Origin of the sequence: Helicobacter sp. NHP19-012, from assembly GCF_019703325.1 — a bacterium.
GTDB lineage: Bacteria > Campylobacterota > Campylobacteria > Campylobacterales > Helicobacteraceae > Helicobacter > Helicobacter gastrofelis.
Genome location: NZ_AP024819.1, coordinates 343,067 through 454,921, shown reverse-complemented (window position 1 = coordinate 454,921; position 111,855 = coordinate 343,067). Strand labels below are relative to the sequence as shown.

Annotated in this window: 114 protein-coding genes, 9 tRNA genes and 8 pseudogenes (1 of these 131 running past the window's edge); 77 read left to right on the top strand and 54 right to left on the bottom strand. The window is 47.4% G+C overall.

Annotated features, from left to right (window positions below; all coding sequences use genetic code 11):
• Positions 1-351, top strand: partial view of a transcription antitermination factor NusB gene (nusB, locus tag K6J74_RS02335; protein WP_221272291.1) — the 3' portion only. The gene continues 51 nt to the left of window position 1, outside the view; 351 of the gene's 402 nt are visible here — the last part of the coding sequence; the start codon falls outside the window, past its left edge; it ends in the stop codon at positions 349-351.
• Here the strand turns inward: nusB and K6J74_RS02330 are convergent.
• From K6J74_RS02330 to K6J74_RS08405, 9 genes are all read right to left on the bottom strand, one after another.
• A complete protein-coding gene (locus tag K6J74_RS02330) occupies positions 348-1,163 on the bottom strand; it encodes a YihY family inner membrane protein (protein ID WP_430886788.1) in 816 nt (271 codons plus the stop codon). The two genes, nusB and K6J74_RS02330, sit on opposite strands and share 4 nt — an antisense overlap.
• Before the next feature lie 16 nt (positions 1,164-1,179).
• Positions 1,180-2,022 carry a biotin synthase gene (locus tag K6J74_RS02325; RefSeq protein WP_221272289.1) on the bottom strand — a complete coding sequence of 281 codons (843 nt, stop codon included), beginning with the start codon at positions 2,020-2,022 and terminating at the stop codon, positions 1,180-1,182.
• Positions 2,023-2,037: 15 nt separating this feature from the next.
• Positions 2,038-2,136: transfer RNA gene (locus K6J74_RS02320), tRNA-Sec, on the bottom strand.
• A 55-nt stretch (positions 2,137-2,191) separates the two neighbouring features.
• Positions 2,192-3,169, bottom strand: a complete 978-nt coding sequence (locus tag K6J74_RS02315; protein WP_221272288.1) for an outer membrane protein — start codon at positions 3,167-3,169, stop codon at positions 2,192-2,194.
• A 152-nt stretch (positions 3,170-3,321) separates the two neighbouring features.
• Positions 3,322-3,672 carry a 50S ribosomal protein L20 gene (gene rplT, locus K6J74_RS02310; RefSeq protein WP_221272287.1) on the bottom strand — a complete coding sequence of 117 codons (351 nt, stop codon included), beginning with the start codon at positions 3,670-3,672 and terminating at the stop codon, positions 3,322-3,324.
• Positions 3,673-3,746: 74 nt separating this feature from the next.
• A complete protein-coding gene (gene rpmI, locus K6J74_RS02305) occupies positions 3,747-3,938 on the bottom strand; it encodes a 50S ribosomal protein L35 (RefSeq protein WP_221272286.1) in 192 nt (63 codons plus the stop codon).
• A 19-nt stretch (positions 3,939-3,957) separates the two neighbouring features.
• Positions 3,958-4,470 carry a translation initiation factor IF-3 gene (gene infC / locus K6J74_RS02300; RefSeq protein WP_221272285.1) on the bottom strand — a complete coding sequence of 171 codons (513 nt, stop codon included), beginning with the start codon at positions 4,468-4,470 and terminating at the stop codon, positions 3,958-3,960.
• Positions 4,467-6,272, bottom strand: coding sequence for a threonine--tRNA ligase (gene thrS, locus K6J74_RS02295; RefSeq protein WP_221272284.1), 1,806 nt, complete (start codon positions 6,270-6,272; stop codon positions 4,467-4,469). Before thrS ends, infC begins: the two co-directional genes overlap by 4 nt.
• Before the next feature lie 12 nt (positions 6,273-6,284).
• Entirely contained in the window at positions 6,285-6,410 is a 126-nt protein-coding gene (locus tag K6J74_RS08405; RefSeq protein WP_260321658.1) for a hypothetical protein, read from the bottom strand.
• 162 nt (positions 6,411-6,572) lie between these two features.
• Here K6J74_RS08405 and recA point away from each other — a divergent pair, with 162 nt between their 5' ends.
• Genes recA through K6J74_RS02270 form a run of 5 tightly spaced genes read left to right on the top strand, consistent with a single transcriptional unit; the run spans position 6,573 to position 11,001 of the window.
• The gene (recA, locus tag K6J74_RS02290; protein WP_221272283.1) at positions 6,573-7,625 is read left to right on the top strand and encodes a recombinase RecA; all 1,053 of its coding nucleotides are present in this window, start codon (positions 6,573-6,575) and stop codon (positions 7,623-7,625) included.
• An 8-nt stretch (positions 7,626-7,633) separates the two neighbouring features.
• Entirely contained in the window at positions 7,634-7,885 is a 252-nt protein-coding gene (locus K6J74_RS02285) for a hypothetical protein (protein WP_221272282.1), read from the top strand.
• Positions 7,885-8,469, top strand: coding sequence for an AMIN domain-containing protein (locus K6J74_RS02280; RefSeq protein WP_221272281.1), 585 nt, complete (start codon positions 7,885-7,887; stop codon positions 8,467-8,469). The genes K6J74_RS02285 and K6J74_RS02280 overlap by 1 nt, the downstream gene beginning before the upstream one ends.
• A 19-nt stretch (positions 8,470-8,488) precedes the next feature.
• Positions 8,489-10,123, top strand: a complete 1,635-nt coding sequence (pyrG, locus tag K6J74_RS02275) for a CTP synthase (RefSeq protein ID WP_221272280.1) — start codon at positions 8,489-8,491, stop codon at positions 10,121-10,123.
• Positions 10,123-11,001, top strand: coding sequence for a pseudouridine synthase family protein (locus tag K6J74_RS02270; RefSeq protein WP_221272279.1), 879 nt, complete (start codon positions 10,123-10,125; stop codon positions 10,999-11,001). The genes pyrG and K6J74_RS02270 overlap by 1 nt, the downstream gene beginning before the upstream one ends.
• On the opposite strand, the pseudogene K6J74_RS02265 reads toward K6J74_RS02270, so the two are convergent.
• Positions 10,998-11,715, bottom strand: a pseudogene (locus K6J74_RS02265) (HoxN/HupN/NixA family nickel/cobalt transporter). The gene K6J74_RS02270 and the pseudogene K6J74_RS02265 overlap by 4 nt on opposite strands.
• 119 nt (positions 11,716-11,834) lie before the next feature.
• On the opposite strand from K6J74_RS02265, the gene K6J74_RS02260 reads away from it, so the two are divergent.
• Together K6J74_RS02260 and K6J74_RS02255 are read left to right on the top strand one after the other, a co-directional pair.
• A tRNA-Ile gene (locus K6J74_RS02260) sits at positions 11,835-11,911 on the top strand.
• A gap of 17 nt (positions 11,912-11,928) precedes the next feature.
• Positions 11,929-12,004, top strand: a tRNA-Ala gene (locus K6J74_RS02255).
• An 18-nt stretch (positions 12,005-12,022) separates the two neighbouring features.
• Here the strand turns inward: K6J74_RS02255 and ruvB are convergent.
• Together ruvB and panB are read right to left on the bottom strand one after the other, a co-directional pair.
• On the bottom strand, positions 12,023-13,030 hold the full coding sequence (ruvB, locus tag K6J74_RS02250; protein WP_221272278.1) for a Holliday junction branch migration DNA helicase RuvB: 1,008 nt from the start codon (positions 13,028-13,030) through the stop codon (positions 12,023-12,025).
• Between the two features lies 1 nt (position 13,031).
• Complete coding sequence (gene panB, locus K6J74_RS02245; RefSeq protein WP_221272277.1) at positions 13,032-13,838, bottom strand: 3-methyl-2-oxobutanoate hydroxymethyltransferase; 807 nt, start codon at positions 13,836-13,838, stop codon at positions 13,032-13,034.
• A 97-nt stretch (positions 13,839-13,935) separates the two neighbouring features.
• On the opposite strand from panB, the gene K6J74_RS02240 reads away from it, so the two are divergent.
• From K6J74_RS02240 to K6J74_RS02185, 12 genes and pseudogenes are all read left to right on the top strand, one after another.
• Positions 13,936-14,634 (top strand): hypothetical protein, encoded by a 699-nt coding sequence (locus tag K6J74_RS02240; protein ID WP_430886787.1) that lies wholly within the window; start codon positions 13,936-13,938, stop codon positions 14,632-14,634.
• Positions 14,609-15,289, top strand: coding sequence for an outer membrane protein (locus tag K6J74_RS02235; RefSeq protein ID WP_260321657.1), 681 nt, complete (start codon positions 14,609-14,611; stop codon positions 15,287-15,289). The genes K6J74_RS02240 and K6J74_RS02235 overlap by 26 nt, the downstream gene beginning before the upstream one ends.
• 8 nt (positions 15,290-15,297) lie before the next feature.
• Positions 15,298-16,473, top strand: a complete 1,176-nt coding sequence (locus tag K6J74_RS02230) for an outer membrane beta-barrel protein (protein WP_260321656.1) — start codon at positions 15,298-15,300, stop codon at positions 16,471-16,473.
• 9 nt (positions 16,474-16,482) lie between these two features.
• On the top strand, positions 16,483-17,820 hold the full coding sequence (locus K6J74_RS02225; RefSeq protein ID WP_221272275.1) for a M23 family metallopeptidase: 1,338 nt from the start codon (positions 16,483-16,485) through the stop codon (positions 17,818-17,820).
• A gap of 4 nt (positions 17,821-17,824) precedes the next feature.
• Positions 17,825-18,415: a septum site-determining protein MinC gene (locus tag K6J74_RS02220; protein WP_221272274.1), complete on the top strand. Its 591-nt coding sequence runs from the start codon at positions 17,825-17,827 to the stop codon at positions 18,413-18,415.
• Positions 18,412-19,320 carry a UDP-3-O-acyl-N-acetylglucosamine deacetylase gene (gene lpxC, locus K6J74_RS02215; RefSeq protein ID WP_221272273.1) on the top strand — a complete coding sequence of 303 codons (909 nt, stop codon included), beginning with the start codon at positions 18,412-18,414 and terminating at the stop codon, positions 19,318-19,320. Before K6J74_RS02220 ends, lpxC begins: the two co-directional genes overlap by 4 nt.
• Positions 19,321-19,366: 46 nt before the next feature.
• Positions 19,367-19,813 carry a hypothetical protein gene (locus tag K6J74_RS02210; protein ID WP_221272272.1) on the top strand — a complete coding sequence of 149 codons (447 nt, stop codon included), beginning with the start codon at positions 19,367-19,369 and terminating at the stop codon, positions 19,811-19,813.
• Between the two features lie 48 nt (positions 19,814-19,861).
• On the top strand, positions 19,862-20,752 hold the full coding sequence (thrB, locus tag K6J74_RS02205; RefSeq protein WP_221272271.1) for a homoserine kinase: 891 nt from the start codon (positions 19,862-19,864) through the stop codon (positions 20,750-20,752).
• Positions 20,742-21,002 carry a DUF448 domain-containing protein gene (locus tag K6J74_RS02200; protein ID WP_221272270.1) on the top strand — a complete coding sequence of 87 codons (261 nt, stop codon included), beginning with the start codon at positions 20,742-20,744 and terminating at the stop codon, positions 21,000-21,002. The genes thrB and K6J74_RS02200 overlap by 11 nt, the downstream gene beginning before the upstream one ends.
• Positions 20,999-23,672 (top strand): annotated as a pseudogene (gene infB / locus K6J74_RS02195) (translation initiation factor IF-2). The gene K6J74_RS02200 and the pseudogene infB overlap by 4 nt, the downstream one beginning before the upstream one ends.
• Positions 23,672-24,019 carry a 30S ribosome-binding factor RbfA gene (gene rbfA / locus K6J74_RS02190; protein WP_221272269.1) on the top strand — a complete coding sequence of 116 codons (348 nt, stop codon included), beginning with the start codon at positions 23,672-23,674 and terminating at the stop codon, positions 24,017-24,019. Before infB ends, rbfA begins: the two are co-directional and overlap by 1 nt.
• Complete coding sequence (locus tag K6J74_RS02185; protein ID WP_221272268.1) at positions 24,019-24,486, top strand: ribosome maturation factor RimP; 468 nt, start codon at positions 24,019-24,021, stop codon at positions 24,484-24,486. The genes rbfA and K6J74_RS02185 overlap by 1 nt, the downstream gene beginning before the upstream one ends.
• A gap of 31 nt (positions 24,487-24,517) precedes the next feature.
• Here the strand turns inward: K6J74_RS02185 and K6J74_RS02180 are convergent, their stop codons facing one another.
• Entirely contained in the window at positions 24,518-24,730 is a 213-nt protein-coding gene (locus K6J74_RS02180; protein WP_221272267.1) for a tautomerase family protein, read from the bottom strand.
• A 101-nt stretch (positions 24,731-24,831) separates the two neighbouring features.
• Between K6J74_RS02180 and rpmE the strand changes: the two genes are divergently transcribed.
• The 7 genes from rpmE to K6J74_RS02150 all read left to right on the top strand — a co-directional run bounded on the left by rpmE (position 24,832) and on the right by K6J74_RS02150 (position 30,335).
• Positions 24,832-25,035, top strand: coding sequence for a 50S ribosomal protein L31 (gene rpmE / locus K6J74_RS02175; protein WP_221272266.1), 204 nt, complete (start codon positions 24,832-24,834; stop codon positions 25,033-25,035).
• A 3-nt stretch (positions 25,036-25,038) separates the two neighbouring features.
• The gene (gene rsmI / locus K6J74_RS02170; RefSeq protein WP_221272265.1) at positions 25,039-25,878 is read left to right on the top strand and encodes a 16S rRNA (cytidine(1402)-2'-O)-methyltransferase; all 840 of its coding nucleotides are present in this window, start codon (positions 25,039-25,041) and stop codon (positions 25,876-25,878) included.
• Positions 25,879-26,553, top strand: a complete 675-nt coding sequence (locus K6J74_RS02165) for a TrmH family RNA methyltransferase (RefSeq protein ID WP_221272264.1) — start codon at positions 25,879-25,881, stop codon at positions 26,551-26,553.
• Positions 26,550-27,683 carry a hypothetical protein gene (locus K6J74_RS02160; protein ID WP_221272263.1) on the top strand — a complete coding sequence of 378 codons (1,134 nt, stop codon included), beginning with the start codon at positions 26,550-26,552 and terminating at the stop codon, positions 27,681-27,683. Before K6J74_RS02165 ends, K6J74_RS02160 begins: the two co-directional genes overlap by 4 nt.
• Positions 27,684-27,838: 155 nt before the next feature.
• The gene (locus K6J74_RS02155) at positions 27,839-28,501 is read left to right on the top strand and encodes a hypothetical protein (protein ID WP_260321706.1); all 663 of its coding nucleotides are present in this window, start codon (positions 27,839-27,841) and stop codon (positions 28,499-28,501) included.
• The gene (locus K6J74_RS08400) at positions 28,498-28,914 is read left to right on the top strand and encodes a GTP-binding protein (RefSeq protein ID WP_260321655.1); all 417 of its coding nucleotides are present in this window, start codon (positions 28,498-28,500) and stop codon (positions 28,912-28,914) included. Before K6J74_RS02155 ends, K6J74_RS08400 begins: the two co-directional genes overlap by 4 nt.
• Positions 28,887-30,335, top strand: a complete 1,449-nt coding sequence (locus tag K6J74_RS02150; protein WP_260321654.1) for a selenocysteine-specific translation elongation factor — start codon at positions 28,887-28,889, stop codon at positions 30,333-30,335. Before K6J74_RS08400 ends, K6J74_RS02150 begins: the two co-directional genes overlap by 28 nt.
• Here the strand turns inward: K6J74_RS02150 and K6J74_RS02145 are convergent.
• A complete protein-coding gene (locus tag K6J74_RS02145; protein ID WP_221272261.1) occupies positions 30,313-31,314 on the bottom strand; it encodes an SMP-30/gluconolactonase/LRE family protein in 1,002 nt (333 codons plus the stop codon). The two genes, K6J74_RS02150 and K6J74_RS02145, sit on opposite strands and share 23 nt — an antisense overlap.
• Before the next feature lie 136 nt (positions 31,315-31,450).
• Here K6J74_RS02145 and K6J74_RS08395 point away from each other — a divergent pair, with 136 nt between their 5' ends.
• The 5 genes from K6J74_RS08395 to K6J74_RS02125 all read left to right on the top strand — a co-directional run bounded on the left by K6J74_RS08395 (position 31,451) and on the right by K6J74_RS02125 (position 34,618).
• The gene (locus tag K6J74_RS08395) at positions 31,451-31,627 is read left to right on the top strand and encodes a hypothetical protein (RefSeq protein WP_260321653.1); all 177 of its coding nucleotides are present in this window, start codon (positions 31,451-31,453) and stop codon (positions 31,625-31,627) included.
• Positions 31,618-33,486 (top strand): HsdM family class I SAM-dependent methyltransferase, encoded by a 1,869-nt coding sequence (locus tag K6J74_RS02140; protein ID WP_260321652.1) that lies wholly within the window; start codon positions 31,618-31,620, stop codon positions 33,484-33,486. The genes K6J74_RS08395 and K6J74_RS02140 overlap by 10 nt, the downstream gene beginning before the upstream one ends.
• A gap of 38 nt (positions 33,487-33,524) precedes the next feature.
• A complete protein-coding gene (locus K6J74_RS02135; RefSeq protein WP_221272260.1) occupies positions 33,525-33,863 on the top strand; it encodes a hypothetical protein in 339 nt (112 codons plus the stop codon).
• A gap of 120 nt (positions 33,864-33,983) precedes the next feature.
• A complete protein-coding gene (locus tag K6J74_RS02130) occupies positions 33,984-34,220 on the top strand; it encodes a hypothetical protein (RefSeq protein WP_221272259.1) in 237 nt (78 codons plus the stop codon).
• On the top strand, positions 34,217-34,618 hold the full coding sequence (locus K6J74_RS02125; RefSeq protein ID WP_221272258.1) for a restriction endonuclease subunit S: 402 nt from the start codon (positions 34,217-34,219) through the stop codon (positions 34,616-34,618). Before K6J74_RS02130 ends, K6J74_RS02125 begins: the two co-directional genes overlap by 4 nt.
• Positions 34,619-34,675: 57 nt before the next feature.
• Here K6J74_RS02125 and K6J74_RS02120 read toward each other — a convergent pair whose 3' ends face one another.
• The 6 genes from K6J74_RS02120 to flgB all read right to left on the bottom strand — a co-directional run bounded on the left by K6J74_RS02120 (position 34,676) and on the right by flgB (position 41,027).
• Complete coding sequence (locus tag K6J74_RS02120) at positions 34,676-36,640, bottom strand: FUSC family protein (RefSeq protein ID WP_260321651.1); 1,965 nt, start codon at positions 36,638-36,640, stop codon at positions 34,676-34,678.
• Positions 36,641-37,738, bottom strand: coding sequence for an Mrp/NBP35 family ATP-binding protein (locus tag K6J74_RS02115; RefSeq protein WP_221272257.1), 1,098 nt, complete (start codon positions 37,736-37,738; stop codon positions 36,641-36,643). It lies immediately after the preceding gene.
• A 77-nt stretch (positions 37,739-37,815) separates the two neighbouring features.
• Entirely contained in the window at positions 37,816-39,564 is a 1,749-nt protein-coding gene (locus K6J74_RS02110) for a peptidoglycan D,D-transpeptidase FtsI family protein (protein WP_260321705.1), read from the bottom strand.
• 150 nt (positions 39,565-39,714) lie between these two features.
• Positions 39,715-40,017 (bottom strand): flagellar hook-basal body complex protein FliE, encoded by a 303-nt coding sequence (fliE, locus tag K6J74_RS02105; RefSeq protein WP_015107557.1) that lies wholly within the window; start codon positions 40,015-40,017, stop codon positions 39,715-39,717.
• Between the two features lie 86 nt (positions 40,018-40,103).
• Positions 40,104-40,595 carry a flagellar basal body rod protein FlgC gene (gene flgC, locus K6J74_RS02100; RefSeq protein ID WP_053827290.1) on the bottom strand — a complete coding sequence of 164 codons (492 nt, stop codon included), beginning with the start codon at positions 40,593-40,595 and terminating at the stop codon, positions 40,104-40,106.
• Positions 40,596-40,604: 9 nt separating this feature from the next.
• Positions 40,605-41,027 (bottom strand): flagellar basal body rod protein FlgB, encoded by a 423-nt coding sequence (gene flgB, locus K6J74_RS02095; protein ID WP_221272255.1) that lies wholly within the window; start codon positions 41,025-41,027, stop codon positions 40,605-40,607.
• A 146-nt stretch (positions 41,028-41,173) separates the two neighbouring features.
• Here flgB and K6J74_RS02090 point away from each other — a divergent pair, with 146 nt between their 5' ends.
• Positions 41,174-42,331 (top strand): FtsW/RodA/SpoVE family cell cycle protein, encoded by a 1,158-nt coding sequence (locus K6J74_RS02090; RefSeq protein WP_221272254.1) that lies wholly within the window; start codon positions 41,174-41,176, stop codon positions 42,329-42,331.
• Here K6J74_RS02090 and folE read toward each other — a convergent pair.
• Together folE and K6J74_RS02080 are read right to left on the bottom strand one after the other, a co-directional pair.
• The gene (gene folE / locus K6J74_RS02085) at positions 42,315-42,860 is read right to left on the bottom strand and encodes a GTP cyclohydrolase I FolE (RefSeq protein WP_221272253.1); all 546 of its coding nucleotides are present in this window, start codon (positions 42,858-42,860) and stop codon (positions 42,315-42,317) included. The genes K6J74_RS02090 and folE overlap by 17 nt on opposite strands.
• The gene (locus K6J74_RS02080; RefSeq protein ID WP_221272252.1) at positions 42,853-43,983 is read right to left on the bottom strand and encodes a tRNA pseudouridine(13) synthase TruD; all 1,131 of its coding nucleotides are present in this window, start codon (positions 43,981-43,983) and stop codon (positions 42,853-42,855) included. Before K6J74_RS02080 ends, folE begins: the two co-directional genes overlap by 8 nt.
• A gap of 41 nt (positions 43,984-44,024) precedes the next feature.
• On the opposite strand from K6J74_RS02080, the gene K6J74_RS02075 reads away from it, so the two are divergent.
• The 3 genes from K6J74_RS02075 to K6J74_RS02065 all read left to right on the top strand — a co-directional run bounded on the left by K6J74_RS02075 (position 44,025) and on the right by K6J74_RS02065 (position 45,247).
• Positions 44,025-44,492 carry an HP1233 family protein gene (locus K6J74_RS02075; RefSeq protein WP_221272251.1) on the top strand — a complete coding sequence of 156 codons (468 nt, stop codon included), beginning with the start codon at positions 44,025-44,027 and terminating at the stop codon, positions 44,490-44,492.
• A 43-nt stretch (positions 44,493-44,535) separates the two neighbouring features.
• Positions 44,536-44,612, top strand: a tRNA-Met gene (locus tag K6J74_RS02070).
• A gap of 47 nt (positions 44,613-44,659) precedes the next feature.
• A complete protein-coding gene (locus K6J74_RS02065; protein ID WP_221272250.1) occupies positions 44,660-45,247 on the top strand; it encodes an NAD(P)H-dependent oxidoreductase in 588 nt (195 codons plus the stop codon).
• Between the two features lie 143 nt (positions 45,248-45,390).
• Here K6J74_RS02065 and K6J74_RS02060 read toward each other — a convergent pair whose 3' ends face one another.
• Positions 45,391-45,726: a hypothetical protein gene (locus K6J74_RS02060; protein ID WP_221272249.1), complete on the bottom strand. Its 336-nt coding sequence runs from the start codon at positions 45,724-45,726 to the stop codon at positions 45,391-45,393.
• A 613-nt stretch (positions 45,727-46,339) separates the two neighbouring features.
• On the opposite strand from K6J74_RS02060, the gene K6J74_RS02055 reads away from it, so the two are divergent.
• The 8 genes from K6J74_RS02055 to fusA all read left to right on the top strand — a co-directional run bounded on the left by K6J74_RS02055 (position 46,340) and on the right by fusA (position 52,504).
• Positions 46,340-46,891, top strand: coding sequence for a hypothetical protein (locus tag K6J74_RS02055; RefSeq protein WP_221272248.1), 552 nt, complete (start codon positions 46,340-46,342; stop codon positions 46,889-46,891).
• Between the two features lie 58 nt (positions 46,892-46,949).
• Positions 46,950-47,363: a DUF535 family protein gene (locus K6J74_RS02050; protein ID WP_260321650.1), complete on the top strand. Its 414-nt coding sequence runs from the start codon at positions 46,950-46,952 to the stop codon at positions 47,361-47,363.
• Between the two features lie 281 nt (positions 47,364-47,644).
• Positions 47,645-47,953 (top strand): hypothetical protein, encoded by a 309-nt coding sequence (locus K6J74_RS08390; protein ID WP_260321649.1) that lies wholly within the window; start codon positions 47,645-47,647, stop codon positions 47,951-47,953.
• 188 nt (positions 47,954-48,141) lie between these two features.
• Positions 48,142-48,825 carry a glycosyltransferase family 4 protein gene (locus tag K6J74_RS08385; RefSeq protein ID WP_260321648.1) on the top strand — a complete coding sequence of 228 codons (684 nt, stop codon included), beginning with the start codon at positions 48,142-48,144 and terminating at the stop codon, positions 48,823-48,825.
• A 345-nt stretch (positions 48,826-49,170) separates the two neighbouring features.
• Positions 49,171-49,356: a hypothetical protein gene (locus K6J74_RS02040; protein ID WP_221272247.1), complete on the top strand. Its 186-nt coding sequence runs from the start codon at positions 49,171-49,173 to the stop codon at positions 49,354-49,356.
• A 175-nt stretch (positions 49,357-49,531) separates the two neighbouring features.
• Entirely contained in the window at positions 49,532-49,939 is a 408-nt protein-coding gene (gene rpsL, locus K6J74_RS02035; RefSeq protein WP_015106395.1) for a 30S ribosomal protein S12, read from the top strand.
• A gap of 9 nt (positions 49,940-49,948) precedes the next feature.
• Positions 49,949-50,416, top strand: coding sequence for a 30S ribosomal protein S7 (rpsG, locus tag K6J74_RS02030; protein ID WP_221272246.1), 468 nt, complete (start codon positions 49,949-49,951; stop codon positions 50,414-50,416).
• Between the two features lie 9 nt (positions 50,417-50,425).
• On the top strand, positions 50,426-52,504 hold the full coding sequence (fusA, locus tag K6J74_RS02025) for an elongation factor G (protein WP_221272245.1): 2,079 nt from the start codon (positions 50,426-50,428) through the stop codon (positions 52,502-52,504).
• Between the two features lie 217 nt (positions 52,505-52,721).
• Here the strand turns inward: fusA and K6J74_RS08380 are convergent.
• Positions 52,722-52,829, bottom strand: a pseudogene (locus K6J74_RS08380) (Cj0069 family protein); the annotation flags it as partial.
• Positions 52,830-52,976: 147 nt separating this feature from the next.
• Between K6J74_RS08380 and K6J74_RS02020 the strand changes: the two are divergent.
• Genes K6J74_RS02020 through K6J74_RS02010 form a run of 3 tightly spaced genes read left to right on the top strand, consistent with a single transcriptional unit; the run spans position 52,977 to position 55,508 of the window.
• A complete protein-coding gene (locus K6J74_RS02020) occupies positions 52,977-53,897 on the top strand; it encodes a PLP-dependent cysteine synthase family protein (RefSeq protein WP_221272244.1) in 921 nt (306 codons plus the stop codon).
• 9 nt (positions 53,898-53,906) lie between these two features.
• The gene (locus K6J74_RS02015; protein ID WP_221272243.1) at positions 53,907-55,043 is read left to right on the top strand and encodes a cystathionine gamma-synthase; all 1,137 of its coding nucleotides are present in this window, start codon (positions 53,907-53,909) and stop codon (positions 55,041-55,043) included.
• A 3-nt stretch (positions 55,044-55,046) separates the two neighbouring features.
• Entirely contained in the window at positions 55,047-55,508 is a 462-nt protein-coding gene (locus K6J74_RS02010) for an S-ribosylhomocysteine lyase (protein WP_221272242.1), read from the top strand.
• 352 nt (positions 55,509-55,860) lie between these two features.
• On the opposite strand, the gene K6J74_RS02005 is transcribed toward K6J74_RS02010, so the two are convergent.
• The 7 genes from K6J74_RS02005 to topA form a co-directional block, all read right to left on the bottom strand.
• Positions 55,861-57,252: a tetratricopeptide repeat protein gene (locus tag K6J74_RS02005; RefSeq protein WP_221272241.1), complete on the bottom strand. Its 1,392-nt coding sequence runs from the start codon at positions 57,250-57,252 to the stop codon at positions 55,861-55,863.
• A 123-nt stretch (positions 57,253-57,375) separates the two neighbouring features.
• Positions 57,376-57,618 (bottom strand): hypothetical protein, encoded by a 243-nt coding sequence (locus K6J74_RS02000; protein WP_221272240.1) that lies wholly within the window; start codon positions 57,616-57,618, stop codon positions 57,376-57,378.
• A gap of 166 nt (positions 57,619-57,784) precedes the next feature.
• Positions 57,785-58,102, bottom strand: a complete 318-nt coding sequence (locus K6J74_RS08375; protein WP_260321647.1) for a hypothetical protein — start codon at positions 58,100-58,102, stop codon at positions 57,785-57,787.
• 121 nt (positions 58,103-58,223) lie between these two features.
• Positions 58,224-58,634 (bottom strand): U1 small nuclear ribonucleoprotein, encoded by a 411-nt coding sequence (locus K6J74_RS01990; protein WP_260321646.1) that lies wholly within the window; start codon positions 58,632-58,634, stop codon positions 58,224-58,226.
• 32 nt (positions 58,635-58,666) lie between these two features.
• Positions 58,667-59,263, bottom strand: a complete 597-nt coding sequence (locus tag K6J74_RS01985) for a nitrate reductase cytochrome c-type subunit (RefSeq protein ID WP_221272238.1) — start codon at positions 59,261-59,263, stop codon at positions 58,667-58,669.
• Positions 59,264-59,308: 45 nt separating this feature from the next.
• Positions 59,309-60,217, bottom strand: coding sequence for a radical SAM protein (locus tag K6J74_RS01980; RefSeq protein ID WP_221272237.1), 909 nt, complete (start codon positions 60,215-60,217; stop codon positions 59,309-59,311).
• Positions 60,210-62,483 (bottom strand): type I DNA topoisomerase, encoded by a 2,274-nt coding sequence (gene topA / locus K6J74_RS01975; RefSeq protein WP_221272236.1) that lies wholly within the window; start codon positions 62,481-62,483, stop codon positions 60,210-60,212. The genes K6J74_RS01980 and topA overlap by 8 nt, the downstream gene beginning before the upstream one ends.
• 142 nt (positions 62,484-62,625) lie before the next feature.
• Here topA and K6J74_RS01970 point away from each other — a divergent pair, with 142 nt between their 5' ends.
• Positions 62,626-64,170 carry a flagellin B gene (locus K6J74_RS01970; RefSeq protein WP_221272235.1) on the top strand — a complete coding sequence of 515 codons (1,545 nt, stop codon included), beginning with the start codon at positions 62,626-62,628 and terminating at the stop codon, positions 64,168-64,170.
• Positions 64,170-66,089, top strand: a complete 1,920-nt coding sequence (locus tag K6J74_RS01965; RefSeq protein ID WP_221272234.1) for a motility associated factor glycosyltransferase family protein — start codon at positions 64,170-64,172, stop codon at positions 66,087-66,089. The genes K6J74_RS01970 and K6J74_RS01965 overlap by 1 nt, the downstream gene beginning before the upstream one ends.
• Here the strand turns inward: K6J74_RS01965 and rseP are convergent.
• From rseP to K6J74_RS01920, 9 genes are read right to left on the bottom strand one after another with little or no spacing between them, the layout of a single operon-like run.
• Positions 66,052-67,077 carry an RIP metalloprotease RseP gene (rseP, locus tag K6J74_RS01960; protein ID WP_221272233.1) on the bottom strand — a complete coding sequence of 342 codons (1,026 nt, stop codon included), beginning with the start codon at positions 67,075-67,077 and terminating at the stop codon, positions 66,052-66,054. The genes K6J74_RS01965 and rseP overlap by 38 nt on opposite strands.
• On the bottom strand, positions 67,064-67,633 hold the full coding sequence (pgsA, locus tag K6J74_RS01955) for a CDP-diacylglycerol--glycerol-3-phosphate 3-phosphatidyltransferase (RefSeq protein WP_221272232.1): 570 nt from the start codon (positions 67,631-67,633) through the stop codon (positions 67,064-67,066). Before pgsA ends, rseP begins: the two co-directional genes overlap by 14 nt.
• Complete coding sequence (locus tag K6J74_RS01950; RefSeq protein ID WP_221272231.1) at positions 67,630-68,241, bottom strand: phosphatidylglycerophosphate synthase; 612 nt, start codon at positions 68,239-68,241, stop codon at positions 67,630-67,632. Before K6J74_RS01950 ends, pgsA begins: the two co-directional genes overlap by 4 nt.
• A 6-nt stretch (positions 68,242-68,247) precedes the next feature.
• Entirely contained in the window at positions 68,248-69,018 is a 771-nt protein-coding gene (locus K6J74_RS01945) for an enoyl-ACP reductase (RefSeq protein ID WP_053829737.1), read from the bottom strand.
• A 2-nt stretch (positions 69,019-69,020) separates the two neighbouring features.
• On the bottom strand, positions 69,021-69,899 hold the full coding sequence (dapA, locus tag K6J74_RS01940) for a 4-hydroxy-tetrahydrodipicolinate synthase (RefSeq protein WP_221272230.1): 879 nt from the start codon (positions 69,897-69,899) through the stop codon (positions 69,021-69,023).
• Position 69,900: 1 nt separating this feature from the next.
• The gene (locus K6J74_RS01935; protein ID WP_260321645.1) at positions 69,901-71,193 is read right to left on the bottom strand and encodes a M16 family metallopeptidase; all 1,293 of its coding nucleotides are present in this window, start codon (positions 71,191-71,193) and stop codon (positions 69,901-69,903) included.
• 47 nt (positions 71,194-71,240) lie between these two features.
• A complete protein-coding gene (gene pyrD / locus K6J74_RS01930; RefSeq protein WP_221272228.1) occupies positions 71,241-72,266 on the bottom strand; it encodes a dihydroorotate dehydrogenase (quinone) in 1,026 nt (341 codons plus the stop codon).
• A complete protein-coding gene (ppk1, locus tag K6J74_RS01925) occupies positions 72,256-74,265 on the bottom strand; it encodes a polyphosphate kinase 1 (protein ID WP_221272227.1) in 2,010 nt (669 codons plus the stop codon). The genes pyrD and ppk1 overlap by 11 nt, the downstream gene beginning before the upstream one ends.
• A 42-nt stretch (positions 74,266-74,307) precedes the next feature.
• Positions 74,308-74,745, bottom strand: coding sequence for an RDD family protein (locus tag K6J74_RS01920; protein ID WP_260321644.1), 438 nt, complete (start codon positions 74,743-74,745; stop codon positions 74,308-74,310).
• Positions 74,746-75,115: 370 nt separating this feature from the next.
• Here K6J74_RS01920 and K6J74_RS01915 point away from each other — a divergent pair.
• From K6J74_RS01915 to K6J74_RS01855, 15 genes and pseudogenes are all read left to right on the top strand, one after another.
• Positions 75,116-75,609 (top strand): annotated as a pseudogene (locus tag K6J74_RS01915) (PLP-dependent transferase); the annotation flags it as partial.
• A 462-nt stretch (positions 75,610-76,071) separates the two neighbouring features.
• The gene (gene thiS, locus K6J74_RS01910) at positions 76,072-76,272 is read left to right on the top strand and encodes a sulfur carrier protein ThiS (protein ID WP_221272226.1); all 201 of its coding nucleotides are present in this window, start codon (positions 76,072-76,074) and stop codon (positions 76,270-76,272) included.
• An 81-nt stretch (positions 76,273-76,353) separates the two neighbouring features.
• Positions 76,354-77,016 carry a metallophosphoesterase family protein gene (locus K6J74_RS01905; protein WP_260321643.1) on the top strand — a complete coding sequence of 221 codons (663 nt, stop codon included), beginning with the start codon at positions 76,354-76,356 and terminating at the stop codon, positions 77,014-77,016.
• Positions 77,017-77,084: 68 nt separating this feature from the next.
• Positions 77,085-78,013 (top strand): annotated as a pseudogene (locus tag K6J74_RS01900) (chemotaxis protein CheW).
• A gap of 39 nt (positions 78,014-78,052) precedes the next feature.
• A pseudogene (locus K6J74_RS08970) lies at positions 78,053-78,277 on the top strand (Hpt domain-containing protein); the annotation flags it as partial.
• Positions 78,278-78,553: 276 nt separating this feature from the next.
• Positions 78,554-80,443, top strand: a pseudogene (locus K6J74_RS01895) (hybrid sensor histidine kinase/response regulator); the annotation flags it as partial.
• 24 nt (positions 80,444-80,467) lie between these two features.
• Positions 80,468-80,959: a chemotaxis protein CheW gene (locus tag K6J74_RS01890; protein WP_221272553.1), complete on the top strand. Its 492-nt coding sequence runs from the start codon at positions 80,468-80,470 to the stop codon at positions 80,957-80,959.
• 36 nt (positions 80,960-80,995) lie between these two features.
• Positions 80,996-81,832: pseudogene (locus K6J74_RS09065) on the top strand (methyl-accepting chemotaxis protein); the annotation flags it as partial.
• A 90-nt stretch (positions 81,833-81,922) separates the two neighbouring features.
• Positions 81,923-83,032: a methyl-accepting chemotaxis protein gene (locus K6J74_RS09060; protein ID WP_488592936.1), complete on the top strand. Its 1,110-nt coding sequence runs from the start codon at positions 81,923-81,925 to the stop codon at positions 83,030-83,032.
• Entirely contained in the window at positions 83,032-84,978 is a 1,947-nt protein-coding gene (locus tag K6J74_RS01880; protein ID WP_221272222.1) for a transglycosylase domain-containing protein, read from the top strand. Before K6J74_RS09060 ends, K6J74_RS01880 begins: the two co-directional genes overlap by 1 nt.
• A gap of 54 nt (positions 84,979-85,032) precedes the next feature.
• Positions 85,033-85,108 (top strand) — tRNA-Lys (locus K6J74_RS01875).
• A 1-nt stretch (position 85,109) separates the two neighbouring features.
• Positions 85,110-85,184, top strand: a tRNA-Glu gene (locus K6J74_RS01870).
• A gap of 3 nt (positions 85,185-85,187) precedes the next feature.
• Positions 85,188-85,263: transfer RNA gene (locus tag K6J74_RS01865), tRNA-Val, on the top strand.
• Position 85,264: 1 nt separating this feature from the next.
• Positions 85,265-85,341, top strand: a tRNA-Asp gene (locus tag K6J74_RS01860).
• A gap of 24 nt (positions 85,342-85,365) precedes the next feature.
• Positions 85,366-85,441, top strand: a tRNA-Glu gene (locus tag K6J74_RS01855).
• Here K6J74_RS01855 and K6J74_RS01850 read toward each other — a convergent pair.
• The gene (locus K6J74_RS01850) at positions 85,442-86,149 is read right to left on the bottom strand and encodes a cell surface protein (RefSeq protein WP_104707581.1); all 708 of its coding nucleotides are present in this window, start codon (positions 86,147-86,149) and stop codon (positions 85,442-85,444) included.
• 211 nt (positions 86,150-86,360) lie between these two features.
• Between K6J74_RS01850 and der the strand changes: the two genes are divergently transcribed.
• From der to K6J74_RS08365, 5 genes are all read left to right on the top strand, one after another.
• On the top strand, positions 86,361-87,653 hold the full coding sequence (gene der / locus K6J74_RS01845; RefSeq protein ID WP_260321704.1) for a ribosome biogenesis GTPase Der: 1,293 nt from the start codon (positions 86,361-86,363) through the stop codon (positions 87,651-87,653).
• Positions 87,650-89,395, top strand: a complete 1,746-nt coding sequence (locus K6J74_RS01840; protein WP_221272220.1) for an AAA family ATPase — start codon at positions 87,650-87,652, stop codon at positions 89,393-89,395. Before der ends, K6J74_RS01840 begins: the two co-directional genes overlap by 4 nt.
• A complete protein-coding gene (locus K6J74_RS01835; RefSeq protein WP_221272219.1) occupies positions 89,392-90,861 on the top strand; it encodes a DNA repair protein RecN in 1,470 nt (489 codons plus the stop codon). The genes K6J74_RS01840 and K6J74_RS01835 overlap by 4 nt, the downstream gene beginning before the upstream one ends.
• On the top strand, positions 90,858-91,298 hold the full coding sequence (locus K6J74_RS08370; RefSeq protein ID WP_260321642.1) for an NFACT family protein: 441 nt from the start codon (positions 90,858-90,860) through the stop codon (positions 91,296-91,298). Before K6J74_RS01835 ends, K6J74_RS08370 begins: the two co-directional genes overlap by 4 nt.
• Before the next feature lie 69 nt (positions 91,299-91,367).
• Complete coding sequence (locus tag K6J74_RS08365) at positions 91,368-92,183, top strand: putative RqcH family protein (RefSeq protein WP_260321641.1); 816 nt, start codon at positions 91,368-91,370, stop codon at positions 92,181-92,183.
• Here the strand turns inward: K6J74_RS08365 and dnaN are convergent.
• Genes dnaN through K6J74_RS01805 form a run of 5 tightly spaced genes read right to left on the bottom strand, consistent with a single transcriptional unit; the run spans position 92,180 to position 96,268 of the window.
• Positions 92,180-93,262 carry a DNA polymerase III subunit beta gene (dnaN, locus tag K6J74_RS01825; RefSeq protein WP_221272218.1) on the bottom strand — a complete coding sequence of 361 codons (1,083 nt, stop codon included), beginning with the start codon at positions 93,260-93,262 and terminating at the stop codon, positions 92,180-92,182. The genes K6J74_RS08365 and dnaN overlap by 4 nt on opposite strands.
• Positions 93,263-93,305: 43 nt before the next feature.
• Positions 93,306-93,602 carry a hypothetical protein gene (locus K6J74_RS01820; protein WP_221272217.1) on the bottom strand — a complete coding sequence of 99 codons (297 nt, stop codon included), beginning with the start codon at positions 93,600-93,602 and terminating at the stop codon, positions 93,306-93,308.
• 14 nt (positions 93,603-93,616) lie between these two features.
• Positions 93,617-94,372 carry a hypothetical protein gene (locus K6J74_RS01815; protein ID WP_221272216.1) on the bottom strand — a complete coding sequence of 252 codons (756 nt, stop codon included), beginning with the start codon at positions 94,370-94,372 and terminating at the stop codon, positions 93,617-93,619.
• A complete protein-coding gene (locus tag K6J74_RS01810) occupies positions 94,365-95,051 on the bottom strand; it encodes an ABC transporter ATP-binding protein (RefSeq protein WP_221272215.1) in 687 nt (228 codons plus the stop codon). Before K6J74_RS01810 ends, K6J74_RS01815 begins: the two co-directional genes overlap by 8 nt.
• A complete protein-coding gene (locus tag K6J74_RS01805) occupies positions 95,051-96,268 on the bottom strand; it encodes an outer membrane family protein (protein ID WP_260321640.1) in 1,218 nt (405 codons plus the stop codon). Before K6J74_RS01805 ends, K6J74_RS01810 begins: the two co-directional genes overlap by 1 nt.
• A gap of 90 nt (positions 96,269-96,358) precedes the next feature.
• Between K6J74_RS01805 and K6J74_RS01800 the strand changes: the two genes are divergently transcribed.
• The gene (locus K6J74_RS01800; RefSeq protein ID WP_221272214.1) at positions 96,359-97,261 is read left to right on the top strand and encodes a hypothetical protein; all 903 of its coding nucleotides are present in this window, start codon (positions 96,359-96,361) and stop codon (positions 97,259-97,261) included.
• Here the strand turns inward: K6J74_RS01800 and cysS are convergent.
• The gene (gene cysS / locus K6J74_RS01795) at positions 97,254-98,672 is read right to left on the bottom strand and encodes a cysteine--tRNA ligase (protein WP_221272551.1); all 1,419 of its coding nucleotides are present in this window, start codon (positions 98,670-98,672) and stop codon (positions 97,254-97,256) included. The genes K6J74_RS01800 and cysS overlap by 8 nt on opposite strands.
• A gap of 18 nt (positions 98,673-98,690) precedes the next feature.
• A complete protein-coding gene (murJ, locus tag K6J74_RS01790; RefSeq protein WP_221272213.1) occupies positions 98,691-100,139 on the bottom strand; it encodes a murein biosynthesis integral membrane protein MurJ in 1,449 nt (482 codons plus the stop codon).
• Between the two features lie 212 nt (positions 100,140-100,351).
• Between murJ and K6J74_RS01785 the strand changes: the two genes are divergently transcribed.
• The 3 genes from K6J74_RS01785 to K6J74_RS01775 are packed head-to-tail and all read left to right on the top strand — an operon-like array spanning position 100,352 to position 104,076.
• Entirely contained in the window at positions 100,352-102,175 is a 1,824-nt protein-coding gene (locus tag K6J74_RS01785) for a DUF342 domain-containing protein (protein WP_221272212.1), read from the top strand.
• On the top strand, positions 102,175-102,732 hold the full coding sequence (gene ruvA, locus K6J74_RS01780; protein ID WP_221272211.1) for a Holliday junction branch migration protein RuvA: 558 nt from the start codon (positions 102,175-102,177) through the stop codon (positions 102,730-102,732). Before K6J74_RS01785 ends, ruvA begins: the two co-directional genes overlap by 1 nt.
• Before the next feature lie 9 nt (positions 102,733-102,741).
• The gene (locus tag K6J74_RS01775) at positions 102,742-104,076 is read left to right on the top strand and encodes a class II 3-deoxy-7-phosphoheptulonate synthase (protein WP_221272210.1); all 1,335 of its coding nucleotides are present in this window, start codon (positions 102,742-102,744) and stop codon (positions 104,074-104,076) included.
• Here K6J74_RS01775 and K6J74_RS01770 read toward each other — a convergent pair.
• Positions 104,073-104,585 (bottom strand): acyl-CoA thioesterase, encoded by a 513-nt coding sequence (locus K6J74_RS01770; protein ID WP_221272209.1) that lies wholly within the window; start codon positions 104,583-104,585, stop codon positions 104,073-104,075. The two genes, K6J74_RS01775 and K6J74_RS01770, sit on opposite strands and share 4 nt — an antisense overlap.
• A 196-nt stretch (positions 104,586-104,781) precedes the next feature.
• On the opposite strand from K6J74_RS01770, the gene gabT reads away from it, so the two are divergent.
• Together gabT and K6J74_RS01760 are read left to right on the top strand one after the other, a co-directional pair.
• Positions 104,782-106,050, top strand: coding sequence for a 4-aminobutyrate--2-oxoglutarate transaminase (gene gabT, locus K6J74_RS01765; RefSeq protein ID WP_221272208.1), 1,269 nt, complete (start codon positions 104,782-104,784; stop codon positions 106,048-106,050).
• Positions 106,047-107,474 carry an NAD-dependent succinate-semialdehyde dehydrogenase gene (locus K6J74_RS01760; protein ID WP_221272207.1) on the top strand — a complete coding sequence of 476 codons (1,428 nt, stop codon included), beginning with the start codon at positions 106,047-106,049 and terminating at the stop codon, positions 107,472-107,474. The genes gabT and K6J74_RS01760 overlap by 4 nt, the downstream gene beginning before the upstream one ends.
• Before the next feature lie 34 nt (positions 107,475-107,508).
• On the opposite strand, the gene K6J74_RS01755 is transcribed toward K6J74_RS01760, so the two are convergent.
• Positions 107,509-108,324, bottom strand: a complete 816-nt coding sequence (locus tag K6J74_RS01755) for an outer membrane protein (RefSeq protein WP_221272206.1) — start codon at positions 108,322-108,324, stop codon at positions 107,509-107,511.
• 229 nt (positions 108,325-108,553) lie between these two features.
• On the opposite strand from K6J74_RS01755, the gene glaH reads away from it, so the two are divergent.
• Both glaH and lhgO read left to right on the top strand, forming a co-directional pair.
• Positions 108,554-109,513, top strand: a complete 960-nt coding sequence (gene glaH, locus K6J74_RS01750; protein ID WP_221272205.1) for a glutarate dioxygenase GlaH — start codon at positions 108,554-108,556, stop codon at positions 109,511-109,513.
• Positions 109,513-110,709, top strand: coding sequence for an L-2-hydroxyglutarate oxidase (lhgO, locus tag K6J74_RS01745; protein ID WP_260321639.1), 1,197 nt, complete (start codon positions 109,513-109,515; stop codon positions 110,707-110,709). Before glaH ends, lhgO begins: the two co-directional genes overlap by 1 nt.
• Before the next feature lie 99 nt (positions 110,710-110,808).
• On the opposite strand, the gene K6J74_RS08965 is transcribed toward lhgO, so the two are convergent.
• From K6J74_RS08965 to K6J74_RS01730, 4 genes are read right to left on the bottom strand one after another with little or no spacing between them, the layout of a single operon-like run.
• Entirely contained in the window at positions 110,809-110,883 is a 75-nt protein-coding gene (locus tag K6J74_RS08965; RefSeq protein WP_430886786.1) for a hypothetical protein, read from the bottom strand.
• Between the two features lie 58 nt (positions 110,884-110,941).
• Complete coding sequence (locus K6J74_RS01740; protein ID WP_221272204.1) at positions 110,942-111,133, bottom strand: glycine zipper domain-containing protein; 192 nt, start codon at positions 111,131-111,133, stop codon at positions 110,942-110,944.
• Positions 111,134-111,141: 8 nt separating this feature from the next.
• Positions 111,142-111,528: a molecular chaperone DnaJ gene (locus K6J74_RS01735; protein ID WP_221272203.1), complete on the bottom strand. Its 387-nt coding sequence runs from the start codon at positions 111,526-111,528 to the stop codon at positions 111,142-111,144.
• A gap of 23 nt (positions 111,529-111,551) precedes the next feature.
• A complete protein-coding gene (locus K6J74_RS01730) occupies positions 111,552-111,851 on the bottom strand; it encodes a hypothetical protein (protein WP_221272202.1) in 300 nt (99 codons plus the stop codon).
• Positions 111,852-111,855: the final 4 nt, after the last annotated feature.

Genomic DNA, 111,855 nt, shown 5'->3' with positions numbered 1-111,855 from the left:
TATGATAGCGGCAATACAGAGATATTTAAAGTCGCCCCCACGCTCTTAGAAGAAAAGAAAATTAGAAACGCCCAACAGCGCTTTGCCCTAGAGCTTTTAGGTGGGGTTTTAGAGCAGATGCACGCCCTAGATGCCGCCTTGCAGCCACTTTTAAAGGATTGGGATTTAAAGCGCATCGGGCGTATGGAGCGTGCGATCTTGCGTTTGGGGGCTTACGAGATTTTACACACCCAAACCAAGCCGGCGGTGGTGATCAATGAGGCGGTTGAGCTTGCCAAAGCCTATGGGGAGGACAACGCCCCCAGATTGGTGAATGCCGTGTTGGATCATTTGGCTAAAAGACAAAGCTAACTTGTTTCATCGCTCACAGCACAAGCATACATGCCAAAGAGCAAAAGTAACCACGACACATAAATGTAGGACATTAAAAACCACAGAATCGACACCGAGCCATACAACTCGTGGTAGGTGCGGTTAAATAAAACATAGTAGACAAAGCCCCATTTCATTAAATTCCAACAAAGGCTGGTAACTAGACTCCAAAATAGGGGAGTTAAAGGGTGTTTAAAAGTCTTGTTTGTGGGGATGATGAAGAGCAGGTAAAAAAAAAGATAAGTGCCTAGCCAGTGCAACAAAGAGAGCAACCAGCCCCTAGTGAGATTTTGCACTTGTAAATCGTAGAATAAAATTAAGGGTAGGACAAGGATAAAGACAATGCCTGTCCCAAAGCCCCAAAAGACAAAAATACGCCTGCCTTTAAAGTTGAAGTAATCCCTAGGTTCGGCGTTGAAAATCTTAGAGGCGATGTAGCGGTAGTTCTCGCAGAATAAAAAGAAAGCAATCGCAATGGAGGCAATTTCTATAAAGCCCAAAGTGCGGTTATTTTGTGTGAAGGATTTTAAAAACGAGCGGGTCATTTTCATAAAGTCGGGGCTGTCGGGTAAAAAGAGCCTTTCGACTGAAAAAGTTTCGGCAAAGGGGCTCACAAAGACTAGAGCGATAAATAATAAAATGGGCGAGAGGGATAAAATCGTGTAAAAGCTAAGAGAGGAGGCGTAGTAAAAGACGATGGGCATTTCTTCAAAATGGCGTTTCAGGCGTGCGCTTAAAAGGTGGTTGCACGCATAGACACAACCTAAAATCCCCCCCCACATGTGTATCAAAAACTCTAAAAACCTCTTACCCATCGCAACTTGTGGCGATGGCAAACCCGTAGTTGGCAAGCATTTCTAAGTCTTTTTTAGGCGCGTCCCCCTTAGCGGTTAGATAGTCGCCAAGCACAATCGCATCCACCCCGCAATCAAAGATTTCTCTTTGATTTGCGCCAAAGACCACTTCCCTACCCCCAGCGACCATAAGCTTGGTTTTGGGTAAAAACTCTTTGGCTAGAGCCAAGCACTCTAGGGCTTCTTCTGCCCCCATGATTTTTTCTTTAATGGGTAAAGAGGGGCTTGGGATAAAAAAGTTAATGGGCGTGGTGGCAGGCGTGAGTGATTGCAAAGTGCGTAGCAGCTCAATGCGATCGTTAAAACTCTCGCCCAGCCCAAAAATCCCGCCTGAGCACAAGAGCAAGCCCGCTCTTAGGGCATTCTCGCAGGTTTCAAAGCGCTCTTCCCATGTGTGGGTGGTGCAAATGTTAGGAAAGAAGTTTTGCGCGGTTTCTAAATTGTGGTTGTAGCTATCCACGCCATGCTTTTTGAGGTGCTTTAGGCTCTGTATGTCTGCGCGCCCACAGCAGGCGATGAGGTGCAAATGGGGCACTTCCTTTTTAATGCTTTGGGCAAGATTAGCGATGTATGCGCATTTTTGATCATCAAGCCCACGCCCAGAGGTTACCAAACAAAAGCCCAGAGCCCCCAAAGAGTGCAAATACTTCGCCTCTTCTAGGACCTCTTCGGGCTTTTTGTATTTGTAGCGGCGGATTTTGCCTTGGTGGTGTGCGCTTTGCGTGCAGTAGGCGCAATCTTCAGGGCAGTCCCCACTGCTGACATTTGATATAGAACATAAAAAAATTTCTCGCATAGATGACCTTTATAGTGGCGAGAGAGCCAAAGAATCGAACTTTGCAGCGCCTAGAACACCTAAACGCTCTGTGGGTTTGAAGCCCAAGGCACACACCAGTGTCGCATGCTCCCCACCGACCCCCAAGGGGGACCCCACTAGGGGCTTTGCTGAAAAAAAGGGAGTAAGCTTAGAAGCTGACGATATAACGCCAGTAGAAGACAAAGTTACGCTGCAAATTAGCCCTGTAAGGCGTGCCAGGCTTAACGGAAGAGCGGTAATTTAGAGCGTAGTAGTTTGTGGGGATTGTGGGGATTTTAATCCCGACCTCAAAGCCATTGTGTTTCGTGCCAAAGCGGATCCCACCATTGACAAAAAAGTTAAAGCTCGACTCCCTGATATGCCCACCGTATTCTCCCGCCAAGTGGTAATAATCCAAGTTTTTGGGTCCCCAAGAAGTTCCACCGATCGCCACGCCCGCAAAAAAGCCAAAGTGGAAGTTCTCTTTATTGAACCTTTTGGGGTTGAAAAGCATATCCGTGCCGACCCCATAGGCAAAAATATTGGTTTGGTGGTAATTATTTTGTTCCCAACCACTAGGACCGATCTTGTTAAAGTAGTGGTATTCCGAATCCGCATAGTCAAAAAAGCCGTAGTAGCGCAAGCCAAATTCGGGCAACTTTTTAAAGAAGTGCTTGTAACCAAGCACAATGCCAAACCCATTGGTTACATGGGAGAGGCTATTTAAAGTCCCCCTAAAATTTGTGCTACCCATGTTGCCCCATTTGCCGGTGGTAAGCCCATCCCCCGAAGAACATTGCGCACTAGTTGCACAAGCCTGTTCAGTGGAGGTCATCATGCCTAGCTGGTAGTCCGCCCCCACAAAAAAGGCGTTTCTTTCGCCGCGTTGGGTTGTGCCTACACGCACCTTAGCAGGGACTGACTTTTGCGCCTCTTGCTTAGGGGCAGGTGTTAGGGGCTTTTGCACTTGCACCGCCTGGCTAGGTGCAGGCGTTGGGTTTTGCGTTGTAGGGGTGGGTGCTGGAGGTTTTTGCGTCTGCACCGCTTGATCGGGCGTAGGCGTTGGGGCACTCTGCACCGGTTTGGGCTCATCTGCTGCGCTCAGTAAAGCCGCCGCTAAGGGGATAGCTATAATCGTCCTTCTCATTTAAAGTTCCTTATAATTTAATAGACCTATGGACCACTATTCTAGCATAATGGCGTTAATAAAAAATATAAAAACACAAAAAAACCATTAGAAAAACATAATGTTACAAAAACAATTTTTATAGCAATGGCGTAAAACCATTGCCATATTTTCTAAAGATGGGCTTTAATTTGCTCAACTAAAGCGTCAAAGGCGGCGGCATCGTTCATCGCCATGTCGGCTAAGATTTTGCGATCCAGCTCAATGTGCGCCCTTTTTAAAGCGTGCATGAAACGCGCATAACTCGTGTTGCGCATGCGGCAAGCGGCGTTGATACGCACGATCCAAAGGCTTCTAAATGCGCGTTTTTTCTGTTTGCGATCCCTAAAGGCGTAGCATAAACTGCGCTCTAATTGCTCTTTGGCTTTTCTAAAATGCTTTCTACGCCCGCTGTAAAATCCACGGGCGAGCTTTAAAACTTTCTTGTGGCGGCGGCGGCGCACCACACCGGTTTTGACTCTCATATTTTTCCTTTACCTTTGAGGTGTTGATTCAACTTGCCCTTTTTGGCTTTTGCCTGAAGGGGGAAACTTAAGGCTTACTGACATAAAAGCCCAGCCACAGAGCGCAAGTTTGTAGAGTGCACATAGTGGGGGGCGTTTAAATTCGCTTTTCTCTGGGGGCTTTTTTTGGTTAAAATATGGCTTTTAAACGCACTGCCCCGCTTGATGAGATTTTTTTTCACCTTGAAGCGTTTAGCCGCTCCACGGTTGGTTTTCATCTTTGGCATGTTTCTCCTTTCTTAAAATTTACTTCTTTTGGGGGACAAAAAGCCACATAACAAAACGCCCTTCCATCTTGGGCTCTTTATCAGCGTTGGCGATGTCGCTCATCATTTCGCCCACTTTTTGCAACACGGCTAGCCCGGCTTTGGGGTCGTTGTTCTCGCGCCCCCTTAACACCACCTTAAACTTAACATGCTTGCCCGCCTCAATGAACTCTCTGGCGTGCTTGACTTTGTAGTTGATGTCGTTTTGGGCGATCTGGGTGGAGAGTTTGATCTCTTTGATCTCGATTTGCTTCTGTTTTTTCTTGGCTTCTTTTTGCTTTTTCTCGCTTTGGTAGCAAAACTTGCCATAATCCATGACTTTACACACGGGGGGTTTGGCACTGGCTGAAATCAGCACCAAGTCCAAACCTTGGCTGTGGGCGATTTTTAACGCCTCGACTGAAGAAATGATTCCAAATTGTTCGCCTCCATCGCCCACACAGCGCACCTCCTTAAAGTGGATCGCATCGTTTAACAGCACATCCTTACTCAAAAACTGACCTCTTGCATTTTAGCCTCCATTTGTTGTTTAAATTCTACCTTGCTTAAGCTGTATTGTTGCCCTAGGGCGCGATCGCGCACCGCTACGCTCTCTTGCGCCACCTCTTGTTGCCCTAGCACCGCAATAAAGGGGATTTTCTGCTTTTCAAGGGTGCGGATACGCTTATTCAGGGTTTCGTTTTTATCTGCTAATTGCACAAAAAGCCCCAGCTCCACCAACTCGGCTTTTAGGGCTTTGGCGTACTCTAGCTGATCGGGCGATACAGGCACTAAAGCGATTTGCACAGGGGCGATAAAAAAGGGGTAATTGCCCCCGTAGTGTTCGGTTAAAATCGCAATGAAGCGTTCAAACGAGCCTAAGATCGCTCTGTGGATCATCACGGGTCTTTCCTCTTGGTCTTGCTCATTGGCGTAGCTCAGGTTAAACCTCTCGGGCAAATTCATATCCACTTGCACCGTGCCACATTGCCATTTGCGCTTGATCGCATCGGTGATTTTAATGTCGATCTTTGGTCCATAAAACGCCCCTCCGCCCTCATCGATGCCAAAGGGGATGTGTTGTTCCTCTAGGGCTTCTTTTAGGGCTTTGGTGGCTTGCTCCCAAATGTGCGCCTCGCCGATGTGTTTTGTAGGCTTGGTGGAAAGCTCCATTTCATAGCTAAAGCCAAAGACTCCCATGACTTTTTTAGTGAACTCCAAAATCGCCAACACTTCGGCTTTAATTTGGTTAAAACGGCAAAAGATATGCGCATCATCTTGGGTAAATTCCCTTACCCTTAAAAGCCCGTGCAAGACTCCGCTTTTTTCATGCCGGTGCACCACGCCATACTCGTAAAAGCGCAGGGGCAAATCTTTATAAGAATGCAGGGCGTGCTCGTAGACTTTAATGTGTCCTACGCAGTTCATGGGCTTAATGCCGTATTCGACCTCATCAATGGTCGTAAAATACATGTTCTCTTTGTAGTTTTGGTAATGTCCGCTTGTTTGCCACAAAGAGCTCTTTAAAATCTCGGGTCCACGTACGGGTTCGTAGCCATACTTTAAAAGGGCTTTGCTTAGTAAATTTTCAATCCGCTGGCGCAAACGCATGCCACTAGGTAGCCAAATAGGCAGCCCCGCCCCTAAATCCTCGTTAAAGCAAAACAGCCCTAATTCTTGCCCTAATTTGCGGTGATCCCTCTTTTTGGCTTCCTCTAGCTGAAACAAATACTCTTTTAATGCCTCTTTTGTGGCAAAGGCAATCCCATAAATCCTCTGCAACATTTCCGCGTTTTCATCGCCCCCTAGATACGCCCCGGCTAATTTGGTGAGTTTAAAATGCTGAAGTAATCCCGTGTGGGGTAAGTGTGGACCTCGACACAAGTCCTCAAACTCCCCTTGAGAATACACGCTAAAAGAATCCCCCTCAATCCTTGACATCACAGCGTGCTTTAAGGGGTCATTTTTAAACTTCTCCAACGCCTTTTTACGGGTCATGGTGCTCTTGGTGATGGGGTGTTTATTTTTGGCAATGGTGCGCATGCGCTCTTCAATGCGCCCTAAATCCTCTTCGCTGATTTTAGTAGAAGTCTTAAAATCGTAGTAAAAGCCCTCAGCCACCACAGGACCCACAAAAAACTGCGCATCGGGGTAAAGTTGCTTAATGGCTTGCGCCAGCAAGTGGGCGCATGAGTGGCGGATGATCTCTAGGGCTGGATCGTTGTCGCCAAAATAAACCGCCTCACCCTCGTGGACTGCCAAAGTCTGTAAATCATAAATCTCCCCCTCTTTCTTAACGCCTATCTGTTCTGCCAAACCAATCCTTAACTAGCACCCACTCGAGCCAAACCCGCATTGCACTTGGCGATCCACTTTCTCGGCTTGTGGACCATCCATAGGCTGCAAGCACCCACATAAACACAACGCAAAAACAAGGCTAAAGTAAGCGCGCATATCTGCCTAAAATTTTACAAAAAAACTGCCCCAATTCTGCCACATGAAAGTTAAACCTTTGTTTAAAGCCAGTGTCCATTCTAAGTTGATTTTAGCCATTGTAAGTTGATTTTAGTCATTGTTTTGTTAGAATCTAGGCTAAATTTTTGTTGAAGGGGTGTTATGGACGAGCAAAAACAAAAGGCGATTGAATCTGCCATTAGGCAGATCGATAAAGCCTTTGGCAAGGGGGCTTTAATGCGTTTGGGCGATCGCGAGGTCGAGCACATTGAGGGCATTTCTACGGGGTCTTTGGGGCTGGATGTGGCTTTAGGCATTGGGGGCGTGCCTAGGGGGCGGATTGTCGAAATCTATGGACCTGAGTCGAGCGGGAAAACGACCTTGACCTTGCATGTCGTGGCGCAAGCGCAAAAAAACGGGGGGGCATGTGCTTTTATTGATGCTGAGCATGCGCTAGATGTCAAATACGCTAAAAGTCTTGGAGTGGATACAGATAACCTACTCATCTCTCAGCCCGACACGGGCGAGGAAGCCCTAGAAATTTTAGAAACCTTAGCGCGCACGGGGGCAGTGGATGTGATTGTGGTCGACTCAGTGGCGGCACTCACGCCCAGAGCCGAGATCGAGGGGGATATGGGCGATCAGCATGTGGGCTTGCAAGCCCGCTTGATGAGCCAAGCTCTGCGTAAAATCACGGGCATTTTGCACAAGATGAACACCACTTTGATTTTCATCAACCAAATCCGCATGAAAATCGGGACAATGGGCTATGGCAGCCCGGAAACCACCACGGGGGGTAATGCCTTAAAATTCTATGCGAGTGTGCGCATCGACATCCGCCGTATCGCCACGCTCAAACAAAACGAGCAACCCATCGGTAATCGGGTGCGCGTCAAGGTGGTGAAAAACAAGGTCGCCCCACCCTTCAAAGAAGCCGAGTTTGATGTGATGTATGGCAGTGGGATCAGCTTTGAGGGGGAGCTCATCGACTACGGCGTGAAGTTGGACTTTGTGGAAAAATCCGGGGCGTGGTTTAGCTACCAAGATCGAAAACTAGGGCAGGGCAGAGAGGCGGCCAAACTCACGCTCAAAAACGAGCCCGAGCTCGCCCACGAGATCGCCGAAAAGATCCGAGGTAAGTTCTTTGAACGCCCCGCTTTGGCAGAACCTAGTGCACCAGAAAGTCCCGAGCCTAGCCATACAGAACTAGACTAAGGACTTTAGTGTGGCAAGTGTGGCAGTGGCTCTACGCTTATCGGGGGCTTTTTATTGTTTTTGGGCTTGTTGTAGCTCTAGGAGTGTATGTGGGCTGTTTGTTCTTCGGGGATAATTCGCTGGAAGTGCTTATGGGTCTCAAGCGCAAGCAAGTTACCTTGTATGAAAAGGTGCAGAATTTGCAATACGAAAACGCCAAATTGCAAAAAAAACTCTTTGAGCTTAAGGAATTAGAACCCCCGAAAAATAGGCGGTTTTAATGTCTAAGTGGTGGGTGTCTTTATTACTCATGGCTTTGGTTGCTAGAGAAAACCCTTTTGAGCCATCTAAAAATGTGGGGCAGACGGCACTGGGCGATGAAGTCCCCGACTACTTCCGCTATGTCAATGTCAATTTGCCTAGCACCGCTCGGATTTTAACCAAAGTTACTTTGACCTACAAGACTTTGGACGCTTCCACACACACTGAAAGCGTGGATGTGAATCAGCGCATCGATTGGCACTACCCCATTAAGGTGACCCAACAAGCCGCGATCTTAGGCAAGCAAGGCAAGATATTTCGGGTGGGCGCGTTTGATTTTTGGATACACGAGAACAAGCTCTATCTACACACGGCGCATAAAATCCAACGCTCTTTTGTGCTGATTAACCCTTACCGCATTGTGTTAGACACCGACCGCGATGAACAGGATTTTAGACAAAAAGTGCAGGTGGATGAAGAATATGTTAACAACATTGCCATAGAAACCCACGACAATTTTTACCGCTTTTCTATCGTGCTAGATGGGCAATACCAATACAAGATCGAGCAGAAAAACGACTACTTAGTGATCGATCTGCACTAATTTTACAAGGATTACACCAATGTCTGTTGCGACTAAATTTATTTTTATTACGGGTGGGGTGCTAAGTTCTCTTGGCAAGGGTGTGGCTTCCAGCTCTTTAGCGCATTTATTGAAACTTTGCCATTTTAAAGTGGATATGTTGAAGATCGACCCCTACATCAACATCGACCCGGGCACGCTTAGCCCCTTTGAGCATGGCGAGGTTTTTGTTACTGCCGATGGGAGCGAAACAGACCTTGACATCGGGCACTACGAACGCTTTTTAAACAAAGACTTCTCCAAAGAAAACAACTTCACCACGGGGCAGATTTATTTAAGTGTGATTGAAAAAGAGCGCGAGGGCAAATATTTAGGCAAAACGATTCAGGTGATCCCGCACATTGTGGAGGAAATTAAAGAGCGGATTTTAAAACTTGGGCAAGGCAAGGACTTTTTGATCGTAGAAGTGGGCGGCACGGTGGGCGACATTGAGGGCATGGTCTACTTAGAAGCCATTAGGGAGCTTAAAAGCGCGCTAGGCTCTAAACAAGTCGCCAATATCCACGTAACTTTAGTCCCCTTCATTGCCACCAGTCAAGAGCTCAAAACCAAGCCCACGCAACACTCTATCATTGAGTTGCGCCGTTTGGGCGTGAGCGCAAACATCATTTTAGCCCGTTGTAGCCAAGATTTGGGGACAGATTTAAAAGCCAAAATCGCTAGTAGTTGCGATGTGCCTGTGTCTAATGTGATCCAAGCCAAAGATGCGCCCACCATCTACGCCTGCCCCACCAACTACCTACAAGAGGGGCTTTTAGAGGCGTTGTTTAAATATTTTGGCATCCAAGCCACGCTAGACAAACGGCAACTAGAGCTGTGGGCGGAGCTCGTGCATAATATTTTAAACCCCCAACGAACTTTAAAAATTGCCTTTGTGGGTAAGTATGTGCATTTGAGCGAATCTTACAAAAGCTTTTTAGAGAGCATGGTTTGTGTGGGGGCGCATTTAAAAGTCAAGGTAGAACCTGTCTTTGTCAATAGCGAGGGATTGGAGCTTAAAACGGGAGAGAGCCGCGCACAGCTCAAAGAGCGCGTGGCAAACGCTTTGCAAGGTGTGGATGGCATTTTAGTCCCCGGAGGCTTTGGTTCTAGGGGGGTTGAGGGGATGATCAATGCCATTACCTATGCCAGAGAACATAAAAAACCTTTCTTTGGGGTGTGCTTGGGGGCGCAGTTGATGGTTGTGGAGTTTGCCCGCCATGTGTTGGGCTTAAAGGGGGCACATTCCAGCGAATTTGATCAAGATGCCCCCCATAAAGTCATTGACCTACTAGAAAGCCAAGCGCACACCACGCACAAGGGCTCAAGCATGCGCCTAGGCACACATAAAATCACACTCAAAGAGGGCTCGCCCATTGCCAAAGCCTACAACGCCCTAGAGGTGTTCGAGCGCCACCGCCACCGCTACACCATTAACCCCGCCTATTTAGAGGACTACGCCAAACACGGCTTAGAGGTCGTGGGGCAAAGCTTTGATCACAGCCAAAATTTAACGGAGGCGATGGCATTAAAAGGTGCTCGCTTCTTTTTGGGCGTGCAATACCACCCCGAGTTTACTTCAAGGCTCATCGCCCCCAACCCACTCTTTAAAGCGTTCGTGCAAGCCTGCATGTAATGCCCTTTGTCGCTGAAGTTTTCACGCCCAAAGCCCCCATTAAGGCGGCAAAGTTTGTCGCCGAAGTTTTAGCCTGCAATCCCAAACAAGCCCAAAGCTACATAGACCGGGGGCGTTTAACCACCCTAAGCGGTCAAAGGCTTAAAAAAGCGCAAATCTTAAACGAACCCGTGCGCTTGCTCTTTTTTAAGCCCACTGCTTGCCCCGAATTTGCCCCCATTTTCACCACCCCCTATTTTGCCCTTTACCACAAGCCCAAAAACCTTTACAGCCACCCTAAAAACTACACCACGCATAGCCTGTATGAAAGCATTTACGCCAACAACCCCCACGCCCGCCTGATCCACCGCCTAGATTATGAAACTAGCGGATTGATTTTAGCCAGCCAAGCCAAGGCGCACGAAAAGCCTTTGAGGGAGCTGTTTAGCTCTAGGCGCGTCCAAAAGACCTACTACGCTAGCGTTGTGGGGGATTTGCATAAGTATGCCAAAGGGGCATTTAGTGTGCTCTTGCCTATTTTAGAGCCCTCGAGCATACGGGGGGATTTAGGCGTGCGCTCTAAAATCGATCCACAAGGCAAATTCAGCGCCACCACCATAGAAATCCAAAGCTACGACTCCAAGACCGACCAAACCCACTTAAAAGTTACCCCCCTAACCGGGCGCACCCACCAAATCCGCTTGCATCTAAGCGCACTTGGTTACCCCCTTGTGGGCGAACCACTTTACATTGATGATAGCCACGCAAGGGCGTATTTAGACGCGAAAAAGGCGGACTTTTTGGGCGCATTTGGGCGTTATAAAACTGAGTTAGCCCTAGAAGCGGTGGGTTTAAATTTTAGCCTGTATGGCTTGCACTACCACTTGCGCCTAAACTAGGCGTTTTGGGCTGCCTTTTCTAACCCGCTTAAATGCCAAATTGCAAACGAAATCCCCCACACCGGCACAAACAAACCCACCAAGTAAAAGCCTAAATCCCCAAAGTCCAAATGCTGGAGGTAGCCTAAAAACCAGCTAAGCTCCCAATGCAACTTTTTGCTTAGCACTTGAAACAGCTCAATCAAGCCAATGAGTAGAGCCACTAGCACGCCCAAACTTGTGATGGTGCGGTTTAAGAGTCTGCGCTCTTGCAAAAGCTTTTCTAGGGCTTCTTGATCGTGATGGGTGTTGTGGCGGGTGTGTTTAAAGACTTTAAACAGGTCGATTAAAATCACGCCATTTAGCACCCCCACCACGAGTAAGAAAAAGCCCGAAACCAAAGTCCCCACCACCCCGCCAATCTGTGCGAGCATGGGGGTGTGCTCTTTTGCCCAGTGCAGGGCTAAAGCTGTAATAATTGTCATCACAATCACCACGCTAGAGTGCCCCATTGAGAAGTAAAAGCCCACACCCATAGGGTTTTGCTTTTGTTGCGAGAGTTTGCGGATGGTGTTGTCGATACAGGTGATGTGGTCGGCATCAAAGGCGTGCTTTGTGCCTAAGTAAGCCGTGATGGCCACGCCGTAACACGGGGTTGTGTGCCAAAACCAGCAACACCAGCCCCAAAATGTGTAAAAATAAAACCGCTAATACATAGGGTAGCCATAAACGCATTTTAAACCTTATTCTTCTAAAATTTTAGTGGTATTGCCATTGTAGCTTAGCCATGTATATTTCAGCTAAATTTTAGAAAAGCTAGGATAAGGTATACCCTTTTAGGTTGAAAGACTTAAGGGCTTATAGCTCAGGTGGTTAGAGCGCACCCCTGATAAGGGTGAGGTCAGAGGTTCAAGTCCTCTTAAGCCCACCATCTTTAAAACTCTGTTTGGGGGATTAGCTCAGCTGGGAGAGCGCCTGCTTTGCACGCAGGAGGCCAGCGGTTCGAGCCCGCTATCCTCCACCATTTCCGCTTAATTAAAACTCAATCGAATAGAAAATGCCTAATAGGTTTTAACTTCAAGGCTTCATAGGTCTTAGGCGTGGCGATACGCCCTTTAGCGGTGCGCTCCAAGTAGCCATTAGCCAGCAAAAAGGGCTCAATGACCTCTTCAAGCGTGCTTTCATCCTCGTGCATGCTCGCCGCTAGGGTGTTTAGCCCCAAAGCTCGCCCTTTTGCCCCCACAAGCAAATTTAAATAGCGCAAATCTAGGTTATCTAGCCCATGCATATCCACGCCCAAAGCCTCTAGGGCATGCTGTGTGGTCTTTAAATTGATTTGCGCTTCGTTGAAGCTATCCGCAAAGTCGCGCACCCGTTTTAAAAGGCGTAGGGCAATTCGAGGCGTACCCCGACAGCGTTTAGCGATCTCTAAACTTGCGGGCGGTTCAATGGGTTTTTTGAGTTTTAAACTCGCCTGCGTGATGATGGCTTGCAACTCTTCTATGCTGTAAAACTCCATACGAAAATGCATGCCAAAGCGATCCCTTAGGGGGTTGCTTAACATGCCCGCCCTTGTGGTCGCCCCGATGAGCGTAAAGGGGGCTAAATCGATCTTGATCGTCTGTGCCGCTGCCTTAGAGCCGATGATGATGTCTAGCCTAAAATCTTCCATCGCCGGATAAAGCACCTCTTCAATCGCCGGACTTAGGCGGTGGATTTCATCGATGAATAAAATTTCTTGGGGCTTAAGGTTGGTGAGCAGGGCGGCTAAATCCCCCGTTTTTTCAATCATGGGGGCGGTGGTGACCTTAATCGGGATGTTGAGTTCCTTAGCGATGATGTGGCTTAAAGTGGTTTTACCCAGACCGGGGGGTCCAAAAAATAAGATGTGATCCAGTGTGTCGCCCCGTTTTTTTGTGGCGTTGATGGACACTTGCAAGAGCTTTTTTAAGGGTTCTTGCCCGATGTATTCTTGCCATAAATGCGGTCTTAAGCTCGTGTTCTCTTGCTCTTCAAACTCCAGCTTTTCTAAATTGACAACCCGATCCATTTTAGTAGCTCTCTTCAGGGCTGGGGAAGTTGCCCGTTTGGATGTCGCCCACATAGCGTTTTAGGGCTTCTTGGATTAAGTTTGCCCCCTCTAGGTAGGTGCGCACAAACTTAGGTTTAAAGGCGCTAAAGAGTCCTAGCATGTCGCTAAAGACTAAAATCTGCCCATCGCAGCCCGCCCCGCTGCCGATGCCAATGGTGGGGATGTCTAATTTCGCGCTAATTTCTTGGGCTACGCTAGAAACCACGCCCTCTAAGACAACTAAGCTAGCCCCTGCCTCTTGCACTGCCAAAGCGTCCTCTAAAACTTGCTGTGCGCTCTCTTGGTTTTTACCCACAATCTTATACCCCCCCACACCCCGTACACTTTGGGGCAAGAGCCCCACATGCCCCACCACCGCCACGCCCTCACGCACTAAAGCCTTGATGATGGGGGCTTTTTGCACCCCGCCCTCTAGTTTGATCGCATCGGCCAGGCTTTCTTGGTAAAAACGCAAGGCGTTTTTAACGGCTTGTTGTTCGGTGGTGTAGCTACCATAGGGCATGTCTGCCACCACAAACGCCCGTTTCGCCCCTTGACACACCGCCTTAGTGTGATAAAGCATTAAATCCATGTTTGCGCTCAGGGTGTCTGGCTTGCCATTAAAGCTCATATTCAAGCTATCACCCACTAAGATTAAATCAACAATGGGGTCAAAAATGGAAGCAAAGAGGGTATCGTAAGCGGTGATCGCGCTGATTTTGGTAGCTTGGTTGCCCTCTTTGGGGTGCTTTTTGGCATAGAGGGTGTTTAGGGTGATTTTTTTCATAGACAGCCTAGTTTTTAGGACATTTTACCTTTAAAATGCTATGATAGGGCTAAAAATGCATGCACGCACTTTAAGCTGTTTGGAGTGATGATTGAGAATAAATAGTGGGGCTTTTGCCCCCTTTTTGCTTTTGCCGCTTTTTTTATGGGGGGCGGATCAAATTGATTACGAACACTTAGACCCCAAGTATTATAAATACATTAAGTTCTACGAAGCTTACAGCGATAAACAAGTGAAACAACTCATCACCGATATCCAAGATGCCGAGAAAAAAACAGGTTTGATGATCGGGCTTAGCACGGGTTTTTTTTACAACAACCAAATTAGGGAGCGCACAGGCAGTGCCACTATCACGGGCAATAACCTCAACTACCTATGGGCGATTGGGGTGCGCTTTGGTTACCAAACCTTCCGCCCTTCCTTATTTGCTAAGACTTTTCGCCCTAATGTCGTTGGCAGGCGTATTTATATCGAATACATTGGGGGCGTGCCCAAGCAATCACATTTTGGACGCATCGCCTACCAAAGCACCATGTTGAATGCGGATTTGATGATCGACCCTGTATTGCCCTATGTGGGGCGGTATCTGTCTGTGGGTTTCATCATCGGTGTGGGCGTGGGTGTGGTCGCGCAGGGGATCAGCACCAACTCGTTTTTTGGGATGATGGCAAACACGGGGGTGGCTTTTACGGTGTTTGGGCATAACCGCGTGGAGTTAGAGTTTAAATTGCTCGCCAATAGGGACATTTCGTGGTGGGGGGGGATTGTGCATGTCGGTTACCAATATGTTTTTTAAGCCCCTCATTTTATGCGCTTGTGTGTTGTGTGTGCTTAGTGCAAGGTCAGCCGTGCAAGAAAAACAATTCACGATCTACATGCTCAAAGGGCAGCTTTACGAAGCCAAACAAGCCAAGTTAGATCAAGAAATGGCTAGGAAAAAGAGCGGTGTGTTCTTGGGTTTTGTGCTCGCAGAGACGAGTCTAAAGGTCAATGGGATCACCAATAAGGGCTTTCCCTTGCTCTATGGCGTGCGCGTGGGTTATCAAAAGTATTTGGGGCGTAGTGAAGTGGCGGGGCTACGCTTTTATGGAGAGTATTTAGGCGGGGTGGCGGGGAGTGTGTTGCAAGCGGGCCAAACCAGCACTTACCAAGTCGCAACCATGGATTTGGACTTAGTGATGGACAAACCCATAGACAAGCATAAAAGATACGCCGTGGGGGTTTTTGGCGGGTTGGGGGTGGGTTGGAATGGCTATAAGGACTACCCCAACGCTAAGAACAACCCTAATGGCTTTGGCTTACTTATCAATTTAGGGGTGGCACTCACTCTAAACACCCGCCACAGAATCGAACTTGCGCTGAAAATCCCACCACTCAAATACAGCCACGCCTTCGCGTATTCCTTTGCGGGCGGAAACATCTACTACATCAGCTATAACTTTCTACTCTAAGGGATTTGATGAGAACTTTTTTGGCAATGGGTCTTGTGTGGACTTGGGCGCAAGCACATTTCTTGCCCACCCCAGTGCTTGCCTTTGACATGCTCGAAGAATCCCCGAATATAGACATGCCTAAGTACAACTTACAGCCCTATTTATTCCCCGAGGGCGAGTTGCAAGAAACTAAGCAAGCCACGCAACCAGAACAACCTTCAAAAGCCAAGCAAATCCCCAAACCCCCAGTGAGCGCAGAAAAGACCATGTCTTCCAAACAGCCCCAAGAAACCCAAGAAAATGTTTTGCATGTTGTGCCTCTCCCTACGCTAGGCAATGCCAAAACAGAAGACCCTACCCACTTGCATGAGCTCGATGAAAAAATCAAAGTTCTAAAAAACAAGATAAAAGGCATGGGTGGCACGCCTCAAACTAAGTTTGGATACGCTAAAAAGGGTACACGCGCTAAGAAGGTGGCTAACCATAAAATTGCCAAAGAAAAAAGCGGGTTTTTCTTAGGCGGAGGCTATGGTTTTGGCACAATCAATGAATCTTACAACAGCCAACAAGCCAAAAGCGTGGCGCTAGGAATCCCCGAACAACAAGAGATTTTTAGCGTTTTGCCCAAATTGAGCGGGGCGGCGAATATGGCTAATGTGGAGTTGGGCTATCAGCAATATTTTAACCCCTATTTTGGCGCCCGCATTTATGGGGATTTGCTTTTTATTCCCGGGTTTGCTAACTACACCACCCTTAATGACAACACGACTTCTAGGGGTTTTGGAGGGTTTTTTTATGGCTTAGGCTCTTTAAACATGGACTTACTCTTTGATGCACCCCTAGAAAAGCAAAAAAAACACTTCATTGGAGCGTACGCAGGCTTTGGGGTGGGGCTTATGGTGTTAAAAGATAGGTGCTACAATGCCTTTAGACAAGTGTTGCAAGAGGGTTACAATAGCCCAAACACGCTGTGGAAAACCCTTATACAAGTGGATTACACCATCAATTTAGGCGTGGCTTTTACCTACAACCGCCACTTGCGTTTTGAAGTGGGAACAAAAATCCCGCTCACCTACTTGCGCTTAGGCTTTGAAACCCCAGCCACTTACATCAATAAGAACAACAGCCAACAGCTCATCAGCGAGGATACAGGTTTTAAGCGTAGCAGCTTGCTTGTGATGAATGTATTATATGCTTTCTAAGGAGATTTAATGTTATGGCGCGCAAGTGTAATGGCTTTGTTGGTGGCGGGGGGGTATTTGAGCTACAACTATGCGATCACCAAGAAGAACACAGCTAATATTTCTCTCACCATGCGCGTGGCTGCCCCACAGCCCAGCGTCGTAGAAAACCCCACACATTGGAATTTAAAATCCAATATCCAAGTGAATTTAGCCACACCGGCAAAAATCCGCTCCTATCACATCAAAACCACGACCAGCGACCACTTAGTCGTGTATGAAAAAAATCAAATTGTCTTGGATGAGCCCACAAATTTAAGCTTTGAATTGCCAAAGCCCACAATCCAACTAAACGACCAAACCCGTTTACACTATGAGATTAAGGTCATGGATTGGAGCTATGCGAACTTTTTTAACGGCAATGTCAGCACAAAGGCTTTTGATTTGGTGTTAGACACCACGCCCCCTAAAATCCAAACCATCGCCCAGTCGCGCCACATCACTTATGGTGGGAGTGCTTTAGCGATCTTTAGGGTGCAAGAGGGCGCACTCGATCGGGTGTGGTTTAACAACGGGTTTGAGGACTTTAAAGTATTTTCTTTCATGAAAGATGGCTACTACATTGTGATCTTCCCTTGGTCTTTGCGCCACCGCACCTTTGATGGGAGAATTTTTGCTAGGGATAAAGCCTATAACCTAACCAGTTTGCCCCTAAGATTAATTAAAAACACGAAAATCCCCATCCGTGAACGCACTATAGACCTAAGCAAGGACTATAAAAATAAACAATCTGCCTTCGAAAGTCTAAAACACTTGCCCGGGTTAAACCGCTTAGATGCGCGTCTAGGCATCCAGCAAACCATCCAAAAGGATTTAAAGAAAGTCACAGCTTACGAGCACACCGCCTTTAAACCCTTTAGACCATTGGGCAATAAACCTAGGGTTTTAGCCACTTTTGGCACACATAAAATCTACACTTTTGGCCGAGAAACAATAGGCGAATTTACACACTATGGCGTGGATTTCTTTGGTAGACACTCTAAAGTCTTGGCGAGCAATGTCGGGCGTGTAGTTTTAGAAGAAGAGATTGAAAGCTATGGCAAAAGTGCGCTCGTCTCGCACGGTCTAGGGGTGTATGCGATGTATGGGAGCTTGTCGAAGTTTTTAGCCAAAAAAGAGGACACTTTAGAGCCTAACAGCGTGTTAGGCTTTAGTGGTAGAAATAAAACGAGTAAATACGACCATGTGCATTTTAATATCTTGATCCAAGGGGTGCCCGTCTACCCCAACGAGTGGATGAATACTCGCTTCATCAACAACTTGAACGACATCATCCAAGAGGCGCAATACAAGATCCGGGAGAAGTGAGGCGATGCTAAGAGCAAGACAAAAACAAATCCGCTGTTTTGAGCTAGAGGGGGCTGAAAGTCAAGAGTATTTAAACTTCATTGACAAGAACGCCCCCCTACTCAAAAATTATTTGCTCTTGTTTAAAAGTCCCATCCCCACCGAAGTGCAACAAAGTCTGCAAAGATACGAGCTTGCCTATAGCTTTAGCTCTAATGAGTTGCGGGGCAAGGTGGACGATCAAGTCGTGTTGTATGGGGCACTAGAAAAAGAGCCCGAACCCCCTAAAGCCCCAGAAAGCCCCCAAGTGCAAATCTACGAGCGGCACATCCGCAGCGGAGAAGAGATCAACAGCCCTTGTAGTTTAGTGATCCTTGGCAATGTCAACCACGGGGCAAAGATCCACACCGAGCAGAACATCAATGTTTATGGTAGATGTGAGGGGATCATCATTTGCATGGGGGTGTACATGGTGCTTCAAAATGTCTACTCTCCCCACCTTGTTTTTCAAGGTGAAATCCTAAGCCAAGCGCACTTAGGGCGCATCAACGAAAATACAAAATTAAAACTGATTACCAAAAATGGCGATATAATTAGCATAAAGGACATTGCATGAAACAACGAACAATTGCTCAACAAGTAGAGTTAGTCGGCATCGGTTTACATAAAGGCGTGCCGGTCAAAATGGTTTTAGAACCCATGCCAGCGGGCAGTGGGATTGTTTTTAGACGATCGGATTTGGGCGTGGACATCCCTTTAGAGCCCACGAATGTGATCGACACCACGATGGCGACCACTCTAGGCAACCGGACCAGCCCGCAAGCCAAGATCTCCACGGTCGAACACTTACTTTCTGCCATCAGTGCCTATGGGATCGACAATTTAAAAATCTCTATAGATAATGAGGAAATCCCCATCATGGACGGCTCTGCCATCGCCCATTGCATGCTCTTAGATGAAGCCGGCATTGCTGAACTAGAAGCTCCCAAGCCCTTTATGCGCATCACAAAAGAGGTCAAGGTGCAAGAGGGTCCCAAGTTTGTTAAAATCAGTCCCGCCCCCCTGCTCTCTTTTGATTTTAGCATTGACTTTGCCCACCCAGCGATTGGCAAACAGCATTACAACTTTGCCTTCTCCAAACACGCCTACAAGGAACAAATCGCGAAGGCTAGGACCTTTGGCTTTTTGCAAGAGGTGAACTACCTACGCTCCATTGGTCTAGCCAAGGGGGGCAATTTGAATAATTGCATTGTCTTGGATGAGCATGGCATTGTGAATAAAGAGGGTTTGCGCTATGAAGAGGAGTTTGTGCGCCATAAAATTTTAGATGCGATGGGCGATCTCACCTTTTTAGGCATGAGCATGGTCGGGGCTTACCAAGCTTGCATGGGTAGCCACAAGCTCAACGCCCAAGTCGTGCAAAAGGTGCTCGAAACCAAGTCTTACGAGGTTGTCCACTTAAACTTAACCCCAAGCCCACAACAAGCCAAATCTTTGGAAATGGTGCACGCCTACCATTAAACCGCCCAGCAACGCGCCTCAAGGTTGCCAAATTCTTATCCTTTCTTTGCAAGAGCCCACCCAAGTCGGGGTTTATGCTTTAGATGGGCAGTTCTTGCACGCCTTCAGCTCAAACGAGCGCACAAACACCGCCCTGATCCAAATCTTTAAAATCTTGCTCAAGTGGCTTGAGGCACGACACTTAAACATCCAAGCCCTTTACTATGTAAGGGGGCCGGGCAGTTTTATGGCGATGAAACTCACGCACATTTTCGTGCATGCGTGGGTGCTTCTAAACCCCGTCCCCCTGCATTCTGCCCTAGGCTTTGCTTTCAATGAAAACAGCCCCATTAAAGCCTTTGGCAAGTCTTTTTATGTGTGTGAGGACGATCAAGTGGCACTAAAAACCTTTGAAAGCCCGCCTGCATGCCAAGAAATGCGCTTGCCTCCCACTTTAGACCCACTTTTATTCGCCGCAGACAACGAACCGCTGTATTTTTTACCCCCCGTTTAAGGAATTGTAGATATAATGGAAGGCGTATATTGAAAATCAGGAAGTGGATTGGTCGTCAGTGTACCTGCTACGAGCGCAAATTTAGGTCCGGGTTTTGATTGTTTGGGCTTGAGTCTGTCGCTTAGAAACCGCTTTAGCGTGATCCCCGCCACCTTTACTAGCATTAGAATCCAAGGTGAGGGCGAGGGGTTTTCTAAATTTTTGGTGGATAATATTTTCGTCAAAATTTTTAAGGAATCCCTAGCCAAGCAGGGGATCAACGAGAATTTTGAGTTTTCTTTTTACAATTCTATCCCCATTTCTCGGGGGCTTGGGAGTAGTTCGGCGATCATTGTGGGGGCTTTGGGGGCTCTTAGCCATTATTTGCACGACCAGCTGGACAAAGAGGCGATTTTAGAGGAAAGTTTGGTGTATGAGAACCACCCCGACAATGTTACACCAGCCGTCTTTGGGGGGTTTAATGTGGCGATGGTGGAGAAAGTCAATGGGCAGCTCAAAGCCCACCACCTACGCACAGAAATCCCCGACTATTTAAAGGCGGTTGTGGTGATCCCCACGCACTCGATCTCTACGAAATTTGCTCGCCAAGCTCTGCCTAAACGCTACAGCAACACCGATGCGATCTACAATCTCTCCCGCTCTAGTCTCATGGCGATGGTTTTTGCCCAAGAAAAATGGGAGCTGTTGCGCGTGGCTTCAAAAGATCGCTTGCACCAAGATCGGCGCATGCGCCTTTATCCCGTGCTCTATGGGGTGCAAAAGCTCGCTTTAGAGAGCGGAGCCTTGATGAGCACGCTCTCGGGCAGCGGGTCGTCTTTTTTTAACCTTTGTTATACGGAGGACGCGCCTAATTTGCAAGCAAGGTTACAAAAAAAGTATTATAATTTTAGGGTCGTGGTTTTAGATTTTGACAATGAAGGAGTGCAAGTTGAGGGTTAATGCCTTTTGTTCTAAAAATGCCATGCGCACATGCGTGTGTTGCCGCCAAAGTTTTTCGCAGGCGGTGTTGTTGCGTTTTAGCGTGCAGGGGGGGCGCATTGTGCCCTTTAGCGGTGTGGGGCGTAGTTTTTATCTATGCCATGCGTGCTTAGATGACAAAAACCTTTTAAAGCAAGTGCTGAAAACCAAGAACACCCCCAAAGACAAACAATATTTGCAAAGCTGGCTAGAGGAGATTAGGACAAAATGAGCGACATCACTTTAAAAGACTTTGCCCTGGAGTTGGGGCGCACAGATGTGAAAATGGTGATTGAAGAGGCGAAAGAAATGGGCCTTAGCCTGAAAGCCAATTCCAAATTAGACGCAGAAACCGCTGGCAAGCTTTATGACTTCATCACTAACAAGAACGCCCCCCGCGCACCCAAAGCTCCGCCTAAAGCCACCGCCCCCAAAGCTCCGCCTAAAAAGGAGCCTGCTGAGGTCCAAGAGAACAAACAAGTCAAAGAGCCAGCCCCGAAAGCCGCCCCCAAAAGCCCCAAGTGCAAAAAAGCGTAGCATTGAGATCATCAGCACCGGCGAAAAGCCCAAAGCCGCCCCCAAAGCCACCACTCCCAAACCCACCCCTAAAAGGCGGAAAACAAAGAAAGACAAGCGAGCAAGGTAGGGAAGGTAGAGAAAGTAGAAAGAGAGAAGGCAGAGCCCAAAGCCGCCCCCACGCCCCCACCCCCCACCCACCACAGAACCGCTCTTAAGGCGCACGAGGGGCATTAGGATTGTCAAGCGCACCGATCAAGAGGAGGCGGCTTTAGCAAGGGCAGCAGCGCGTACGAGTGTTCTAGGTGAGCCCAAAGAACAGCCCAAGCCCAAAAAATCCACCAAGCCCGTTAAAAGCACCGCCAAGCCGGGGGCAAAGAGCCGCGCCCAAAAGCTAGACTTCTCCCAAGAGAGAGGCTTTAACGACTTGTATGAGGACGAGCAAGATGAGGTCATGCTCTTTGATTTTCATGTCAAGGACCTTGAGGAAGAAGCCCCCGAAGAGAGTGCGCCCAAGCCTTTAGCCGATCGTGTCAAAATCCAGCGTAAAAACCCGTGGATGAGCGAGGGGGGGATTCGCCGCTCCACGAAAAAAAGGCGTGTTTATCGCCCCGATAGCACCCAAAAGAGCGTGCAAGGGAGCATCACCATTGCCGAGGAAGTGCGGGTTTATGAATTTGCCGAGAGCGCAAACCTTAACTTAGTCGATGTGATTAAAACCCTTTTTAATTTGGGCATGATGGTGACGAAAAACGACTTTTTGGACAAGGATGCCATTGAGATTTTGGCGGCAGAATTTGGCTTAGAAGTGGCGGTAGAAAGCGCGCAGGTCTTTGTAGAGGAGAGCGCCACTGAAGAAGGCGGAGAGGATTTGAGCGAACGCGCCCCGGTTGTAACCATTATGGGGCATGTGGATCACGGCAAGACTTCTTTGCTCGATAAAATCCGCAACCAACGCGTGGCGGGCAGTGAGGCAGGGGGGATCACCCAACACATTGGGGCTTATATGGTGCAAAAAGGGGGCAAAGAGATCGCCTTTATCGACACCCCCGGGCACGAAGCCTTTAGTCAAATGCGTAAGAGGGGGGCGCAGGTTACGGACATTGCGATCATTGTGATCGCCGCTGACGATGGGGTTAAACCCCAAACCATCGAGGCGTTTAAACAAGCCAAAGAGGCGGGCGTACAAATCATCGTGGCGATGAATAAAATTGATAAAGAAAACGCCAATGTGGATAAGCTCAAGGCGGAGTGTGCCGAGCTGGGCTTTAACCCTAGAGATTGGGGTGGAGATCATGAGTTCATCCCCATTTCAGCCAAAACGGGCGAGGGCATCGACAATCTCTTGGAAACGATCTTGATCCAAGCCGAGATCATGGAGCTTAAAGCTTCGCCTAGTGCCACGGCTAAGGCGGTGGTCTTAGAGGGCAGCGTGGAGAAGGGGCGTGGGGCGGTGGCGACCGTGATCGTGCAAAATGGGACGTTCAAAGTGGGCGATCCTGTGGTGGCGGACATTGCCTTTGGCAAGGTGCGGACCATGACAGACGATCAGGGCAAGAGCATTAAAGCCCTAGGGCCTTCTCAAGTGGCGGTGATCACAGGGCTTAGCGAAGTGCCGATGGCAGGCTCTGTCTTGGTGGAGGTGGATAGCGAGAACACCGCTAGAAGTTTGGCACACAAGAAGGCGACTTATTTACGCCAAAAAGCCCTAAGCAAAAGCACAAAGGTGCATTTAGACGAGCTGGCTTCTATGGTGGCAAATAAAGAATTGCAAAATATCCCCATTGTGCTTAAAGCCGACACACAGGGCAGCCTAGAGGCGATCAAGCATAGCCTGCTTGCCCTAAACAATGAGGAAGTGAGCTTGCAAGTCATTAGTGCGGGGGTGGGCTCGATCAGCGAGAACGATTTAAGCCTAGTGGCAAACAACCCCCACGCTTTGGTGCTGGGCTTTAATATCCGCCCTACGGGCAATGTCCGCATTAAAGCCAAAGAGCTAAGGGTGGAGATCAAAACCTACAGCGTGATTTACGCCCTACTTGATGATATGAAAGCCCTTATAGGCGGACTGATGAGCCCCGTTGTGGAGGAAGAGGACACAGGGCAGGCTGAGGTGCGCGAAACCTTTGTGATCCCCAAAGTCGGCACGATCGCCGGCTGTATGGTGGTCGATGGGGTGATCAACAAGGGCATAAAAGTCCGCTTGATCCGCGATGGCGTGGTGGTGCATGTGGGTAAAATCGTGTCCTTAAAACGTTTCAAAGACGATGTGAGCGAAGTGTCTAAGGGCTATGAATGCGGGATCATGCTCGATCATTACAACGATGTCAAAGTGGGCGATGTCTTTGAGAGCTTTAAAGAAATCCACAAAACAAGGGTGCTTTAATGGAGAACATACATGCCAAACGCCTAGACGCGGGGCTTTTAGAGTATTTACAAGAGGCATTAAGTGCCTTAGACGATCCCCGCTTAAGTGGGCTCACCTTAAGCAAAGTGCATTGCTCGAAGGGCAAATACCACGCCCAAGCCTACATAGATGGGGCGTTTTTGAGTGCTGAAGAGAGGGCGGAGTGCTTAAAAGCCTTGAAAAAAGCAACCCCCCTACTCAAAAGCCATGTCTTGCAAGTGAGTGGGTGGTTTAAATGCCCGAACTTTGTCTTTATGATCGATGAGAGTTTAGAAGAACAGCAAAGACTAGACGCACTTTTTGCACGCATTGCCAAGGCGGATTAATGGATACCCTAGAGCTAGAAAAACTCTTAGAAAAGACCCTAGAGGGCATGAATTGCACCCTTTACGATATGGCGTTTTTAAAAGAAAACCAAACCGATATTTTGCGTATCAGCATTAAAGCCCTAGATCGCCCCACAAGCCTAGATGTGTGCCAAGAGGCAAGCTTGCTTATCTCCCCCCTTTTAGATGTGCACATGCCCAGTTTAAAAGACTACATCCTAGAGATAAGCTCAATGGGGCTAGAGCGTACCCTTAGCAAACCTAGACATTTTACCCTGTCTATCGGCGACTTGCTTGAGTGCAAACTTACGGACAACACCCGCATAAGGGGCGTGCTAGAAAAGGCAGAAGGGCAAGAAATCATCCTAAACATGGAGGGCACTTCAACCCCCTTCAAGCTAGAGCAAATCAAAAAAGCCAAAACAATCTTTGAATTTAGCAAGGCGAAAAACCCCAAGAAAGCATGATTTTATTGAGCCCCACTTTGGGGCTTCGGCTTCACTTCTTGGCGTTTTGGCGGATTTCACACACACTTTGCCCGCCTATGCCCCAGCTATCGGGCGTAACTTCTTCAATGATGACCACGGTTGAAGCCCTATTTTTGTTTAAGACTTTCACCAATAAATCTGTCGCCCCTTCAATGAGGGCCTTCTTTTGCTCAGCCGTTACGGGAGTGTCTTCTTTGGCAAGTTTGATATTTATAAGAGGCATGAGAGTCCTTTATTTTGATTTACCCGCCTATTTTAGCAAAAATCACGCCTAAAAACTAAGCAAAGATTGGCTATAATCGGCGAAAACTTTGAGGAGATTTAGTGAAAAAAGGCATTCACCCTGAATATGTACCCTGCAAGGTTACTTGCGTAACCAGCGGTAAAGAAATTGAAGTGATGAGCACCAAGAGCGAGCTACGCATCGACATTTCTAGCTTTTGCCACCCTTTTTACACCGGTAGCGACAAAATCGCCGACACCACCGGGCGTGTTGAGCGCTTTAAACAAAAATATAAAATGCAATAAATTTTGCTTACACTCAGTGCAACCCCTATTGGCAACCTCAAGGACACCACTTGGCGGGCGTTAGAAACCCTTGCCGGCTGTGATGTGTGCTTGTGCGAGGATGTGCGTGTGGGTAAAAGACTCTTTTTTTTGCTTAAAGAACAAGAGTGGGCGACTCCTTTAAAAAACACCGCCCCCAAGCAGTTTTTGCCCTTCCACTCCCACAACCAAGACGCTTTTTTACGCCAAACCCCCCCGAGCTTTTTTACCGAGCAAGAAGTCGTGTTTATCAGCGATGCGGGCATGCCCTGTGTGAGCGACCCAGGGGCTAAATTAGTCGCCTTCGCCCAAGAAAATGGCATTGCTTACGAAGTCTTGCCCGGGGCGAGTGCGTGCGTGGGGGCTTATAGTGCGAGCGGGTTTGAGAGTGCGGGCTTTAACTTCGTGGGCTTTTTGCCCCCAAAGACACAAGAGCGGCGGGCGTGTTTGGCGAAATTGAAGGGGCAGGGGGGGGTGTTTGTCCTTTATGAAAGCCCTAGACGACTCTTAGACACCCTAGGGGATTTAAGCGTGCTTTTTAGCCACTCTAGCTTGTTTGCCATAAAAGAGGTGAGTAAATTACACGAACAACGCTTTAAAGGCTCTGTGCTTAAGGTCGCCACAGAGTTAAAAGCCCTGCAGGGCTCTAAGACGCTCTTAGGCGAGTGGGTGCTGGTGCTAGACTGCCAAGAGGAGGTGGAGTTAAGCTTGTCTTACACGCAAATTAGCCAAATGTCCCTGCCCCCTAAAATCAAGGCAAAGCTCTTAGCCCAGCTCACAAACACCGCCCCCAAAGCCCTTTACGCCCAAATTTTAGAGGGTTAAATGGTTGTTTTTGGCAAACAAGTGGTTTTACACATGCTTAAAAACCATCCCGACAAACTCCAAGAACTCTATTTAGCCAAGGACATAGACCCCAAAACCTTTAGCTTACTAAGGAGTGCAAAAGCCCCCATTCTGCGCCTAGACTTTAAAAAAGCCCAAGCTCTCGCTAAGGGGGGCAACCACCAAGGCTTTTTGGCTAAAGTTGCCCCCCCCACTTTGAGCGATTTAGCCACGCTAAAAACCTACGATCGCTTGCTCGTGCTGTGCGGGCTTAGTGACATGGGCAATGTGGGGGCGTTGTTTCGCAGTGTGGCGGCTTTGGGTTTTGAGGGCGTGGTGATCGATCGCCCTCTACCTTTTGAGGGTTTGGTGCGGGCGAGTTTGGGGGCGATTTATGGCGTGCCTTTTTGCGTGTGCTCCAACCTTTTAGACGCCATTTGTGAGCTTAAAGGGGCTGGGGTGGTGTGCTGTGGGGCGCATTTAGAGGGCGAGGATGTGCGCTTTGTGGACTTTGCACCCCGTTTGGCGCTGTTTCTAGGGGCTGAGGGGGAGGGCTTGAGCGCAAAAATCATTAAAAAAATGGATGGCTTGTTGCACATTACGATGCAAGGGGCTAAAAATTCTTTAAATGTAAGTGTAGCGGGGGCGATCATCATGGATAGGGCAAGGAAATGAACGAAGAAGAAAAAAGCAAACAATTAGACGAAACTTTAGCGTTTTTAGCCCAAAAGGGCATTAAAACGATTGTGCAAGAAACAAAGCTTGCAAATCCCAAAATTAAGGCTATTCTGGCAAAAGACTTTGATTCTATGCAGAGGGTGCACGCTGTGGGCTTTTTGCAGATTTTAGAAAAAGAGTATGGTGTAGACTTGAGTCAGTGGCTTGTGGAGTATGACCAAAATCTCTTTGCTGCTAAGGAAGGAAGTAAGCTTGCTAAAGACCCCAAAAAAGAAAAGCCAGAGAATCCCAAACAACAAGAACCACAAGAAGTTAAAGGGACAGAGGAGCAAGAGAACCTAGCGCAAATTAGAAATATAGAGCAAGTAGAAAGTGGGCTAGGAACACAGGAAAAACCAAAAGAACAACTAAAAGAGTCTAAGAAAATAAAAGAGCTTGGATTTGAGCACTCCTCCCCCTTTTTATACACCAAAAGAGTGGGCGAGCCAATAGTCCCAACTCCCAAGCCAAAAACGCCTAAATTATATTTTGTGTTGCCGTCTGTGCTTGTTGTGGGGCTTGTGGCCTTCTTTTATCTAAGCCATAACAGATCATCAGGTGATACGCAAAGCCAAGAAGACACAGCAACTAAAGTCGAAAGTCTAAAGCCAAACAAAAATATAGAAAATCAAGCCAAAGAACCCGACAAAGACCCAATGGCAAGTGCGCATAAAAATGATGACAAAGTGCAAGAAACCTCCACAACCTCAACAACACCAAGTGTTGCTAGCACAGATATGATTAAAGACACTGCATTAAAAACCCCAAAAACGGCACAAACGGCAGATAACTCTAACAAAGAAGAAGCAAAGTACCCCACAATTCTCATCACGCCAAAAGGGGATTTATGGATGGAAAAAATTGATTTACAAACAAAACAAAAGAGTCAAGCTATCCTAAAAGAGCCTTTGACCATTGACACACAAGGGCACAGCTGGCTTCTAGCTTTTGGCAACGGGCATTTATCCGTTGAAGCAGAGGGTAAACGCCTAGACTTTAACCGCAATCGTCCCGTGCGTCTACTCTATACCCCAAAAAAGGGCTTTAAACGCTTGAGCCTGATCCACTATCAAGAACGCAGCCAGTGAGAAAACTTTTATTCAGTACACTTTTGTGTGCCCTCTTAAATGCTGATGCACTCGAAGCTAAGATTAAAAATTTAATGGACCAAGAATTCTACCAAGTCAACCGAAATTTTATCCATAGGGTTTTTCAAGATCGAGCAAGCTTTTACAATCAAGGAGTGTTGCAAATTGGAAAAGTCTTAGCGACTCTTAAAGACAATGGTCTTTTACCCTTAAAGTTTAATCGCCCTGCTTTGTTACAGGTGCGTTTTGTTGCTAAAACTTCCCCCCTACTCTTGCTTAAAACAATCCAAAGTGTGCTCTCTTCTATGGGGTACACCTATTTCAGCGTGTTACAAGTGCAATACAAAGAGGACATAAGTAGTGCCACTTTTGGCTTAAATACCGAATATGCCCTAGACCCCACACTCGCGGTAAGGCTCTTTGCCAAATACGGCTTTAATCTCGTGGATTTAGAACGCAAGAGCCTAAAGGATTGGGATTACTCTTTTATGGTGCAAACCCCACGCCTAGCCTACACGACGCCCCTAATCCCCACAGGACATGCCCTAGATCTTAAAGAGATCAGCGGAGAGTATTGGCTAGACATCACCAGCCCGGGGCATTTGGTGGTCTTTGCCCACAGTGCTGAGTGGCAGCCGCAAGTGAGCTTGTTCGACTCGTCTTTACACATCTTAAAATACATGGCGGCTGAGAACCCCACCGAGAAAATCAGCCTACACCTTGGTGATAAAGTCCGCTTTGTGCGTGTGAGCGATGTGAATAACCCCCTCGTGCTTAAAGGGGGGATTAAAGTTTTGCTGCAACCCACACAGCATTGAACCCCTCTTATTTCCTCTTAGGCACTTGTGGGCATGTCGACCATGGCAAAAGCGCGCTCATCAAGGCACTGACGGGTTTTGAGGGCGATACCAGTGTGCACGAAAAGGCTAGAGGGATCACCATTGATCTAAGCTTTAGCCATTTGAAGATAGCAGGGCGCACTCTAGGCTTTATTGATGTCCCCGGGCATAAAAGCCTAGTTTCTACCATGGTGGGGGGCAGTTTTGGCTTTGATGCGGGGTTGTTTGTGGTGGACGCCAACGAGGGCGTAAAAGAGCAGAGTTTAGAGCACGCTTTGGTGCTCTCGTTATTAAAAATTCCTTGTATTTTAGTGCTTTCTAAGGCGGATAAATGCCAGGACATTGAAGCGAGCAAAGAGGCCATTTGCGCCGCCCTAAAGCCCTACCCCTAGACATTTTGGGGGTGCTCTCTTGTAGTGTTTACGATTTAGAGAGTATCCAAGCCCTAAAAGACTTCTTAAGCACCTACCCCTTTGACAAACGCCAAATGGGCTCAGATTTGGAACAGCTCTTTAGGCTGTATGTGGATCGGGTGTTTGTGTTGCCCGGGCGGGGAGTGGCTGTGAGCGGGAGCGTGTGGGGTGGGGTAGTGCAAAAGGGCGATCAAGTCTTCATCGCCCCCTTAAACCAAGTGGCGGGGGTAAAGACTTTGCACCAACACGGCCAAGAGGTGCAAAAAGTCGGCCTACACGAGCGTGTGGCGTTGCAGCTGCAAGGAGTCAAGGCACAGGATTTAAAAGTGGGCATGCTTTTAACCGCTAAGGGCTATTTGCGTGGCTTTGATCGGCTGGATGTCCAGCTTAGCACCTATGATAAAGACCCTTTAAGGCACAACCAAAGCCTAGGCGTGCAAATTGGCACGCATAAACTCAATGCCAGACTGCTCATTTTAGAATATCCTTTTGCCACTTTGGTGCTAGACGCGCCCGTTTTTGCCTGCTATTTGGACACCGCTATCATCAGCGTGAACCAGCGGGTGTGGGGGGCGGCAAAAATATTAAACCCCATTGTGGACATGTTAAAAAAGCCTGTAAAACTGCCCTTACTCAAAGCCCTAGCTCAAGGGGATTTAAAGAGTGCCTTTAGCCTGCTTGTGAGGGCGCATAAAAAGGGCTTTGGCCTGCTCTCCTCCATGCAACGCTTTGGCTGCACCCACCAAAGAGCCCTAGAGATTGCCAACACCCTAGAGGGCGTGCTGGTCGATTCAAAAGACTTTGTGCTTTACCCCAGCGAAACCCTAAAAAATGTGATCTACACGCTTAAAAACATCTATGCCCAAAACCCCCAAGCCCTCTTAAGCCCCAAAAGCCTTAGTTTCAAACACAGCTACATCAGCCCCCACCTAGCCAACTTAGCCTTTGACACTTTGGCCAAAGAGGGGTTTTTAAAGCAAGAGCGGGGGCTATGGCTCTTAGCCCACCAACAATTAGACAAGCTCCAAGACAAACTCCAAGACAAACTCTATCAACTGCTCTTAGAGGGGCAACTCACCCCCAAAGCCCCCTACAACCTTTACGACTCATTAGACATTGACCGCCAAGTGGGCGATAATGCCCTTAAAGCCCTATGCCAGCAAAAGAAAGTGATTAGGCTTTGCCATAATGTTTTTGTGGCTAAAAGCGCGCTGGACAAAATCCTAAGTGTGATGTTAGAGATTTTGCACCTAAGCGGTTACTTAGATGTCCAGCTCATCAAAGACAAATTAAGCCTTTCGCGCAAATACGCCATCGCCTACTTAGAACACCTAGACAAGCTCGGCTACACGTACAACCAAGAAGGCAGGCGCACCCTTAAAAATCCTCCCCAAGCTTAAAAAGATACAAATTAGAGGCGGAGGTTACAAACAACAAGGCGGGGCTATCCTCAGCAGCAAAGACCTTATGTTGTTGCAGGATTTGCAGGGCTTTTGGGCTCAGGCTAAAGGCTAAATTGCTCACCACTTGGGGTAAAATGATTTCGCCCAGCATTTTGCCCTTAGGGCTAAACACAGAAATCCCATGCCCATTGCTCACCCACAAATTGCCGTGCGGATCGACCTTAATGCCATCAGGAAAGCCTGGCTCGATTGTGGCAAAGATGCGTGGGTTAGACAAATCCCCATTACCATCGATGTTGTAGGCAAGGATTTGGTGTTTGAGGTCTTTATTTTTAGGGTCGTGGGCTAGCTCGCTATCAGCGACATATAAAGTTTGGTTGTCTGGGCTTAAAGCGATCCCATTAGGGATTTTTAAAAGTGGGGTGTTGAGGCGTTTGATCTCGTGTGTGGCGGGGTCGTAGCGGTAGACATACTCACCCCCCTTTTCTTGTGTGTTGTGCCAAAATTTGGGATCGGTGAAGTAAATATGCCCCTTGCGATCGACACATAAATCGTTGGGACTGTTGAACTTCTGCCCATTGTAGCTGTCCACGAGCACCTTCCAGTGCCCCTTTTCTAAGCGTTCAATCCCCCTTTTGCCATAATTTGTGGCAAGCAGTCGCCCCTGCCAATCTAGGGCATGCCCGTTTTGCGGACCTGATGGGGTGAACCACGGATGGACTTGAAAATGCGTGCCGTTTCTTTGCACAAGCAGGGCTTCATTGGCGTTTACATCGCTCACCGCCACATCGCCATTTGCCAAGACCTGCGGACCTTCTAGCCATTTGCCATTGTTGTAGAGCAGTTGGGGCTGTTCCTTGGTGTTGATAAGCCCACTAAAGACCTTGTTGTAAACTTTATAGGTCGCCTCTTGCGCTTGTAACAACCCACACAATAACCCCGCAAGGGCTAAAAATCGCCATTTTTTGAACGCCATGTCCATCCTTTCATTTAAAGCTCCCATGATAACACAGATTGCATAAAGACACCTCCTGCTTTCAGGCGATTTGTGGGCTTAACCCCCTTTTTGGGCGAAATACATTAAAATACCCCCTTTTATACAAGAGGAAACCATGCCAAGTGTTGAAGAAACCATAGAATACGAAATCAAAAAAGAGCTAGAAAATCTCAATATCCGCTCCTTTGCTAAGACAGACTCTATCAATGACGAAATCAAAAGGGCGTTAGAAAAAGCCCCTTCAAAAAGTGGGGGAGTGGCAAGAATTACCCCGATCTCAAATTGTTTTTAAACACGCCCAGCGCGCGCAAACTGCCTGTGATGATCGAGGTCAAGGGACTTAAGGGGCGTTTGTATAAATACGATGAAAAAACCAATAGCCTAGACTTACGCACCAATGCCATTAAAAATTACGCCCTCAATGGGGCGTTGCACTACGCCAATGTGGTTTTAGACTACAGCTACAGCTACAACGAGGCGATCGCGATCGGGATCAATGGCTATGAAGAGGCGGGCAAGATTCATAAAAAATATGCCCTTTACTACCTCAACACCAAGCATTTAGCCGTGCCCCAAAAAATCGGGGACTTTAAAAATTTGGGGATTTTGGCGGATTTAGAGAGGCTAGATAAAGCCCTAGACAACCTCACCCTAAGCGAAGCAGAACGCAATAAAGTCCTTGAAAAATTAGAAGAAGAAACAGAGGATCAGCTCAAAAAGATAAACCAGTTTTTAGAAGATGGCATTTTAGACTTTGATGAAGATAAGCGGGTACCCCTGCTTGTGGGGATAATTATGGCGGCTACGGGCGTGCCTTATAAAATCTCTGCCTTGACTTTAGAGGATTTAAAAAGCGAGCAGGACAAGGACACCCACGATGGAAAAGAGTTTATCCAAAAAATCAAAGCCTTTTTAAACGCCAAGAAGTTACCCCAAGAAAAAAACGAACTGATCCTCAATAAACTCGAGACCGTTTTTATCCATTCTAAGCTGTGGTCGTTTGACGGTTACACCACTGCCAGCACCGCCGAAAGCCCCTTAAAAAATATTTATGGGCGGTTTTTAGAGGGGGTGCATCCGCTTGTTAAAAAGCTCACCAGCACGGCAGACATTGCGGGCAAGCTGTTTAATGTGCTCACTGGGTGGCTCAAGGTCCCCGATAACAAAAAAAATGATGTGGTGCTGACCCCCTCTGAGGCGGTGGATTTAATGGTGGAACTCGCCCAAGCCAATCAAGATTCTTTCGTATGGGATTATGCCGCTGGCTCGGGGGCGTTTTTGATCTCTAGCATGAATAAAATGATCAAAGATTGCAGAGAAAAGATCACAAACCCCAAAGATAGAGAAGACAAAATCATCAAGATCAAAAACGAACAACTGCTAGGCATTGAGAAGAACACTGACATTTACTTAATGGGGATTTTAAACATGCTCTTGCTAGGCGATGGGAGTGCGAATTTTTTACACCAAAACAGCCTAAAGGACTTTAAGGGCAACTACGGGCAGGGGGCAAAAGAGGGCAAACCTTTTAACGCCACCGTGTTTTTACTCAACCCCCCCTATAGTGTTGATGGTAAGGGCTTTATTTTTGTAGAGCGGGCATTAGAGCGGATGACTAGCGGACGGGCGGTGGTGATCATCCAAGAGAATGCGGGCAGTGGCAATGGTTACCCTTACACCAAGAGGATTTTAGAACACAGCACTTTAGTGGCGAGCATTAAAATGCCCTTAGATTTGTTTGTGGGTAAGTCCAGCGTGCAGACGGCGATTTATGTTTTTGATGTGGGAGAAGCACACCGCAAAAGTAAAAAGGTGAAATTCATAGACTTTAGCCATGATGGCTACACAAGGGCGGCACGCAAAAAGGCATGGGCGAGCACAAATTTAAGGGATACCGACCATGCCAAAGAACGCTATGCCGAGTTGGTCGCTTTAGTTTTGGGCGATGCATGCAAAACCGACTTTTATAAAGATTGCTACATTGAGGACACGATCAACACTGAGGGCAAAGACTGGACTTACGCCCAACACCAACAAATCGACACCACGCCTAAAATGGGCGACTTTAGCGGGAGTGTGGCGGAGTTTTTAGCCTATGAAGTGTCCTTAGTGCTGAAAGGCACGGAGGAAAAGCCCTTCACCCACGCCTAGCGAGTTGGGAGGCTCTAAATGCCTTGAGCTGGCGTGGGGTGCAATTAGATGCAATTTTTGAGGTGTTTAAGCCCACCAAACACGGATACCAAAAACGCTTTTTACCCATAGAACCCACAGAGGGATATATCCCCGCCATCACCTGCACCACGCAAAATAATGGTATAGCGTGCTATATGCCAAGAGAGGGGGCTGAGGTCTTAGAAAACATGGTTTCTGTAGGGGCAAATGGGGATGCACCTGCTTTTTATCAGCTTAGAGAGTTTGCGCTATTGCAAGATTGCTACGCCCTAAAATTTAAGGGCAGAGAATTAAACCGCTTACAATATTTGTTTTTGGTTGTGTGCTTGAATAAGGTCTTGGCTAAGTTTGATTGAAACAACAAATCCGGCTGGGCTAAAGTTAGTCAAGAGCAAATCTTGTTGCCCCACACCCCCACCGGAGAAATCGCCTTTGAGGCTATGGAAGCTTTTATGAGGGAACTTCAAGCAGAGCGTTTGAGGGAACTTCAAGCGTATCTAAAAGTAACCAATTTAGATAACACCGCCCTAACCCCTTTAGAGCAAGAGGCGTTGGATTTGTTTAGCCATTATTTCACAACTTTACCCGGCACAACTGGGGGAACTTGGAAGGAATTTAGCTTTAGCAAGGTTTTTTGTTATGAGAGGGGAGGCGCTATAAAAAGGGGGATCACATACAAGGAGAAACCGCCTATATCTCATCAAGTGCCTTGAATAATGGCGTGGATGGCTATGTCGCTCCGCCCGACTACATGAAAATCTATCAAAACAAAATCACCATAGCCAACAGCGGGAGCGTGGGCAGTTGCTTTTACCATCCCTACCCCTTTGTCACCTCGGATCATTGCATGGTGGTGTGGCTGAAAGATAGAGAACTTAACCGCCATTTGGCCCTCTTTTGCACCACGATTTTACGCCATGGCGTGCAACACAAGTACGGCTTTAACCGCGAAATCAACAAAGAGAGGCTTTTAGAGGAGCGCTTTAAACTGCCGGTGATGGGTGGGGGTATTGCTTATGATGTGATGGAGAATTTTATACGCGCTCTAGAAAAGCAACAAATCGAAAGAGTTAAAGCGTTGTGGGAGGATAAATCAAGTGCCTACGAGTAAGTTTTAAGCACGCCTTTAAAGCCCGTTTAGGCTCTTTAAGCTAGCCCCCCAAATCGCCTAATACTTAAACACATACATGAGCTCTTCAAAGAGCTTATTTTGGGCGAAAAAGATGGTCTCTAGCAGGTTGTCTAGCTCGCTGTCAACTTTTAAGAGCCGTCCACCCTCTTTAGCTTTGAAGTAGTGGGGTTTGTTGTGAAGGTAGTTGGACATTTGGGTGTAGCGGTTTAAGAGTAGTTGGGTGTTGTTGTCGAGCAAGAGCTGCTTTTCTTCGGGCAGAGACACATTGAGGCAGTAATCGTAGAGGCGGTAGCTACAGGTGTCGAGCATGTCTATGGACTGCAAGCCCCTTAAGAGCGCGTTTAGGGTATTGGCATCTGAGGTTTCCGCCCTTGCGCTCTTTAGGCACAGCCTAAACGCGTCTAATTGCTTTAAAAAGGTGTTTTGGGTGCTTAGGGCGTGGGTTTTATGCTGACTCGCATCCTCTAGCAAACAGCGCAAGGTGGCGACCAAGTGGCGCATGTGCTGGATAAACTCATCCCGATCATATTTGGGCCACACAAACAAAAACACCACATACACGATCCCAATCCCCAACGCCAAATCCGCCACCCGAAAAGCAACCATATCCACGAAATCCTGCCTAAGCAGAGAAAAACACAGCACGAAGGCAAACATGAGCGAAGCCGCCCATATGGCGTAAGAATACACCCTAAGGTAAATGAATAAAAACACGCTCACCACCAAAAAGCCGTCAAACACTACGCTTTTAGCAAAGAGCCACACCACCGCCAGCCCCACCGCCAGCCCCACCGCCGAGCCTAGCACCAACTCCACTTGCACTTCTTTGGTGCTGCCTAAGCTAAAACGCGACACTAAAAGGGTTGCCATGGCAATCCACATGCCATGGTTAAAGCCAAAGTAGCGGGCGATGAAAACCGCAATCCCCATGGCCAAAGCGTATTTAGAGGCGTATTGGAAAATGGGGTTTTTGGTGTTTAGCGCGTCTAGGATGTGCCTTAGTGAGGGCTTATGCACGGGGTCGGTTTGCTTGGCTTGCTCCTCACCTCCCATGATAAAAACCTCCATTTTATTGTAAATAATGGCAATGGAGTGCTGCAAAACTTTGTCAAAATTCGGGTCTAGGGCATTTAAAGCCTGCTTGTCAAGCTGCAAGTCTTGCTTGGTGAAAATATTAGAGAGGGTTTGGAGGTTTTTGCGGATTTCTTGGCGCACTGCGTCTAAAGAGCCCAGCTCTCCATAAATGGAGTGGATGGAATGGTAAATCTCTTCTAAGGCATGTAGCTGGAAGAGGGCGCGTTGTAGGTTACGCACGGCTAGGGGGTCTTTAATGCGCCCCGAGCGGGAGGTTAGAATTAATTTAGTGTTGTGGATTTGGGCGAGCACTTGGGTTTTGATGTGGGTGTAGTCGGCGGGGCTGTTGATGTATTGCAGCATTAAATCCATGCTAGAGAGCAGGGTAGAAAAGCGTTTTTTGATGAAGTAGCTGTATTTAGACACCACCACAAAGGATTGCAACAAAATGCTTAGAGTGCCCAGCATTAGAATCATAAACAAGGTTTGTTGCAAGTCTAAGGAGGCGTGGGCATCAATATACAAACAGGTTACCAAGCCATTAGACAGGGCGGCGTTGCAAACCTTGTGCAAATCTAGGCTGTAAGCAGTGGACATGCCCACCAAAAAAGTCATGACAAAAATAGGCACGCACAACCACACCCCAAAATGCGCCATGGGGTAGAACAAGAGCACATTGACACAACTGATGGCAATGAACACCACGAAGTAATAGATTTCGTGCTCTTTATCGCTGATCACAAGACTTAAGGCGTAGATGAAGACGGTTTGAAAGCCCGCCCAAATCACAATCGCATGCCCAAAGAAAAACGCCCCTAGCCCGGCACAAAGGAAAGTGGTTAAAGTGGTCTTTAGGGCAAAAATGAGACTAAAGTAGCCCGGGTCGTAGAGGTGAATCGTCCGTTTGAGCTGAGCTAAGAGGGGCATTTAGTGGATAGTGGGCTGGATGCTCTTGTTATCCGCAAGGTTTTGCGCCTTCACTTGGGCTAAAAAGTCTAGTAGCTTGCTGGCGGCTTGGCTGTAAGCTTGGCTGATGACGGATTTGGGGTTAGACACGCTAATGGGCATGCCGCTATCACCCCCCTCTCTCACCTGCACCTCTAGGGGGATTTGCGCGAGCACTTGGGTTTTATACTGCTTGGCAAGTGCGTTTAAAGTGTCCTTGCCAAAAATATGGCTCTCATGCGCACATTTAGGGCAAATGAACCCGCTCATATTTTCCACAATCCCGGCAATGGGGATTTGCAGCCTTGAGAACATATCCAAACTGCGGCTGGCATCATCTAGGCTCACGGTTTGGGGTGTGGTGACGGTGATACCGGCACCGATAGGCACGGCTTGGGCGAGGGTGAGCTGGGCATCGCCTGTGCCCGGGGGCATGTCCACGACCAACACATCTAGCTCGCCCCAAATGATGTCGGTCAGCATTTGCTCAATAGCACGCATGAGCATGGGTCCGCGCCAAATGAGGCTTTGGCCCTCTTCATACAACAGCCCCATGCTCATCACCCGCACCCCAAAGGCTTCTAGGGGGATGAGCTTTTTACCGCTGGGATCAGTGGTGGGGTTGGTTTGCATGAGCCCTAGCATTCTGGGCACATTGGGGCCATAGACATCCGCATCTAAAAGCCCGACTTTTTGCTTTAAGCCCGCCAAAGCGATGGCTAAGTTCACACTCGTGGTGCTCTTGCCCACGCCTCCCTTGCCCGAGCTTATCATCACCACATGCTTGATGTTAGGGGCTAAATTTTTCGTGGCCTGCTCGGCTTGCTGCGTCCTATCCCTTTTAGCGGGGGTTTTGATATCGATGCGGCAGGTTAGCCCCAGCTCTTGCATTTTGCTTGTGATCTCTGCCCTTAGCGTGTCTGCCACCTGTGGGGAGCTTGAGGGAATGTCGAGCAAAAGGGCGAGCTTGTTTTCGTGCAAAGTGATGTTTTTCACAAAGCCAAAGCTCACAATGTCCTTTTCAAAATTGGGGTAAATGACCTTTTTTAAGACATCTAAAACGCCTTCCTGTGTAACCATTGCTATCCTTAAAACAAAATTCGTACAAACACCACTTATACCTAGTTTTTCTTAATTTTGCCACAATATGGCAACGGCTAGGGCTTGGCTAAGGCTTTGGTGGGGGTGAGGTATTGGTTTTTCACCAACATTTGCACCACCTGCTTAAAAATGGGCGCGGCGGTCTGCGCAGCGTAGTACTCGGTGCTGCCCAAAGACCCAAAGATCACCACCCCGATCACAAAGGTGTTTTCTTTGTCCTTAGCAAAGCCAAAAAACGAGCTGTTGTAGGCATCGGTGTACCTGCCCTTTTTGGCGGTGTGCGCCGTGCCCGTTTTGCCCCCAATGGTGAGTCCTGCCACCTGCGCGCTCTTGCCCGTGCCTTTGGTAACGACTTTTACTAGCAAATTTTGCATTTCTTGCGCGCTCTTGGGGGCGATGACCTGCCTTATAGGGGGGTATTTTGTGGTGTACATTTCTCCATTTGGATAGGTGATTTCTCTTTGGACTAAATGGGGTGTGGCGAGCTTGCCTCCATTGACAAAGACCCCATAAGCCCTTAAGAGCTGTAAAAAAGTGGCGCGCATGCCATAGCCATAAGACACCGTGCCCTTATAGACATCGCCATTAAGTTTTCTGACATCGGGCAACAAGCCCGTTTTTTCATAGGGCAAGTCAATGCCTGTTTCTTCAGCAAACCCAAAACTCTTAAGCCCCGTGTAGAGTTCTTGTCCGCTTAGGCGTTTGGAGAGTTTAATCATCCCTATGTTGCTTGAGCGGATCAACACATCTTCTATGGTGGTGTGCTTGGTGGGGATGAAGTCATCTCTCACAATGTATTTGCCAAGCTTATAAGAGCCATGCCCTAGGTTAATGGGTCGGCTTGGGTCAATGCGCTTTTTATCCACAAGTAGGCTATAGACAATAGGCTTAATCGTGCTGCCCGGCTCGAAAGAAAGTTCAATGGCATCCACATTGAGGGAGGGGTAGTCGCTCTTTTGGATGTTGTTGGGGTTGAAGCGGTTGGTGGTGGCAAGGCTTAGAATCTCACCATTTTGGGGGAGATAAATCCCTGCGATGATTTGGTGCGCGCCGTAGCGGGCTTTGGCAGTGTCTAGGATTTGCTCTAGCTCTCTTTGGATTTTTAAAGGGATGCTAAGAACAATGTCCGAGCCATCGATTCTGGGGACATTTTTAAAACTGCGGTTTTCAATGAGATTAAAACCCAAATCCCGCCTGCCCGTCATCCTGCCATCGTTCTTGGGGGCTAGGGTGGTGTTTTTGGAGTCTTCAATGCCCTTCACGCCCCTAATAGAGGTGATTCTGCCCGTATCCACCTTTTGGATGTAGCCCACAAGCGGCTCAAAGTTGTCCTTGTAAAGGTAGTTGCGGGCAATCCCGCTCACTTCAATGCTTAGGCCAATTTTGGGCATGACTTTTTTATTTGCGTCTTCATACTCTTTAAAGACATTGTAGGCTAAGAATTTGGCGTTTAATTGCCTTAAGCTCGCGGCGGTGTTGGCGTTGATGTTGTAAGAGAGCGTCACAAACCCGCTTTGCTTGAACTTCTCGGCGATGACGCTTTTGGGGATGTTCGTGTAAATGGAGAGCAAGTCTATGAAAAACTCTTGCTTGTGCGGGTCAATGGATAGGGTGTTGAAGCTCACTTTAAAGAGCTTTTGGCTGTTGGCAAGACTAAAGCCGTCTTGGCTGTAAATTTGCCCCCTTGTGGCGATGTCGGTCCTGGTAACGACTAGGGCGGGCATTTTGCGCGGCAACACGGCTTTAAAAAACATCACCACCAAGAACAACAAAAAACACCCCCCCACCACAATAAAAATCATCATTAGGCGCTCGGTGCGCCTAGGGTCGCTATCGGGTCTATCGGTTGGGGGACTTTTGGGGGGGGTGGCTACAGGGTGATCCACAAGCCCCCCTAAACTAAAACTTTTCTATAAGGAGACTAAGAGAGAAACCAAACACAAGCTCAAAAAACCCTAGATTTGCGTCCTTAACAATTCCTTGTAGGCACTAATCGCCTTGTTGCGCACTTCTAGCATGAGCTTCATGCTCGTCTCTGCCTTGCCGATGGCGATGGCGGCTTGGTGTAGGTCTTTGATTTGCCCGGTTGCCATGTCAGCCAAAGCCCGGTCGGACTCCATCTGGGTGTTGTTGAGTTCATCGATAGAGTGCTTGAGCATCTGAGAGAACTCCCCCTTCTCCATTAGATTCTCATGCGACTTTGAATCTAAAGGAGTGCTTGTTTTATTCAACCCTATATCAGTGTATAAAGTCTTCATGTTGACTCCTTGCATCGTGTTCACCTATATCGCCTCTTTTAGATAATCTTTTAGTCTAAAGAAACAACCCTTTCTTTTAAATCTTTTTATGCTTGTAACATGCTGATGGCATTTGCTGCCATATTTTTCGTGCTTTGAAACGCCGCCACATTGGCTTGGTACGCCCTTGTGGCTTCAATCAAATCCGCCATTTCTACAACAGGGTTGACATTGGGGTAGGACACATACCCGTTCGCATCCGCATCGGGGTGGGTGGGGTCGTATTTTAACAGCGGGGCTTTGTCATCTCTTACGATTTTATCCACATATACGCCCATAATAGGGGGATTTGGCTTTTCAATGTCATCGCTCTCGTCTAAGGGGTCTTCATAATCTAATAAATTATTGTCTTGAGCGAGTTTTTCGTTTAAAATCTTGTTGAAGTCAAAGGACTTGAACACCGCCTCTTGACGGCGGTAGGGTCCACCCTCATCGGTGCGGGTGGTGTTGGCGTTGGCAATGTTAGACGAGATTAGATTGGCGCGCACTCTTTGGGCGGACAACCCGTAACCGCTAATGTCAAAACTGGATAAAAACATGCACGCTCCTTAAATGTTTTTCGCTGCGTCTATGGCGTAATTGATGATGCCTCTATGCTTTTTTAGGGCGGTGGTGAGGGCGAGATACATTGTGGAGTTTTTCCCCATTTCAGAGGTTTCAATGTCTAAATCCACGCTGTTGCCATCGTTTTTTGCCAAATGCCCATCCCTAAAAAAGATCGTTGCCTTCTTGCTCTCATCCAAACTAGGCTCTAAATGCCTAGGGTCTGTAACCGCCAACGCCAACACCTTGTCCTCTTTGTGGTCGAAAACCTCAGCCTTCTTTTGGGCCAACACCGATTCAAAGTCCACATCTTTTGGGCGGTAAAAGGGGGTGTCCACATTCGCCACATTGCTTGCGATCAAATCCTGCCGCAAAGAGCGGTAGTCCATCGCCTTGTACACGAGCGGATACGCTTTTGACAAATCCATGTCTGCCCCTTTTCCTTGCACCTTGCAAGACTCTAAGCAATGAGTATTCCAAAACACCCAAGCCCACAAGCCCAAAATCGCAAGTGCTGCGCTTGATAAATGAGTTATAATTATAGCACATTTTTAACACACTTTGGGCGGTTTTTATGGCTTACCGGTATCTCTTCACCCTATCTAGTTTTTTAATGATTTTTAGCGTGCTTTTAAGCTACTCCCTCTCCACCTACACCACGCTCATTTACCACTACAGCGAGTTCCATTTTTTCATCCGTCAGCTAGTCGCCGCCCTTGTGGGGATTTCTCTCATGTGGGGGCTTTCATGGCTTGATCCGGACAAATGGTTTAGCAAAATCGGCTTTGCCATCTTGCTAGGCTCTGCTTTGTTAATTGTGCTCATGAACTTCTTGCCCGAGAGCATGTCTAGCAGCGCAGGGGGGGCAAAGCGCTGGATTCGCCTGCCCTTTTTCTCCCTAGCCCCCACCGAGTTTTTTAAAGTGGGCTTTGTGTTTTTTTTATCGTGGAGCTTGTCAAGGACTTTTTTTAATAAAGAAAAATCCGGCGTGCGCGAAGAGCTTGCCATCCTCATCCCCTATTTGGTCGTGTTCTTGGCGGTGGCGTTTTTAATCGGGGTCTTGCAAAACGACTTGGGGCAGGTGATTTTACTCGCCATTGTGCTAGGCTTCTTGCTCATCTTTTCAGGGGGGAGCTTTAAACTCTTTCGCATTTTCTTAGGCATTGCGATCGTCATCGGGGTCGTGGCGATCAGCACCAGTGCCCATCGCATTTTGCGCATGAAACTTTGGTGGGCAAATTTGCAAAGCTCCATCCTCTCCATCTTGCCCCAAAAGCTTGCCAGCAGTCTAAAAATCGAGCATTTGCCCGAGCCTTACCAAATCTACCATGCTGGCAATGCCATTAAACACGGCGGCATTTTCGGGCAGGGCTTGGGAGACGGCTTGGTCAAGCTCGGCTTTTTAAGCGAGGTGCATACGGACATGGTCTTGGCTGGGCTTGCTGAAGAATTGGGCTTTGTAGCGGTGGCGGTGTGCGTAGGCGTGATTTTAATCATCTTGCACGCCCTGTTTAAAATCACCAACCGCCTAGACAACCCCAAACACATGCTCTTTTGCCTAGGCGTAGCTTTACTCATCGCCTTTTCTTTCATCATCAACGCCTTTGGAGTGAGCGGGATCATCCCCATTAAAGGCATCGCTGTGCCCTTTTTAAGCTATGGGGGCAGCTCGCTTTTGGCTAACTCTGTGGCTTTAGGGCTGGTGTTAAGCCTATCTAAACAGGCACACTGAGGCTTTGTAAAAACTCCGCATACACGCTAGGCTCTTCAAATGCGCCGAGCCGACAACTGGTTTTGAGCACGCTCTCTTGCTTTTGCACCCCCTGCATGGCGACACATAAATGCTTTGCCACACAAAACACCCCCACCCCCCTAGGCTCTAAGCACTCTTGCAAACTTTTGGCGATCTGTGCGCCTAAGCGCTCTTGGATTTGCAACCGCCGAGAAAAGCACTCCACAAGACGCACAATCGCCCCCAGCCCCACGATTTTGACATTTGGCAAATACCCTACACTCACCCGCCCAAAGAAAGGCAGCAAATGGTGCTCGCACACGCTGTAAAACTCTATGTTTTGCAGCACCACCAGTCCACTTGAGGGCGCACACAAGCTAGAACTTAAAATCTCTTTGGGGTCTTGTTTGTAGCCTGCCATCAAATCCGCCCATAGGGTTTTAACCCGCTCGGGCGTGTTCTTTAGCCCTTTTCTACTTGGGTCTTCGCCCACGCTTAAGCACAGCTCTTGAAAACACGCCTCAAACATCGGAGCTAAACAACTCTTGGTGGGCGATCTCTTCTAAAAAAATCGTAGCATACGCCCCCTTGGGGAGAAAAAACTTGAGTTGCCCCTGCGCTTCTTGGGGCAGGTATAAAAAATCCACTGCACTAGGGTAGACAAGCGCAAACCGCCGATCCCCGCAAGAATTGATAGATTTTTTAAAAGGCTCTTCAAACGCCCCGGCTAAATCCCTCGCTTCCAAGACTTTAAAGCCGGGCAGTAACCCTGTTACCACAAGGCTTTTAGCCTGCCACCTTTCTAAATTCGTGTCTAAATCCTTAGCAGTGTGGAAAAAATACTTGCCAAAGGGGTAGTGGCAGAGCACATCGCCCTCTAAGAGTTTGAAGTCTTGGGGCTGGGCTTTGAGGGCTTTAGCTTGCTCTAGGGGGATTTTAGGATACTCTTTAGCGATCTCAAGAGGGCTAAAGTTATTGATAAAGGCGTTTAAGCGCGCCCTTGCGCTTAGCCACTGATTGAAATAATAACTTTGCTGGCTGGAGAGTAAAAATTTATCAAGCTTTTTCTTGCCCGTGGTGGCGTGCTTGAAATTATCCCCCCTTTTGCCAAAGCGTTGTGCCCCAAAGTAGTTTAAAAACCCCTTTTCTTGCAAAATCTCCAACACTTCGGCGATTTTCTGGGCGCTTAGGGGGGTGAGCTTTTTAAGGCGTAAACTAAAATGATTGCCCTTTAAATGCCCTAGGCGGATTTTATGTGTGTGGGCGGTGGTGTCTAGAATTTTTATGCCCTGCGCATAGAGGGTTTGGGCGTGCTGCGATAGGGCTTTTTCATAGGTCTTTGGCATGGAGATATATTGGAAAGTGAGGGCGTTTTTATCTTTAAGCCCCGCGTAGCCAAAAACCGACATCTTGCAGCCCAGCACTTGCGAGAGCAGGCCTAACATTTCCCAAGTGCTCTTGTCTTTCTTACGGACATGGACGATTAAATGCTCCCCGCTTTGGCTAAAGGCATACAAGGGTTCTTCTTGCACTACGAAATCGCGGGCGCACTTCTTAAAGTAAAAGTCAATGGGCGCATGGTTTGCGCTGAAAAAGCGGGGGAGTTGGTTTTCATTTTGCATGCGGGCATTATACACCATAATTTGGAGCATTTTTTGCTTGTAGGGTTGAAATTGATTGAAAGGGTCTTGTCATGGAAGTTAAAGACATCAAAAACAATCCGTCCTTATATGCGTTGTTAGGCTCTGCAAGTCTAGGGCAAGCACAAGCCCCCCAAGCCCCCCAAGCCCCCGCTGAGAGCAAGCCTGAAGCGGTGGTGGAAATCTCTAAAAGTGAAACCGAGCCTAACGGACTTAGAAGAGAAACCTATGGCTTTCTGGTGCTAGAGCTGATGAGCGATAATGAATACGATGCCTTCTTGCGTGCCACAGCAGGCATGAACGAAAATGAAAAACGCCTCGCCGCCCAATCGCTCTACAGCCTCACAAGCTTTTATGGTGGGCAAATCCAAAAGGATAAACAGGCGCAAGAAAAAATAGATGGCCTTAAAGCCCTGCAAGAAATGCAAGCCAAACGCGCCTTTGGCATCAACAATGACTTCGTGCAACGCTACAAAAACGCCTATAACCAAGTCTACCAAACCATGGACTTGCACCTTTAAAACAAAATTTAAGTAAAAGTTTTATAGAATGGGCGTTTTTCGTGTCAAGGTAGCTCAGCCGGTTAGAGCGCTGGTCTCATAAGCCGGAGGTCGGGGGTTCAAGTCCCCCCTTTGACACCAATTCCCTTTCACTTTCTTTATACATTAAAATGAATCTAGAGGTTTTTATGGCACAACTTTTACTACTCAACGGGGCTAAAGCATTCGGGCACTCCAACGGGCGTTTAAACACCACTTTGCACGACCACGCCGTGCAGGTGTTAAAAGATTTGGGGCACAACATAGAGCAAACCCAAATCGATCGAGGCTACAACCTTGATGAGGAAGTGGCTAAGATTTTAAACGCCGATGTCTTGATTTGGCAAATGGCGGGGTGGTGGATGGGTGAGCCATGGATTGTGAAAAAATACATCGATGAGGTCTTCACCACCGGGCATGGCAAGCTCTATAAAAACGATGGTCGCAGCCACAAAGCCCCCACAAAGAACTACGGCAAGGGTGGGCTCATCCATGGCAAAAAATATATGTTCTCGCTCACTTGGAACGCCCCACTTGAGGCTTTTACTGAGAAAGAGGAATTTTTTGAGGGCGTGGGCGTGGATGGGGTGTATTTGCACCTACACAAAGCCCATCAATTTTTAGGCATGCAAGCCTTGCCCACCTTCATCTGCCACGATGTCATCAAAAACCCCCAAATCCCCCAATACCTACAAGACTACACTGCCCACTTACAAAAAGTTTTTGAGGCGTTTTGAGTTTGACTTTAGCGCCCTTACACTTGCCCTTGTTTTTATTAGCTTGAAAATACTGGGGGTGTGTCATTGAATACTAAGAACCCGTCATTTTACTTTCAGTACTTGTTGAAACAGCCAGCAAACAACTTCGTTGTATTGTTTGTCTAAATCATAGGCAATGGCGTTAAGCCCCAAAGTCTTAGCCACTTGGGCGGTGTAGTGTTCGCAATAGCTCTCTGTGCCATTTGCCCCTTAATGGGTGTGATTTCTCCCGTTGCGTCTCTTTGCCAACATTTTTTAAGCATGCCATTTGTGGTAAGTTCAGGAGAAAGCCGTAACCCGCTTGTTGGCAACTTAGTTTTTACGCTTTGCCCCGTGAGTGTGGTCAAACTTACAGCTGTGTTAAGGGGGTTGTCGTAGAGATTGAAGTCTTGCCATAGGTAGTTGCTCCCACTTGGCACAATCCAAAAGCTGTCGTTAAGCGATAAATCTAGCCCCACTTTGGCGTAAGATAGAGTGTTGGGCTAGCACTTCAAGCGTGGCGATGTTTAGACTTTTCTGTGTCTTATCCGCTCCAAAGACCAACACACTTTTATCTTTGAGTTTTTAAGATGTATTTTTGCACAAAAACCCTTTTACATTAATTGCACTTTAAAACTCTTTGGCAGAAATCCCACTTGTCTTTAGCGGGTGGGATGAATGCCACTAATTCGTGGTATAATGTTCATTGTACATTCGTACCTACGGCAGGGAGTGCCGAAAGTTACGCCTTTGGAGATATGATGTGTGAGACCTGTAGGGAATGCGTTGGAGCTCAAACTCTGTAAAATCCCTACTATAGGGACATAGAGTGAGAACCAAACTCTCCCTACGGGCAACATCAGCCTAGGAAGCCCAAATGTCTTTAGCATTTGGGTACTTCACTATAACTCTAAGATATTATCGTAAGAGTGTTTTAGCGGCGGAATATGTCTGTGTGGCGATGCTGTTTTGTTCGATTCTGCTAGGGTTCTCATAGCCAAGCTGGAAAGTTTTGTGGCTTACAAGTTTTTATTGAGCTTTCATCTAGGGGTCGAAGAATTAGTGGTGTTACAATATAGGATAGGGAGATTTTTGAGATTTAAATTACTTTTGGGGCGTTTAATGCTTTTGGGTTTTCGGGCAATGTTGCGTCTTTTCCCCAACATATGTAGGGCTAGTTTTTTAAGGACCATGCGGGCTCTATGGTGGTTTGCTCGGCGCGATCATGATTTAAATGCCAAAATTTTGCAACAGATGGTGGATGATCGTGATTTGAATTTTAAAATTTGGCTGAAAATGGGAGAGCGTGTGGTGGTTTGGCTACAAAAACACGAAATTTCTAGGGAAACATTTTTGGCTCTCGTTCCTCTCCCTCTTGCCCATGCTCCTCAAAACCCCGTGATAGAAATGGAGAACACCTCTCAGTGGTTTGCAGATTCCCGACTCACCCATGCAGAGCGTATGGAATGGATCGTGTTTAACTTAAAATTCCTACAAAATTTACAGATACGGATATGTGATAGGTTTGTAGATTTTTTAGCCTTACAGAGTGTGGAGTTTTACACTTTAAAAGATGCGGGGGGGAATATTCTTTTTGTTTTAAAACCCAGCGAAAACGCCTTTTTTACACAGAGGGCTTTCTAGCACTAGAAATTTCTTACACAAAAGACAATGTTTCCACATATGTATATGTTTCTTCGTTGTGCATCACCCCCAATCACACTTGCTTATTGGTGGTGTGCAGGGAAAACTAGGGTTGGAACAAGAACACATTAGATTTTTGGACAAGTATTGTTGTTGCCAGCCGGGTCTTTTTCTTATAGAATTGCAAATAGTCCTCACTAGAGTCTTAGGGCTAGATAAAACTCTTGGAATCCCCAATGCAGGACAAATTGCCTATGCGAAATATGGGGAGCTCGCACGCAATTATGACGATCTCTTTATGAAGCGCGGAGCGGATTTATTGGAGATTGAGGGGCGCACATATTACAATCTACCCCACACCCAAAAAGACATCTCACATTATCCACAAAAAAGACGCGCTATCCACAGAAAACGCTTGAAACTTTTAAGTGAAATGGAAGACAATCTTAAAAAATTGATAAGGCATGGCTAAAAAAGCAAAGTGTGGAGCATTCAACCACAGAGGTAGTTAGGCTTTCTTCATCCGTGATCATCCTTAAGAAAAGTTCTATGGGTATGGCGATCAACATTTTTGCGTTTATCGCCCTAAAATTCTTATAGATGCATTGGCATGCAAAGACAAAAAGTTCAGCCCTAGTTCCAAAGCAATAAAGGCTTTTATAACATTAAGAGAGAGCATGTAAACCATACAAAGACCGCGGAAGAATTTTTGGTACAATGAATGTCAAATTTTGTATCCGGTTTTGGAGGTTTTTGAAAGAGATTGTTTTTAATGCATCGGTTATCAAGGGGGATTTAACAGGCTTAGGTGTGTATGCTCTAACCTTTATTGAAACTTTGGAAAAGCATTTCGAGGGCAAAAAAGATATCAACATCACGATTTATGGTGATGGCAAATTTTATCCAAACCTACGAGCATGGTTAAGCGAACGAGACTCTTCTAACACACGACTAAAAAAGAAGTTTATTCATTTAATTAAACTATCTTTAATCAAACCATCTAAAGTTATTTTAGGTCAAAGGCTCTATTTATCTTTAAAGCATTGTTTTTTGAACTTTTAAAAAAACAAAGAGCTAAACGCAATAGAAAGAGGTTTTTTGATCTCTACATAGAACCCTCGTATGAAGGGGTTTCTTTCAATGCCAAAAAAACTTTGGGCTGTATCCATGATTTGCCTTTATGCGACGAAAAAGCATGGCTCATTAGCCAAGAGATGAAAATATTTTGGAGGGAAGCTGTCCTCCCCATCATGCGCACCTACACAGAGGCGATTTGTTTTAGCGAGTGTGTGAGAGCAGATATTTTAAAAACATTTGGCTTTCCTAAAGAAAAGGTGCATGTGATCTACCATGGCTTAAGAGAATATAGAGAACAGCATTTAGAACCACTGCCACCGCATTTAGGAGAATTTATCTTGGTGGTGGGAGCCAAAGCCAAACGGCGTAATGTACGTGGTCTCATCGATGCCTTTAGACTCTTGTCGCAGGAATTGCAAAGTCGTTTTAAAATTGTCCTCACAGGCGCACCCAACGACATAGATGGATATGATAAGCAATATTTTAGTCAAGACTTCATCATCAACTTAAACTATGTTTCTGATGGTTTATTGCAAACCCTATACGCCAATGCCCGCTTGCTGTGGTGGGGAAGTTTTGCTGAAGGTTTTGGTTTGCCCATGCTAGAAGCGATGCATGTGGGTTGTGTGGTCTTAGCTAGCAATGTTTCTTGCATGCCCGAAATCCTAGGCGATGCCGGAGTTTATTGCAATCCATATAATATCGCAGACATCGCTAGACAATTAGAGATTGCCCTAACAGATGAATTTCTACGCCAAGAATGCATTAAAAAAGGTCTAGAGAGGGCTAAACTCTTTGACTTTAAAGAGAGCATGCAAAAGCATATACAGATCGTGGAGAGGATGTTAGGGGATTAGTTACAATCAAGATCCTTTGCATCGCACCGTGAACGGAAAAAGGTGCAGTTTGGTAGGGAATTGCACCATTACACGATCGTGGATGCCATCCATAATAAAAATCTATTGCGCTTCTTAACTACCATGATATAAATACAGACATAGAGCTAAAAAGCGAAGCAGATGTTTATCACCCTAAGCGCATCGCCCAAGTGGTGGAACATATTCTCAAAAATTTTAAAAAAGTGACCAAGGGGAGTTTTAACTCTATTCTAGCCTGTGCGAGTATTGAGGCAGCTAAGGGTAAATGTGTGCAAGCTGATGCTTAGAACAAAATTCAAGAATGGTAGAAGAGCATCGAATAATGTGCAACAACGCTTAGAGGAAATCCAAAGCGCCTTTTCTTCTATGAATGGGGCGGTGAAAAACATCGAGGGGGCGTCTAAGGCTGTGTTAGACTCCTTAAATGAAAACAACGCTAGCTTGGGTGAGCTGAGTAAGGTTATGGCGACTCTAGGCACGCAGTCGCAACAAATGAAGAACATCGCCTAGCAGAGTTTGCAGGATTTACAGACCATCCAACAGTAGATCGACAAGGTCAAAGCCCACATCAACGAGAACAAGGAGCTCATCCGCCACTTGCACTTCAAGTAGACTAAGACGCATTAAAGATTTTTTAGGTTATAATAACCCTTTTATCATGCAAAAATTACGATAAAGGACAAGAGTGCCAACCATAAACCAGCTCATCAGGAAGGAAAGGAAAAAAATCCTTAAAAAAACCAAGTCCCCCGCCTTGGTTGAGTGCCCCCAAAGAAGGGGGGTTTGCACACGGGTTTACACCACCACCCCTAAAAAACCTAACTCCGCTTTGAGGAAAGTTGCCAAAGTGCGCCTCACAAGCAAATTTGAAGTGATCAGCTACATCCCCGGGGAGGGGCATAACTTGCAAGAACACTCCATCGTGTTAGTGAGGGGCGGTAGGGTGAAAGACTTGCCCGGGGTGAAATACCACATCGTACGCGGGGCACTAGACACAGCTGGCGTGAATAAACGCACGGTTTCACGCAGTAAATACGGGGCGAAAAAAGCCAAAGCCGGGGCCGCAGCCGGGACTGACAAGAAGAAAAAGTAAAGGGAAGAGATGAGAAGAAAAAGAGCACCCATTAGGGAAGTGTTGGGCGATCCCGTCTACAACAGCAAGGTTGTGACGAAATTCATCAACAAAATGATGTATGACGGCAAACGCAGCGTGGCAGAAAAAATCATTTACGCCGCCTTGAATAAAATCGAGGAAAAGAGCGGAGAAAAGGGCATTGAGGTTTTTGAAAAGGCGTTAGAAAATGTCAAACCTTTAGTAGAGGTGCGCTCCCGCCGTGTGGGGGGGGCGACTTACCAAGTCCCTGTAGAAGTGCGCCCAGCCCGCCAGCAATCCCTATCCATCCGCTGGATTTTAGAGGCGACTAGAAAACGCAACGAGCGCATGATGGTGGATAAACTCGCTAATGAGCTGATGGACGCGTCCAGCGACAAAGGGGCGGCATTTAAGAAAAAAGAGGACATCCACAAAATGGCAGAGGCGAACAAAGCCTTCGCCCATTACCGCTGGTAAGGGGGGCAAATGGCACGCAAAACCCCTTTAGAAAAAATTAGAAACATCGGCATCGCCGCCCACATCGATGCGGGCAAAACCACGACCTCCGAGCGGATTTTGTTTTATACAGGCGTGAGCCACAAAATCGGCGAGGTGCACGACGGCGCGGCCACGATGGACTGGATGGAGCAAGAGAAAGAAAGAGGGATCACCATCACCTCCGCCGCGACCACTTGCTTTTGGAAAGACCACCAAATCAACTTGATCGACACCCCCGGACATGTGGATTTCACGATCGAAGTCGAGCGCTCCATGCGGGTGCTGGACGGGGCTGTGGGCGTGTTCTGCTCTGTGGGTGGGGTGCAACCCCAAAGCGAAACCGTGTGGCGACAGGCGAATAAATACGGCGTGCCCCGCATTGTGTTTGTGAATAAAATGGACCGCATTGGGGCGAATTTCTACAATGTAGAAAACCAAATTAGAGAACGCCTAAAAGCCAACCCCGTGCCCATCAACATCCCCATCGGCGCGGAGGACACCTTCATCGGCGTGATCGACCTTGTTGCCATGAAGGCGATCATTTGGAACAACGAGGCGATGGGGGCAAAATACGAAGTGCAGGACATCCCTAGCGACTTGCAAGCCAAAGCCCAAGAATACCGCGACAAACTCTTAGAAGCGGTTGCCGAGCAAGACGAAGCCTTGATGGAAAAATATCTAGCCGGCGAGGCACTCAGTGAAGAAGAGATCAAAAAGGGCATTAAAACCGGGTGCTTGAACATGTCCTTAATCCCCATGCTCTGTGGCTCATCTTTTAAAAATAAGGGCGTGCAAACCTTGCTAGATGCGGTGATCGACTACCTACCCGCCCCTACAGAAGTGGCCGACATTAAAGGCGTGGACCCTAAAAGCGAGGAAGAAGTCCATGTGCAAAGTGGGGATGCGGGCGAATTTGCCGGGCTTGCCTTTAAAATCATGACCGACCCCTTCGTGGGGCAACTCACCTTTGTGCGGGTATATCGGGGCAATTTGGAGTCGGGCAGTTACATTTACAACTCCACGAAGGACAAAAAAGAACGCGTGGGGCGGCTCTTAAAAATGCACTCCAACAAGCGAGAGGACATTAAAGAAGTCTATGCCGGCGAAATTTGCGCCTTTGTGGGCTTGAAAGACACTTTAACCGGCGACACCCTTTGCAGTGAAAAAGACCCCGTGATCTTAGAACGCATGGAGTTCCCTGAGCCCGTGATCCACATTGCCGTAGAGCCTAAAACCAAGGCTGATCAAGAAAAAATGGGCGTGGCTTTAGGAAAACTTGCTGAGGAAGACCCCAGCTTTAGGGTGATGACCCAAGAAGAAACCGGGCAAACCTTGATCGGCGGTATGGGTGAATTGCACCTTGAAATCATCGTGGATCGTTTGAAACGCGAGTTTAAAGTGGAGGCGGAAGTGGGCCAACCCCAAGTCGCCTTTAGAGAAACGATCCGCAGTGCGGTGCAAAAAGAGCACAAATACGCCAAACAATCTGGCGGACGGGGGCAATACGGGCATGTCTTCATCAAGCTTGAGCCTAAAGAACCCGGCACCGGCTATGAGTTTGTCAATGAGATCAGCGGGGGCGTGATCCCCAAAGAATACATCCCGGCTGTGGATAAGGGCATCCAAGAGGCGATGCAAAGTGGGGTGCTTGCCGGCTACCCTGTCGTGGATTTTAAAGTAACGCTTTACGATGGCAGTTACCACGAAGTGGATTCGTCGGAAATGGCGTTTAAAATCGCCGGGTCTATGGCGTTTAAAGAGGCTTGCCGTGTGGCAAACCCCGTGCTTTTAGAGCCCATGATGAAGGTAGAGGTGGAAGTGCCTGAAGAGTATATGGGCGATGTGATCGGGGATTTAAACCGCCGCAGAGGGCAAATCAATGCGATGGACGATCGCTTAGGGCTTAAAATCGTGAATGCTTTCGTGCCCTTAGTGGAAATGTTTGGCTACTCCACTGACTTGCGCTCCGCCACCCAAGGGCGGGGGACTTACTCTATGGAGTTCGACCATTACGGCGAAGTCCCCGCCAACATCGCTAAAGAGATTGTGGAGAAAAGGAAGGGGTAAAACTTCATCTCTAAACATAGGGTTATTTGTGGTCGGCAATGGTGTTTATATGGGGCGTTTTGCCCTATGTTCTAGTATAAGCTATTGGATCAGCAATTCTCGTATATCCTCTGGTTTATAAACATGGCATCGTGTAGTGCATGGAAGCATTTGTCAGCAGATCTGTAGACTTGCAAAAACCTACTAAAAACTCTAAGACATCTCTTCGCTTGTTAAATCCCTCTTTAATGCGGGGCAAGAAAGTCATGTCCACTAGCATGCCATTGTCCCCGACTAGATTTTTTCACAAAAAGTCCATAAATTTACCCAGCTCTCTATGTTCCACTCGCCCTTAGCCAAAGTTTAGGGAGAGTCTTTTTTAATTTGTATCGTAACAAATGGAAGGCATGAAACCTTTACAAATCCCCCCACTTGAGCTTAAAATAAGGTTATAAAGCTACAATGAAGCTTATTGCCAACTTTAAGGAAGTGCATGCTAGTCCAACAAATGGGCGCACTCATCGGCTTTACCCCCCTTTTTAAATTCACCCACCACGACCACCCCCTGCCTAAAAACTCGTGCATTTACGCCAAATTAGAGCATTTAAACCCGGGCGGGAGCGTGAAAGACCGCCTAGCTAAGTATTTAATCGCCGAGGGGCTAAAGTCGGGGCTTATCACAGAGAAAACCACGATCATAGAGCCCACCGCCGGCAACACGGGCATCGCCCTAGCCCTTGTGGCTCTAGAGCATAAATTAAAGACCATCTTCGTCGTGCCCGAGAAATTCAGCCTAGAAAAGCAACAGCTCATGAAAGCCCTAGGGGCAAAGGTCATCAACACGCCTAGCCAAGAGGGCATTAAAGGGGCGATTGCCAAAGCTAAAGAGCTCGCTCAAGAGGTTAAGCACAGCTACCTACCCCTACAATTTGAAAATCCTGCTAACCCCAAGGCCTACATCCACAGCCTGGCCCCCGAAATTTTTAGCGAGCTGGGCACACAAATCACCAGCTTTGTAGCCGGGATTGGCAGCGGGGGGACCTTTGCGGGCGTGGCGACCTACCTTAAAGAGAAAATGCCGCATATCCGCTTGGTGGGTGTAGAACCCGAGGGCTCGATTTTAAACGGGGGCAAGGAGCACCCGCATGAAATTGAGGGCATCGGGGTGGAGTTTATCCCCCCCTTTTTTAAAGACCTAAGCATTGACGGCTTTGAAACCATTAGCGATGAAGAGGGCTTTCTTTACACAAGGGAGCTTGCTAAAAAACACGGGCTCTTAGTGGGCAGCTCCAGCGGGGCGGCTTTTGCGGCGGCTTTAAGGGAGGCACAAAGGCTACCTGAAGAGAGCCACATTTTAACGATTTTCCCCGACAAGGCGGATCGCTATTTGTCTAAGGGAATCTACAACACTTAAAGGACAACCATGCGCTTACAAACCAAATGCATCCACGGCGGCATTAGCGAGGATACGGCCACGGGGGCGGTGAGTGTGCCCATTTACCAAACCTCCACTTACCACCAAGAAAAAGTCGGGCAACACAAGGGCTATGAATACTCGCGCTCAGGCAACCCCACCCGTTTTGCTCTAGAGGAGTTGATCGCCGCTTTAGAGGGAGGGGTAAAAGGCTTTGCTTTTGCTTCAGGGCTAGCGGGCATCCATGCCACCCTTGCACTCTTTCAAAGCGGGGATCATGTCTTGCTGGGTGATGATGTCTATGGGGGCACTTTTAGGCTTTTTAACCAAGTGATGTCTAAAACGGGGCTCACTTATACCTTAATTGATAGCAGCGACCCGGCGCAAATTAAGGCGGCTATTCAGCGCAACACCAAAGCCCTTTATTTAGAGACCCCCAGCAACCCACTTTTAAAAATCACCGACCTTCAAAAATGCGCCACCCTTGCTAAAGAGCACAAGCTTATCAGCATTGTGGACAACACCTTTGCCACTCCCTATTTACAAAACCCTTTAAGCTTGGGGGCGGACATTGTGGTGCACAGCGCGACTAAGTATCTAGGTGGACACAGCGATGTGGTGGCTGGGCTTGTAACCACAAATAGCCAAAAACTAGCCCAAGAAATCGGTTTTTTGCAAAACGCCATTGGGGGGGTATTAGGGCCACAAGATAGCTGGCTGATACAAAGGGGCATTAAGACCCTAGCCGTGCGCATGCAAGCGCATGAGAAAAATGCCCTAAGTGTGGCAAAGTTTCTACAAGCTCACCCTAGAGTGCAAAAAGTCTATTACCCCGGGTTAGAAAACCACCCCCACCACGCCCTCGCTAAAACCCAAATGCGCGGCTTTGGTGGCATGCTTTCTTTTACGCTCAAGGATGAAAGTAGGGCGGCGGCGTTTATCGAGGGCTTGAAAATATTTACCCTTGCGGAGAGTTTGGGCGGGGTGGAAAGTTTGGTGAGCGTGCCTGCCTTAATGACGCATGCTTGTATCCCCAAAGAGCAACGCTTGAAAGCGGGGGTTACCGATGGTTTGGTGCGCCTCTCAGTAGGCATTGAGGATATAGGGGATTTGATCGAAGATTTAGAGCAAGCATTGAAAGGATAGCCAATGAAAAAAGCCAATGTAGAAAGTTTTAATTTAGACCATAGAAAAGTCAAAGCCCCCTATGTGCGGGTGGCGGGGCGCAAGGTGGGTACTGGGGGCGATGTGATCGTTAAATACGATGTGCGCCTAAAACAGCCCAACAAGGCACATATGGACATGCCAAGCCTACACTCTTTAGAGCATTTGGTGGCGGAGTTAATCCGTAACCATGCCGACTATGTCTTGGATTTCTCGCCCATGGGCTGCCAAACGGGTTTTTATTTGATGGTCTTAAACCACGACAACCGCGCCGAGATTTTAGACTTGTTGGAGAAAACCATGCACGATGTGCTGCAGGCTAAGGAAGTGCCCGCGTGTAATGAAATCCAATGCGGCTGGGCGGCTAGCCACTCTTTAGAGGGCGCACAAGGTTTAGCTAGGGAGTTTTTAGCCAAACGCGCAGAGTGGGAGGATGTGGGGGTTTAGAGCAATGCCTGTAAAATTGAGCCACTTTTAAATGGAGTGGTTGTCTTCAATTCAATAAAGATGGTTTTTAGCCTCTTTCAAGTTTTTTGACTTAGCCTTTCTAGGGGGTTGAGGGGGCGTTACACCCTTTTAATTAGGGGGTTTGGAGTGATGTGCTTTAGGTGGGTGGTTAAATCATTTATCAAATTAACTAAACTTAGTGCGTTGTTAAGATTAGTTTATTTAGAATCTTTTATGGGTGGTTTTATGGGCTGTGGGGGAGCTACCCCCTTTATGTATGTGCTGTAAACTCCAAAAAGCACTTGCTAGTGCTAAAAGAGCCCACACCGCACCCTAGTGTGGCTTGCTAAACTTAGGACAAAGTGCCCGTAAGCAAACGCCAAGCACTCACGCCATGCCCTAAAAACCCTTTGGGGTTAAAGACACCTCCAGAACTGCAGTAAAAGTGCCAATGTTTAGGACCTAATTCTCTAGTGAATTTGCGGTAAGTGTCATAGTCCCGTTTGTATTGATTCAAGCGTTTTTGCTCCTCCTCCTCAAAGCCGTATTCTTTGGCTAGGTAGGGCTGGGTGGCTAGGTATTCCAAAAGATCGAGTAAGGCTTTGTAATGCCGATAAGACACCGCCATTTTAAGCCACTTAATGGCTTGGTCGAACGCTTCAAAATAATAAAATTGTATGATTTCTGGCTTGGATTTGCCCTCCGTGAAAGCGAGCGTAAGGGGGTTAAACCCTCGTGTGGCGTGGTCGAACACAAGTTGTCTCGCGCAAAGTCCGCTCCCTAGTTGGATGCCCTTTTTATAGGCTTGGATAGAGTTTTGCTCCTCTTGCTCGCTCTCATGCCCATTAAAACATCTAATGTAGGTATAAAATTGCCCCAAATAATAACACCCGACATGGCAATCAAGGTCTATTGCCTTTTGAAACGCCTCTATGGCTTTTTCCACCAAACTCTCATCTTCGTACTCCTGATCCTCTTTGCTTGCCAGCCGAAGTCGATTGACAAAGGCTTGCCCCATCTCAGCCCACGCTTCTGTGTCGCCCTGCTTGGCTTGGCGTTTGAATAACTCTACTGCCTTTTTGTAATACTCGTAAGATTTGGCTTTAGAACCCTCATCTGTTTCGCCAAAATTATTGTATCGGCGGTACAACTCGCCCAAATGGCGGTAAGCCCGCCCTTCACCTAGCTCCCCTGCCTTTTCAAAAAGCTCTTTGGCTTTTTGGTGACAATTTTGCACCTTTTTGTCGGCAAACACATGGCAATGTTCTAAAAACTCTTTGTAGCTTTCAACATCAGGGTCGATCTCATCCTCGCAACTAGAAAGCCCCCTTTCTACAACGACCCCCTCTAACACCTCCCCACTCCCATATTCCACTATTTGCGTGTCTCCATTTTCCATATAAATTTTTCCAAGCTCCACCATTGCCTGCACGGAGCCTAACTCTATGGCTTTTTCAAAACAACGCATGGCCACATTATTATCCGGATATAGCACAATGCCCTCCACTGCCATCTTGCCTAATTCTAGCCAAGCCCCAGCACTCCCCAAGTCTTTGGCTTGCATATAATCTTTAAAGGCTTGCAGGGTGTTTGCGCCGTATTTCCATAAAGGTTTAACTTCAGGGGTATTTGAAGATTGGGTTGTTTGTGTTGTTTGTGGGGCTTGTTCTGTTTGGGTTGCTTGTGTGGGGTTTTGGTTAGTGCCCTGCAATAAATTTGCGTGGCTTTCTTGCAAAGTTTGCAATAAATTTTCTAAATCCTCTAAGGATTTAGATAAAATGTTAGCTTGCTCTAGGGCTTGGGTGCTTTCTGTACTCGATCTTAGTGCATTTAAAGCCGTGTTTGTTTTGACTTTGAGTTTTTTAAATCACGCTAGAGAGTTTTCTAACTCTGTATCGTCCTCTACGCCTTGGTTGTAGATGTTTTCTAAAGATTTGCCAAAAGTGGCAAGTGTGTCTAAGAGTTGGTTAAACTTGGTGCTTAAGTCTTCTAACTCTTCTTTAAAGGGGGTTAAATCACCCCCCATATCCTCCAACACAGATAAAAACAATCTGTGGGCGCGTTTAGTGGCTTTAAGCTCTTGACTTAGGTTGTTGTGTGCTTGTTGCATGGACCGATCCTTAATTAGCGTTTAAAAAAGCGTGTCTAGTTTATCTTTGGGGGCGCTTTCGTGATAGATAATGGCGACTCCGCTTTTGTAGTTCACTTGAGAGAAGTCAGGCACAACAGCGGTTTGTTTAAAAAAGGTGCTGGAGAGATAGAAGTTTGCCTTTTTCTCAAAAAATCCACCCAATTTTAGATTCAGGCAGGAGATTGTAAAAACACCCCTCCCCCACACTAGGCTCTAGCCAAGTGTATTTGTCTAGGTTTTCGTATTTGGCAATGATTTTTTGAGTCGTGTTGAAAAGTTGTTTGGCAATTTTAGGTTTGGTGTAGTAAGCATCCAGGTGGTTTTTATGATTCACTCTCATAACCCCACCATTGACATATTTTAAGGACATGGATAACCTTTTTACATTTGCTAAAATTTTAATAAAAGTTGTAGGGTAATAAAGCGTGGCTTTTAAAATCCAAAAGCTCCACTTGTTCAGCACCAGAGCCCACTCAAAACCCCTCTAAAAGCTTTGGGCGAAACAAAGGCTTTCTTAAGACTCAAACTTGAGATTCATAAGGCAGATGAAAAGTCCACGGCTTTGATAAAAAACCTTTGGTCTTTCACCACCAAGGACCATACATCATGGGCATGGCACTCATCATAGGATACATCCCCATAGGATACATGCCCATTGGAGACATTCCCATTGGATATAGACCATAAGGATACATGCCCATTGGATACATCCCCATAGGATACATCATGGGATTGTAGGGGATATAACCCGCCCCTGTGGGGGGCAAGGCAGAGAGGGCGAACTTTCCGCCGTGCGCAAGCTTGACCCCCGCTAAAAAGATGTTTTTGAAAGCACCATAATGCACGGGTTTAGACTCTTTGGCAATGTCGCCATTCTTATTGCCCACGCACTCGTTTTTCATCTCGCCGCATTCGTTTAAGGTGTCGATGTCGGGCAGTTTAGCGTCCACATCCTTAGGCACGCCCACCCAACACCCCCCAAGAAAGGCAACCATACTTAGACACCGAAAAGTCTTAACGACGGTCATTATTTAGAGTTTGACTTTGTTTTGTTTGTCTTGCTTAAATCTTTCACCCCCACATTCACGACATCCATAAAATCCGAGCGGAACTCGAGCTTTTTATTGCTAAACACGGGTTTGAAGTTGTTTTTCACCAAAGGGGCGGCATTGGCCTGGGGAGCGTGGCACTGCGTGCAGTTAAAGCGGGCATCGCTCACACTGTGGTTAGGCGTGGGGCGGTTGTGCCTAAAGTCGAACAAATGCGAAGCGGGCACGGGGGTTGCGCCCACCGTGGGAGCGACATCGGGCATGTGGCAACCTAGACATTGGTTATTGTCCTTGGTGATGGGCAGCAACCCGGTAGTGTCATGCGGGATCATGGGTGGGGCGTTCTCATAGGCGCGCTCAAAGCGTTGGCTCTCGCCCGGGGGGTTTTTGTGGAAGCTGTAATCTTGCAACTCTAGATCGTGTTCGTTCTCTAGGGGGGCTTTTCTTAGCCCAATTTGCGTGTCGCTTAGCAGTGCTTTCTCGGTTCTCTCTTGGTGTTTTTTGTGGCTGGTGTGTTCTAAAGCGTAAAGCCCACCGACAAGAACAACAGCCACTAACAAGGCGCGTATTTTCATGGAATGTCCTTAAGTTTTTTGGGATTATACCATATCAAAGTAACCTTATGGGTGATAATAAAAATGTATTTGCCCTACCTGCTTGGTTTGCAGTGCCCCCATTTCTTGCAACTCTTGTAGTTGCCTTGCACTCAAATAACACCGCGCCTCTTCTACGCTCAAAGGGCGGCACCTCAATAACTCCAAAAACGCCTCCTTGCTGCTGGGCACTTGGGTTTGCTCTAAAACCCGCTTAGGCAAACTCAAGGGCAAGCCTTGGAAATGCGCCATCAATTCCTGCAACTTAGCGGGCTCTAGGGGCTTGGCTTGGTGTGCGGGGGGGCGATCGATCGTGCTTAAGTCTATGCGCCTTAAGTTGGGCACTTGCCTTAAAAAATCTGCTAGGTCCTTGATATGCGCAGGGTTGTCATTGACCCCCGCCACCAAGAGCACCTCTGCCACCAAAAAGCCGCCATACTTGGGAGCAAAGTCTAAAACCCCTTCTAAGATTTTTGCTAAGGATAAATCTTTATGTGGGCGATCGATACGGCTAAAAACCTTTGGCCAAATGGCATCTAAAGAGAACTTGACAATGTCGTAATGCACCAACGCCTCTTGCACTTCAGACACGCCAAATCTAGAGCCATTGCTTAAAATCAAGGTCTGCACCCCTTTGGGGATCAAGCCCTGCATGCCCACAATCAAATCTTTTAAATACGGATACAAAGTCGGCTCGCCATTGGCGGTGGTGGTGCAGACATCTAAAGGGCTTTCGAGCTTGTCTAAGGCGGACTTTAGGGCGTTTAAGATGAGAGTAGGGGCTAAAATGTCTTGCATGTGCTCTTGGGGCTTTTTAGCCACAAGCTCACAATATAAACAATCAAAATTGCACTGCTTGGCTTGCCCCGACACATCGATGCCTAAAGACCACCCGAAACGGCGGGATTTGAGCGGACCAAAGATGGGGTTAAACAAGTTGCGCCACTTCTTCGCTGAACTTGCACTTTAGACAAGTGTTGACGCTGGGCTTTTTCTTGTAGGCTTTATAGACCATGAGATACCCGCACTCAGGGCAGGGCTTGTCAATGGGCGGGTAGCTGGTTAAAAAGTGGCAAGTGGGGTAATTGTTGCAGCCAAAAAAACCCCCCTTCTTGCTTCTTTTTTGCACGATCTGCCCCCCACACTCGGGGCATTTAAAGAGTGTGTCCTCTTGTTTGGGGGTTTCTTGGCGGATGTTCTTGCACTTAGGATACGCGCTGCAGGCCAAGAACTGCCCAAAACGCCCCCTCTTAAACACCATGGGCGATCCGCATTTCTCACAAGGGGGGTGTTCTTCTGTGCTTTCTTGGGGGACTTGGATGAACTTGCACTTAGGGTAGGCGCTGCACGCCACAAACGCCCCAAAGCGGCTCTTGCGCTCCACAAGCGGAGCCCCGCACTGCGGACAAAAGAGCCCCGTGGGCACGCTCACCTTTTGGGAGACAATTTGTTCCTTGCCCTCTTGGATTTGGTGCATGAAGGGGGTGTAAAACTCCATGAGCATTTGCTGCCACGAAGTTTTAGAGCTGGCGATCGCATCTAGTTTGTCCTCCAAACTGGCGCTAAAAGCCGCGTCCACGATGTTGGTGAAGTGCTTTTCTAAAACACCCACCACCACGAAGGCGTTCTCTGTGGGGGTAAGTTGCTTTTTCTCGAGCACGACATAGTCGCGGTTGATGAGCAGGGCGATGGTGGGGGCGTAGGTGCTGGGCCTGCCGATGCCTAGACTCTCTAGGGTTTTGACAAGCGAGGCCTCCGAGTAGCGGGGGGGAGCCTCGGTGCTGCACTCTTTGGCGTTAATGTGGCTTAGTTGCAAGGCTTGCCCTTCTTGCAGGGGGGGTAGGAGTTTGTCCTCGCTCTTTTCTTGCAGCACCTTTAAATAGCCCTCAAAGACCAATTTACGCCCACTGGCTTTAAAAGTGGCGTTTTCACAGCCAATAGACACGCTTTGTTGTTCAAAGAGCGCGTCCGCCATTTGCGAAGCCAAAAAACGTTGGTAAATCAAGGTGTAGAGTTTATGCTCTTCGGGTTTTAAATACTCCTTAGCTAAGGCGGGGGTGAAGCTTAAATTCGTGGGGCGGATCGCCTCGTGCGCCTCTTGGGCAGCTTTGTTTTTAGACGCGTAGATTTTAGGGGTTTTGGGGAGGTAGCTGTCCCCGTAGATTGTTTTAATGAAGTCCTTTGCCACGTCTTTGGCCTCTTTGGCGATGTTGAGGCTATCTGTGCGCATATAGGTGATGACCCCACTCACCCCCTCAGGAGTTGCCACGCCCTCATAGAGTTTTTGCGCGATGCCCATGGTCTTGGAGGGGCTATAGCCTAGATTTGTGGATGCGCTCTGTTGCAGGGTGGAGGTCATAAAAGGGGGGGGACTGGGGGAGACTTTGTTTTTCTGCACCACTTCTTGCACGCTATAACTCTGCTCTTTAAGAAAGGCGCACATTTGAAGGGCTTCTTCTTTGTCTCTCAAGCTTTGGCTTTTAACCTTTGCGCCCTTGTAGGTGTCTAGGCTGGCGTGGATGCCTTTAAAATCCCCCTCAATGTTGTAGTAAATGATGGGCTTGAAAGCTTGAATCTCTCTTTCTCGATCCACGACAATTTTTAGCGCCGCGCTTTGCACCCGCCCCGCGCTCATGCCCCTTGAGATTTTATGCGCCAAGAGCGCGCTTAAGCTAAAGCCAACGATGCGATCGAGCAAGCGCCTAGCTAACTGGGCGTTGATTTTATAGATGTCTAGGGTCTTGGGGTTTTCTAGGGCGTGCAAAATAGCGGATTTTGTGATTTCATGAAACACAATGCGCGGCAGGGTGAAAACGGGGTTATTAGTGGGTTGCTGGGTTTGGCTCTCCAAGTCAGCGATCTCTTGGGTGGCGCTGGATTTCTTTTTTTTATTTTTCTGTTCTTTAATCAAATAGGCGATGTGGTAGCCGATCGCCTCGCCCTCTCTGTCCTCATCGGTGGCAATGTAAATCTGCGCCGCGCTCTTGGCAAGGCTTAAGATTTGGGCGACTATGTCCTCGTGGTCCTTACACACGGCGTACTTAGGGTAAAATTTGTCCTCTTGAATGCTGATCCCCATGGCGTACTTGCTTAAATCCCGCACATGCCCCTTAGATGCGATGACTTGGTAGCTAGAGTCTAGGAAGTTAGCGATGGTCTTGGCTTTGGTGGGGGATTCTACAATGATGAGCTTTTTTTGCATGCAAAACTCTTTAATGTGGAATTTCTAACTATTAATTGCATTATAGAACATTTTTAAGGGGTTTATTGCTTAAAACCCAAGTCTCAAAAATGGAACAGCCATTGCTTGGTTGTGGACATAACAATTAGCAAAGGATGCAAAGATGAGTTTTCGGATCAACACTAATGTCGCAGCTTTAAACGCGCACACCATCGGGGTGCGCAACAATAGAGATTTAGCGAGTTCTTTAGAAAAATTGAGCTCAGGGCTACGCATCAACAAAGCAGCGGACGACGCTTCAGGGATGGCGATCGCCGATAGTTTGCGCAGCCAAAGCGCGAGCTTAGGTCAAGCTATCCGGAATGCAAACGATGCGATCGGGATCGTCCAAACCGCCGACAAGGCGATGGACGAGCAAATTAAAATCCTAGACACGGTCAAAACCAAGGCGGTGCAAGCTGCCCAAGATGGGCAAACCACCGAAACCAGAAAGGCATTGCAAAGCGATATTTTGCGCCTCTTAGAAGAATTGGATAACATCGCTGATTCGACCAGCTTTAACGGTCAAGAGCTCTTAGCCGGCAGCTTTTCCAACAAAGAGTTTCAAATCGGGGCCTACTCCAACACCACGATCAAAGCCTCCATTGGACCCACAGGCTCAGATAAAATTGGGCATGTGCGCCTTGAAACCTCAGCCATCGATCGGGCGGGCATGCAGGTGAGCGCAGGGGCGCATAACCTACAAGAAGTTACCTTAAACTTTAAACAAGCCAACGCCGTGAACGACTTTAAATTAGAGTCGGTTAAAATCTCCACAAGTGCGGGCACAGGGCTAGGAGCTTTGGTTGAGGTGATCAATAAAAACTCCAATACCTTAGGTGTGCGTGCATCGGCTGTTGTCATAGGGACGGGGGGGCAACCCGTGCAATCGGGCACGATTAAAGGGCTTGTCATCAATGGCGTGTTGATTGGCAGCGTTTTAGATGTGAAGAAGAATGACAGAGATGGGCGGCTCACCAACGCCATTAACTCAGTTAAAGAGCGCACGGGCGTGGAGGCTTATACCGACATCACAGGACGCATTAATTTAAAATCCCTCGATGGGCGCGCCATCGCCGTGCATGCTGTGAGTGCTTCTGGGCATGTGCTCGGGGGTGGGGATTTTGTGGGCGTTTCTGGCAATGCGCATGCAATTGTGGGGCGCTTGACCTTGATTAGACATGATGCCAGAGATATTGTAGTGAGTGGGGTGAATTTTAGCCATATTGGACTACACTCAGCGCAGGGTGTAGCGGAGTATACGGTGAATTTGCGCGCCATTCGGGGAGTCTTTGACGCCAATGTGGCGAGTGCCAGTGGGGGCAACGCCAATGCTGCCCAAGCCAAGTTAAATTTTAAGGGCATTGGAGCGGGGGTTACAAGCTTAAGGGGAGCGATGGTGGTGATGGACATGGCAGAGAGCGCACGCACACAATTGGATAAAATCCGCTCGGATTTAGGTTCGGTGCAAATGGAGTTGGTAACGACCATCAACAACATTTCTGTAACCCAAGTCAATGTGAAAGCCGCCGAATCGCAAATCCGCGATGTGGACTTTGCCGAAGAAAGCGCGACCTTCTCCAAATACAACATCTTGGCGCAATCGGGCAGTTTTGCGATGGCACAAGCCAATGCGGTGCAACAAAATGTCCTACGGCTCTTGCAATAGTGGGCACGCCATCGCTGTATGAGCGCAACTTAGAGGTTCTTAAGCTAAAAGACCCCCTTTTAGCCCAGCGCCTTTTAAGAGTGCAGGGCAATAGCAAGTATGAAGTCTTCATGCAACAAGACGACTTCAACATCATCGACACCGACACCAACACCCCCATTTTTGAACACAAACCAATAGAGCAAAACCTACAAAAATTTAAAGATTTTGCCCCCTACGCTTACACCCCTTATTTATATTTTTACGGCGCGGGCAATGGTGTGTTTTTCCGCTTGCTTTTAGCCTACGAACAGGTTAAACGCATTGTCATCATCGAGCCCGAGATTGAAATTTTATTCATCATCTTTAATCTTTTAGACTTTAGTCAAGAGATCAAAAGCGATCGCTTGATTTTTCTCTTGCAAAGCGCGTGTTCTTACCAAATGCTCGCCTCTTTATTCAACATGGACAAAAAGGCATGCTTATATGCGAAAGTCTTTGAGTTGCACATCACCTACCCCTACTACGAGCGTTATTTAAAGGATATCAAACGCATTAATTTAGATTTCATTAAAGCCCTAGAGAACGCCGCCATCGGGGTGGGTAATGACGCAAGGGACGCAATCATTGGCATTAAACACCATGTGGCTAATTTGCCCTTCGTGCTAGAAAGCCCTACTTTGCTAAACCTGCTAAGTGCCCTAAAAGCAAGAAACGCCACACACAACACAGCGATCATTGTCTCCACCGGACCTAGCCTCAATAAACAACTCCCCCTCTTAAAAGAAATTGCGCCCTATGCCACGCTCTTTTGCATAGACGCGTCTTTTCCCATTTTAGCCAAAGAGGGCATCAAACCCGATTTGGTGTTTTCTTTAGAGCGCGTGGAGGCGACCGCCAAGTTTTACACGGATACCCCCAAAGAAGCCCAAGAGGGCGTGATTTTTGCCATCACCTCCATCGTGCACCCCAAATTACACCAAGCCATCACTAAAGGCACCAAGCAATTTAGTCTACGCCCCTTTGGCTACACCAGTTTATTTGGTTTGCACGCGTACGGCTATTTAGGCATTGGCATGAGTGCGGCGAACATGGCTTACGAGTTGGTGGTGCATGCCCGTTTTGCCCGTTGCATTTTCATCGGACAGGATTTGAGCTTTGGCAAGGACGGGCACAGCCACGCCGATGGAGCTTTATATGGGGCTGATGAGATCGCCCCTAAGGAGGCGGGCTCTAAGGTGTTTATCCCGGCTTATGGGGGGCGTGGGGTCGTGGAAACCACAAGAATATGGAAACTCTTTTTAGACTTCTTTGAAAAGGACATTTACCACACCCCCTACAAGTTGGAGGTCATCAACGCCACAGAGGGGGGGGCACGCATCCAAGGGACGCTAGAATTGCCCTTTAAAGAGGCGGCAGATAGAGTGCGGGCTGATTGCAATCTTGTGCCTAAATCTCCTTTAAAGCTCATCCCCCCAAGCCCTGAGGTCAGCGCAAAGAACTTAAAAGAGGCGCATGAAATGTGTCTAGATGTCCTGGATTACTCCAAGCGGTGCAAAGAGCGCATTGAAGAGCTGTTTTTAGAAGTCGCCCCCTTCTTAGAGCATGTGGAAGAGTTGAATCAAAAGGGCGATCTAGAGAGTTTGGATTTAGGCAAATTAGAGGAGCTGAGCCAAAAAATCAACGACATTAAAAGCTTGTTTGACGAGCCGGAGTTTAATTATTGCTTCAACGATGCGATCCAATCTTATATCTTCCACCAAGAGCTAGACATTGCTAAAATCGTGGTGAAGCCCACGCCCACTAAAGAGGAGTTGCAAGCCAAACAATTAGATTGGATTTACGCCCATAAGTATTGGCTCTTTAGCTTAGCGGGGGGGATTAGTTGCGTGATGGAGGTGATTAAGCAGGCTTTGCAAACATGGTCGCCAAATCATTAAACAGCCCAAGCCCCAAGAGAGCCAATAAAAAGGCAAGACCTAGGGCGTTTAGGGCTTGTATTTGTTTAGCCGAAAGGGTGTGTTTAACCAGCCTTTCTATCCACAGCAGCACCAATTGCCCGCCATCAAGTAGGGGAATAGGGAGTAAATTTAAAAGCCCCAAATTGATGGAGATAAACCCCACGCTCAAAAACCATATTTCTAGCCCGCTTTGTTTGGCTAAAAAGTCCACAATCCCCACCACCGAGCTGACATTAGACAAAGGCAAAACACCCTCCACGAGCTTTAAGAGCCCCTGATAGGTGAGGGCGATTAATTGGGCGCATTGTGTGAGGGCGTGCTCTAGGGCTTGTAAGGGGGTGTAGTGGAAATAGAAAGTCTTATTTGTGGGTTTAATGCCCAGAACCTTAATAGTGGTGGGTTGATTAAACGCGTCTTTGGCGGGCATTTCTTTAAGCGTTAAGGGCAGGTTTAAGGTTGTAGCTCCCCTTTGTAGCCACAGCAGCACCGCTAAATGTGGGGCGTTTCTCACCGCTTTTTGCAAGTCCTCAAAGCTTTGAATGGGCGTGTTGTTTAAGCTCAAAATGCGATCGCCCGCTTTCAAGTGGTTGGCAGCGGGCATGTTGGGCAGAACCTGCCCAACTATGGGTTCTAAGCGTTCTTGGGGCATGAGAGCTAGGGCGGTGTAGAGCAAAAAGGCGAGCAAGAAATTAAAGAGCGGACCGCCTAGTAAGATGAGGCTTTTTTGCCAAAGGGATTTAGAGAGATAGCCGCCTTTGCCCTCTTGCTGCAAGCTCACATACCCCCCAAGCGGGATTAAAGACAAAGTGTATTCGGTGTTTTGATAAGTTTTTTTAAAGATTTTAGTGCCAAAGCCTAGACTAAAAACTTCTACGCTAATCCCACAAGCTTTAGCCACCACAAAGTGCCCAAATTCGTGGAAAAGCACCACAAAACCCAACGCCACTAGGGCTTCAAATGTCCCCATTTTGCACCATTTTATAATACTTTAGGATGTAATCCAGGCCTGAATAAAGGGTCGCGAACACCGCCAACGCCATTAAATAATCGCCCAGCACCACCCCGCCTAGGTGGATGTTTAAAAACAGCACAACAATGGCACACATTTGTAAAAAGGTTTTGTACTTGCCCCACAGACTCACGGGGATACTCTGCCCCCGACGAGACACCGTCACTCTAAGCCCGGCGATGAAAAACTCCCGTCCCAAGATCACAAACACCACCCACGCATTGATGCGCCCTAGTGCCAAAAGCCCTAAAAAAGCTGCAAGGATGAGGATTTTATCGGCGAGCGGGTCAAAGATTTCGCCAAATAAAGTCTTTAAGTGGTAGTTACGGGCGATGTAGCCGTCTAAAAAGTCCGTGCAGCCCGCGAAAGCAAACAGACACGCACTGCTGTAGTTTAGCCCTGTGGGCGAGATTTTAAACCACTGACTTGCGTGCAAAACCAAAAAGAGCAGGCACACGGAGAGCAGAATGCGTAAAATCGTCAGGGTGTTGGGGATTTGTTTGGTCCATTTCATGGGGTGTTGATTTGTTTTAGCCTAAAGAAACCCACAAAAATCATGCCCCATCCCACAAGCATGCCCACCAAGAACAAAAAACTAAAGAGAATCAAAGCCCCCCGCCCAACCCCCACAATGAAGAGCAAGAGTGTCAAACTGAAACCTAAAAGCAAAATCCCCTGTCTAAAATAGTGGTCCTCTGTAACGCGGCTGAGTTCATAAAAGAGTTTGTAAGAGTAGTAGGCGTAGAGAAAAAAGGTGATGATTTTAAAGTTAAAAATTTGGGTGATGCTTGCCTTGGGCACAGCGAGCAAGAGAAACAAAGAGAGCAAGGCATCGGCGATGTAGGGGAAGGCGACACAGCGGAAAATCAATAAATTGCGCCCCACTTTGGCGAGCTTATAATAGCCAAGGATCTGGCACACAAACATGCCAAGCCACAAGAGAAAATAAAACCCCACCGCACTAGGGCTTAGAGTTTTAAAGTCGGGGGTTGTGCCCTTTTGTAAGAGTGTGAGTGCCCCAAAGGCGGTCAGCCCCAAGAGCAAGACTAAAAGGGCATGGGCGGACAAAATGGCTTTTCGTGCCACCTGCAATTCAGCATTTTCGTGCAAATAAATGGTCATTAGACTTCATTTAAAGGTGGTGCCCCCATCCACCACGATGGTTTGCCCAGTGAGCCATGCGCTCTGCTCAGGGTCGCATAAGAAATACACCGCACCGGCTAAGTCTGTGGGGTTACCCATGCGTTTTAAGGGGGATTGCTCCTCCACTTTGGCTTTAATTTCAGCGTAGTCGGGAAAAGCCTTAAGCGCATCCGTGTCGATGGGTCCGCCGCTCACGGCATTGACACGAATGCCAAATTCGCCCAAATCCACCGCAGCGTATTTCACCATGGTTTCCACGGCGTTTTTGGAGTTGCCATGCCCGGCGTAGTTGGGCATGTAGACTAAATTGCCCGTAGAGCTCAAGGACACGATCGCCCCCCCGCCCACAAGCTTCATGCGTTTAGCCGCCTCTTGGGCTCCCACCACGAAAGCTAAGACGGTGGCAGTGTAGATATTGTTAAGCCCCTTGGGTTTTAAACGCATAAACGGGGCAAAGCCACCCACCACAGAGCGCCCGTAGATGATCGCGTTAGACACGAAACAATCCACCCGCTCAAAGTCGGCATCAATTTGTTTAAACAGCTCAATGTATTGTTCGGGTTCTAAGATGTCTAGGTGGTAGTACTTGGCTTTCACATGGCAATTAGCCTCTAGGTCGGCGGCGATTTTGGCGGCTTCTTCCTCGTTCTTGTTGTAAGTGAAAGCCACATTGACCCCATTTTGGGCGAATCGGTACAAAATGGCTTTGCCAATGCCCCGTGTCGCTCCGCTGATGACTAAAGTCTTGCCCTGCATACTCATTTCAATACCTCATATTTCTCTAAGATCGTTTCTAAAAAGCGCATGTGTTCATGGCTTGGCGGCACCAAAGGCAGGCGATACACTAAATGTTCTAGCAAGCCTGTCAGGTGCATGCACGCCTTGATGGGGATGGGGTTGCTCTCGCAAAAGAGAGCCCCGTTGATTTCATGCAGCGCATTGTGGATTTGTTGCCCCGTAGCAAAATCGCCCTTTAAGTCTGCCTGCACTAGGGCAGAGAGTTTATCGGGCAAGAGATTGCCCGTAACCGAGATCACGCCCACGCCCCCACTGGACATGATGATATGGTTGAGCTTGTCCTCTCCGCTATAAATTTGCATTTGTGGGGCAAGGTGGGCAAAATCCACGAGCCGCCCCGCCTGCCCCGAAGCCTCTTTAATGCCGACAATGTTGGGCACTTCGTTAAAGAGTTTCACCGCCGTTTCTACGGCAATTTGTGTGCCTGTGCGGGCAGGGACATCGTACAAAATTAAGGGTATCTCTACGGAGTGAGCGATCGCCTTGTAGTGCTCGAACAAGCCTTGTTGGGTGGGGCGGTTGTAATAGGGGCTCACGCACAAGAGGGCATCCGCACCCGCTTTTTGGGCGAACTTGGCGAGCATGATCGACTCGCTCGTGGCGTTGCTGCCCACCCCGGCGAGGACTTTCACGCCCTTGGATTTGCACACCTCTAGGGCGATTTCAATGCAGTGCATATGTTCTTCGTGGCTTAAAGTCGCCGACTCGCCGGTCGTGCCCACAGGCACGCAAGCGTCCATACCAAGGCGGATCTGCCTTTCAATTAAAGAAGCGTAGGCATTTTCATCCACGCTCAAATCGGGTTTAAAGGGGGTGATGAGTGCGCTTAGGGCGTGCATGTTAGGGCTTTAGCGTAACGACGCTGTAGGCTTCGTCTCTAAAATACTCGTTTGCCACCCGCACAATGTCTTTGACCTCTAGGGCTTCAAACTCTTCCTCGTAGTGGGCGATGTCCTCGATTTTGCCATGCGTCAAATACTCAGCAAACATCTCCGCCACATCCGAAGAGTCTTCCAACCCAGCGATGAAGTCCACCCGATTGTTGATTTTGACCTTGTCTAGTTGCTGTTGCGTAACCCCGCCATGCTTGATTTCATCTAAAATCGTTAGGATTTCCTTTTTGATCTGGACGGCTTCCACATTTTGGTTTGCCCCCGCAATGAACAAAAACACACTCGCATCTTTGAGCTCCATGTTTTGGGCGAAGACTTGGGACACTAGGCGTTTTTGATCCACCAAAGTTTTACGCAACAAACTGCTATCTCCCTCGGCTAAAAGCTTGGCAAGGGCGTTTAGAGCGACTTGGTCCTTGTGGGTGAAGGGGGGGACTTTCCAGCCGATGGCGAGCCACTCTAGGGACAAATCTTTTTTATGGATCACGGTTTCTCTCAGTCCATTTTGGATAGGCTCTTGCATATACACTTCGGGGATGGGGTTGTTGTTCTTGTTGGGGATGCTGGCAAAATGCTTTTTGGCTTGCTCAAAGACTTTTTTAGGGTCAATGTCGCCCACAACCAATAAAATGGCGTTCTTGGGTTGGTAGTAGGTGTCGTGGAACTTTCTAATGTCCCCAATCGTCCAATGCTGTATGTCTTGCATAAAACCAATGGGGGTCCAATGGTAGGGGTGGTAGACAAAGGCGGTGTTGAAAAAGCGGAAGTATAGATAGCCTAGCGGGGAGTTGTCCGTGCGCCAAAGTCTTTCCTCAGCCACCACTTGGCGCTCGGGCAAAAACTCGTCCTCTTTGAGTTGCAAAGAGCCGAGCATTTCGGCGAACAAGTCTAAAGATTTATCTAAATTTGCACTGCTCGCCTTGATAAAATAACGGGTGCTGTCAAAGCTTGTCGAGGCGTTGCTGACCCCTCCAAAGCTTTTCACAATGGTGTCAAACTCGCCGTCTTTGAGGTGCTTGGTGCTTTTAAAGCTCATGTGTTCGAGCATGTGGGCGATTCCGCTCTTGCCCATGCGCTCGTTTCTTGAGCCGACCTTGTAGAGCAAATCCACCTCAATCACCCCACTTTTATTCGCCAAAGGCACGGCGACCACTTGTAACCCATTTTCTAAAGTGGTGCTTTCGTAGTGGGGTAAGTATGTGCGTATACTCAGCTTTTCTGTTGCTTGTGTTGCTTGCATAAAACCACCTAGTACTAAAATTAAAACAAAAAAACGACCCAAATGCTTCACCTTTTTTGTCCGATCCCAACAGCCTCATGGACTGAGCTCAACCCATCTTGTTGGAGCAATTTTACTATATCTTGGTTTATTTGTCTACAAATTGCAGGGCCTTGGTAGATAAAACTCGTGAATATCTGCACGAAACTCGCCCCCATTTTGATCCGCTCATAGGCTTCTTTAGCGTCGCTAATCCCCCCCACCGCCACCAAAATGACCTTACCAAAAAACGCCTCTGCCACCTCTGCAAACACCGCTTTCGCCTTATCATGCAACACCCGCCCACTAAGCCCCCCGCTTGTGCGTGCCCCGGGCAATAAAGAATAATCTATGGTGGTGTTTGTGGCAATGAGCCCCTTTGCCCCCGCCTTAATCGCCCGCTCACACACCACCAAGAGCGCATCTCTTGGCATGTCGGGGGCGACCTTTAAAAATAGGGGCTTGTGGGTGCGCTCTTTTGCCATAGAAAACAATTCGCTCACAAAGTCCTCATTTTGCAAGTCCCTTAAATTCGGGGTGTTGGGCGAGGAGAGATTAAAGACATAATAATCCCCCACGCCAAGGCTTGCCTCTAACGCCTTTTCATAATCGCTTAGAGCCTCAGCTAGGGGCGTGTCCTTGTTTTTGCCCAAATTCACCCCGATAAGACAGGGCAGGGGGGGTAAATTCTCTAGCCTTTGGACGGCTTTTTTAATCCCTGCATTGTTAAAGCCCATGCTGTTTTGTAGGCTTTGCTTGTCAATGTAGCGGAAAACTCTAGGCTTGGGATTGCCCGGCTGCGCTTTGGATGTGAGCGTGCCCACCTCTATTGCGCCAAAGCCCAAATGGCTAAGCCCTACGACCATCGTGGCGTTTTTATCAAAGCCCGCAGCTAGCCCGATCGGATTAGGCAGGCTTAAGCCCAAAATCTCTTGGGCTAGGGCGGGGTTTGGCAGCCTAAAGCCGTGGGGCAACTTGCCCCAAATTTTTAAACCACATTCCACGAGGGCGTGCGCCCTCTCAGCTTCTAAGGCAAATAACCACTTAGGTGTCATCAGCCGCGCTCACAATCTTTTCATACAGCAGTTGGGCATTTAGAGGGGGCTTTGTGGAGCTTAGGCGCACATACTCGCCGCTAGCCTGCAGGGCGTAGGTTTGGGCGTTGTCTTTGAGTTGCAAATGCAAGATATGCAACATTTTGCGCTGGATCGCCTTAGAAGTGGCAGGGATTAAGAGCTCCACGCGCTTTTGTAAATTGCGTGGCATCATGTCCGCACTGGAAAAATACAGCTTGTGCGTGTCGTGGGCAAAGTAATAAATGCGGGCGTGCTCTAAATATTTACCCACAATGGAGAAAACCCGAATGTTTTCACTCACCCCTTTAACCTGTGGGCGCAAACAACAAATCCCCCTAACTAATAAATCAATCCTTACCCCCGCCTGCGAGGCTTTGTATAAGCAATCGATGATGTCCTTATCCACAAGCGCGTTCGCCTTAAAAATGATCCGCCCCTTGCGCTTCAAGCCCATTTCATGGGTGATTAAAGAGAGGATTTTGTTTTTAATTTGTTTGGGGGCCATGTAAAGCGTGCTTAAATGCGTCTTAGCACTCACGCCCGTGCCTAGCGAGTGGAAGAGCTTTAGGGTGTCGTGCGCGATTTTAGGGTTGGCACTAAGCAGGCTCAAATCCGTATAGACTTTCGCCGAAAGCGTGTTGTAATTGCCCGTGCTGACATGGACATACTCTTTTAAGGCATCACCCACTTGGCGCACCACCAACGCCACCTTGGCATGCACCTTTAAATTAGATACCCCATAGATCACATGCGCACCGGCATTTTCTAGAGCCCTTGCCCAATGCAGGTTATTTTCCTCATCAAAGCGGGCTTTAAGCTCCACGAGCACGCTCACCTGCTTGTAGGGTGCGGCCTCTGTGAGGGCTTTAACGATGGGCGACTCTTTACCCACTCTGTATAAAGTCATGCGGATAGACACGACATCCTTATCTTCAGCGGCGTTTTGGATAAAATGCACGATGGGATCAAAGCTCTCATAGGGGTGGAACAATAAAATGTCTTGTTGATCGAGCAGCTCAAAGAACGCCCGGCTGTCTAAAAAGTCAATGCCGCTTAAGGGGGGCAGAATCTTAGGCACGAACACGGGGGCTTTTAAATGGGTGTAGCCTTTGAACCCCACCAACTCCCACAAGCGCCCCAAGTCCAGCAAAATGCGACTAGGGTATAAAGTAACGCCGGGCATTTGGGTGCTTAAAATTTGGCGCAAATGCACGCTCCCCCCGCCCACCTCCAAGCGCACCGCCTCCCCCCGATCTCTCGTCCTTAGTCCCTCGCTGATGCGATCCACTAAGTCATGCCCCTCATCCTCAATGATCTCCATGTCGGCATCGCAGGTGATTCGAAAAACCATGCTTTCTAAAATCGTGTAGCCTTCAAAGAGCAAGGGGGCGCATTTTTGCACGATCTCCTCCACCGCCACGAACATGCCCGTGTCGATCTGGACAAAGCGTTTAAGCAAAGAGGGGATTTTCACCGCCCCATAGACGATCTCTCCGTCTTTGCGCTCCAACTCAAAGACAAGCCCAAAGCTCAAGTTACGCACAAAGGGGAAGGGGCGGTTGAGGTCGAGTAAGGTCGGCACAACGATGGGGTATAGGTGTTTGTGGAAATAGGCTTGCAATTTAGAGTGGTATTTGACCGGTAGGCTTGCCACACTTTTAAGGCTTAGGCCATGCTTATTTAAAGACTCTTTCAAGCCCAAAAACTGCTTTTGCACGATTTTTTGTTCAGCAGCGGCGTAGGCGTGTATGCGCTCAAGCTGTTCTCTTGGGCTTAAATCATCTAAGCTTGTGGTGGTCATGTTGTTGTCGGCTAGGTGCTTTAGCCCAGCCACGCGGATCATATAAAACTCGTCTAAATTCGTCCCATAAATGGCTAGGAATTTCAAACGCTCCAACAAGGGTAGGCGGGTGTCGCAGGCTTGGTCTAAAACCCGCGTGTTGAAGCGCAGCCACGAAAGTTCTCGGTTAAAATACACTTTTTATCTCCACACCTAAAGGGCGCATTGTAGCCAAAAGAATTAAACCTTCTGCATGGCGGTGTTGCACAACGCATCGTGCAAGAGCCGCATATTGGGGCGCATTAAGGGCAAGAGCAGACCTATGAGCGTGCTCGCCACCGCAAGCCACACAAAAAAGCGCAGCAATGCACGCAAAAAGCCCACCTTATTTTGTGTTTTTGTGCAGACTAATTTAAGCCCAACATAGCGCAGCCCCGGGGTCTGTCCGCTCACACACAAGAACACGCTAGAGAGCAGACCAAAGCCTGCCACGCACGCAAACACCGCCATTTGATTTTGCCTAAACGCCTGAGCCGAGCCCAAAATAACATAGGTTGTGAAGTATAAAAGCGGGGTGTAGAGCATAAACATGTCCGTGATGAAGGCTTTGAGCCTCTCTAGTCCATACAAAGTCTTAAAGTTTTGTTTAAGCATTTTTAAAAATTTACGAAACCGCACCAAATCCTATAAAATCCTACCAACCAATACAGAATTTAGACCTATGTTGTCTTCCTGCTTCAGCTACGCTAATTAGGTGATCTATCGCTAAAATATCTAGCAAGTCTACACATCCATTAGTAAAGCCAGCGTTACAATCTTTATTAGCCATCACACCACATATCCTAACACTTGCACACAACCACTTATCTAACTTTAAACCGACTTGAATACTACCATAAAGTGTAGGTTTTTAACTAGGTTGAGCTTGCTAACTTAGAATCTTACTATCGAGGTGTAGTGTCTACTAGAGAGAAGTCAAGTTTTAATAATCTTCCCTGACATAGTTGATCGTTATCTATCCAAAGGTATTTATCAATAGGAGATGGGCATGCGTTTACAAACAAAATTAATCCACGGGGGATTAGCAAGGATGGGGCGATAGGAGCGGTGGGTGTGCCATCCACCAAATATCCACCTACTGCTAAGATAGGGTGGGTTGCCCCAAAGGTTATGAATATTCCCAAATGGGTAACCCAACCCGCTTTTCCCTAGAAGATCTCATTGCTAAGCTAGAAGGGGGTTAAAGGCTTTATCTTTGCTTCGGGTTTAGCAGGCATTCACGCCGTATTCTCGTTATTCCAATCAGGCAATTATATTTTGCTAGGCGATGATGTTTATAGAGGGGTTTTTCGCCTATTTGATAAAGTGCTGGCAAAAATGGACTTTTTTGCACAATCTTAGACACCAGCGATTCCACACAGATACCAAAGGTGATAAAATCTAACACTAAACCCTGTATTAGAAACGCCTAGCAATCCACTTCTAATCACTGACCTTAAACAATGTACCACGGTCGCTAAAGCGCATAATCCACTCACCATTGGTGCTTTGGGCAGGTGCAAGTGAGGTGTTTTTAGCGTCGTCTGCTTTATCTAGCAGTAGAGACGATGGACTTTCGGGCAGTGTTAAGAACTTACAAGTAAGGCCATCAGGGTTGCGAAATGGGGGTCTGTCATTGGACCTCAAAAAGATCCATGGTTTTGTATAGAGCAATGATACTCACTATTTCGTGGTCCAAACACCCATTTATATGGAATTGCACACAATAGTATAGCTTCAGCTTTATGACTAGGTTTTTGCCCCTATAACCGGCAATAGACGTTTAGCTCTTTGGTGTTGTATGAACAGTGTTGTGGCTAGATTCCATGAAATTTGCAAATTTCTTTGAACCACTCTTTCTTCCTTAAGTAGCAAGGCAACATGGTAAGCCTTTATTTTTCAAACAATCATATAGGGTTTTTAGGCGTTTCTGTTATAATGGGGCTTTAATTTGTAAGGAAGAGCATGCAAGTCTTTATTAATGGGCAAGCAAGAGAGTTTGACAAACCCCTAGACATCGATATGGTCATTAGAGAGTTGGGTATTGAAGCGCAGGTGTGTGCAGTGGCTTTAAACGAGGCTGTGGTGAAAAGAGAGAAGTGGAGTTACACCACGCTTAAAGAAAACGACCGCTTAGAGTGTTTGCAGTTCATGGGAGGCGGTTGAAAACTGCCCACACTCTCCCCACCCTTGCCTACAATCTTAGAGGGGGCGCTCTTTATTGCTGATGCCCACCACCAAGAGGGCATGGTTGATTTGCCTAATTTTTTAGAGCAGCTTTTGGCTAAGCCGCCTAGCCAACTCTTTTTAATGGGTGATATTTTCCAAATCTTAGTGGGGAGTGTGGCGTATACGCATCCATTGGACGTTTTAGAGCAAATAGAGAGTTTGAGTCGACAAATACCGGTCTTTTACTTTGAAGGCAACCACGATTTTGGTCTGCAGTCTTTACCACAGCTTAAAAACACCACAATTTACCCTAGAAATGCTCAACCCGTAGCTTTTAGTTGCCAAGATAAGTTTTATCACCTAATGCACGGGGATTTATTTTTAGGTTTTGGTTATGGTCTGTATATCCGCCTACTCTCAAGTAGGCTAGCGTTAAAAATTTTAGGGTTTTTAGCCCACATAAAGCCACTTTACACTGCTATAAGCACTCCCATTTATGCCAAAAAAATTAAAAACTTCTCCCAAAGTGGTTTGGATTTCACACGCTTTGCCAAAACCCGTTTAGTCTGCTGCACCAAAAACAGCACACAACCCTTATGGGGCGTGATCGAAGGGCATTTTCATATCGGTTGCATTTATCAAAAAAGCCAACTGTATGTGGCCCTACCCTCCTTTTACTGCACAAAAGAGGTGGTAAAATTTACTGATTTGGGTTGGAATATCTGCCCTACGCTGCCTTAATCCACGCTAACTAAGAGAAAATAAGCTAAAATCAAAAAGTTCTTAAAATTGTCAAATGGGGTTGGTACTTGACGGAGCAAAGTTTGAACACCGCCTTGAATTTGGGCGAAATTGAGTTAGTGGACTTTAGAATCTTCGGCTTGCAGGACAACCAGCCCTTTGAGGGCATTTATGGGATCAATGTATCCAAGGTGCAAGAGATCATCATGATGCCTGAAATCTTTGAATGTCCTGCAAACTTGGATTATATTTTGGGGGTTTTTGATCTGCGCTCAACAATCATCCCCTTAATCGATCTTTCCAAGTGGCTAGGGATCACAGAAGATGCAAATCGTGCGATTGAAAAGGTCGTGGTGATCACGGAGTTTAGCAATATTAAAATGGGCTTTATGGTGCACGCAGTTAAGCGTATTCGGCGTATCGATTGGAAAAAAGTTGAGCCGGCCACCTTTAGTAATTACAGCACGGTGCGTAAGGATAAAATCACGGGCACTACAAAGATCGATGAGGATAAAACCCTTTTAATTTTGGATCTAGAGAGTATTTTAGATGATTTGCAACTGCATGTTTCCAAAACCCACATGACAAAACGCCAAGTTAAGAAATTTGATGGGCTTGCCATGTTTGTGGATGATAGTAGAGCCGCCCGTGCGGTTATCAAGCGGACTTTACTAAAATTAGGCTTTCAAGTCGTGGAGGCGGTGGATGGTCGTGATGGTCTAGCCAAGCTAGAAATGCTCTATGCGCAATATCAAGACAAATTGGACCAAAATCTAAAAATCATTGTTTCCGATGTAGAGATGCCCAAGATGGATGGTTTCCATTTTTTTCTAAAATCCGAGAAGACCCGCGCTTTTGCCAAATCCCCCTACTTTTTAACTCTTCTATCTGCGATGACTACAATACCCAAAGGGCGTTGGATTTAGGCGCAAAAGGGTACTTAGTGAAATTTGACCCCGATCGTTTCATGGACGAGATTGCTAAGATTTTAGGCTAATCTTAAGTATAATAAAAGAATTTAAGGAAGAGGTGTTTTATGGATGATATGAAAGAGATCATGGAGGACTTCTTAGTCGAAGCCTTTGAAATGAACGAGCAACTCGACCAGGACTTGGTGGAGTTGGAGCATAGCCCGGAGGATTTGGATTTATTAAACCGCATTTTTAGGGTCGCACACACCATTAAAGGCTCAAGCTCGTTTCTTAACCTTGACACCCTGACGCACTTGACCCACAATATGGAAGATGTGCTGAATCGCGCGCGTAAAAATGAGCTTAAGATCACTCCAGATGTGATGGATGTCGTGTTGCGCTCTGTGGATATGATGAAAACCTTGTTGGTGAATATCCGCGACACGGGCACGGATGCTAATGCTGGGCTAGACATTGAGGGGATCACTAAAGAGTTACAAGCCATTGTGCAAGATGGCCCCGCACAAACCCCAGCCCAAGAGGATACGCCTACAGAACCTGCAAAAACAGAAGAAGCTAAGGCAGAAGCTGTAACTGCAGTAAAAGAAGAGAGCAAAACAGAGGACGAACCAAATTACTCCAATATGAGCCCACAAGAAGTGGAGCAAGAGATCGAACGGCTTTTGAAAATACGCCAAGAAGCGGACAAAGCCCGCCGGGCAGAGAAAAGGAAAGAAGAGGCACAAAGCGCCGCAGCGCAACACACCCCCACACAGGACACACGCCCCCAAAGCACCCCTACGCCTAAACCCACACCAACAAAGCCCACCCAAGCAGCCGCAAAGCCGGGTGCGCCTAAAAAAGAGGGCGAAAAATCTGTCGCCATTGGTGTGGAGCAGACCGTGCGTGTGGATGTAGGGCGGCTCGATCACTTAATGAATCTCATTGGGGAGCTAGTGTTGGGTAAGAACCGCTTGATCCGCATTTATGGGGATGTGGAGGAACGCTACGATGGAGAAAAATTCCTAGAAGAGTTAAACCAGGTGGTTTCATCTATCTCAGCCGTAACCACAGACCTTCAATTAGCTGTGATGAAAACACGCATGCAACCCATTGGTAAAGTCTTTAATAAATTTCCCCGCATGGTGCGTGATTTGAGCCGTGAGCTTGGCAAGAGCATTGAACTTGTGATCGATGGAGAGGAAACGGAGCTAGACAAGTCTATTGTAGAAGAGATCGGCGATCCCTTGATCCACATTATCCGCAACTCTTGCGACCATGGGATTGAAAAGCCCGAAGATCGCAAAATGCTAGGCAAACCTGAAACAGGGCGTGTGGAGCTAAGTGCTTACAACGAGGGCAACCACATTGTGATTAAAATCACTGATGATGGCACGGGACTAGACCCTAAAAAACTTAAAGAAAAAGCCATTGAAAAGGGCGTGATCACCGAGAGAGAAGCCGCCACAATGACGGACAAAGAGGCTTTAAACATCATCTTTAAGCCCGGCTTTTCAACCGCCAAGACTCTAAGCAATGTATCCGGGCGGGGTGTGGGCATGGATGTGGTGAAAACGAATATTGAAAAGCTCAATGGGATCATTGAGTTGGAGTCAGAAGTGGGGGTAAGGACCACGCAAAAGCTCAAAATCCCCTTAACCCTAGCCATTATTCAGGCTTTGCTCGTGGGCGTGCAAGAGGAGTATTATGCGATCCCCCTATCTTCAGTGCTTGAAACGGTGCGTATTAGTCAAGATGAGATTTACAGCGTGGATGGCAAGAGTGTATTGCGCTTGCGTGATGAAGTGCTTTCGCTCGTGCGTTTGGCAGATATTTTTAAAGTCGATGCGATCTTGGAGACCTCTAGAGAGGTGTACGTTGTCATCATTGGTTTAGCCGATCAAAAGATTGGACTGATTGTGGATTATTTGATCGGGCAAGAGGAGGTCGTGATCAAGTCTTTGGGTTACTATTTAAAAAGTACAAAGGGCATTGCGGGGGCTACGGTGCGTGGCGATGGCAAGATCACGCTCATTGTGGATGTTGGCACAATGATGGAGATGGCTAAAAACATCAAGGTCAATGTCAATAGCTTGATGGATCAGGCGCAAAACTCCAACGCCAAAAACAACCCCAGCGATTATATCATCTTAGCCATTGATGACAGCAGCACGGATAGGGCGGTGATGCGTAAATCTTTAAAACCGCTAGGCGTAACCGTGCTTGAAGCCACAAATGGTTTGGAGGGACTAGAAATGGTGAAAAACGCCGACAAAACCCCCGATGCGGTCTTGGTAGACATTGAAATGCCTAAAATGGACGGCTACACTTTTGCGGCTGAGGTGCGTAAATACAATAAGTTTAAAAACCTGCCCCTCATCGCCGTAACCTCAAGGGTAACCAAGACTGATCGCATTAGGGGCGTGGAGAGTGGCATGACCGAATACATCACTAAACCCTACAGCCCCGAGTATTTGGCAAATGTGGTTAAGCGCAGCATTAAATTAGAGGACTAAGGAACACATATGCAACAAAACGCAATGGCATTAAAAGAGCTGTTTGAGAAGCAGAAAAAGGGTAATAAAGATGAAAAACTTGAGGACAATGAGGAGATTTTACAATTCATCGGCTTTATCATCGGCAACGAGGAATACGCCATCCCCATTTTAAATATTTTAGAGATTGTCAAACCCATAGGCTACACGCGCGTGCCTGGAACGCCTAATTATGTGTTGGGGGTGTTCAATCTTAGGGGCAATGTCTTTCCTTTGATTAGTCTGCGCTTGAAGTTTGGCTTACCTGCTGAAAAGCTCAATAAAGACATGCGTTATTTAGTTGTGCGCCACAACGACCAAATTGCCGGCTTTTTTATCGACCGCTTGACAGAGGCAATCCGCATTAAACAATCCGACATCGATCCGGTGCCCGAAACCCTTTTGGAAAATGACCAGCTGATTTATGGTATTGGCAAGCGGGAGGATAAATTGGTTTCAATTCTTAAAGTAGAAGAGATACTCAAAAAGGATTTTTAGGTCGATGTTTAGAGTTGTGCTCGAGAAAGGGATGCCATGTTTTCTAAATTAGGGATTGCCGCTAAGATCATTATGGGTGTGTGCGTGGTGGTGGTGTTGGGTATTACAACCATGGGGGTGGTGATCAGCAAACAGGTGAGGACTGTTACGCGCAACACCACCATTGAAACCATGCAGAGAAATGTCGATGAAAACGCCGCCCGCCTGCAAAGGGTGATGAATCGCATGTTTGAATCCATGAGCACTTTAGCGGAGAATCTCGCCTCCATTGATTTAACCCACAATGAAAGCGAAAGACAGCAGTTGATCCGAAAGTTTTTAAATAGCACCGTACGTGTGAAACTGGTTAGCGTGTCCGCTGTGGGTGATCCTAACGGTTCTTATATTACGAGCAAAGTGGGAGATACCCTAGAAACTTCCATTAAAAAGGATTTTTACAATCCTGGAATCACGCGTCAAGTGCTACAAGATGGCAAGATTCTTAAAACAAAACCCTATTTTAGAGAGATTGGTGGGCAAAGAATCTTCGGCTTTGAATTGGCGGTGCCTCTTGACAAGAATGAACATGGCAAAACTAAATTAGTGGGGGTGATGATCGCTTTTGTCAGCATTGATGGTTTTGCTGATATTGTCATGCGTAGCAAAAACGACACCTTTGTGATGCAACAAAACGGCTATTTATTGCTGACATACAACAAAAGTATTCAAGGCAAACTCTTGAGCGATGTCAATCGTGATCCTACGGCGGCACACTTAGTGGCGATGGTGCATGAAAGCCGCTCTGGGGCTATGGATTACCACGCCATCAGCACCAATAAAGATAGTTTTTTAGTGGTGAAATCCTTTGACATATTTAGCAAAATTGGTCCCGATGATTTTAAATTCAATTGGGCTGTCGCGCGGTTTGCAAGCAAAAAAGAAATCTTTGCAGCGGCCAGTTATTTGCAAAAATTGATTTTGGTCATGGGGTTAGTGGTGGTAGTGGTGCTGGTGGTGATCGTCTATTTTCTTGTGCGTTACCTCGTGGGCGATCGTATCGGAGTGGTTTCTAACACCCTGAGCAGTTTCTTTAGACTGCTTAACGACCCTAAAAACAATAAAGATGTGCACATTGTCGAACCTAAAATGCTCGATGAGATTGGGTATATGCAACAATCCATTAATGAAAACATCTTAAAAATCCACGAGAACACCAAAGCCGACAGCGCGACCATTGAAAATATGCTCACTGTGGTGCGCCACATTAAAGAGGGGGATTTTACGCAAAAGATCACGGCCACGCCCAATAACCCGGATCTTTTGCAACTTAGAGGACTCTTTAACGATGTGGTGGTGTATTTACAACAACACATAGGCTCTTATATGCAAATCATTAACCAAGCTTTTGAGCGTTACCAAGCCTTAGACTTCACGAAGAGTATCCCTAACCCCTCTGGTGATGTTGAAAGGGCCATCGATGCTTTAGGAACTGAGATCACAAAAATGTTGCGCACTTCGCTAGATTTTGCCAGTGCACTCACAAAAGAATCAAAGGGTTTAAAAGCCTGTGTTGATCAGCTCACAAACAGCGCAAACCAGCAAAATAAAAACCTGCTCCAAACTTCTAAATCTATCGAATCTATCACAGAGAGCATCGCTAGCATTGGCCAAAAAAGTGAGGAAATGATTGCACAGGGGCAAGACATTAGAAACATTGTGGAGATCATTAAAGACATTGCTGACCAAACAAACTTACTGGCTCTAAACGCAGCCATTGAGGCGGCGCGTGCTGGGCAACACGGGCGGGGTTTTGCCGTGGTGGCTGATGAGGTGCGTAAACTTGCCGAGCGCACCCAAAAGAGCTTGGGTGAAATTGAGGCAAATATTAATGTTTTAGTGCAAAGCATCGCCGACACTTCTGAGTCCATTAAAGCCCAGAGCCAAAGCGTGGAGGGGATCAACGCCTCTTTACAAGCTTTCAAAAAAGACACGCAAAACAATCTCACTATCGCCAACACTTCTTTAGAAGTGGGTAACAACATCGATCGCATTTCTCAAGACATTTTAGAGGATGCGAATAAAAAGAAATTTTAATGCAAGTTCTTAAAAAAATCCTATGGGTTTTATTTATTTTGCCCGTAGTTTTGGGTGGGGTCTTTGGCGGGGGGTATTTGTTTTACTTATGGCAAGAGGCAGACAAGGATATCCAAAGTGTGGTGGATTATAGGCCCAACTTAACTACAAAGATTGTAGACACTAAGGGGCGGCTCATCGCCAACCTTTACGATAAAGAGTTTCGTATTTACACCCATTTTAATGAAATCCCCCCGCGCATGGTGGAAGCCTTATTAGCTGTAGAAGACACCTTATTTTTCGAGCACAATGGCGTGAATTTGGATGCAATTTTGCGTGCTTTTATTAAGAATTTACGCAACCAAAAATACGCCGAGGGGGGCAGCACCCTAACGCAGCAGCTCGTAAAAAACATGCTTTTAACCCGGGCCAAGACCTTGGATCGCAAGCTTAAGGAAATAGTTTTATCGCTCAAATTAGAGCGAGTGCTAAGTAAAGAGCAGATTTTAGAACGCTACTTTAACCAAACCTTTTTTGGACACGGCTTTTATGGCATCAAAACTGCCGCCCTTGGCTACTTTAAAAAACCCCTAGCCCTTTTGAGCTTGAAGGAAATTGCTATGCTGGTCGCCTTGCCTCGTGCGCCCTCTTTTTATGACCCCACTAGGCGATTGGAGTTTTCCCTAGCACGGGCTAATGGCATTATCAAACGCATGTACGATTTGGGTTGGATCAGCCAAAAAGAGATGGATGTGGCCCTAAACGAGGTGCCTAAGGTCTACCACACCACCACAACCCAAAATGTCGCTCCCTATGTAGTGGATGAAGTGGTGCGGATATTGGGTTTCTTGCCCGACCTTAAGACTGGGGGCTACACCATTAAACTATATGTAGACTTGGATTACCAAAAATTTGCCCGTGATTCCTTGAAATTGGGCTACAAAAACATGCTCAAGCAGTTGCGCGAACAAGAGGACAGCACCCTTAATGGTGCGATGGTCGTAACAGATGTCAAAAGCGGGCACATCTTAGCCCTCGTGGGGGGCGTGGATCACAACAAGAGTGCCTTTAACAGAGCCACCCAGGCCAAGCGCCAACTGGGCAGTGCTGTAAAGCCCTTCATTTACCAAATCGCCTTTGACAATGGACTCTCTAGCGCATCTTTGATCCCCGATGTGGCGCGCAGCTTCAATAACCGCAACGGCACAATTCCTAAAAAGCGCCACTGGCGCCCTAGAAACTACAACCGTAAGGTCAACGGCCTGGTGACTCTAAAAGACGCTCTCACCCACTCGCTTAACCTCGCCACCATCAACCTTGTGGACTATGTGGGCTTTGACACCATTTATCGGGATCTTAGCTCTTTTGGGTTTGAGGACTTGCCTAAAAACATGTCCATTGCGCTAGGTAGTTTTGGTATTTCGCCCCTAGAGGCGAGCATGCAATATTCGCTCTTTTCTAATTATGGCAGCATTGTAGAGCCTACATTGATTGAAAGCGTTACGGATGCAAGGGGGCAGGATAAACCTCTAAGGCTCATGACCCCTAAAAATATCTTAAGCCAAGCCCAAGCCTTTTTAACTTTATCTGTGCTTAAAAATGTTGTGGAAAAGGGCACAGGGCACAGGGCACAGGTGCCTGGTTTAGAGATTGCAGGCAAAACAGGGACCTCGAATAACTATGTAGATGCGTGGTTTTGTGGCTTTAGCCCGAGTTTGCAAGCCATTGTGTGGTTTGGGCGCGACGACAATACGAGTATTGGGCAGGCGATGACGGGAGGGGTGGTGGCTGCACCCGTCTTTGGCGACTTCATGAAAAAGGTTTTAAAGTTTGATCCTAATCTTAAACGGCACTTTGATGTCCCCGAAGATGTGGTGGTGCAACACATCAATGGCGAAACCTATTACACCATTAAGGGCACGGTAATCCCCCAACAAAGCCAAAGCACTTCGCCCCTTTTATTCTAATTGTGAGCTTGACAAAATCTTTAAAATAGTGTAGTATTGCCTTTTTGTGTGCTTGACCCGTTAGCTCAGCAGGTAGAGCAATTCCCTTTTAAGGAATGGGCCGTTGGTTCGAATCCAACACGGGTCACCAAGGCTCCTTCATCTAGTGGTTAGGATACCACCCTTTCACGGTGGTTACAGGGGTTCAAATCCCCTAGGAGTCACCACAAGGTCGCTTAGCTCAGTTGGTAGAGCGCCACCCTTACAAGGTGGATGTCATAAGTTCGAGTCTTATAGCGACCACCACGGAGCGGTAGTTCAGCTGGTTAGAATACCTGCCTGTCACGCAGGGGGTCGCGGGTTCAAGTCCCGTCCGTTCCGCCACTTCCCCATTAAACCTTTTTGATAGACCCCTTCATCTAGTGGCCAAGGATACCACTCTTTCAAGGTGGAAACGGAAGTTCAAATCTTTCAGGGGTCGCCACTACCAAGGGCATTCTAAAAACAAATCAAAGCCCGCTTTGTTGCGCAGTTCCCTTTTAAAATCTAAGTTAATCATGACTTCCTTGCTGTTGGCAAAGGTGTCGATGAGTTGCTTTCTAATCACAATCCTACAACCCTGTGTGTCAAACTCATAGGGGATTTTGTCAATGGCAATTTCAAAACGAGCTGGGGCTTTTTGTTGCAGGGTATAGCGTTGGTAGGGGGCGTTGATGCTGTGATCTTTTTGCTTGGTTTGGGTGTATTCGTAGGTTTTAATGCGCCCCTCAATGTTAGTGATTTGGGTGGAGGCGTTGTTGAGTTTAAAGGTTTGGGTCTGTCTTTTGGTTAAAAGCACTTCGCCCTGCATGAACCTTTGCAATTTAGGAGAGCGGACATCTAAAAACAACTTGCCATGTGCCTCTTCAATGCCGACTTCACCCTCACTTAAGGGGTAGTAATTTTCTTGGGAGAAGACCACTTTTTTAGGTCCATTTGTCTTTAGGCGAATAATGTGTTTGGTTTGGCTTGTAACAATAGGGGCGGTTCTAGAAGCTTGTAAATGGTTTTGGTTGACTGTGTTTGTGATGTCCTCTTTGTAATTGAAGTTGTAGTTGATAGGGGCATGGTTTTGTGGCTGTCCGCACCCAAAAAACACCCCCAAGCAACACGCCAACAAAAAGCCCCCTCTGTGCGCCCAAATCCGCTCCATAAAAACCCTTTTTACATGCGCCAAACCCCTACACTAGGGATACAAGCGTTCTTTAAGTCAAATGCTACTAATATCGCCCCATTCGGTGGGTTTTTTATCCTAAACTCGCCATTTTACCATAATTTGGATTTTCAAATGAGAGGGTTTTAAATCTCTTGGGGTCTATCGCTATAAAAAAGGGGGCTCGGTGCTTAAGATTGCCATTTTAGGCATGCCTAATGTGGGTAAAAGCTCGCTGTTTAATTGTTTTTTAAAAAGCCGCAGCGCGATCACTTCTAACATTGCGGGGACCACAAGAGACATTAAAAGACAGACCTTTTTGCTTGCAGGGCATGGCGTGGAGTTGTGGGACACGGGGGGCTTTGACCCCGCCCATATCTTTGGGGACAAAATCGCCTCTTTTAACATGGGGGCGGTGCAAAGTTGTGATTTGATCTTGTATGTCGTGGATGGCAAAGTCCCCCCCCAAGACACAGACAAGCGGCATATTTTAAGTGTCCAAAAGCAAAACCGCCCTTGTTTTTTGCTCATCAACAAGGTGGATAATGAGAACGAGGTTCTAAGTGCCTATGAGTTTGCAAGTCTAGGCGTGAAAGACATGTTTTTTGTGTCGGCAAGCCACAATCGAGGGCTAGACAAGCTCACCCAAGCCATATTAAAGCACTTTAAGCTCAAACCCCTAGAAGCCCCCCAAGTGCAAGAAACCCCTGAGAGAATCCAAGTGGGTATTATCGGGCGGGTGAATGTCGGCAAGAGCTCCATTTTAAACGCTTTGGTGGCTAAAGAGCGATCGCTAGTCTCTAGCGTAGCAGGCACGACCATGGACCCAGTGGATGAGAGCGTAGAGCATAACGGGCAAGAAATTTGCTTTGTGGATACAGCCGGGTTACGCCAAAGGGGCAAGATTGAGGGGCTAGAGAAGTTTGCCCTCGATCGCACCCGTAAAGTGCTAGAAAAATCCCATGTTGCGCTGCTAATCCTAGATGTGAGCGCACCCTTTGTGGATTTGGATGAAAAAATCGCATCTTTGGCTGAGGAGTTTCGCTTGGGCGTGGTGGTGGTGCTGAATAAGTGGGACATACGGCATGCCAGCTTTGAGAGCATTTTACAAACCTTCAAGCACAAGTTTAAGTTCTTACAACACGCCCCTATCATCACCGCCAGTGCTATTTCTAAACGCCATGTCCCCCAGATTAAGGACAAAATCCTAGAAGTGCACCGCTATTTCTCCATGCGTATCAGCACAAGCACTTTAAATAAAGTCATTGGCGAAGCCACAGAGAGACACCCCCTGCCTAGCGATCATGGCAAGATTGTACGCATTTATTACAGCACGCAATTTGCGTCCTGTCCGCCCCAAATTGCCCTAGTGATGAACCGCCCCAAAGCCCTGCACTTTAGCTATAAACGCTATTTAACCAACACCTTGCGGGCAAAGTTTGGCTTTCTAGGCACGCCCATTATTTTGCTCGCTAAGGGCAAAGAAGACTCCATTAACCCATGAACACCAGCTATTTCACCGACTTTATCCAAGCTAAGGACATTTGCCAAGCCCGCATTTTCTACGCCCTCAAGTGCAGCCCCAAAGAAGGGCGGATTTTGCAACATTTAGCCACGCAGTATTTAAAGGGGCAAAGCGACATAGAAGTCGCCGACTTGCTAGAGACCCTGTTTAAAGCCAAAGAAGCCAAAGCCCTGCCCTACTTGCCCTGTGTGAAAAATCTCTTAGATTTAGAATGGGTGGTGCGAGAAAAACGGGCTAGACGGCAAGAGATTTTGCTTTTAGAATTGTTTGACAGCTCCATTGCCCTAAGCCCTAATTTCTTTAAGCTTGCCGAAAACGGACACAACAAGCACGCCTTTTTAGAAATCACGCCCTACAGCGACCATTTGGACTACTTCAACGATTGGTTTTTAAAAATTGAGATTTTGCAAAAAATCCAAAAGGTGGGCTTAAGGGGGCGTTTTAAACTCCAAGAAGATTTACAACTTTTAGAGCATAAAATCACCGCCCGCACTAAAGCCACGCAAACCCCCCTAGCCGTGCAAAAATTCTTAAACAAGCACCATTTAAGCCCCAAAGCGACCTTGCTTTTCTTTGCCTTGCTAAAAGACGCTTACAACAGCCGAGACTTCATTAAAGAAGACGACTCTTTAAGCCAGCACCAAAATTTATCACAACTTTTAAGCACCTATGGGGGCGACCTTGAAGAAAATGCCCTGCTATTAAGCCCAGCAAGCCCCTTAATTAAAAAAAAGATTATGGACTATGAAGAGCTGTTAGCCCCCTTTGAAAACGGGCTAGTTAGGCAATTCTTTTTACATGACATGGTGCTAGAGAGCATCACCGCCCCCACACCCCCACGCACCAATGCCACCTTAAAGCATATCCTTAAAGACAGCGACATATTTGAAGCCCTTGAGCCTAAAGAAGGCTTAGAAGCGGTGGTTTTAAGCCAAAAGACCAAAGAGACTCTAGAGATTTTACTCAAACAAATGGACCCACAAATGCAACAACGCTTAAGAGATTGGGGGCTTGAGAAAAAGAACCACAAGGACATTGATGCCAAGATTATTTTTTATGGACCACCCGGCACGGGCAAGACCATGAGTGCCCTAGCCCTTGCTAAGAGCCTTAAAAAAGAAGTTTTGGGGTTTGACTGCTCCAAGATTTTATCCATGTATGTGGGCGAGTCGGAGAAGAATGTGCGTAAAATCTTTGACGACTACCAAAAAATCGCCAAGCAGTGCAAGAATCCCCCCATTTTGTTTTTAGACGAAGCCGACCAATTCTTAAGCACCCGCACCACCGCCAGCAGTGGGGCGGATAAAATGCACAACCAAATGCAAAATATCTTTTTGCATCAAATTGAAAAGTTTGAAGGCGTGCTCATTGCCACCACGAATTTATTAGAAACCCTAGACACCGCCTTCTCACGCCGTTTCAATCATAAGATAGAGTTTAGGCTCCCCACCTTTGAGCAGAGAGTACAACTATGGGAGAAGTATCTACCCAAGAGTGCCCCCTACGCCCCGCCTGAAAATGTCAAGAGCCTAGCCAAAGAGCTCGCCAAACACGCCCTAAGCGGAGGGCAAATCGCCCTAGTGGTGAAAAACACCGCCTATAAAGTCGCCACCTATAAAGACCCCCTTTTTAGCTTAGAAGATTTTGCCAGCGAAATCGCCAAAGAGAAACAAGGCAGCTTTGGCACGGCGAAAAATATCGGCTTTGGAGTGGGGCTGTGATTGAGAGTTTAGAGATTGTCGGCGGGCTGGTCTTTGCTAAGGCAAAGCTAGAGTTTAGCCCCCGTTTGAATGTGGTTAGTGGGGCGAGTGGGAGTGGTAAAAGCGTTTTGGTGGGGGCGATTTTAGCCAGCGTAGGGCTTAAAGCCTTGCAAGCCAAGAGTTTAAAAGCCAAGTGGCAATTAGGTAAAGTCTCTGCCAGCAAGGATAAAAAGAGCCTTTACATCCTAGATAACAAGCCCACCACCAAAAAGGCGTTGCAAGAAAAATTTAGCCCTCTAATCTTGCATATCTCCAGCTACAAGCAAGCCCAAGAATTGCAACCGCATTTTCTCTTAGAGTTGTTAGACAGCTACAGCCCCCCCACATTGCTAGAGCAGTTTAAAAAGGTGTATGCCAAATACCAAGAAGCCAAAGCCAAGCTAGAAACTTTGCAAGCTCAAGGTACGCAACTAGACCTGCAAGCCGAAATGGCACGCTTTGAGCTGTCTAAATTGCAAGCCCTAGATTTAAGCGATGGGGCGTATGAAAGGCTGTTGGAGCGTAAAAAAATGCATCAAATGCAAGAAAAGCAAAGCCAAGAAGTGCAATCTGCCCTGCAAGTCCTAGAGCAAACCGATAAAATTCTTAAAGCCCTGCCCGAGCCAAAGGCGTTAGCTTTAAAGCAAGCCCTAGATGAAGCCCAAGATTTTTTGCTAGACACAGAGCACGCCCTAGAAGAGTTAGAAGCCCTAGACATTGAAGCCCTGCTTGATGAGATTAGCCGACTTGGGGGGGTGGTGAAAAAGTATGGGAGTTTGGCTTTAGCTAGAGAGAGATTAGGGCAACTTAAAGCAAGTTGCAAGGATTACAGCCAACAAGCGGAGTTGTTGCAAGAAAGCCAGCAGACTTGCACCAAATTAGAGCAAGAGAGCTTGCGTCTAGCCCTGCAAGTAAAAGAGCAACGCCAAGCCAATTTAGAGAAAATGCAAGCGGATTTACAAGGCTACACCCAAAAACTGCTTTTAAAGCCCCCACTCTTAAAGTTACAAGCCACGCCCTTAAGTGCTAGTGGCTTAGAGATTTTAGAATTAGAGCTAGGCAGTGCCAAGAGTGCAAATATCAGTGCAGGCGAGTACAACCGCTTGCGTTTAAGCCTATTAGCCCTAAAGGCAAGCAAACGCCACAAGGGGGGGCAAACGATTTTTGTCGATGAGCTAGACACGAATTTAAGCGGACAAGAAAGTGCCTGCGTAGCCCAGATTTTAAAAGAGCTAAGTCAGCATTACCAAATCATTGCCATATCCCACGCCCCCCATTTGCCCGCTTTAGCCGACAAGCATTTCTTAGTCTATCCGCACAACAAGCAGACTTGCGTAAAATCCCTCAATAAAGAGGAGCAGACCCTAGAGATCGCCCGCATGGTGGATGCCAACCTGGGTAAGGAGGCCATCGCTTACGCTAAAATGAAGTTAAAGCCAAGGCCATGATCTCTTATGCCTTGTTATCTGCCTTTGCAAAACTGCTAAAAGCGCAGCCCAAAATCACCATCCGCCACGCCCAACAAACTTTAAGCCTAGACACCCCAAACCACCCCTTTAAAGCCTGCATGCAAAAGGGCACTAGCCACATCTACCTAGACCCCACGCCTCTAGAGCTCTCAAAGACCCCCTTTAACCTTGCTTTAGAGCGTTATGCCAGCAATGCCAAAATCCTAGATTGCTTTTTAGAGAATGAAGACCGGATTTTAAAGATTGTCTTAGAGTGTGCCACAAGCTATAAAAAAGTCCAAAGCGTGCTGCATTTAGAATTTACGGGCAAGCACAGCAACGCCATTTTACTAAGCCCCCAGGGCGTGGTGTTGGAGGCCTTGCATTTTGTGTCGCTAGAGCAGAGCATCCGCCCCGTGCTTAAAAACACCCCCTAGCCCCCTTGAAAAACGCCCCTTTAAACGCCCCCTCAAGAAGATCTATCCACCCAAGCCCTACTAGAAGCCTTGCAAGAATTGCATACACAAACCACAAACAAGCAACTAGAGAGCCAAAGGGCGAGCCTAAAAAATGCGTGGCTAAAAAAACAAGAGAGTTTAAAAGCCATTTTAAACACCCTATCGAGCCCTAAAGAGCTAGAAGAGTTAAGCCACACGAAGCAACGCCAAGCCTCTTTAATCCTATGCCACCTGCACGCGCTAGAGCCTAAGAGCTTGTATCAGGGCGTGCTGTGTTTAGAAAACGAACAAATCCCCCTGCCTAAGAACTCTAGGAGTTTAAGCGATGCAGCCAATAAGCTGTTTAAAGAAGCCAAGAAGTGCCAGCAAAGGGCTTTGCATATCGCCACCCAACAAGAGAATTTAGAGTCTAAAATCGCCTTTTTGCAAGCCAAAATCGCCCTGTTGCCCCAAAGCAATTTAGACGAGCTAAGGGTGCTGACCCCCAACAAACAAAGCAAGCATAAAAAGCCTAGCAGTTGGGAGAGTTTTGAGATTGAGGGGGTGAGGGTAGGCATTGGACGCAATGAGAGCGAAAACCGCTCTTTACTCAAGGCGGGGCGTAGTGGCGATACTTGGGCGCACATTAAAGACAAGCCCAGCGCACATATGCTGCTTTTCACCCACCCTAACCGCCCCTCAGCTAGCCTGCTTTCTAAAGCCTGCCATTTGCTTGCCAAGCTTGCCTATGCCAGTGAGAGCCAACAAGCTCTCAAGGTGGCGATCGACTACACACAAAAAAAGCATGTCAAGTTCGCCCAAAAGGGGGGCAACAAGGCCTTTGTTACCTACACGCATTTTTCTAGCGTGGTGGTTGCCCTTTAGGACACAAAGGGCATAATCAAGGTTTTAAAGCCGTCTTTCTCCACCAAGAAGGGGTCGGTGCTTTGGTTTAAAGAGAGGGTGAAGTTTGCGCTAGCAGAGGTGTTTAAAGCGTCTAAGAGGTGGCGGGCTTGCACCTGCAATTCAAAGCCCTCAAGGGGGGTTTTGGTTTCTATCGAGGTGCTTGAAAAGCTTGGGCTTTCATTTTCTAGCGATTCAAACTCGATGCGCTCGGGGTAGAACACGATTTTAGTCGTGGGGCTTAGGGCACTTGTGATTTGGATGGCTTCTTTAAAGCTTTGGGTTTCTAGCTCGAATTGGTGGGCGAACTCTTTAGGGAAAATCGCCTCGTAGTTAGGGTATTTGCCCCCGATGAGCTTAGAGTAAAGCACCATTTCGTCATTTTTAAAGAACAACATGCTCGGGTCTTTAGGCTCATAGAACATGTCAAAGTCGCTTTCAAAGAGCTTGCTGATCTCTAGCATGGCGCGTTTAGGTAAAATGTATTCGGTGTTTAAGCTCTCCTCTGGCATGTTCTCAGCGTCCATTTGCACCAAGGACAAACGCCTGGTGTCTGTGGCAGCTAACTCTAAAGTCTCTTTAAGCACCATCAACACCCCCCCAAATTCGTACTTGGAGGCGTTGGTTTTGATCACGGGGGCAAGCTTTTTAAAGTATTCGCTAAGTGCCCCGTCTCCAAAATGCAAAAAGGGTAGGTTGTCGTGGCTAGGAAAGGCAGGAAAGTCGTTGCGATCAAACAAGGGAAGCTTGAATTTAGAGCGTTTGAAGCGCACATGCACGAAGTCGCTATCGGCTTCTAAAGACAAATCTCCACTTTCTAGTTTGGAGGCAATGTCTAAAAAGTGCTTGGCGTTAAAAGTCGCGCTCCCTTCTTTAACAATGTGCGCCTCTAGGTGTAGGCACAACCCCATTTCTAAGTCATTGGCCTCTAAACGCAGTCCCCCGTCCTTGGCTTCTAAACAGACATGGGAGGCGATGTTGGCGAGGTCTTTGCGGTCGGTGAACGCCACTAAATGTTGCAACGCCCTCTCTAAACGCACCTTGTCAATGGTTAATTGCATAAAAGTCCTTTATGTGAAAAGGACCTATTGTAGCATAGATAGCTTAGGGTTGTGCTAACTTTTGTGCTTTTAGGGCGTGGTCGCAATTCACCCGAAACGAGTTGGTGATGGTGTTGATTCTGGCGGTGGAAGTGAACGCTTCGTGGCAGTGCCTTAGCGTGCGTAGACGGGCTTTAGGGTGCTTTAAGAAATGCTCCACTGAGCGCACAAAGTCAAAGTGAAACTCCATGGGGGCGAGCCTTTCGCTTGGTGTGCCTTCGCAATTGGAGCTACAATACCCGCTTTGGGCGTGTAAAACACTAAATAAGCCTAAAAAAAGCCAAATGTAAAGTTTTTGCATGTGTCGCCTTTCTTTTATTCTAACGCAAGTTTATGCACCAACAGCCAACGGGTGGTGGCGTACAACAACCCTACTTTAAAAAACTCTAGCCCCAAGAAAAGAGCACTCGTGCCCGTGTCTAAAAAAAAGTAATTCGCATAAAAGGCTAAGTAGCTGTCTTGCAAAAGCGCATTTTTGGGGCTTAAAAGGAACTTTTGCAAGATTTGCGAGGGCAAAGAGAGAAGAAAGCTAATCCCCACAAAGAACACTAGCCCGGTGAGTTTAGCAAAGCGTTTAAAACGCCCTATGTTTAACAAGGTCAGCACCAAGAGCAGTTTTAAATACAAGAGCAGCCAAAAGAGCAAGAACAGCCCCAGAGCGTTTAAAACATAGGGCAGTCCCTGTGGACTTAAATCGCCAAGAGAGGGGGCTTTGGTGTGGCATAAATACGCCAAGAACAACGCCACAAAAAAGCCCACCATGCTTAAGAACACCCAAGCGAGATTGATGGCAATTTTTGCCCCTAAAATCGCATCTATACTTAAGGGTAGGCTAAAGGTGAAATACCCTTCTGCCCCAAAGAGTTTTTGTTGGGTGGAGCGCACCGCAGCCGTGAAAATCAGCACCAAGAGAACCCCACTACCAAGGAACAAAAAGAAATTTGCCATTAAAAACACCAAGACATCGCCTTCCTTTTGGCTCAAAAACACCCAACAAAGGACTAAAAATGCCAAAGTCCCCACAATAGGGGCGTAGTTCTCCAAAAAATCGTGCTTAAAGATTTTAAACATGCATTAAATCCTTATACGCTTGTTCCACGCTCCCATGCCTATTTTTAAGCGTGGCGGTGGTTTCAAAGGCAACGAGCCCCCCATTTTGCAAAAACAACGCCTTATCCAAACAATCTTGTATGTCGTGCACCAAATGCGTGGCGATTAAAATCGTGCTCTCTTGCCCCCTTTCCTTTGTGATTAAATCCAAAATCTCTTGTCTGCCCAGGGGGTCGATCCCACCTAGGGGTTCGTCAAATAAAAAGAGCTGCGCCCTTCGGCTTAAAGTAAAGATGAGCTGTAGGCGTTCCTTTTGCCCTTTAGAGAAAGATTTAAAGGGCAAATCTAGGGGCAGTTTAAAACGCTCAATCAAGTCTAAAGCCTTGTCTTTATCAAAATCGCTAAAGAAGTCGGCGCATAAATTTAAGAGATTATGGGCGGTGTGGCTAGGCGGGTAAATGGGGCGATCGGGGCAGTAGGCGGTGATTTTCTTGCTCTCTAGCCCGATAGCCTGCCCTTGCAAACTCACCAAGCCACCATGCTCTCTTAAAAGCCCGGCTAAAATCTTTAACAGCGAGCTTTTGCCCGCCCCATTTGCGCCAAGTAGGCCCACAATCTGCCCGCCCTCAAGGCTAAAACTGATGCCGTGCAACACCACCTTCGAGCCATAGCTTTTGCTTAAATTCTCAACAACGAGCATTAGTAAGAAAACTTTGTGAAAAGCACAAAAGAGGAGTTGCCAATCGTGTTTTTCACCTTGTTGGAGTAAGAGTAGACATAGCCTAGCCCGGCATCTAAAATCATTTGCTTAGACTGCCACACCTTGTAATTCGTCATCAGTGAGTACTCCTGATAATCCCCAAAGGCGACCATCGCGTCCATACGCACCCGATTGGTCTTTAGCCCGCCAAAGATATAGCCCGTGATGGTGGCGTTGGCAAAATAAATGGCGGGCACGCCCATCGCATTAATGCCACGACCATAGAACTTTGTTTTATCATTAAACGACCAAAAGAAACCCTTTTTATTCGGCGCAGGCACGCCATAAATGCCTAGCCCGAAGTTGAGGATTTTATACATGAAGGTCTGATCCACCATCACCAAACCCGCTTCATCATTGCCCTTAATGGCATCCGTGTTGCCATGTTGGTAAATGCCGTGCACAATAGTGTAAGACTTAAAGCCTTTAGGCAGTTGTGCAAAGTATTGAAACTTAAAGCCCACTTGGATTAAGGGCGTGCGCACCATAGGCAAGTGCGAGTCTGCCATGAAGAAAGGCGAGATTTTAAAGCCCTTGTGCTCGTAGCTCGTGCCAAGAGCCACAACCTCCCCACCCACATATTTTTTCTTAGACACGGGATCGTAGGACGCTAGAGCGTTGATCCCGGTGGCAATGCGTGGACCTTGTAAGTCGTTGCCTTGATAGCCATTATAGAGCATGGAATCCATGAAAATGCCCCAATAGGTCCAATCGTAGCGGTGCATATACAAGCTCGCGCCTTGAATATTGCCCTGTATCCAATCAAAGTCTACAAAGTTAGTGTCAAAACGCCCTAAAGCGAATTTGAGCCTTTTGGTGTCGTATTTGACATAAGCGTCTGAAATATCGCCCATGCTAAGGTAGGGGAGCATATTACCCTCTACGCTGCCCAAGACATTGCCTATGCTGAGAATGGGTCGGAACTTCTTGTTTTTACTCCACACATTCCACGCCCCTATTGCGCCGATCCCAAAAGCCCAGCCATTGTTGAAAGCGAAATTTGTCCCCACGCGGGCATCAAAACCCACATACCCATGCCCCTTGTGCTCTAGCCCTTGACTATAGATCATCCCTAAGTAGCCAAAGGGATCAAGTCGAATTTCGGTCGCAAGCAGGGGGGACATTAAAAAAGACAAACCCAAAAGACAACGGCGCATACACCATCCCAACATAAAATGGCTCATTATACCTAAAAAAGTAGGGGTAAATGGGTTTTTTTGTATAATGCAGATTTTCAAAGGATGTTTATGCGCCGTTTTTTCTTTGTGCTTATTTGTTATACCTTGTCTTTACACGCCACTCCCACCCAACTGCTTAAAGGTTGGGTGCAAGAGTTTTTAAGCACCAAAACCCAAGAAAATATACACTTTTCTTTTAGCAAGCTTGAGTTTGCGCCCTACACGCTCTTAGGCGCACTAGGACAAACACATTCTAAAAAGGGGACTTGTGTGGGGGTCTTGTTTCAAGGGCAACTCTTCAAGGGCTTTTGTGTGCGCGGGTTCAATACCTTAAAGCTATCCAAAGAGCATGGAGAGTTGCGCCTAGAGTTGGTGGATAGCACCCCTGCCACGCCCACCACTGCCCCTAAGGAAACAGGTTACACGCTCACCTTTATTCTAAAGCAAGGCACTTTTTACTTAACTAGCCTAGCCCCCCTACATCAACCACAAATCTATGACACCACCGCCCCCACCTACGCCATGAGCGCAGTGAGCGACACGCTTTTAGCCAAATTAGGCACACCCGCACAGTCCGCCACACCACAAGCCCCACAGCCTAGCCAGAGTGTGGCTGTTATGCCCCACACCGCCCACATGGGCGATTACACCCTAAGCACCACCCACAGCCCCAAAGAGCAGTGCGTAGAGATACAAAAATTTCAGCGCACAAGGGGGCGCTTCTGTATTCAAGGGGCGGGGTTCGTGGACTTTAGCGCACACGCCCCCTATGTGGAGTTGCATTTTAAGCCCGCCAATGCCCCCGCCATCGCTTTAAACTTTGAGAGTTTCGGGGGGGATTTGGAACTTAAACGCTACACACAAGGCGAGCAAGTCTTTTACAACCAAAGCACAAACGACCCACACAACACCCATCCCCTGCCTTTAAACACACTTACGCCCAAAGCCTTAGAGAATCTAAGACTTAGATGATTTTCTCCCAAATCGTGCCCTTGGGCGTGTCCATCAAGGCAATGCCCCGCTGGCTTAAAGCTTGTCTTATCTCATCCGCCCTTGCAAAGTCCTTTGCCTTCTTGGCCTCTTGGCGCAAGGCGATTTGGGTGTTGATGTATTCTTTAAGCGCGCTATCCACGCCTAGCTGAAAATACACGCTGGGCTCTTTGCCCCCAAGCCCTAGCAAACTCTCCACAAAGAGCAAATCGGCGAGAATCTGGCTAGCCCCGTGTTTTTTATCCACCTTATTAGCCGTGTTGTCTAGTTTTTCATTGCTTAGGTGCAAATGCTCTTCAAGCACGCTTAACGCCTTAGAGATGTTTAAATCATCTTGCATGCTCTCTAATAAGGCGTGGGTGAAGGTGGCATTAGCCACACTAGGCGCAGGGGCGAGCTCTAGAGCGCGCTTTTTTAGGCGGTAGAGCTTGTCTAGGCGTTTTTTTTGGCTTGCCAAATCCTCGGGGCTGAAATTTAATATTGCGCTGTAATGTACGCCCAGCAAATAATTACGCAAGACTTCGCCATCGTAAGTTCTCAGCGCATCTTTAATGTAAAAACTATTACCCAAACTCTTGCTCATCTTTTCGCCCGAGATATTTACAAAGCCATTATGCACCCAAAACTGCGCCAACTCTTGAGCGAAAGCGCAACGCGTTTGGCTGGCTTCGTTTTCGTGGTGGGGGAAGAATAAATCGCTCCCCCCGCCGTGTATGTCTATTTGATAAGGCGTGTCGGTGTATGCCCCACTTGCCTCAATCATCGCCGAACACTCGATGTGCCAGCCGGGCCTGCCCTTGCCTAGTGCGCTAGGATAGCCCATATCCCCCTTCCCTTTATATGCCTTCCATAGGGCGAAATCTTGGGGGTGCTTTTTCTCGGGATTGTCCTCAATGCGGCTCACACTCTCCAACTCCAACGAATGCCCGCTTAAAGACCCATAAGCCTTGTCTAAACTCGTGTCTAGGTAAACATCGCCATTAGGGGTTTGGTAGGCAAAACCCTTATCCAACAAGCCCTGCACCATCTGCACGATGTTGTCTAAATGTGCGCTCGCCTTGGGCTCTAACTTTGCCCTCTGCACCCCTAAAGCTTGCATGTCTTGCAAATACGCTTGGATAAAAAACTCGGTGAGCGTTTGTATGTCCGTGTTCTTTTGTAGGGCCTTGGCGATGATTTTGTCATCAATGTCGGTGAAGTTTTTCACCAAATGCACCCGATACCCGCTTAAAGTCAGCATGCGGCTAAGAAGGTCAAAGGTGATCGCACTTCTTGCATGCCCTAAGTGCGAATAATCGTAAACAGTGGGCCCGCAAACATAGATCAAAACATCGGGGGCTTTTAGAGGCTTGAAAGGGCATTTTTGCTTGCGGTGGCTGTCAAACAAATAAATCATCGAAAACCTTTGGGGTTAAAATAAGTGGTGTAAAAAAATCCACGCTTTGAAGGTTTGCAAGACCTCTACAAATAGGGCTAAAACCACGGCTTCAAAAGCCAAGAGCAAACCCAAAAAGGCGACCTTAGAAAGCGAAATCATGCCTAAAAAACGCTTAAAACCAAAAGCCCTAAGATACAGCCCACAGAGCAAAAAGCCCGAGAGCGAGCTAGAGAGGGCTAATGCACTTGCGTGTAGGGTGGGCATCAAGGCTAAAGAACAAAGCGTGCCAAAGACTAGAGAAATGAGCGTGATTTTTGCCGCCCTGCCCTGCTCTTTGTGAGCGTATAACCACAGCGCAAAGATTTTTGCCACCCCAAAGGGGGCAAGCCCCACCAAATAGGCGCAAAAGACCTTAGAACACTGCTCAACATCCTGTGCCCCAAACTGCCCCCTTTCAAACAACAAGGTGATAATATCTTTAGCCAAGAACACCCCCCCCAGCGTACAGATCAAGAGCATGGCGGTTAAAAACTCAAACGCCTGTTTGAGGTGGGCTATGGCTTTGTCGTGTTCTTTATTTTTAATCGCCCGTGCAATGGTGGGAAACAACGCCGTAGAAGTGGCGATGGCAAAGAGAGCTAAGGGCAGTTGGAAAATGCGGTTTGCGTAATACAAATAGGAAATGCTGCCCGTGGCTAAAAACGAAGCCAATAAAGTGTCTATGAACGCCGAGATTTGGCTTGCCGAATTGCCCAGCACGCTAGGCAAGAACTGCCTAAAAAAGTGCCCCCTCTCTTGCTTTATAGTGGCTTTTTGGGCACTCTTGGCGTGTAACAAACTATGCGCCCCTATGGCAAAGAGTCTAAAAAAGCCAAGCTTGTAGAGCGGGTAAAAGTGCAAACACACCTGAGCGCACCCCCCCCAAAGCACCCCATAGCTCAACGCCCGCACCACTTCTAAGAGATTGTCGTTTTTATGCCACACAAGGGCGCAAATCATCGCTAAGTTTAATAAAATCGTGTGGTAGGCACTCACCCAAAAGTGGTTTTTATATTGCAAGAGCGTGCTAAAAAAGGTTGCCCAAAAGACCAAGAGCAAATAGTAGAAGTTGATCGCCACAATGTCCTTAGCCAGTGCAATGGCATGTGGGCTAAAGCCAAAGGCAAGTAACTTGGTGAAAAACAAGCGAAAATGCGACACCACGAACACAAGGGCGCATAAGAACAAGCTAAACGCCCCAAAAATGCCAAGCAAAAACGCCCCCTTGTAGCGGCTAGCAATGAAGGCGGGCAGGAAGCTTTGGCTAAATGCCCCTTCGGCAAAAATGCGCCGAAAGAGATTAGGGAACTTGAACGCCACAAAGAAAATGTCGCTATAAAGCCCACTGCCAAGCACGGAAGCACTCAGCAAATCCCGCACAAACCCCGCCACCCGTGAGCATAAAATCCCCGAGCTGTTGGTTAAAAAGAATTTTTTAAGCAAAAGAAACCTTTAGGTGCATTCGCTGTATTCTACACAAAGAGACTAAAGTTGTGGATTTTTTGATTCTTAGGTCATGACCCGCCGCCCATTAAAATTTAAAAAGAATTAGCTATAATTTATGGTAGAATCGGTTCGGATCGGGCTTTTAGCTGTATTTTAGGTCTTTGCTTGTTAACTTAGGTTATTTAGTTCAGTTCCAGAAGGGGCGTTTTGTGGGCGAGTTTTATTCGAAAATCGTGGAAAATTGCGCAGACATTCAAGTCGAGTTAGAGGAGGTCGCTCAAAATTACGGGCTTGATGTACAGGATTTGTGGTTTGATCTTGTTAAAGTTCACACTTTGACCCGCTCTGAGCCGCGTGGGGAATTTAAGGTTTTAGACGCTGAGGGGTTGAAGCAAATAGAGAACGATGCTTTCTATGAAGACCCCTCCCTAGAGGTGATCCAACGCTACGACATCTGCATTAAGAAACGGCTTTTTAGATATTTCATAGGCATAGAAGTGTCGCCCGAGGATCACCAGTTGTATCTAGTGAGTGAAACCCCCTTTATGATTGTCAATGATGAGTGGCTCTTTGGGGAGCTGTGCGACTATGTTGAAACATGCATGGCGCATCAAAAAATCATTTTACGCCAAATGCAAGTGCAGCACACTTTTTTTAAGAAAGAATTGCTGCGCTATGCGGCTGAAGGAAGCCCCCCGGAGCGCATTTGCCTTAAAAAGTCTCGCTATGCGCCCAATCAAGGTGGCTTTTTCACTTTCACTCTTAAAGAATCTTGGGAGCAAAAGAACAAGGAGGAAGCTCCCGTTAGTGCCATTTATGGGGCGGGCAAGGGCGATGTTGTCCTCGAATATACCAAGCCTGTACTAGGTATGGCGGGGCGGGATTTAAAGGGGCGCATACGCAAGGTGGAGAAACTAGAGAATGTGCCCTTTGAGTTAGAGTTTAGCCAAGAGGCTTTTGAGAAAAAAGAAGAGCCGACCAAAATAGTTTATCTTTCTAAACTCCCCCAATATGTCGCCTTTCTTAACAACACCCTAAAGAGTTTCACCAAGAACCAATACATGGAAATGAAGAGCACCAACATGCCCATGTTTTTAGGTGGAGTGGAGAATGGTTTGGTTTTAAATATCAGTTCTAAGAACGACATCGACAATGCCATCGAAACGAATTTACGCATCGAGGCTAAAGAAATTTATATCAAGGGCAATGTGGGTAAAAATGTCAAATTAGTGGCGCAAAAAGTCATCATTGAGGGGCAGTTACACGCAGAGAGTAGTGTAGAAGCCAATGAAATCCTGGTTACCAACAATAAGGGTTTATGCAAGGGCAAAAGAGTCCAATGTAAATATCTCGATAGAGGGGTCGTCTTTGCCGAAAGTTGCGAAGTGGAGGCGAGCAGTGGGAGTCAAATTTACGCCAAAGACATTAAATTAAAACAAGTCAAATCCAACAACACCTTTTATTTTTCATCACAATGCAATCTCGAGAGTATTGATGGGAGCGAGAATAAATTTTGTTTCTCTGCCTTTGCTACCCCTGAGAATAGGGAAATCTTAGAACAGACCAAGCAGGCGATGGGTATTTACAAGGAAAAAGCACAAAGGGTCATGACGCAATACCAAAAACTCAATATTTTTGTGCAAAAGAACCAACCCACCATTGACAAAATCCGCAACGCCGACATCGCTACCCGCAAGACGCTCATCGAACAAGAGGCAATCAAGCGGATTTACTATGACTTCATGGACTGCTTGAAGCGGGTAAAAATCTTGCACATGTACATCTCTCGTATCCAGGATTTAAACCGCCAGTTCCTAGAACGCTTGATCAACATCGAATCGAGCATGAAACAAGTGAGGGTTCACACCAACGGGCCCTGGACAGCTTTTAACACCATTGTGTATACCCGCACTTACACGAAAGGTTCAAAAAGCCTCACCACCGAAAGAGGTGAGACGGCGGACTATATGCTAGATGAGAAGAGTGGCGAAGTGCATAAAGTCAGCCGTTACCAACACATCACAAACTTCTAATGCTCGTGGGTTTAAAGGGCTTAGTAACGCACACTAGCCCCACTTTTATAGAGGTGGAGGTGCAGGGCGTGGTTTACGGTGTGCATGTGGGCGTGCAAACCAGCCAGAACCTAAAAGTGGGCGCACCCGTGCACCTACACACCACGCTCGTTGTCAAAGAGGACAGCCATAGCCTCTTTGGTTTTTTAGAGCGTGCCCAAAAAGAATTGTTTGATAGGCTTTTAAAGGTGAGTGGTGTGGGACCCAAGGCGGCTTTGGCGATTTTATCCGTCTATGATCCGGCGGACTTTAGCGTGTGTATCCAAAGCAAGGACTTAAAAGCCTTGCAAAAAGTGCCGGGTGTGGGGGCAAAAATGGCGGGTAAAATCATGCTCGATCTAGCGGGCTTTGTGGCAAGCGAAACAGAGGCAAGCAAGGCTAGCGAAGTGCAACAAGCCATTTTGGGCTTACAAAGTTTAGGCTTTAAGGCCACAGAGGCGGTAAAAATTTGTAACAGCTTGCCTAAAGATCTAGACGCGGCTAGTTTAATCAAACTCGCCCTACAAAAATTAAAATGAGGCTATCGCATGCAAACTTGGTCTTCGAGCTCTTGGCGCACTTGCCCCATTAGCCAACAACCCACCTACCCCGATTTAACTGCCCTGCAAGAGGCAGAAGCCACGCTTAAAAGCTACCCGCCCTTAGTCTTTGCTAAAGAAATGCGCAGCCTAAAGAGCACACTTAAAGAGGCAGCCTTTGGGCGGGCGTTCTTGTTGCAGGGGGGCGATTGTGCCGAGAGTTTTAGCAGTTTTAGCGCCGATGGTATCCGCGATTTATTTAAGGTGCTCTTGCAAATGAGCGTGGTTTTAGCCTTTGCGGGGGGTTGCCCTGTGATTAAAGTGGGGCGTGTGGCGGGGCAATTTGCTAAACCTAGAAGCGCAGAATATGAAGAAATTGATGGCAAACAAGTGCCCATTTATCGGGGGGACATGATCAATGGGCTAGAGCCAAATGAGCGCACCGCTAATCCGCAAAGATTGTTGCAAGCCTACCACCAAAGTGCAGCGACCTTAAATTTATTGCGCGCCTTTGCTAAGGGTGGGCTGGCGGATTTAACCGAAGTGCACCGCTGGAACTTAGACTTTGTGAAAAACAACCCCCTAGGGCAGCAATACACCGCCCTAGCCATGCAAATCACCCATGCCCTTAAATTCATGCAAGCTTGTGGCGTGGCACACATGCCCGCCTTGCAAGAAACTGATTTTTACACCAGCCACGAAGCCCTGCTTTTAAACTACGAAGAGCCCTTGGTGCGCCAAGACAGCCTTAGCGGGGAGTGGTTTGCCTGCTCAGCGCACATGCTTTGGATTGGCGAGCGCACAAGGGGGTTAGAGCAAGCGCATGTCGAGTTTTTAAGGGGGGTGCACAACCCCATAGGGGTGAAAATTGGACCCAAGACCACTTTAGAGCAAATGTTGGGTTTGTGTGAGATTTTAAACCCACAAAATGAGCCGGGGCGTTTGAGTTTTATTGTGCGCATGGGAGCTGGTGTCCTCAAAGAAAACTTCCCCCCCCTTTTAAAGGGGCTACTCAAGGCACAAAAAAACATCGTTTGGGTGTGCGACCCGATGCACGGCAACACCATTAAAACCGCTAACGGCATAAAAACCCGCTCATTCACGCACATTTTGCAAGAAGTGCTGGACTTTTTTAAAATCCATAAAAGTCTAGGTAGCTGTGTGGGGGGGATTCATTTAGAAATGACAGGGCAAAATGTAACCGAGTGCGTGGGCGGGGCGGTGCGTGAGGACAATTTAAGCCAGCACTACTACACGCAATGCGACCCTAGATTAAACGCCACGCAAGCTTTGGAGCTGGCGTTTTTACTCGCCGAGCAACTGAAAAGTCGGGTGGTGCGCTAGTTGCCACTTTTAAGCGCGCTTTTTTGGGTGTGTTTTAAGGCTTCTTTGCGCCGAATGGCTCTTTCATAGCGTTCTTTTTCTTTGTCGGTTTGGGGCACAAACGGGGGTATGGGCACGGTTTTGCCGTCTTTAACCGCCACCATTGTGAAATAACAGCTGTTGGTGTGCACCGCCGTTTGGTTTTTAAAGTCTTCACAAATGACCTTGATCCCCACTTCACAGCTCTTAGTCCCCACATAGTTCACGCTGGCATAGCATGTAACGAGTGTGCCAATGTGGATGGGGTGTTTAAACAGCACCCGATCCACACTCAAAGTTACGGTGCCGCACCCACAATAGCGCGAGGAGCACACATAGGCGACCTTGTCTAACAAGTTCAACAACTCTCCCCCGTGCATGACATTGTTGAAGTTCACCATTGTGGGGGTTACCAAAAAAGACATGCTAAGTTCTCTCACCCGCCCAATGCCTGTTGTGGTGTCGGCGGCTAATTCTTCTGTATTGCTCATAAGAACTCCTTTAAGTTAAAAATGCCTTAAAATAAAATAAAAAAGCCCATTTTACCACACCTCATCTTAAAACACCAAAAACGCCCGTGTAAAAAGCGTAAAAGAGCTCTAACGATGATGATTTATCGCTTTTCTTGCTCCTCTGTTTAGCGAGTTTTTATACAATGCATTCTTGTTTGTTAATAAAGGAGCAAGCATGCAAAATTTGACACAAAGACGAGAGGCAGCCACCCCTAGGGGGATTGGCATTACATGCGATTGGTTTGTGAGTGAGGCACAAAACGCCACGCTCAAAAGCACCGATGGGCGGGAGTTCATCGACTTTGCCGGGGGCATTGCGGTTTTAAATGTGGGGCATAGACACCCTAAGGTGCTAGAGGCGGTTAAAAAACAACTAGAGCACTTCACCCACACCGCCTATCAGGTTACGCCCTATGAAAGCTATATTGAATTAGCCGAAAAGATCAACGCCCTAGCCCCCATTAGTGGCTTGAAGAAGTCTTGCTTTTTCACCACGGGCGGAGAGGCGACTGAAAACGCCGTTAAAATCGCCAAAGGGCACACCAAACGCTACGGCGTGATCGCCTTTGGGGGGGCGTTTCATGGGCGCACTTCTATGGCAGTGAGCATGACGGGCAAGGTTGCGCCCTATAAGGCAGAGATTGGCGTAGGCATGCCCGGGGTCTATCACGGCTACTACCCTAATGAGTTGCACGGGGTGCGTGTGAAGGACGCTTTAAACAGCCTAGAGTTCATTTGTAAATGCTCGATCGCACCTAAAGATGTGGCGGCTGTGGTCTTTGAGCCCGTGCAGGGCGAGGGGGGGTTTAACCCTGCCCCAGCAGAGTTTGTAGAGGGCTTGAGGGCGTTTTGCGACACGCATCAAATCGTGCTGATCGCCGATGAGGTGCAAACGGGTTTTTGCCGCACGGGCAAAACCTTTGCGATGGAGCATTTTAAACCCCAAGCCGACATCATTTGTATGGCTAAAAGCTTGGGCGGAGGCTTGCCGATCTCGGGTGTTGTCGGCAAGGCGGATATCATGGACGCGTTAAGCGTGGGCGGGCTTGGAGGCACTTATGCAGGCAACCCTCTAGCCACCGCTGCGGCTTTAGAGGTGTTAAAAATCATTGAAGAAGAAAAACTCAATGAAAGGGCAGACAAACTAGGGCAACAGCTTAAAAGTAGCCTAAACGCCCTCAAAGAGAAAGAAAACTTCACCCAAATGGCACAAATTAGGGGGCTTGGCTCTATGGTAGCACTAGAACTTTTTGACAAGGGTAAGCCTAGTGCCCAGTTGGCTAAGGCGGTGCAAAAAGAGGCGATGGCGCAAGGGCTCTTGCTCTTAACTTGTGGCACTTACGCCAATGTGATCCGCTTTTTATACCCCTTAACGATCCCCCAAGCGCAATTTGACAAGGCGTTAGAAATCCTAAACAAATCCATTAAAAAGGCACTGGCATGAACTTCTCTTTACTCGATCACCCCTTTGTAAGCCAAACCCACAAAGAGGGCTTTATTCCCGTTACAAACCCAGCGACTTTACAAGAGATCGCCTATGTTAAAAGTGTGAGCCACCAAGAGTTAGAGCAGATTTTACACACCGCCCATAAGGCGCAAAAAGAATGGGCGGGCAAACTCGCCCTAGAGCGTGCAGACATTCTCTTAAAATTACGCGCCCTGCTTTTAGAAAATATAGAGGACTTAGCCCGTATCCTCACGCAAGAAATGGGTAAGCCCCTCAAAGAAGCCCGCACGGAGATCGCCTATGGGGCGAGTTATTTGCGCTGGTTTGCCGAGCAGGCACGGCGCATTGACGGGGACATTTTGCCAAGTGTGGCAAATCAGCAAAAAATCTTGGTTTTAAAACAGCCCATTGGGCTTTGTGCGGCGATCACCCCGTGGAACTTCCCCTCTGGCATGATTGCGCGCAAACTAGCCCCCGCTCTAGCGTGTGGTTGTGCAATGGTGATTAAACCCGCCACACAAACCCCCCTTAGTGCCTATGCTTTAATGGTGTTGGCTAAGAGGGCAGGCGTGCCCGAGGGGGTTTTAAGCGTGGTTACGGGGGAAACTAAAATGCTGGCAAAACTTCTTTGTGAAAGCGAGTTGGTTAGAAAAATTAGTTTCACAGGTTCTACGCAGGTGGGTAAAATCCTAGCCGCCCAAAGTGCGAGCACGCTTAAAAAACTCTCTTTGGAGCTTGGGGGCAATGCGCCTTTTATTGTCTTTGAGGACGCAAACTTAGAAAAGGCAGCTGAGGGGATCATGCTCTCTAAATTTAGAAACAGCGGGCAAACTTGCGTGTGCGCTAACCGCATTTATGTGCAAAAAAGCATTTATAACGAACTGAGCGTGCTTTTAAAAAGCAAAGTGGAGGGCTTGAAACTGGGCAATGGGCTAGAAGAGGGCATTACACAAGGACCGCTCATTGATTCTAGGGCGGTGGCTAAGGTGCAAGAGCACATCACAGACGCGACTAGCAAAGGGGCGCAAGTGATTAGCGGGGGCAAGCCCAGCAGTTTGGGGGCAAGCTTTTTTGAACCCACAATTTTAACGGGGGTTGATCAAAGCATGGCGGTGGCTAAGGAAGAAACCTTTGGTCCGCTCGCCCCCCTCTTTAGCTTTGACACCGAAGAGGAGGTTTTAGCGTGGGCTAATGACACGCAATACGGGCTGGCGGCTTACTTTTACACGCAAAATTTGGCAAGGGTCTTTAGAGTGAGCGAGGCGTTGGAGTATGGCATGGTGGGGGTGAATGCCGGCAACATCTCTACAGAAACCGCCCCCTTTGGCGGGATCAAGCAAAGCGGTGTGGGGCGCGAGGGCTCAAAATATGGCATGGAGGATTATTTAGAGATCAAATATTTGAATGTGCGCTTAGATTAGGGGACTGGGCGGGCTTTGCGCCCGCTTGTTAAGGCTAGAAGTTGATCACATAGTTGGCGTAGAACACCACGCTTCTTTGGAAAGTGATCCCGTTGATATCAACGCTTTTCATACCGGGAGTGGTATCTTTGACAACTGATTTGAAGTAGTAGTTGCGCACTAGGGGGATTTTCATGCCAAACTCGAAACCTTGGTGCTTGCTGATATTCGCCCTAATCCCCCATTGGATAGGGAGTTGGAAATAGCTAAAGTTTGTGCTGGCTTTTGCACTTATCCCTGTCATGCCAGCCATCCCATACATTGCTTCTATTGCCACAAAATCGTTGATGTCTTTAGCTGTGGTTTTTATATTGGATGCCCCTGAGTTGTTCCAAGAGTTGCCTGCAAGTGCAAAGCCGATGAAAAAGCCCACCTGCGTGTCCTCTTTATTGACAAAGTTAAAGAGATAATCCATGCCCGCCCCATAAGCATTGAGGTTATAGCGCGGACCATCAAAGTTGGGGTTGCTGTAGCCGTAGTCGTAATAGGCAAAAAATCTAAGCCCATTGCGCTTACTTCTGCCAAAGAACGCCTTATACCCAAAATTCAAACCAAGCCCATACATATTGCTTTGCCCGTTCGTATAGCTGACACTGGGGGATGGAACGAGATCCGGATTCTGGTAGATGTATCCATAGCCCGTGCTATTATTGGTTGTCTTAACCATGCTGTATTGAAACCCTATAGAAGTGTAGAACCCGTTTTTCTCTGCACTCAAAGGGGCAAAAGAACAAAGGGCTAAAGAGCCAAAGAGGGCTAGAAACTTACTTTTACTTGCTGTTTGCTGTTTGCTGTTTGCTGTTTTTATCATACCATGAACTCCTTTATCAATGTGAAATGAGAAACGAATTTTAACGAAAAAGAAAATAAATTGTCAAGCCTAGTTCCTTAAAATTTTGGAGTCTTTAAAAACATGTTTTGGTAGCCCAAGTGGAGGGCTTTTGTGGCTTTTACCGCTATTTTGGCTTTAGTGTTGTAACATTGCGGTTTTTTTGGGTAAAATTCTACACGCATTTTATCTTTAAGATAAAGGAGAAAACATGGCTTACAAATCCACAACCAAGGCTTTTAGCGTAGAACCCACCCCTTACTCTAAGCGGCTCTTGCAAGTAACCTTTAGCCAAGACACCATCGCAAGCTTTTTAAAAGAGTTGGAGCATTGCCCCGTGCAAGCCCTAGAGTATAAATCCTTTTTGCGCTTTAAATGCGCCCAAATTTTAGACAAACTTTGTAACCAAAAGCTCAAACCCTTTTTAGAACAAGCCTTGAGCGATCGCAAAACCGGCGCACTCTTGGTAAATCCAGAGGGCATAAACTCCGCCAAGCAAGGCGATGACATGGTGAAAATCGCTACGGCGTTTGTGCACCTAATCGGGCGCTCAAACTTCGATCAAATGACCGGGCAGTTTTACGCCCGCTGGGCGGTGGTGAACACGGATAACTCGGATAGCTATCTACGCCAACCCCAAAAGCCCCTAGAACTGCATAATGACGGGACTTTTGTCAATGAGGTTACCGACTATGTGCTGATGTATAAAATTGACGAACAGCACATGCAAGGGGGCGACTCGCAACTCTTACACTTAGATGATTGGGAGGACTTGGCAAAATTCTACCACCACCCGTTGGCTAAAAAAGTCATGCGCTGGTCTGCCCCGCCAAGCAAAAATGTGACTTGCGATGTCTACCACCCCGTGTTTGAAGCCGACAACCACGCTAACCCCGTGATGCTCTACATCGATCAATTCGCCCAGCCCAAAGACTACGAGGAGGGCATTTATTTGGCAGACCTTAGCGACTCGCTAGAAAGCTCCAAAGCCAAGCTCTCCTTTCCTGTGCCTGTGGGGCAATTCTTGCTCATCAACAATTTATTCTGGCTACACGGGCGGGACAAATTCCAGCCCCACCCCGACCTAAGGCGAGAGCTCATGCGCCAAAGGGGGTATTTTTCTTTCACCACCAACCCCTTTAGCCGCTATAAAGACTTCAAAAACTTTTAATGATCTACGATTGCGCCATCATTGGAGGGGGGATTTTGGGCCACTCGGTGGCGATGCAACTTGTAGCCAAATACCCCGATTTTAAGGTCTTGCTTTTAGAAAAGGAAGCACAGAGCGCACTGCACCAAACGGGGCGCAATAGTGGGGTGATCCACGCAGGGGTCTATTACACCCCGGGCAGTTTAAAAGCACGCTTTTGCTATGAGGGCAACAAGGCGACCAAAGCCTTTTGCCAAGAAAACGGGATTAAATACGAGGAGTGCGGCAAGCTCTTAGTTGCCAGCAACGCCCTAGAAATGCAACGCATGCAAGAACTCTTGGAGCGCACTAAAGAGAACGGATTAAAGCGCACCCGTTTAGACGCCAAAGAACTCAAAGAACTAGAACCAAACATTACAGGTCTTGGGGGGATCTTCTTTCCCACAAGTGCCATTGTGAGCTATAAAGAAGTTACCCTAGCGATGGCGAGGCGTTTTAAAGAGCAAGGCGGAGAAATTGCCTACAATGCTGAGGTGGTGGCACTCACAGAACACGCTAGGGGGGTGCAACTGCGCACTAAAAACGCCGTTTATGAGGCAAATTATTTAATCTCTTGTGCCGGCTTGCAGAGCGATCGCATGGTCCAAATGCTGGGGCTAAAGCCAAGTTTCACCATTTGCCCCTTTAGGGGGGAGTATTTTAAACTAGCCCCCAAACACAACCAAATTGTCAAGCATTTAATCTACCCCATTCCCGACCCTAGCATGCCCTTTTTGGGGGTGCATTTGACAAGAATGATCGATGGGAGCGTTACGGTGGGGCCTAATGCTGTGTTGGCACTCAAACGGGAGGGGTATTTAAAGACAGATATAAGCTTGCACGACTTAAAGGAAATGTTTATGCATAAAGGGGTGAGAAAGGTCGTTGCCAAGTATTTAAAACCCGGTTTGGCGGAGTTTAAAAACTCTCTTTGTAAAAAAAGTTATTTGGGCTTGGTGCAAAAGTATTGCCCGAGCCTAAGGCTAGAGGATTTAAACCCCCACCCTGCGGGTGTGCGCGCCCAAGCGGTGAGCGAGTTAGGGGAACTCATTGAGGACTTTTTATTTTGCAATAGCGCTAGAAGTGTCAATGTCTGCAACGCCCCAAGCCCGGCCGCCACTTCAGCTATCCCCATTGGCAAACATATTTTAGAGCAACTAGAGGGGGTGATGAGGTAGGGGGTAAAAGCAGATCATCCCCTTGCTTCTTTCTTGTATTTTTACATCTCTTGCAAAAGACCAACCCCCCTTGATAAAACAAGGGGTTTTTTGGGAGGACTACTTGTTTCCCCCAAATGCTCCCAAGATAGCCCCCACACCTGCACCTATGGTTGTGCCAACAACGGGAATCATAGAACCTAACATTGCTCCAGTCACTGCACCACTTAAAGCATCTTCAACACCCATTCTGTTATCCTTCTTTCTTCTTGCCTAAAGCCATCAAGCCACCTAAAGCAGCCCCTACCCCTGCGCCTATGGTCGTGCCTACAATGGGGATCATAGAGCCCAACACTGCCCCCGTTGCCGCTCCCGTGAGCATGGGGTTACCACTGCTTGCGACACTAGCCATTTTTTCAATTTGATTGATATTGAGCTTTGCCATCTCTCCTCCTAATCCAACATCTTGACCGCTTCTTGATAAAGCATGAAGTTTTTCACCACCCAGTCTTTGAATTGATCCACTTTGTGGGTGGGAACACCCATCTCTTTAGCATAAGAGTAAATGGTGTCTCTCTCATTGTCATGCCAACGGCTATCGGCTAAAGCCACAGAGACCAACTCTAACAGCGTGGCGTGTTTGGCGTGGTTTGTGGTGAAGATCTGCCCTAAAGTGTTTACGGGCACTTCCTTTTCACTAATGCCATATTCACATTGTTTTTTAATCACATCTAAAGCCCCTAGTTGCAATTCGTGCAACACCCCATCGGCTTCAATGACCTTTCTTGCCAAAAACAAGAACACTTGTTGTTGCTCTACGCTTAAATCTTGGATAAACATGTTTGCTCCTTTGTTTTAAAATTTTATGCCCACTGACCTGAACCCCTAGCCTCTACGGCTATGGTGTTCGCCTTAACATCCCAAGAGCTGTTATCTGGGGGATTACACTCAGAACACACGGGCACAATCCACCAACTGCGCTCTTCATCCAAATACACATGCGCACCTCGATCGGCTTTATTGGGACAACCATAGATGCAACATTTTGGGCTTGATTGACCGGCTTCTTCCTTCCAAAAGTCTATCCATGACCTATTAAACTTAGGTCTGTGATCACTCGTGTTGCGGATATGCGTGATGTAATTAAAGGTCCTCTTTCCCAAACTA

What these genes read in the sequence shown, in the direction of transcription:
- K6J74_RS09060 (WP_488592936.1), top strand. Translation starts at nt 81,923, where the DNA reads ATGGGGTTAGTGGTGGTAGTGGTGCTGGTGGTGATCGTCTATTTTCTT.
- lhgO (WP_260321639.1), top strand. Translation starts at nt 109,513, where the DNA reads ATGATCTACGATTGCGCCATCATTGGAGGGGGGATTTTGGGCCACTCG.
- ruvB (WP_221272278.1), bottom strand. Translation starts at nt 13,030, where the DNA reads ATGGATCGGGTTGTCAATTTAGAAAAGCTGGAGTTTGAAGAGCAAGAG.
- K6J74_RS01820 (WP_221272217.1), bottom strand. Translation starts at nt 93,602, where the DNA reads ATGCAAAAACTTTACATTTGGCTTTTTTTAGGCTTATTTAGTGTTTTA.
- fliE (WP_015107557.1), bottom strand. Translation starts at nt 40,017, where the DNA reads ATGAAGACTTTATACACTGATATAGGGTTGAATAAAACAAGCACTCCT.
- gabT (WP_221272208.1), top strand. Translation starts at nt 104,782, where the DNA reads ATGCAAAATTTGACACAAAGACGAGAGGCAGCCACCCCTAGGGGGATT.
- K6J74_RS02315 (WP_221272288.1), bottom strand. Translation starts at nt 3,169, where the DNA reads ATGAGAAGGACGATTATAGCTATCCCCTTAGCGGCGGCTTTACTGAGC.
- K6J74_RS08385 (WP_260321648.1), top strand. Translation starts at nt 48,142, where the DNA reads ATGCGCACCTACACAGAGGCGATTTGTTTTAGCGAGTGTGTGAGAGCA.
- K6J74_RS02015 (WP_221272243.1), top strand. Translation starts at nt 53,907, where the DNA reads ATGCGCTTACAAACCAAATGCATCCACGGCGGCATTAGCGAGGATACG.
- K6J74_RS02185 (WP_221272268.1), top strand. Translation starts at nt 24,019, where the DNA reads ATGGATACCCTAGAGCTAGAAAAACTCTTAGAAAAGACCCTAGAGGGC.
- rbfA (WP_221272269.1), top strand. Translation starts at nt 23,672, where the DNA reads ATGGAGAACATACATGCCAAACGCCTAGACGCGGGGCTTTTAGAGTAT.
- K6J74_RS01810 (WP_221272215.1), bottom strand. Translation starts at nt 95,051, where the DNA reads ATGCTCGTTGTTGAGAATTTAAGCAAAAGCTATGGCTCGAAGGTGGTG.
- K6J74_RS08370 (WP_260321642.1), top strand. Translation starts at nt 90,858, where the DNA reads ATGATCTCTTATGCCTTGTTATCTGCCTTTGCAAAACTGCTAAAAGCG.
- K6J74_RS02220 (WP_221272274.1), top strand. Translation starts at nt 17,825, where the DNA reads ATGCTAAGAGCAAGACAAAAACAAATCCGCTGTTTTGAGCTAGAGGGG.
- K6J74_RS02065 (WP_221272250.1), top strand. Translation starts at nt 44,660, where the DNA reads ATGGCACAACTTTTACTACTCAACGGGGCTAAAGCATTCGGGCACTCC.
- K6J74_RS02010 (WP_221272242.1), top strand. Translation starts at nt 55,047, where the DNA reads ATGAAAAAAGCCAATGTAGAAAGTTTTAATTTAGACCATAGAAAAGTC.
- flgB (WP_221272255.1), bottom strand. Translation starts at nt 41,027, where the DNA reads ATGGATTTGTCAAAAGCGTATCCGCTCGTGTACAAGGCGATGGACTAC.
- K6J74_RS01735 (WP_221272203.1), bottom strand. Translation starts at nt 111,528, where the DNA reads ATGTTTATCCAAGATTTAAGCGTAGAGCAACAACAAGTGTTCTTGTTT.
- K6J74_RS02270 (WP_221272279.1), top strand. Translation starts at nt 10,123, where the DNA reads ATGCCCTTTGTCGCTGAAGTTTTCACGCCCAAAGCCCCCATTAAGGCG.
- K6J74_RS01775 (WP_221272210.1), top strand. Translation starts at nt 102,742, where the DNA reads ATGCAAACTTGGTCTTCGAGCTCTTGGCGCACTTGCCCCATTAGCCAA.
- K6J74_RS02110 (WP_260321705.1), bottom strand. Translation starts at nt 39,564, where the DNA reads ATGATGATTTTTATTGTGGTGGGGGGGTGTTTTTTGTTGTTCTTGGTG.
- K6J74_RS01815 (WP_221272216.1), bottom strand. Translation starts at nt 94,372, where the DNA reads ATGTTTAAAATCTTTAAGCACGATTTTTTGGAGAACTACGCCCCTATT.
- K6J74_RS01970 (WP_221272235.1), top strand. Translation starts at nt 62,626, where the DNA reads ATGAGTTTTCGGATCAACACTAATGTCGCAGCTTTAAACGCGCACACC.
- K6J74_RS02235 (WP_260321657.1), top strand. Translation starts at nt 14,609, where the DNA reads ATGTCGGTTACCAATATGTTTTTTAAGCCCCTCATTTTATGCGCTTGT.
- K6J74_RS02120 (WP_260321651.1), bottom strand. Translation starts at nt 36,640, where the DNA reads ATGCCCCTCTTAGCTCAGCTCAAACGGACGATTCACCTCTACGACCCG.
- K6J74_RS02160 (WP_221272263.1), top strand. Translation starts at nt 26,550, where the DNA reads ATGAACGAAGAAGAAAAAAGCAAACAATTAGACGAAACTTTAGCGTTT.
- K6J74_RS02075 (WP_221272251.1), top strand. Translation starts at nt 44,025, where the DNA reads ATGGAAGTTAAAGACATCAAAAACAATCCGTCCTTATATGCGTTGTTA.
- K6J74_RS08395 (WP_260321653.1), top strand. Translation starts at nt 31,451, where the DNA reads ATGCCAAGTGTTGAAGAAACCATAGAATACGAAATCAAAAAAGAGCTA.
- dnaN (WP_221272218.1), bottom strand. Translation starts at nt 93,262, where the DNA reads ATGCAATTAACCATTGACAAGGTGCGTTTAGAGAGGGCGTTGCAACAT.
- rpmI (WP_221272286.1), bottom strand. Translation starts at nt 3,938, where the DNA reads ATGCCAAAGATGAAAACCAACCGTGGAGCGGCTAAACGCTTCAAGGTG.
- K6J74_RS02090 (WP_221272254.1), top strand. Translation starts at nt 41,174, where the DNA reads ATGGCTTACCGGTATCTCTTCACCCTATCTAGTTTTTTAATGATTTTT.
- K6J74_RS01800 (WP_221272214.1), top strand. Translation starts at nt 96,359, where the DNA reads ATGCGCCGTTTTTTCTTTGTGCTTATTTGTTATACCTTGTCTTTACAC.
- ruvA (WP_221272211.1), top strand. Translation starts at nt 102,175, where the DNA reads ATGCTCGTGGGTTTAAAGGGCTTAGTAACGCACACTAGCCCCACTTTT.
- K6J74_RS02000 (WP_221272240.1), bottom strand. Translation starts at nt 57,618, where the DNA reads ATGCAACAAGCACACAACAACCTAAGTCAAGAGCTTAAAGCCACTAAA.
- K6J74_RS01770 (WP_221272209.1), bottom strand. Translation starts at nt 104,585, where the DNA reads ATGAGCAATACAGAAGAATTAGCCGCCGACACCACAACAGGCATTGGG.
- K6J74_RS01850 (WP_104707581.1), bottom strand. Translation starts at nt 86,149, where the DNA reads ATGGAGCGGATTTGGGCGCACAGAGGGGGCTTTTTGTTGGCGTGTTGC.
- pyrD (WP_221272228.1), bottom strand. Translation starts at nt 72,266, where the DNA reads ATGACACCTAAGTGGTTATTTGCCTTAGAAGCTGAGAGGGCGCACGCC.
- K6J74_RS08405 (WP_260321658.1), bottom strand. Translation starts at nt 6,410, where the DNA reads ATGCGCGCTTACTTTAGCCTTGTTTTTGCGTTGTGTTTATGTGGGTGC.
- K6J74_RS01990 (WP_260321646.1), bottom strand. Translation starts at nt 58,634, where the DNA reads ATGGTTGCCTTTCTTGGGGGGTGTTGGGTGGGCGTGCCTAAGGATGTG.
- K6J74_RS01890 (WP_221272553.1), top strand. Translation starts at nt 80,468, where the DNA reads ATGGCATTAAAAGAGCTGTTTGAGAAGCAGAAAAAGGGTAATAAAGAT.
- K6J74_RS01740 (WP_221272204.1), bottom strand. Translation starts at nt 111,133, where the DNA reads ATGGCAAAGCTCAATATCAATCAAATTGAAAAAATGGCTAGTGTCGCA.
- pgsA (WP_221272232.1), bottom strand. Translation starts at nt 67,633, where the DNA reads ATGAAATGGACCAAACAAATCCCCAACACCCTGACGATTTTACGCATT.
- lpxC (WP_221272273.1), top strand. Translation starts at nt 18,412, where the DNA reads ATGAAACAACGAACAATTGCTCAACAAGTAGAGTTAGTCGGCATCGGT.
- K6J74_RS02020 (WP_221272244.1), top strand. Translation starts at nt 52,977, where the DNA reads ATGCTAGTCCAACAAATGGGCGCACTCATCGGCTTTACCCCCCTTTTT.
- recA (WP_221272283.1), top strand. Translation starts at nt 6,573, where the DNA reads ATGGACGAGCAAAAACAAAAGGCGATTGAATCTGCCATTAGGCAGATC.
- thiS (WP_221272226.1), top strand. Translation starts at nt 76,072, where the DNA reads ATGCAAGTCTTTATTAATGGGCAAGCAAGAGAGTTTGACAAACCCCTA.
- K6J74_RS01880 (WP_221272222.1), top strand. Translation starts at nt 83,032, where the DNA reads ATGCAAGTTCTTAAAAAAATCCTATGGGTTTTATTTATTTTGCCCGTA.
- K6J74_RS02180 (WP_221272267.1), bottom strand. Translation starts at nt 24,730, where the DNA reads ATGCCTCTTATAAATATCAAACTTGCCAAAGAAGACACTCCCGTAACG.
- folE (WP_221272253.1), bottom strand. Translation starts at nt 42,860, where the DNA reads ATGTTTGAGGCGTGTTTTCAAGAGCTGTGCTTAAGCGTGGGCGAAGAC.
- K6J74_RS02165 (WP_221272264.1), top strand. Translation starts at nt 25,879, where the DNA reads ATGGTTGTTTTTGGCAAACAAGTGGTTTTACACATGCTTAAAAACCAT.
- glaH (WP_221272205.1), top strand. Translation starts at nt 108,554, where the DNA reads ATGGCTTACAAATCCACAACCAAGGCTTTTAGCGTAGAACCCACCCCT.
- der (WP_260321704.1), top strand. Translation starts at nt 86,361, where the DNA reads ATGCCTAATGTGGGTAAAAGCTCGCTGTTTAATTGTTTTTTAAAAAGC.
- rplT (WP_221272287.1), bottom strand. Translation starts at nt 3,672, where the DNA reads ATGAGAGTCAAAACCGGTGTGGTGCGCCGCCGCCGCCACAAGAAAGTT.
- K6J74_RS01935 (WP_260321645.1), bottom strand. Translation starts at nt 71,193, where the DNA reads ATGCAAGCAACACAAGCAACAGAAAAGCTGAGTATACGCACATACTTA.
- K6J74_RS01985 (WP_221272238.1), bottom strand. Translation starts at nt 59,263, where the DNA reads ATGAAAATACGCGCCTTGTTAGTGGCTGTTGTTCTTGTCGGTGGGCTT.
- rpsG (WP_221272246.1), top strand. Translation starts at nt 49,949, where the DNA reads ATGAGAAGAAAAAGAGCACCCATTAGGGAAGTGTTGGGCGATCCCGTC.
- K6J74_RS02080 (WP_221272252.1), bottom strand. Translation starts at nt 43,983, where the DNA reads ATGCTCCAAATTATGGTGTATAATGCCCGCATGCAAAATGAAAACCAA.
- flgC (WP_053827290.1), bottom strand. Translation starts at nt 40,595, where the DNA reads ATGTTTTTATCCAGTTTTGACATTAGCGGTTACGGGTTGTCCGCCCAA.
- K6J74_RS01905 (WP_260321643.1), top strand. Translation starts at nt 76,354, where the DNA reads ATGGTTGATTTGCCTAATTTTTTAGAGCAGCTTTTGGCTAAGCCGCCT.
- dapA (WP_221272230.1), bottom strand. Translation starts at nt 69,899, where the DNA reads ATGCACGCCCTAAGCGCACTCATCACCCCCTTTAAACCCGATTTGAGC.
- K6J74_RS02115 (WP_221272257.1), bottom strand. Translation starts at nt 37,738, where the DNA reads ATGGTTACACAGGAAGGCGTTTTAGATGTCTTAAAAAAGGTCATTTAC.
- rseP (WP_221272233.1), bottom strand. Translation starts at nt 67,077, where the DNA reads ATGGGGACATTTGAAGCCCTAGTGGCGTTGGGTTTTGTGGTGCTTTTC.
- topA (WP_221272236.1), bottom strand. Translation starts at nt 62,483, where the DNA reads ATGCAAAAAAAGCTCATCATTGTAGAATCCCCCACCAAAGCCAAGACC.
- K6J74_RS02325 (WP_221272289.1), bottom strand. Translation starts at nt 2,022, where the DNA reads ATGCGAGAAATTTTTTTATGTTCTATATCAAATGTCAGCAGTGGGGAC.
- K6J74_RS02230 (WP_260321656.1), top strand. Translation starts at nt 15,298, where the DNA reads ATGAGAACTTTTTTGGCAATGGGTCTTGTGTGGACTTGGGCGCAAGCA.
- pyrG (WP_221272280.1), top strand. Translation starts at nt 8,489, where the DNA reads ATGTCTGTTGCGACTAAATTTATTTTTATTACGGGTGGGGTGCTAAGT.
- K6J74_RS02225 (WP_221272275.1), top strand. Translation starts at nt 16,483, where the DNA reads ATGTTATGGCGCGCAAGTGTAATGGCTTTGTTGGTGGCGGGGGGGTAT.
- K6J74_RS01945 (WP_053829737.1), bottom strand. Translation starts at nt 69,018, where the DNA reads ATGCAGGGCAAGACTTTAGTCATCAGCGGAGCGACACGGGGCATTGGC.
- panB (WP_221272277.1), bottom strand. Translation starts at nt 13,838, where the DNA reads ATGAAAAAAATCACCCTAAACACCCTCTATGCCAAAAAGCACCCCAAA.
- K6J74_RS01755 (WP_221272206.1), bottom strand. Translation starts at nt 108,324, where the DNA reads ATGATAAAAACAGCAAACAGCAAACAGCAAACAGCAAGTAAAAGTAAG.
- K6J74_RS02280 (WP_221272281.1), top strand. Translation starts at nt 7,885, where the DNA reads ATGTCTAAGTGGTGGGTGTCTTTATTACTCATGGCTTTGGTTGCTAGA.
- K6J74_RS01950 (WP_221272231.1), bottom strand. Translation starts at nt 68,241, where the DNA reads ATGACCATTTATTTGCACGAAAATGCTGAATTGCAGGTGGCACGAAAA.
- fusA (WP_221272245.1), top strand. Translation starts at nt 50,426, where the DNA reads ATGGCACGCAAAACCCCTTTAGAAAAAATTAGAAACATCGGCATCGCC.
- K6J74_RS01840 (WP_221272220.1), top strand. Translation starts at nt 87,650, where the DNA reads ATGAACACCAGCTATTTCACCGACTTTATCCAAGCTAAGGACATTTGC.
- K6J74_RS01760 (WP_221272207.1), top strand. Translation starts at nt 106,047, where the DNA reads ATGAACTTCTCTTTACTCGATCACCCCTTTGTAAGCCAAACCCACAAA.
- K6J74_RS02145 (WP_221272261.1), bottom strand. Translation starts at nt 31,314, where the DNA reads ATGGCGTTCAAAAAATGGCGATTTTTAGCCCTTGCGGGGTTATTGTGT.
- K6J74_RS01805 (WP_260321640.1), bottom strand. Translation starts at nt 96,268, where the DNA reads ATGCGCCGTTGTCTTTTGGGTTTGTCTTTTTTAATGTCCCCCCTGCTT.